The following is an 88,604-nucleotide window of genomic DNA, read 5'->3' as shown; positions in this document are numbered from 1 at the left end:
TTCGACACTCTTTATCCGCCCCCGGTCTTCACTTTTAAATGGTTCAGGTCAGGCGACAACTATTCTGACACCGGGGGCAACATTTGCGCTATTACTCTATTTTTAGTTGTAGATATTTGAGAAAGATAACCAAAATGCTTTAGCATCAATTGATTTATCTCATTTCTAGATGAAAAATCACGTTGCCATTCATCTGTTATCTTCTCAACAACATGATTGAAAAAATCAACATCAAGCAATGAGTTAAAATCATGCACTGGTAGCACCAAGGGGGCACAGAGACGGTTCGTAATTTCATGCAGGATAGCTGACTTGTCAATAGGCTGATATAGTCCGATGTCATTGGCGGGAACAGACCTAGCTCCCAATATTTTGGCACCATCACTACAGTTAGCACAATGTACATCTTTATTGATGGCTAATACACCTTCAATAATATATCTCGAAGTATCGTACATCGCATTACTTATGACAATACCCCCAAAATTACCCTCACATTGCCGTTCATTGTCGCTACACACCAACTCAGTCAAGATTTTGGCATTTATTTCATTATTATAATATGCACTAGACTTAGCGTGATGGTGATTTTTATCTTTATAACCGTTATCTAAACCAAACAGATATAGATTTTTAAATCCAAGTTGGATAGGTGCATGAACCCCTATATTTCCAACAAAGGGATTAACTGCCTGCCAAGCGGAAAAATCTTTGACGACAGAGAAATATGTCTGACACATCATCACACCTGGTTCATTGCTCTTGAACGCAAGAACCGTTTCTTTGAACAGGGTTGCACAATCTGGATGAACGACATCAGTGCTCAAAAACAAAATATCCTGTAAGTATTCAGGATCATCCAGATTAACCATGAAATCATAGATTGATTTGGTACGTTCAATTTGAACTTCTATATCAGGCTTGATCCCATGCTTATGCAAAGCAGATATCGCACTGCCGCAAGATATCAATATAGCACGATCTTTATTCGCTTTAATAATGGGTAGTGAATCATCTAGCGATGGGCCGCTGCCAATGATAAATACAGGAACTCTTTGGTGTTTTTGCGAAATTTTCTTATTTTTCTTAAAAAATGGCACGCCACGTTCAATATTACGCATAGAATGGGACAGTGCGATCAGGCTATCATCAAAAAAACCCCACCCCATCGCTAACAGATAATATTGCTGCTGTATCGTTTTCATCAGTCTTTTTACTTCATCGTTCTGATAGCCCCACATAATGAAAGAGTTTGCAACCAAAAAAGCACCTCGACAACTAACTGCCGATGAAAAATCTCTGACAATATTTTGTTCATCCTGCCCTAACAGAATGTGCAACCCCAGGTTCTCCTGATACAAATAAGCCAGCAGTGGAGCCCAATCGAAGCAGAACAATGATGCGTAAAATAAATCCAAGTCTGGCTCAAACAAGAACAATGTGCTAACTTTGCAACGCTCATAAAGATAACCAAGGTGATAACCCAAACCGACCCCAAAGATCAATGCGCAGGGGACTTGATCTGGTACTTTAACGAGGTGTTCTGCTTGTGATGATATTTCATCCTTATAAATATTAAGATTGTTAAGGTGCTCAACATGAATAGAACCCATTGGGTTCGCTTCCTGACGGAAGGCAAATTTTGACAATACCCCCTTATCCATGAATTCAGCCACAAGTGTCTCACAGATAAGATAGGGGTCAGCCCCATAAACAACGACGTCATCATCAAGCCATTTAAGGTTTGGTTGACCATTTTCATTACAAAAAAACTTGAACGGACGGCTTGGGCAATAATTCTCATACATATCAGCGATGTGTGGAATATATTGACGAAAGGCCTCAATATTCTGAGTAAAACGAAGCGGTAATGCTACCATCATAGCAGCTTCTTGCTCTGCTTGTTGTTGAAGTCTTCGCATTTCCTGTTCAGCTTTTAATAGCATCGCATCAATATTGACCGACATCAGAACTCCTTGCTATTCAGGTTATAGGCCTGTCCAGCCTTGTTGCCTTTCCCGACTTGAACCAGCTTCTTAAAAACAATATTATGATAACTAATAGTTAATGCTTGTAGCGTTTCTTCTTGAATAGACAGCTTTGCAGCGAATTCTGCCACCACCTGCCGTTGCAGCTGACACTCTTTGGCTAGTTGCGCCAGCTGATCTATTAAGGCCAATCGATTATCCATGCACTGTATAGCCTCATCATATTTCTGCTGTTGCAATAGGCCCTCTATCAAGTGGAAATTATCCTGTAATGCCTCATTGAGGGAGATAAGAGTAACTTTCACAATTCACCCAACTTTTGTCGCATCTGATAGCCACGCTGCTTTTCGGCTTCCGGCAACTGATCCCAAGCAGATTTGATCGTCACCATTAGAGCCATAACCTCGTCAAGGGGTGTGACATCTCGCGCCAAACTAGCATCCCAAATCCGCTCATCCATATATGCATAGAGACTGTACAAATCTTCAGCAATTGCGCCCTGACTTGTATCAAGTGCATCCTGTAATCCATGTAATAACCCTTGAGCTTTAGAGACTGCAATAGACTTTGCTTCCATATCACCACGTTCTATCGCCCCTTTAGATTGTGCCAATCGCTCTAAAAAGCCCTGCATCATGAGTTGAATAACGCGATGAGGATCTGCGACAGCAAGGTCAGCTGCGATACTGGTTGCTTTATATGCTTTTAGATTTCGCTGGTACATCGCCTGCGCCTCGTAATATAAATTTATTTCTGGTTATTAATCTGTAATGATTGCAGTGCTGACGCTGAGTGATTCATTTTAACCAACAAGGCATCCAGGCTGCCATATTGAGCTCGTAGTGAAGCTTCGTATTTAACCAATTGAGCATTAGATGTAGCCTGCTTCTGGTTCAAGCTGCGCAAATCAGCATTCAAAATATCTGTACGCTGATCCAACACACCGCTAGACTTGGAATACTCTTTTAAACCTGCATTCAAAGTTGCGGCAATACCCTTTTCTCCACCAAAAAGTCCAACGACTTGGTCAAAGTTTTTATCCACAGCTTCGTCGAATTTCGTTTTATCAAGAGACAACTTCCCCTTGTTGTCCATTTTAATTCCAACTTCGAAGATGGTTGAATAAGTAGTACTTGTCCCTGCTTTATTTGTTACTGTATTAGCCATAAAACTACTAATGGTTCGTGTACTGGCATCACCAGCAAGTGCACCACCATCATCTTGTCTAACTCCACCAACAATACTATTACGCTTACCCAACGCATCCATTTTATCTTGCAGAGCGTTATAACCATCAATAAACTGCTTGACCATATCCTGAATGGCAGTTTTATCAGTTGTTATTGCAACTTTATTGGGCTTCAGTGTAGTGCCATCACTCTCTTTATCAGATACTCGTAGAATCGTTAATTTCAAATCCTGAATAGAATCGTCAAACACATTGGTATCACTTTTAAGTGTATTGCCATCAATAGTAATTTCGGCACTGCTAGCCGCTTGCTTTTGGCTCATCGCCGAACCAGCAGCACCTGTAGAAAATATATCCAGTTCAGAATTATTACCAGTGATAACCAAATCTTTACCATCTCCAGATATACCGGAGTCAATAACAAACTTTGCCTTACCGTCTGCCGTATTGACGATGTTTGCACTAAGACCGAAGTTATCACCATTGCTATTGATACTTTTGCGAATGTCTTGCAAGGTATCCCCTGCTTTGACATCAACCTTGAACTCCTTGTCGCCAGCTTTTAAAGTCAACTGGCCATCTTGAGTGACAAGTGGAGTGGTCGAGCTGCTAAATTCACCTTCGACACGGCTAGTTGTAGCCAATTTATTGACAGTGATATTGTACTGGCCATTAGACCCCCCACTTTTACTCTCCACCTTCATCACTGGATTATCTTTATCCTGGGTGATCGTTACGGCTCGCTTGTTGAAAGCACCGGGTTTGCTCAAGGTATCGAGAATGTCAGTAAATGCTGTGAGGGACGATTTCAGCTGACCTATACCAGATATGCTGATCTGGGTGCTGTTTTGCTTGGTCAAAATGGGTTTCTGTAGCTGGGCTTTCTTAGCAGCCACGCTAGCAGAAATCACACTCTCAAGATCAAGTCCAGAGCCAGCCCCGGCAGAAGTAATGGCCATGCTATCATCTCCTCATTTATTGATTTAAATCTCACTATCTAGCAGCAAGCCCAGTTTCGGGTTAGCCCCCGCATCCCCCTGACGCAGTGCTAGGATTCGCTTGTGAATTGCGATCAGCTCTTCACTCGGAATTTGCCGTATAACAGATCGGGTGTCAGAGTCAACCACCTTGATCACTACCTGCCCCAGGTCTTGCTCCATGCTGAAATTAACAGTCCAGCCTTGTTGCAAGCCAAAATCCTGCAAATTTTGTACCTGTTTTTCAATCTCTGCTTGGCTTTGTACCTGCCGGAGATCACTTTTTGCCACATCCTGATTTTTCCGCAGTGCAATACCAGGTTCTTCCATTAAACCAGAAAGCAGTTGAGCGGCCACTTGGCCGCTCTTGTCACTTAGCTGTAAGGAAGCACCATTGGCAGATGACAGATTACCGAGTTCAGTTGTCATCTTATCTCTCCCATTTCAATCAGCCACAGTCCATCGTTAGCCAAGCAGAGATAGAGCCGACTGAGGACGTTGATTGGCTTGTGCTAATACACTTGAGGCCGCTTGCTGCAAAATGTTCTGCTTGGTCATATTGGCGGTCTCGGTGGCAAAGTCCGCATCGCGAATACGCGAGCGGGCAGCAGACACGTTCTCCGAGATATTGGCCTGGTTGCGAATGGTCGAATCCAACCGATTCTGCACTGCACCCAGCTCGGCACGCTTACTATCGACCACCCCCAGCATGGCATCTGCTGCGGCCAACACCTTTTGTGCCTCACTCTGGCTACCGATATTGATGCCACCAGAACCACCACCAGTAAAAATAGTGCTAATGCCAACAGCTGTCGTCACACTACCAGTCGAGCCGCTGATGACATCGATCGTGGTTCCCGCAGCGACAGAAATTCCAGAAATACTGAAACCATCGGTCTGAGAGAGGCTAAAACCGATAGTCTGATTTGCATCCGCCCCAACCTGGAAAGATCCACCAAAAGAACCGTCGAGCAGCTTGGTACCTGCAAAGGTGGTATCTTTCGAAATTCGGTTGATTTCAGAACCGAGCTGGTCAACTTCTTTTTGCAGAGCAGCACGATCCTTATCTGAGTTGGAACCGTTGGCAGATTGCTGAGCTAGAGTGCGCATCCGTTGCAGCATGCCGGTCACCTCATCCATAGCGCCTTCCGCTGTTTGCGCCAACGAGATGCCATCGTTGGCGTTGCGGTTACCTTGATCCAGACCGTTGATTTGTGAAGTCAAACGGTTGGATATTTGCAAGCCAGCCGCATCATCTTTGGCGCTGTTGATACGCAAGCCAGATGCCAAGCGAGTATACGAAGTATCCAAAGACTTGCTGGTATTCATCAGGTTACGCTGGGCGTTCAGTGATGACGTATTGGTGTTGATATACATAGCCATAATAATTTCTCCCGAAGAACATGCGACTGCGGGTTGCGTCGCCTAAACGACGTCCCACCGTTAGAAGAGCAGGTTGAACAGGCCTCTCTCTTCTGGCGGGTGGTTGTTTGAACGAACAGGCCACCCGCAGTAGTGCAAACGTTGGATTCCGAACACCCCTCGATTGCTTCACTTTATGTAACGGCCGCAAGACGACAAGCTTTAGGAAAATCCTTGCCGAAAGCGGCAATTTTTATCCGGCAAGCGGCAAATGACAACGTTCAAAGGAGACACCACATTATGCCCGGTTGGCATAGTGGTGTATTCGCAGGGCAAGATAATCTTGGCACGTTTTGTGCTGAGTCAAGAAGGAGTGACGTCAATTTGACGACACAATAAAAAGAGGCCGGTAAACCGGCCTAAAGTTGAGCATATGCTCAGGAGAATATGACCAAGGGTGACAGAACTGAACATCTGGACACCCCTTGGCATTACTAGTAGAGAATGTATTCTCACCCGATAGAACAGAGTGCTAACCCGAACACCCCTTTGTTCCATCTCTTGACCAGGGCGGCCTGAACAACCGCCCTGTTTTCTTTTGTTAGCCCTGCAACAGTTGGAGCGCGGCCTGCGGGCGCTGGTTGGCTTGCGACAGAACGCTAGATGCAGCCTGCTGCAAAATGTTCTGCTTGGTCATATTGGCGGTCTCGGTGGCAAAGTCCGCATCGCGAATACGCGAGCGGGCTGCTGATACGTTCTCCGAGATATTGGCCTGGTTGCGAATGGTCGAATCCAACCGATTCTGCACTGCACCCAGCTCGGCACGCTTACTATCGACCACCCCCAGCATGGCATCTGCTGCGGCCAACACCTTTTGTGCCTCACTCTGGCTACCGATATTGATACCACCAGAACCGCCACCAGTAAAAATAGTGCTAATGCCAACAGCTGTCGTCACACTACCAGTCGAGCCGCTGATTACATCGATCGTGGTTCCCGCAGCGACAGAAATTCCAGAAATACTGAAACCATCGGTCTGAGAGAGGCTAAAACCGATAGTCTGGTTTGCATCAGCCCCAACCTGGAAAGATCCACCAAAGCTCCCATCTAACAGTTTGGTGCCAGCAAACGTTGTCGCACTGGAGATGCGGTTGATCTCTGCGCCCAGCTGATCCACCTCTTTTTGCAACGCTTCACGATCCTTGGTAGAGTTGGAACCGTTTGCTGATTGTTGAGACAGCGTACGAATGCGCTGCAGCATACCGGTCACTTCATCCATCGCCCCTTCGGCAGTTTGTGCCAGAGAGATACCATCGTTGGCATTACGGTTACCTTGATCCAGTCCGTTAATCTGAGAGGTCAGACGGTTGGAGATTTGCAGGCCCGCGGCATCATCTTTGGCGCTGTTGATACGCAGGCCAGATGCCAAACGAGTATAAGATGTATCAAGTGATTTGGTCGAGTTTGTCATATTACGCTGAGCGTTGAGTGACGAAACGTTAGTATTGATATACATGGCCATAACTATTCTCCTAAGCTATTAAATTTACTATCTAATTTGCTCGAACTTTATTGTCTTTCCTGTTCGATGCGTCTTATTTAACGGCCTCTTTTTCGATGTCTTTAGCATTATTTTCAACGCTTCATCGCATTAACGCCGCTTACCCTATTTATCGGCATGTTCTCGTTGAACTTGAGGAAAAAAATGCCCTGTTCTTCTCGCTAAGTGCATGAGGCAAACAACAGAGGACGATGGATGAGGCTGCGTGAGCCTTGCCGGCCATCTGGTACCGCTCAGATACCATGACGACGACCGGCATCATCACCGCCCGCAAAAACTTGGTCTGGCTCCCACTTCTTGCAGGCAGCCATTGGTCAGACGCCGCAATCCCCCCTAAAATCGCGACCCCATCAACAATTGGACGTGAGTTGTTCTCCATGCAGACACTGGTTGAGCAGATTGTTTACATCAGCGACATGTTTGGTACTGCGGTATTCGCGTTTTCGGGGGTTTTGGTGGCGGGTCGTCTCAGGATGGACGGTTTTGGCGTCATGGTATTGGCGGCAGTCACCGCCATCGGGGGCGGAACCATCCGCGACATGATCCTGGGGGCCACCCCCGTCTTCTGGGTACGCGACCCGCTCTACATCTGGGTGGTGATAGCAACGGCACTCATCGGGATGTGGATGGTCAAGCTGCCCCGCCGCATGCCCTGGTACGTGCTGCCGGTCGCCGACGCCTTCGGGCTGGCACTCTTTACCGTGATCGGGGCACAAAAAGCCCTCAACTTTGGCACATCGGGGCTGATTGCCGTATTGATGGGCACCATGACAGGGGTGGCCGGCGGCATGATCAGGGACGTGCTGGCCCGGGAAGTGCCCATGGTCTTGCAAAAAGAGATCTATGCCACCGCCTGCATCCTGGGGGGGATCCTCTATACCCTGGCGCTGGAGATAAACGTGGATCGGGTGACCGCCATGCTCATCTGCATGACGGCGGTATTCGGTCTGCGAGTGGCGGCCATCTATTGGCATCTGTCACTGCCCACCTTCTCCCTGCAGCGCAATTGATGTCGTGGCCAGGGGGCGAGTCGCACTCCTGGCCAGGTTGCGTTGAACCAAGCAGGCTTTTCTGTTGTCATAAGGTCCAGTGTTGTAAGCCGGAATCCCTCATGCAAAAACTTGGACTCATCACATCACTGCTATTGATGAATGTGGCAACGGCGCAGGCCGAAGCGCAGGTACTGTTTGGACGGCTCGCTTCCACCCCGGTGCAGCAGTTCAACCAGCAGATCCGACAGGCAAGCACTGCCCAGCAGAGTTGGGTCAATGACTATCGTGAAGTGGCATTGCGTTTTGTCGGCCACAGCGACATCCCCAGTCGCATCCAGGCACAACAGCTGGACAACGACCTGGTGCTCTCGGTTGCCCTCGACGGCACCAAGAGCGACATGATCTACATCCTGACCCTGTTTCGCAGCAACAACCTGTGGCAGATGCGCCAGGCGGAGATGGGGTGGCGCTGTCAGGGGCAATCCACTTTTATCCCGTTGCCCTGCCCTTAACGAAAATCATCTCCCCCGAGTGAAATAAAAAAATCCGGCTCATTGGCCGGATTTTTTTATGCATGCTTGAACGTCACATTACGGGCGGTACACCTTGACGTTGGCAAAGCCCTTCTCTTTCAGATAGAGGGCCTGCAGCTTGCTCATAACACCGCGATCGCAGTAGAGCAGGTAGGTCTTCTCCTTGGGCAGATCGCCAAAGGCGGTGGCCAGTTTGAAGAAAGGAATATGCAGCACTTCACGCCCTTCCACAACCAGCGGCTTGTCGTCATGCTCGTCCATGGAACGGATATCGAGGATCACTTCGTTGTCACCGCTTTCTGCGGTGGTCTCAACTTCCTGCACCTCGGCAGCAGTCTCTTCACCGATACGACGGATATCGAGGTAACGGGCCTCGGCCACGACCTTGTCCAGAATGGCGAAGTCGAAGTTGCCCTCTTCCTCTTCAATGCGCGCTAGATCGGCCTTCACGGTCGGCTTTTTGGAGATGACGCCACAGTACTCCGGCATGGTTTCAGCGAACTCCAGGGTGCCGATGCGGCGGGCTTCACTGATGATGTCCGGCTTGTCCCAAGTGATGAGCGGACGCAGGATCACCTTGTCAGTCACCCGGTCGATAACGTTCAGGTTGGTCAGGGTCTGGCTGGAGACCTGGCCCACACACTCGCCGGTCACCAGCGCCGGGATCTGGAACTCGTCAGCCACTTTGGCGGCAGCGCGCATCATCATGCGCTTGAGTACCACGCCCATCTGGCCGTTGTCGATCTTCTCGAGGATCTCGGCCACCACCGGCTCGAAGTCCACCGCGGTGAAACGCACCCGGTGGGAAGAGCCGAAGCGGTTCCACAGGTGATAGGCCACCTGCTTGACACCGATCTCGTGAGCGGCGCCACCCAGATTGAAGAAGCAGTAGTGCACCCGGCAGCCGCGCTTGATGAACTGGAAGGAGGCCACACCGGAGTCAAAGCCGCCGGAGATGAGGCTCAGCACATCTTCCTGGGTAGCGATGGGCATGCCGCTCAGGCCCTGATGGATGGCGCTGACGATGAAGAGCTCTTCGCCGTCGATCTCGAGGTTGATCTTCACATCCGGGTTCTTGAGGCGCACGCCGTTGCTCACGCAGTGCTGGTTCAGGCCACCGCCCACGTAGCGCTCCACTTCGAGGGAGGAGAACTCGTGCTTGCCGTGGCGCTTGGCGCGCACGCAGAAGGTTTTCCCCTCAAGCTGGTCACCCCACACGGCTTTCACCTGCTCGAAGATGTCGTGCAGGTCGGTAAACTTGCTGGCCTGCACCTCGAGGAAGGCCTGAATGCCGGGAATGCAGGCCAGGGCTTCGATGGCCTGTTCACGGAACTGGTCATTGCGGGAGCTCACGATCAGCTTGTCCCAATCCATCCGTACCCGGGCATCGTCGTCGAAGCGGCGCAGGACATTGCGGATATTGCCCTGCAGGATCTTGATGAAACGCTGGCGAACCGACTTGCTCTTGATGGTGATTTCCGGAAACAGCTTGATAATGAACTTCATGGTAATGACTCGGGTGACCTTGATTTAAGGGCGCGAATTATATCAGAACTTTGTGGCCAGCGCCTACTGGATGAGCGTTTGCTCACATTCCCCCACGCAATGTTTGCCGCACCGAGGCAATCTTGCGTATATTCCCGAACCTGCGTCCCGGCAACATTCCTGACCACAGACCCATTCGATGAAGACCTATATCTACTACCCCGGCATGGAAGTGCGCGACGAGCTGTGGCTCAAGTTTGCCCTGCTCTATCTGGAGCGGCTCGCCTTCGTCTTCACCGTCAGTGAGAAGAGCGGCCTCACCGCCCTGCTGCAGACGCTCGAACAGGAGACGGACCTGCTGGCCGAGCGGCCGGATGCCACCTTCTTCGCCGCCATCACTCCCCAGCTGGAGAGCCAGCTGAGCAGCCTGCTCGCCCCCGACTTCGTGCGTCACAAGGTGTTTGGCAACAAGGAGCTGATCGGTCGCTGGCGCACGCCGGCCAATCACGACTGCTTCTGCCCGGCCCAGGCGGGGCTGGAGCGGCTGCACGGCTTTTGCTTGGCGCACGGTTTTGCCAGCCAGGAAGAGGGCGGGTTCAGGATGGCGCGCCGCTTTGCCAACCTGCTCTCCATGCGGCTCGCCCGCGAGTGGGCACTCGCCAATGAGGGGGCCCTCATCACCGATCACGACTATCTGGACCGGCTGCTGCACCTGCTTGAATCCCGCTATCACAACCGCGGTGGTCAGGATTGCTTCCACCTCGAAATCCCGCTGCAAGTACCCACTCACTTGGCCGACATCCCGTTTGCAGAGTTGATCGCCCTGCGCAGTCGCAGCGGCTTTCGCCAGCAGCTGGCCGAGTTTAATCAGGCGCTTGATGCCCTGCTCGCCATGCTGGGCAGCGGCTACGCCGAGCCCGCCGTGCTGACCCGCTTCGAGCAGGCCCAGCAGGGGCTCAACCAGCTGCTGGGGCCACAGACCCAGAGTCTGCCGCTCACTACCCTGGTGAGTACCGGCCTGCCTGCCATGGCGATGATCCATCGCCTCAAGGCGAGCCATCCAGACAGCAACCTGGTGTTTCACTCCATCAAGAAGAGCCACTTCCACCAGCGCAAGAGTCAGCACTTCTTTACCCGCTTGGGGCAGGTCAAGCCCTGACTCCGCGGTGCCCTGTCGGGAAATCGACAATCAGCTGACGGCATCGGAGCCATACCCCGATGTCGTCAATATTCTGACACTCCAATTAGGCACAGCCTCTCCCCTCAGGAGGGATTTTCCAGCTGAAACTCGATGCGATCGCTGTTGCCCGCCTCGTCCACCACCACCAGCTGATAACGACCCGCCACGCTCAGCACCTGATCCCCGTCCCAGCGCAGCCGCTGGCCGTTGAGAAACCAGGCTGGCTTGCCGACACCGCCGAGCACCTTGGGCTGCAACCGATAGCGCTGGCTGCGGATAAGATTACCCTCCCCCAGCGCCACGATGCGAATGGGGGCCTGCAGCTCGGCACTCTGCCCCTCCCCTGCACAACCGCTGGCCAGCAGCGCCTGCCGTCGCTCGCCGGGGGACCGCCACGGCTCCAGCGACAATGGCCAGAGCGCCCGAAAACCGGATTGCGCCGCATCGTGGCAACGGGTCAGAGTCGGCTTCCCCCCAGCAGTGAGTGCAACTTGACGCAGTGGCGAGGGCCAGTCCATGGGATCCGGCAAGGTGGGAGGATCACGCCCTTCCAGCAACCAGGCACTCTGGCGCTGCAAACAGGCCTCTGGCAAGGTCGCGCTGGCCTTGCGCCCCAGCGGCCAGCAAACTTCGGCCTCGCTCACCGTGTTGGGTTGTGCCGGCAGGGGGCTGTTGTCAGCCAACCGCGAGTAGACAGAGAGCAGCAGCGGCACCGCTGCACTCTGACCGTAAAAACCGGGCATGGGGGTACCGTCGGGGCGACCAAGCCATACGCCTATGGTCCAGCGACCGGAAACCCCCATCGCCCAGCTGTCGCGATAGCCATAGCTGGTGCCGGTCTTCCAGGCCAGTCGATTGACCCGGCCGGTCGCCTCGCTGGCAAAAGGCTGATCCGCCCGCCCCTGCGCGCTCAATATTTGCCAGATGATCCAGGCCGCTCCCGGGCTCAGCAAGGGACGCGACACCGCCTGCTGCCCCGCCAGCCAGACCGGCATGGCCACCTGCCCCTGCCGGGTCAGCGAGCTGTAGAGCGCCACCAGCTGTTCGAGCCGAATGCCCGCCGCCCCCAGCGCGATGGCAGGATTGGGTTTGTCGGAGAGCGCCAGCCGCACTCCGGCGTTGTCGAGGCGGCTGACCAGCTTGTCCGGCCCAAGCGCCTCCAGCACCTGCACCGCCGGCACGTTGAGGGATTGCTGCAGCGCCTGCGCAAGGGTCACCGGCCCCTGAAAGGCACCGGAAAAGTTGGCGGGGCGATACTCCGAGCCCAGCCTTGGCGCATCGGAGAGCAGGGAGGCCGAATGCACCAACCCTTCGTCCATGGCCAGACCGTAGATGAAGGGCTTGAGGGTGGAGCCGGGAGAGCGGATCGCCTGCACCATGTCGAGGTAACCGTGGCGACGCAAATTGCCATACTCGGCGCTGCCCACATAGGCGCGCACCGCCATGGTTTTGTTGTCTACCAGCAGCAGGGCAGCGGAGGTCTGCTCGGGAAAGCGCCGGATATAGCTCGCCACCCGCCCCTCCAACCAACGCTGCAGATCGCCGTCTATGGTGGTGTGCACCAGCGCCCCGGCCTGATTGTCGGCGGCAAGACGGGCAAACAGCGGCGCCTCCATCGGCGTGAAGTGGCCGCGAGCCAGCACCGGCTCGATACGCCCCTCCAGCCACACCTGTTCGGGCCAGACGCCTTGCGCTACCAGTCGCTGCATCACCTTATCACGGGCAGTGCGGGCCCGCTCGGGGTGGCGGTCCGGCCGGTTGCGGCTGGGAGCCTGCGGCAGCACCGCCAACAGTGCAGCCTCGGCATAGGTCAGCTTGGCGGCGCTCTTGCCAAGATAAGCAAAACTTGCTGCCTGCACCCCCTCCAGATTGCCGCCAAACGGCGCCCGGTTGAGGTAGACGGTGAGCAGGGTGCGCTTGTCATAGTGCCACTCCAGCTGCAGCGCGCGCGCCATCTGACGCAGCTTGCCGGGCACGCTCCTGCGGTAGGGCTCGATAAGACGCGCCACCTGCATGGTGAGGGTCGAGCCGCCCGACACGGCGCGCCCGTAACGCAGCCACTGCCAGACCCCGCGCACCATGGCCACCGGATTGACCCCGGGATGGCGCCAGAAGTAGCGATCCTCGTAACCCAGCAGCGCCTCGATATAGCGGGGGGAGACCTGCTCCAGGGTCACGGGGTAACGCCACACGCCGCTGGTATCGGCAAAGGCGCGCAGCGGTCGCCCCTTCATGTCGAGCACCACCCGTGCGTAGGCAGGGTCGAGCGGTGGCGGCGGGAAGAGTCTATCCAGCGCCAGCAATGACAGGAGCAGTGCTACAACGCCCAGCACCGAGAAACGCAGCCAGCGTGGCAGGCGACCAAGCCAGCGCCAGCAAGCGTGGCCACTGCGACCCAATTTCAGCCAACCACGCTGCCAGAAAGTGAGCGGGCGAACCCGCTCAAGGGAGGGAACATTACTCAGAGATGATCACCTCATGGATATCCTCACCCACGGCACGCAGCTCGGGGCGGTACATATCCTCCACCTGGGTCGGCGGCACCTGATAGCGACCCGGCGTCACCGCCCGCATCAGGTAGACCAGTTGCTGGTTGCTCCCCTCGCTCAGATCCAGCGCAGCCGTGTAGCGGTCATCGCGAAACTCCTGATGCTTGAGATAGTCGTTCCACTCGCTCTGCCACGCCGGTTTCCCCTCAATGGAGAGCTCTTCGAGCTTGATGCTGTTGCCAAGGGCCGGGTTCTCCAGCTCGAAGCCGGCGGGCACCATCTCCACCAGCAGGGCATCGGGCACCGCCGACTCACTGCTGACGTTGAGCCGCACCACCACCAGATCGCCCACCTTCACCTTGGCGGGATCAAACGGCTGACCGTCGCTATTGAACCAGCTACGGGTCACGCTCATCCCCTTGCTGATCCGTGCCGGAGCCTGTTCGGGGTAACCGACCAGAGTGCGCTGCACATAGAGCGAGCCCTTGCCCTCGTTGGTGACGGTGCTCGCCGCCAGCGCCTCGGGGGCACCCTGCCGCAGCGGAGCCGAACCGCTCAGGGATCCACTGCCAAGAGAGGAGGTCACCTTGGCCTGCCAGTCGACGGCAGGATCGAAGCGGGCGAGTCGCAGCAGGGCGAGCCGCTCCTGAGTGCTGAGCCACTGACGGTGAGCCAGGGTATCGGCCACCTTGGCACTGAGGGCCGGCCAGCGCTCCGCAGCCAGCTTGTGCTGGCGCAGCAAGGAGAGCTCGAGGGCCTGATCGCGCAGCGGCGAGCCGTAATCACCCAGATAGTCATCACCACGCTCGGTCGCCAATGCTTGGCTGAGGGCCTTGGCGGCGTTCTGCTCATCCCCCATGGCCGAGAGGGCCAGCGATAGGTGCAAAAGCGGCAAACCGGAGCGGGCGTGATCAGCCTGCTGCTCCCAGATAAGGCGCAGGGTAGCGAGCGGCGCCTTGCCCACCCGGGCCAACACATAGGCACTGTAAGCCTGATACGCAAGTCGGCTGTGCTCGGGGGCACTGCTCCAGCGCTCGCCATACTGGCTGTCGGTGAGATAGCTCTGCAGCCGGTTCAGTGCCTGATTGAGCATTGCCTCCGGCACTGCGTCGCCCGCCTCCTTGCGCGCCAGCAGGTAGTCGGCGGCATAGGCGGTGAGCCACTGCTCCTCGTCGGAGCGACCATCCCAGAGGCCAAAGCCGCCGCTGGGCAGTTGCAACCGCTGCAACCGTTGCAGCAGGGCGCGTTGCACATCCGCCTCACTCGCCGCTTTCTTGCCCTCTGCGGGTTTGCTCCAGGCGGCCCGCTCATCCGCCGTGGTCAGCAAGTAAGGCCAGGCACGGGACAGGGTCTGCTCCAGACAGGCGTAGGGGTAGTCGGCCAGCGCCTGCCACTGGGCTGCCGGATCCCAGGGGGGAGTACCGGAGAGGCTGAGCAGCCCCTGCAGATTGGCGCGATCCAGCCCGGCCAGCTCTGCTGGCGCAAAGCTCATCTGCTGACCGGGGGCCAGCATCTGGTAACGTTGGCGAGTCTCGGCCGGCCAGGGGGAACGCAGCGGCAAATACCAGTCGCGGCTGATGGCAAAATCCTTGCCGCTGGCCGCCAACTGCAGGCTCGCCACACCGCTCGCCCCGGTCACGGTGAGCGGCAGGGTCAACCACTGCTCTTCGCCATTTTTAAGGGAAAGGTTGCCGGGCAGCTCGCCATTTGCCTTGAGCCCGCCATTGAGGGTCCAGGCAAGGGAGAGGGTCTGATCCTCGCCGCTCATGTTGCGTAGCTGCACCAGCGCCCGAGTCTCATCCCCTCTGGCGCCAAAGCGCGGCCAGCCGATCTCTGCCACCAGCGGCGCCACTACCTTGACGGCACGCTCGGCCTCACCGACTTGCTGTTCGTTCCAGGCCAGCGCCATCAGTGCCAGCTCGCCGTTGAAGTTGGGCAGATCCAGCGGGATCACCGCCTTGCCGCTCTCATCAAAACTCACCTCGCCACTCCACAGCGCGGCGATCTCGACCCGGCTCTCAAGCGCGCCGCCCTTTTTCAGCGGCGCCCGGTCCCCCCCGTAGTTGAGGCGGGCCAGCTTGCCATCTTGCGGCGGGATCACCTGGCCGTAGTTGTCGAACAAATCTTGGGCGAAGCGCTTGCGACCAAAGAAGATCTCGAACGGGTCGAGCGGCTGGTAGTCGCTGATATTGAGCACGCCCCGATCCACCGCCGCCAGCACCACCCGCCCCTGACTGTTGGGGGTGGAGGTGGCGATCACTTCCAGTCGGGTGAGCGGCACCGCTTTATCAGGCGCGCTCAGGGTGAGCGGCAGACGGCGCGCTTCCCGATCCAGGGTGAGCGGCACCAGACCGACCGAGCGCAGGCTCTGCCCCTGCTGCTTGCCGACCGGTTTGGAGGCACTGTCTGGCGCGGCGATCTGGGCCGAGATATGCAGGTCATGACGCAGCCACTCGGGACTGACCGGGATCTCGAACTCACCGCGGGCATCCTTGGCATCGCCACCGGCCCCCTTGAGCTCGATGCGCTGCCACCAGCGCAGGCCGTCGCCATCTTCCACCATCAGCAACCCTTTGCCGGGGCGCGGGGCCACCAGGGTCACTTTGGCCTTCTCCCCGGCCTGATAGGCGCGCTTGTCGAGGGTGATGGCAATCTTGTCGGGCCGAGCCTGCTCGCCACCGCCGCCCCAGGCGTAACTGCCTATCTCCACCCGCAGGCTGGATTGATGGCCCTGACTGTTCTCCACTTCCAATCGATACCAGCCCGCCGCCAGTTGCAGCGTGAGCGGGGTCGGCCCCTTGTCATCCAGCTGCAGGGTCTGCTCCTGTTCCAGATAGGGCTGGCTGTTGAACTCGTACTTCCACCCCTCCCCATCGGCGTAGTGCCAGTAGTAGTCACGGTACTCGTTGATGAGGCGCACCTTCACCGCCCCCGCCACCGGCTGACCTTGCTCATCGAGGTTGAGGATCTGGAAGGGGAGCGGCTTGCCCCCCTCTACCCGCTCCGCCACAAAATCGGCCTTGAGCGCCGGCCACTGGCTGCCCGCGGGCCAGCCATACTGGGTGCGGCTGCGATTGACGGCGCGGCCACCGGGCTCGGAAAGGGAGACCCGATAGGCCACCTCCAGCGGCCCGAGACCGCGTACCCCATCGAGCTCATCAGCTAACGAAAAAGTCCCCTGCCCCTGCGCATTGAGGGTGAGATTCAGCGGCTCGAGATCCTTGGCCTGCTCGGCGAGCAGCACGTCACCCAGAGTGAACTCCTGCCACTGGGTAAAGGGCATGGTGGCGCGGCTTAACTTCACCTCTGCCTTGGCCTTGGTGGCGCTCGCCGGGGCGCCATAGAGATAGTCCCCTTGCAGCGGTAGAGTTAGGACGGCGTCCAGATCAGTCACTTCCCCATCCGGCCCCTTGCCAAGCTGCAGTTTCAGCCGCTCCGGCAGAAACTCCTCCACCAGGAAAGGCCACTCGAAGCGGCTACCGGCGGCGGTCTTGAGGTTGATGGTCCAGCGCCCGAGCGGCGCATCGTCCGGTAGACGCAGGCCGTAGTGGGCGGCGCCCAAATTGTCCGGCAACAGCCGTTTCTGTTCGAGCAGCTGACCATCCGGCTGTTTCACCTCCAGCTCCACCGCCATGCCCGGCAGCAGCTGACCATCCTGCCCCTTGAGCAGGATCTCGCTGTCGAGCCGCTCGCCGGGGCGATAGAGATCGCGCCCGCTGAACAGATAGAGCTGCTGGGCCTGCCAGGGCTGGGTGCCGAGATCGAAGGTGGAGAGATCGAGCGCCGCCCCATCGAGGCGCAGCACCGCCAGATGCTTGCCCTGTTCGGCCAGCAGCAGGCGAGCCCCCTGCACCTGATCGAAGCGGCGATGGCCCTGCGGATCCGTGGTTTGCACCTGCAGCCGGTTGCCCTTCTCGTCGAGCAGGGAGAGTTGCACATCCTTGAGCGGGTCGGCGCTGGCCAGGGAGCTCACGAACACCTCCAGCTGATCGCGATAACGACGGGCACTGAGCCCCATGTCGCTCACCGCAAAATAGGTGGTCTCCTTGCGCCAGTCGTAGTTGCCAAGGGGCGACATCACCGCAAAGTAGACGCCAGCCTCGGCCAGCTGCGGCTCCTTCACATTGATAAGGCGGGTCTCGCGCCGGTTGGCATCGAGCTCCAGCCCGTAGCGGCCGCTGAACACCCGCTGGGCCCGCTTGGTGATCTGTTCAAGCTCCCAGTTGCCCATCCCGGAACCGGGGCGATACTCCGCCAGGAAACGGGGCAGGTATTCGGCATCGACCCGGAAGAAGTCGATATTGACCTCATCCACATTGACCGCGCTGATGGGCAGGCGCAGCTCGTCGCGCAGCGGCAATACCATGCCGCTGGCGGTAAAGGAGGCTCCCGCCTCCAGCGGCCGGGTCTTGAGGGTCCAGCGCTGTGGGGATGGGCCCAGCCCCGCCTTGAGGCTCACCTCATAGCTTTTATCGGGCTGTACGTTAGGGAAATAGAGGGTGCGGCCATCGTCGGCGAGGATCCACTCCCCCTGCACCTGCTTGCCCTCTTCACTGACCGAAAGCCAGCTCTGCCAGTTTGCCTTGGGCGCCAAGGGGCCGGAGAAGACCAGCGCCAGCGCCGGGGCATCGCGATATTGACGGGCATTGGCTTGTACGACTGAACTCGGCGCACCGGCCTCCTGCTGGGCATCAGTTTGCGTGGTCGGCGTATTGGCCACAGGCTTGTCGGGGCCACAGCCGCTCAGCAGCAGCGCCGTGAATCCCGCCAGCAGCAGGCTCGGCCAGCGGCGCCTGGGGACGGGCTCCTGTTGCGGTGAGGAACAAGAGAAGCGAGGGTGAGAGTCGACGCGGCGCATAAATGTCATCCCTGATTGGCTCGCTGCCAGTGCAGCGCAATAGCCAACAGGATAAGGGATCAGGCTCGCTTGACACAAAACTCATTGCAGTTAAAACGCAAGCCCCCTGCCAGATGCCACAGCGCCGACCCTGGGGTCGGCGCTCTCTTGTGGCTGTAGCGAGTTACTCCATCACCGCCATCTGCCAGGTCTTGAAGCCGCCGGAGAGGTTCTTGACCTTGAAGCCGTGCTGGCTCAACAGGCGACAGGCCACGTGACCGCGCAAACCCACCTGGCAGCTGATGAGCAGCTCTTTATCCTTGGGCAGTTCATGGAGGCGACCGCGCAGCTCATCCAGCGGGATGTGCATCGCCCCCGGGATGCGACCCAATTTGTCGAGTTCGGGGCCATTGCGCACATCCAGCACCTGCTGATGAGGGTGACGGGCATCGACCTCGGCTGCGTGGCAGAGCAGGGTATCCCCCTTCAAGTGGTTGCTGGCCACGAAGCCAGCCATGTTGATCACGTCCTTGGCCGAGCCAAAGGGCGGTGCATAGGTGAGCTCCAGATCCTGCAGATCAAACACGGTGAGACCGGCGCGCTGGGCCACTGCCAGCACGTCGATGCGTTTGTCGACCCCGTCCTTGCCGATGGCCTGGGCGCCATAAATCTTGCCATCCGGGGCAAACAGCAGCTTGAGGCTGACCGGGTATGCGCCGGGGTAGTAACCAGCGTGGCTGCCCGGGTGGACATAGGCCTTCTCGAACGGCAGCCCCAGTTGCAGCAGCCGCTTCTCGCTCAGACCGGTGCTGGCCACCGCCAGATCGAACAGCTTGCAGATGGCGGTGCCCTGGGTCTTCTTGTAGGTTTCGCTGCGCCCCAGCATGTTGTCGGCGGCGATGCGCCCCTGCCGGTTGGCGGGGCCCGCCAGCGGGATCAGCACAGACTCGCCGGTAACGAAGTCGGTCTCCTCCACCGCATCCCCCACCGCATAGATGAAGGGATCCGAGCTGCGCATGCCGGCATCCACCTTGATGCCGCCGCGCGGCCCCAGCTCCAGCCCCGCCTTGGCGGCGAGCAGGGTCTCGGGCTTGACGCCGATGGCGAGGAGCAGCAGGCCGGTATCGAGCCGGGAGCCATCGCTCAGGGTCAGGCGTAATCCACCCCGTTGTTCCGTGGCCACGGCAGCGGTTTTTTCCGCCAGCACATCCAGGCTCTCGATGGCCGAGAGGCCGGTGCGCAGGCGCAGATCGATTCCCTTCTCCCGGATGCGGGCATGGAGCATGTTGGCCATCTCTTTATCCACCGGCGCCATCACCTGATCGGAGAGCTCCAGCAGGGTGACCGCCAGCTTGCGCTGGTGCAGCGCCTCCATCATCTCCAGCCCGATGAAGCCGCCCCCCACCACGGTGACATGGCGCGGCTGATCGTGCGCCAGCGCCGCCAGAATGCGATCCATGTCGGGAATATTGCGCAAGGTGTGCACACCCGGGCTGTCGATGCCGGGGAACGGAGGCCGGATGGGAGCCGCGCCCGGGCTCAGCAGCAGCACGTCATAGGCTTCACGGCGCTCTTCGCCGGTCAGCAGGTTGCGCACCAGCAGGCTCTTGCCGGCCTTGTCTATCTCGATGACGTCGTGAAAGACACGCACATCCACATTGAAGCGGCGTTTGAAGCTCTGGGGAGTCTGCAACAGCAGGGCATCCCGGTTGGGGATGTCGCCCCCGATGTGATAAGGCAGCCCGCAGTTGGCGAAGCTGACGAACTCGCCCCGCTCGAACATCACAATTTCCGCTTCTTCGCTCAGACGGCGGGCTCTGGCCGCCGCAGAGGCACCACCGGCCACACCGCCTACAATCAGGATCCGTTTCATCAGCAAGACTCCAGTCAACGACAGATTGCCATTAAATTAGTATTTTCTAATTTAGAATTCAATGAAATTTTGTTTGTACCGATTTTGCAGTATTCTTGCCACCCGACAGTCGTTCAACAGGATGTTATCAGTTCATGTCGTCAACCGCGCTCAGTCACCTTTCCTCTGCCAGCCAGACACCGCTGTTCTTTCGTCTGGACGTGCGCAGCCAGCGGCTGGTCGCCCTGACCGATGTGATGCAAACCCCGCTCTATTGGCTCGATGAGCCCAGAGGCCCCTGGCCGGCCCAGTTGCCGGATGCACTGCGCCTGCCCATCGAGCAGGCGCTCACCAGCGGCCAGGGCGGCAAGCTGGTGCTGCGCTTTGCCGGCCAGCAGTGGCACGTCGCCCTCTCCCATGAGCAGGATGCCTTCTGGCTCATCTGCCTGCAGACCCTGCGCCAGGAGCCGGTGGCCGATCTGGCGCTGCACCTGCCGCGCCTGAGCCAGATGGCGAGCCAGCAGCAGTTTGCCGCCATGCTGGAGACCCTCAAGGAGAGCCTGGGGGCCGATCGCCTGATCCTCTGGCACTATCAGGCCAACGGGCCCCTCGGCAGCGAGCAGCTGACCCCGGTCTTCACCCTGGGGGCCGACGAAGTGGCCGCCATTCGCGGCGACAGCCGCTACATCCGCGCCCTGCGCACCCGCAAGTCCCTGAGCTTTTCGGAGGCGGCGCACCAGCCCATGCTGAGCCAGCACTACTATCTGGCCAATGCGGGGGTGAGCTCACGCCTCGACGGCGCGTTGCTGGAGCAGGAAAAACTCATCGGCGTGCTGAGCCTTGAATACCTCAACGCCACCCCCCTCAGCGAGGAGATGTTACAACTGGTGCGCCACAGCGCCCAGCTGCTCGGCCACTGGCAACCGCTCCCAGAACCTGTGCACAACCCTGTGCTGGCCCTGCCGGCCGAGCTCACCCTGCTGACCGGCATCGCCTATTGCCGCGCCCTGGTGCGCTGGGGCATGAGCGTCAGCGGTGCGCGCATCGGCTGGATTGGCGAGTACCAGCCGCGCGGCCAGGAGCTGTGGATGATCCCGCGCTGCGTGCTGGAGGGGGAGACCTTCTCGGTGCTCAAACCCATCCAGATGGACCCGGGCCCCGGCCAGGAGCTGTTCCAGCACGGCCAGGCAGTCTATGTGGAAGACCTGCCCCTGCGCTATCCCCAGGCCAGCCAGCTGCTGGCACTCAATGCCCCCGTCTATGTCGGCATTCCGCTGCACGGCCAGCACGGCGCCCCCATCGGCCAGCTCACCTTGCTACTCGACACTCCCCTGGCCGACCCCATGCCACTGCTCGACGCTCTCAGCAGCCAGCACGAGCGGGCCGCCGTTGAACTGCAGCGCTTGGCCGCCGACGAAGCCTTGCGGCTGGCCGAGGTGGCTTTCAACACCCACGACGGCTTGCTGGTGATGGATCACAAGGGGATCATCCTCAAGGTCAACAACTCCTTTACCCGCATCACCGGCTTTGCCGACGATGAGATGATCGGCCAGCATATCGTCCGGCTCAGACCCACCTACTATGGCGATCACCTGAAGCAGGATGTGCGCCAGGCGGTGGCGGCCCAGGAGTTCTGGATGGGGGAAGAGCGCTGCCTGCACAAGGATGGCCACCTGTTCCCGGTCCGCTTGATGGTGAGCGGGGTGCAGGACGAGCACGGCGAGATCAGCCACTACGTCTGCAGCTTCTATGACATCAGCAAGGAGAAGGAGGCGGCGCGCCACATCGAGCAGCTCGCCTATTACGACGATCTGTGCGGTCTCTACAACCGCCGCAGCCTCAACGACATCATGCAGCGCACTCTGCAGGAGGCCAGCGGCCAGTGGGGCGCCCTGCTGCTGGTGGATCTGGACAACTTCAAGTCGATCAACGACTCCCTCGGCCATGCCTGTGGCGATCTGCTGCTGCAGGCGGTGGTGGAGCGGCTCAAGGGGCTGCCGCAGGACAACCTGGTGCTGGCCCGCATCTCGGGGGATGAATTCGCCCTGCTGTTTACCGCCCTGGGTCAGGGCTATGTCACCGCCAAGATCCTGGCCGAGCACTTCGCCCGCGAGCTGATGGGGCTGTTTCGCATTCCGTTCGACATCGAGGATCACAAGCTGCACTGCAGCGCCTCGGTGGGGATCAGCCTCTTCTCCAGCGAGGACAAGGATCACCTGGTGCTGATGCAGCAGGCCGACACCGCCACCCACATGGCCAAGCGATCCGGCCAGGGCAACTATGTGTTCTTCAGCGAGGCGATGGCGGAGAAGGAGAAGAGCAAGCTGGCGCTCAACAACCAGCTGCGCGATGCCCTGCGCCACCACGAGCTGCAACTGCACTATCAGCCGCAATACCGGGTCGACAACGGTGCGCTGTCCGGCATTGAGGCGCTGCTGCGCTGGCAGCGCAGCGACGGCAGCATGGTGCCGCCGGCGGAGTTCATCCCCATCGCCGAGGAGACCAGCCTCATCCAGGACATCGGCTACTGGGTGATGAAGACCGCCTGCGCCCAGTACAGCTTCTGGCTCAACCGCGGGCTGGCCATTCCCCATCTGTCGGTCAACGTCAGCGCCCGCCAGTTCCACACCGTCGGCTTCGTGCAGCAGGTGGAATACATACTGCGCGACACCGGGGTGCCTCCTTCCCGCCTGCTGCTGGAGGTGACCGAATCCGTGGTGCTGGAGAACCGGCTGGAGAGCATCGCCAGAATGCGCCAGCTCAAGGAGCTCGGCATTCTGCTCTCCATCGATGATTTCGGCACCGGCTACTCGTCGCTCGCCTACCTGCGCGACCTGCCGGCGGATGAGGTGAAGCTCGACAGAAGCTTCATCCAGACCCTAGTGCACAGCGAACAGGACAAGGCCATCGTCAAGGCGATCCTGGAACTGGCCAAGGTTTTTCGTTTTACCGTCACCGCCGAAGGGGTGGAGGACGAAGAGCAGCTCGCCATCCTCAAATCCCTCGGATGCCAGCATTATCAAGGCTTCCTGACCAGCCGGCCGCTCACCGCCAAAGCCCTCGAGAGCCTGCTGGGTGCCGCGGTACCGGGCTAAACATGTAGGATTTATAGGGCTTTATGTAATAAAATAACGGCCTGCTCGAATCATTGGAGTCGTCTATGTCTGTCATTAATCGGATCCCCGCTGTCGAAGTCAGCGCCACCGCCGCTGAAACCAGTGTGACCGCCGATGCATCCGGGGTCATTGGCCGGATCCATTCCGTTGAAACCTGCGGCACCGTCGATGGCCCCGGAATACGCTTCATCGTGTTCATGCAGGGCTGCCTGATGCGCTGCAAGTACTGCCACAACCGCGACACCTGGGACACCCAGGGCGGCCGCGAGGTGACAGTGCCGGAGTTGATGAGCGACATCACCAGCTATCGTCACTTCATGAATGCCTCGGGCGGCGGCGTCACCGCCTCCGGTGGCGAAGCCATGCTGCAGCAAAATTTCATCGCCGAACTGTTCGCTGCCTGCAAGGAGAAGGGCATCCACACCTGCCTCGACACCAACGGCTTCGTGCGCCACTACGATGAACAGCTCGACAAGGTGCTCGACAATACCGATCTGGTGCTGCTCGACATCAAGCAGATCAACGACGACAAGCACATTCCGCTGACCCACGTCAGCAACAAGTACACCCTGGAGTTTGCCCGCTATCTGGCCGCCAAGGGCAAGACCATGTGGATCCGCTACGTGGTGGTGCCGACCTGGTCGGACGACGACGAGAGCGCCGAAGGGCTCGGCCAGTTCATCGCCGAACTGGGCGAGTGCGTCGAGAAGGTGGAGCTGTTGCCCTACCACGAACTTGGCAAGCACAAGTGGGACGTACTGGGCGACACCTATGATCTCAACGGGATCAAGCCGCCCAGCAAGGAGACCATGGACCGCGTCCAGGGCATCCTCGCCAAGTACCACAACAACGTAAAATACTGATAGCTCAGGGGCTGGCCGGGAAAACGCCGGCCCCTTTCACATCGGGCTTCGCCCATCTGCATGCCGTCACCGGACAAGGATCTGCCATGAGTGAAGGACAAGCCGCCGCCCTGCTGCTCTGGGTACTGCTGCTCATATTCAGCCTGCGCGGCACTTTGCTGCGCACCCTCTACCACAATCCGCTCTATCAGCATCTCTGCCTCGGCGGCGCCATCGTGCTGGTACCGCTCTGGACCCTGCGGGCCGGCCTGCACGAGGGACTGGACGTGCACTTTCTCGGCCTCACCAGCCTCACCCTGCTGCTGGGCTGGCGTCTCGCCCTGCTCGCCCCCTGCCTCACCCTGCTGGTGCTCAGCTATTTTGGCGTCATCCCGCTGGCCGAGATCGGCTGGCAGGCCCTCATCGGCGTGGCCCTGCCCGTCGCCACCACCTGGCTGCTGTTTCTGGCCAGCTGGGCCTGGCTGCCGCGCCATCTGTTCGTCTACCTGTTCGTGGTGGCCTTTCTTGGCGGCGCCCTCTCCATCTCGGTCAAGGTGGTGGCCAGTGCCCTCCTGATGGGCCTTAGCGACACCTACCCCTGGTACACCATCAGCGCCGACTACCTTTCCATCTGGCCGCTGCTGCTCTTCCCCGAAGCCCTGCTCAACGGCATGACCATGACCCTGCTCGCCATCTACCGCCCCCACTGGGTCAACACCTTCTTCGACCGGGAATATCTGGGCCGCTGAGCAACACACAGCCATAAAAAAAGCCCGCAATTGCGGGCTTTTTTTATGGCGTTTACACAGTGCGGGGGCGCAGGTGGGCGTGCCAGCGGGCTTCCCACTTCTTGAACAGCCAGACGATGACGAAGGTCAGCAGCATGTAGAGCAGGCCGGCGGTCAGGAACGCTTCGAACGGGCTGTAGTAGCGGGAGTTGATGATCCGCGCGGCGCCGGTCAGATCGACGATGGTGATGATGCCTGCCACCGCCGAGCCCTGCAGCATGAAGATCACCTCGTTGCTGTAGGCCGGCAGTGCCCGGCGAAACGAGTTGGGCAAAATGATCCGGGTCAGGGTCTGCCAGCGGGTCATGCCGAAGGCGTTGGCCGCTTCAATCTGCCCCTTGGGCATGTTGAGCACGGCGCCGCGCACTATCTCGGCGGTATAGGCCCCGGTGTTCAGAGTGAACGCCAGCAGGGCGCAGAACCAGGCTTCGGCGAACAGATCCCAGGCGACGCTGTTTTTCAGCCACTCCCACTGGGCGGCGCCGTAGTAAATGATGAACAGCTGCACCAGCAGCGGGGTGCCACGAAAGAAGTAGATGTAGGCCCAGATCGGCCCCTTGATCAGCCAGTTGCGGCTGTTGCGCAGGATACCGAGCGGCACCGCCAGCATCAGCCCGAGGATCAAGGAAGCCGCCACCAGCAGTACAGTGGTGTAGAGGCCCTGCCAGTAGGTGGGCCATTCGGTGAGAATGATTGAGAAATCCATGGCTTACCTCGTCTTTATCGCATAGTGACGCTCGGCCCATTTCAGTGCCGAGGTGGAGACCGCAGTGAAGATCAGGAAGATCAGGGCCACCGCCATGTAGAAGGTGAAGGGCAACTGGGTCGAACCCGCTGCCAGGGACGCTTTGCGCACCATGTCATCGAGCCCGATGATGGAGACCAGCGCCGTGGTTTTCAGCAGTACCAGCCAGTTGTTGCCAAACCCTGGCAGGGCGTGGCGCATCATCTGGGGAAACAGGATCCGCACAAACACCTGGGTGGCCCGCATGCCAAAGGCGCGGGCCGCTTCCAGCTCGCCCTTGTCCACCGCCAGGATGGCACCGCGGAAGGTCTCGGTCATGTAGGCGCCGAAGATGAAGCCGATGGTGGCCACCCCGGCCGCAAACGGGCTGATGTCGATGTAATCGGGCAGCAGGGAGACCCACTCCTGATTGGGATTGCTCGCCAGCAGGTAGTTGTTGTAGCTCTCGTTGACCCAGGTACAGAGGTTGTTGATGAGCACCTGGCCGCCGAAGAACAGCAGCATCATCAGCACCAGATCGGGGATGCCGCGAATGACGGTGGTGTAGGCGGTGGCAAAACCACGGGCCCACTTGTAGGGGGAGAGCTTGGCCAGCGCCCCCAGCATGCCGAGCACCAACGCCAGCAGCAGGGAGGCCAGCGCCACTTCCAGGGTGACCCAGGCCCCCTCCAGCAGGGAGGTTTCGTATCCTTTCAAATCAAACATATGCGGCTCCATTGCAACTCATTGAGCGGAATCTTCCGTCCCAATATCCTTTCAAACCAAACACATGCAGCTCCATTGCAACTAAGCGGGCCCATCGCTCCCTTGCGAGAGACAACGGGCCCGATGACTACAGACTAGGGTCAACCTGTCGTGATGATTCGCCGCAATTGCGCCGGCGGCTACCGGGGTAGCGCGCCTTCGGGGTTACTCGCCGTACACGTCGAAGTCGAAGTACTTGTCGTTGATCGCCTTGTACTTGCCGTTGGCACGCAGCGCCAGGATGGCGGCGTTGAATTTCTCTTTCAGATCCTTGTCGGCCTTGCGCACCGCGATGCCGGCACCCTCGCCAAACCACTTGGGATCAGTCAGTTTCGGGCCGATAAACTCGAACGCATCGCCACCCTCTTTCTTGAGCAGGCCGTCGCTGATGGCGGCGGAGTCGGCCATCACGTAGTCAACCCGGCCGGATTTCAGATCGAGATAGGCCTCGTCTGCTGTGCCGTAACGCTTGATGGTGGCGTTGGGGAAGTTGTCGGTGATGTAGGTGTCCATGGAGGTGGCGCGTTGCACCGCCACCGTCTTACCACTCATGAACTCCTTGTCGAGCTTGATCTCGGTGCCCTTCTTGGCGGCGAAGCGGGCCGGAATGTGCTGGTACTTCTGGGTGAAGTCCACCTTCTTCTTGCGCTCTTCGGTGATGTCCATGGTGGCGATGATGGCGTCATACTTGCGCGACAGCAGCGCCGGAATGATGCCGTCCCAGTCCTGTTTGATCAGGGTACATTTCACCTTCATCTCCTCGCACAGGGCGTTAGCGATGTCGATGTCGAAACCTTTCACCTCGCCGCTCGGCTCGGTCCAGGAGAAGGGGGGATAGGCACCTTCCACCCCGATCCGCACCTCTTTCCACTCCTTGGCCATCAGGCTGCCGGAAGACAGGGCAGTGACTATGGCGGTCGCCAGCATCAGCTTGTTCATGTATCTCTCCTTGATAAAATCATCGACTGTTGCAATTGCAGATTATTGGGGTTCAGCCCCGGCCATCAATAGATGGAGGAGATGAATTGCTTGAACCGTTCGGACTTGGGATGGGCAAAGATCTCCTTGGGATTGCCCTCCTCCTCCACACGGCCCTGATGCAAAAACATTACCTTGTTCGACACATCGCGGGCAAACGACATCTCATGGGTCACCACCAGCATGGTGCGCCCCTCTTCGGCCAGCTCGCGCATCAGGCCGAGCACTTCCCCCACCAGCTCGGGATCTAGCGCCGAGGTGGGTTCGTCAAACAGCATCACCTCGGGCTCCACCGCCAGCGCCCGGGCAATGGCCGCCCGCTGCTGCTGGCCGCCGGAGAGGTGACCTGGGTAGTAGTCGCGCCGCTCCCACAGTCCCACCCGGTTGAGCAGGTGTTCCGCCTTGGCCATCGCCTCGGCGCGGGGCACCTTGAGCACCTGGATCGGTACCTCGATGATGTTCTGCATGATGGTCATGTGGGACCAGAGATTGAAGCTTTGAAACACCATGGCCAGGCGGCTGCGAATACGCTCCACCTGGCGCACATCTTCCGGCAACCGTTCACCGGCCCGGTTGGTTTTCATGCGAATAAGTTCGCCATGGAGGGAAACCGTGCCGGAAGAGGGTGTTTCCAGCAAATTGATACAACGAAGAAAGGTCGACTTCCCCGAACCGGAGGAGCCGATAAGGGAGATCACATCCCCCTTGTGGGCGGTCATATCGATGCCCTTGAGCACTTCGTGGGTGCCGAAATATTTGTGCAGATCACGAACTTCCAGTGCGGCAACGTCGCTCATCCATTACAACCTTGTCTGTCCCTAGACGCCGCTGGGGCGTGACTCACACCATCGCTTATTTAACAAAAAGTTAACCGATGGCAACCTTCAGCGAAAATATCACTCGGATAGTTAAAAAACAATACAGAACCGAGGTCTTTGGTGTTTTGTCTGTATTTTTATTGGCCAAACAGGTATTTTTCAGCACTTTGTCTGCATAAAACGCTAATCAACCCTGCCTGACGACACCGCCTTTTTATACCCCCAGAGCAAGGCTGGCAAGAAGATTCCTACGTTTTGGCCGCAAGCCACCCAGATTGACTTTATTCAACCATGCAGTACACGCATCCTGTTGAAAAATGGGCCTGTCAGGCCCCGTTCTGGCTGCACCAGAATGGGCCGGCGCCCCAACAGCGGGCCTCATTTCGCACCAAAAACATAACATATTGATAAAAAAGCTCCGGATGGAGCAGGCAAACACACAAATATGTGACACAGGCCCAATAAGTGATGATAAGGTGTCATTTTTGTCAGTTTTTGTGATCGAGGCCCCGATGTTGCTCAATGTGTTGCTGATCCTGCTGCCGCTGGTAATCGGCTATCTGGTACCCCTCTCCTCTGCCCGTTTGATCAAGCTGGTCAATCAATCGCTGGGCAAGATGGTCTATCTCATTTTGTTCCTGATGGGGCTGGGGCTCGCCTACGTGGAGAACCTGGGCAGCAATCTGGCTGTGATCTTCAAGGTGGCCGGGGTGATGCTCGCCGCCATTACCCTGTGCAACCTGCTGGCCCTCTGGTGGCTGGACAGGCGCTCACCTCCCACCCACGAGGCCAGCGAGGGCCAGATGCCGAGCAAGCTGCATCTGTTGTGGGAGTCGCTGCAGCTCTGTTTCGTGGTGCTGGGTGGCGTCTTGCTGGGGCTGCTGGTCGACCTGCGCGCCCTGCCCATCGACAAGTGGAGCGAGTGGGCGCTGATGCTGCTGCTGTTTCTCATCGGGGTGCAGATGCGCAACTCCGGCATGCGGCTGCGCCAGATCCTGCTCAACCCCTGGGGCATGAAGATCGCCGTCACCGTCATCCTCAGCAGCTGGCTGGGCAGCCTGCTGGCCGCCCAGCTGCTCGGCATGCCGCTGACCCACGGCCTGGCCCTCAGCTCCAGCTTCGGCTGGTATTCGCTCTCCGGCATCCTGGTGGCCGACAAACTGGGGCCGGTGCTGGGCTCCGCCGCCTTCATCAACGATCTGGGGCGCGAGCTCATCGCCATCCTGATCATTCCGATGCTGATGCGCCGCCACCCCTCCGCCGCCATCGGCTATGGCGGCGCCACCGCGCTCGACTTCACCCTGCCGGTCATCCAGAAATCCGGCGGCATCCAGGTGGTGCCGGTCGCCATCGTCTCCGGTTTTATCCTGAGCCTGCTCGGCCCCATCCTGATCCTGGGCTTCCTCGCCATCTGATTGCCCCTGAGCGGCCAAGCGCCAACGACAAGCCCGGCACTGCTGCCGGGCTTGTCGTTTAAAAGAAGGGGAGCGGGCATAACAGGCACCCGTCAACTAGCGGCCTTCAGGTGCGCCAGCGACCGCCGCTCATCACCCGCTCGATGGTAAGCGTATCGGGGTCGATCAGCAGCAGATCCGCATCCTGCCCCACCGCCAGCGTGCCCTTGGTCGCCAGCCCCAGCGCCCTGGCCGGATTGGCCGTCACCACCGCCAGCACCACCTCCAGCGCGACCCCCTTGTCGCAACTCTCCACCAGCGCCTGCCACAGACTGCCTATCTGACCGCAGCGCAGCTCGATGAGACGCCCCTCGCCATCGAAGCGCGGCAGGCTGGCGTTGGCGTCCGAGCTGAAGCTGATACGATCGGCAGGCACCCCGGCCGCCAGCAGCTCCACCAGGGCATCGGCCGCCAGCTGCTCGCCATCGTCCAGCAAGTCCGGAAAACTCGAGGTGGTGAGATCGACCAAGCCACCGGCCCGCCCCCACTCGATGGCCTCGGCAAACAGCCAGGGGTTGCGGTTGCAGTGGGTGGGATAGAGCTGGCGCAGCGGGATGTCGGTGCCATCGCGCAAAGCCCGCAGCGGCGCCAGCGCCCCACGCCCGTCCCCCAGATGAAAGAAGCTGACCCCGCTCTTGCCGGCGAGCAGCCCGGCCACCCGCGCCTCACTCACCAGGCGGGCCAGCTCGTCGTGGGTCGGCGCACTGGATCTGTGATCGCTGATGGCCATCTCCCCCACCCCCAGCACCTCGGGAATGAGCATGATGTCCGACTCCACCGTGCCGGTGAGGGTCTTGACCGGCAGATGGTAGGAGCCGGTATACATGAAGGCGCTCACCCCGGCGGCGCGAAACTCGCGCACCTTGCCTAGCACCTGGGCCGGGCTGCGAGTCAGGCTGTCGGTACCGAGCGCCGCCACCAGGGTAGTGACCCCTGCGCTCAGCGCCTCCCTTGCCGCCAGCTCCGGCGTGCGAAAACCAAAGCCCCCCTCGCCGCCACCGCCGGTGATGTGGGCCAGCGGATCCACCAGCCCGGGCACCAGATAGCGGCCGCGGCCATCCACCCGCGTCAGCGGCCAGTCGGCGGGGACTGACAAGCCCCGGCCCATCCAGGCAATGCGGCCATCGGCCACCAGCAGATCCTGGCGGCCCAGCGCAATCGGGCCATAGAGTTCGGCGCCCTCGATCAGGGTCAACATGTGCATGCTCCTCGTGATGATGATGGGCGCCACAAAGCGCCAGCCATGCTGCACTCTACCCAGCCGGCGGTCATGGAGGGAAGCACTTCCTCACGGCTGAGCGCCCGTTCCCGTAGGCAAGGGCCGCCGGATCCGCTAGGCTCAGCGACAATTCCCCTGGCTGACGTCACCTTTCATGAACTATCTGGCTCACCTGCATCTGGCAGCCCATACCCACAGCTCTCTCACCGGCAACCTGCTGGGGGATTTCGTCAAGGGCGCCCTGCCGAGCACGCTCGGCACCGAATTCGACGAGGGGATCTGGCTGCACCGCAAGATAGACACCTTCACCGACAGTCACCCCGAACACAGGGCGGCGGTGGCCTGCTTCGAGGCCCCCTGGCGCCGCTTTGGCGGCATCCTGGTGGACATGCTCTACGACCACTGGCTCAGCCTGCACTGGCCGCAGTTTCATGACGAGGCCCTGCCCCGCTTCCTGCAGCAGAGTTACCGGCACCTGCTGGTGGATGCAGACCGCCTGCCGGATGGGTTGCCGCTGCCCCTCAGACGGATGGCGGAGCAGAACTGGATCGCCTCCTATCAGCACAAAGAGGGGCTGGCGCAGGCCCTCAATGGCATCGGCCGCCGGCTGCGCCGCCCCCTGCCGCTCGGCGATGCGCTGCTCACCCTCAAGCAAGCGCAATGGCATGGGTGCGAGGCGGGCTTTTTGCGCTTCTACCCCCAACTGATGAGCCACAGCCTGCAGCAGCTGGCCCACTATCGCAAGACCGGCGGCCCCCCCGGTTTGCGGCCATAAAAAAGGCCCCGCGAGGGGCCTTCTACCAACGCTTCATCAGGCCCCTGGCGTGGCAGGCAGGAAGGTGAACGCCTTGGCCGGCACAAACTTCTCCGCCGTTTCGCCCGCATAGAGTTGACGCTCGGTCAGCGGGAGTTTCTTGACCGGGGCGCCCGCACTCAAGTCCAGCTGGTCCATGCTCACCCAGAAGGTGTTGGGCAGATGGGTCAGCTCGAAGAAATAGCGGCGATGCTGTTGATCCGAGACGCTGCGCCACAGGGTGGTGGAGATGTTGGGTTGATCCGGGGTGCTGATCCCCATGGGCACCGAGACGTTGCGCATCACGCTCATCACACCGGCCACGGCCTCATTGGCCTGATTCGTCTTGGGCAGGGTCTTGATATAAAAAGAGGCCCGGGCGAAACGATCCGCCGACCGGTTGGTGCCCGGCAGCATGGTGAGCCCGCCTATCTCCTCCCAGTACTCATTGAGTGCCAGCTGCTTGTCGAACACGGGGGAGTTGGTCATCACCTGATAGCTGCGGTCGTGGTGGATCTGCAACTTGCCATCCACGTACTGGAAAATGGCCGAGTCACCGCTGGCATCCGAGATGGAGAGGTGCAGCTGGCCCGGCTTGCCATCGGGCGTCAGGGTGGTCACCACATAGAACTCGTCCTTCGACAGGGCGGCGACCGCCTCGCTGACGGTGGCAAAATTGTCCAGCACATACTGGGCCCAGAGGGAGATGGAGAGCGTCTTGCGCGGATCCTTGTCGCTCGGAGTCACATACTCGGACTCGGTCAGATAGAGCAGGTTGGCCACCAGCCCCTTTTCGTTCATGCCATCGGCGGTACCCGCGTCAAACCCCGCGGCAACCAGGGAGCCATAGCGCGCGTTCCACGTCATGGAGTGCGGACCGGCCGCCCCGCTCCGCTCGATGCCACGCGGCAAGGCCCAGAGGTTGGTCGGCATGGCGGCGCGCCAGTCCATGGTACGACCGGTCACCACCAGACCGCCATCGCCCTGATAAACGGCGCGGGTGCAGGCATCGGCCAGCGAGCTGACCGACAGGGCCATGGTCAAGGCCAACAAGGTTTTCTGGAACAGGGGGCGGGATTGGCGTTTCATAGGGTGCATCACTCAAGGCTGGTGAAAACGACAGGCTAACGGCGGCCGCTGTATGGGAGCTTAATGAGGATAGTCAGCTGCCCGCCCCCCTCCCACCTCGCGGCGGCCAAGATGTGATCAGGTCGACATAGTTGCTGCAAGATCAGCGAGATACAGCGGACATCTGCGTTGCCAGCAAGCCCTTGCCCCACCAGCAGTCAGTCCACCCCGGTCGTGTCATGCCTGGGCAGCGCATCCATAAAAAAACCGGACTCCAGGTCCGGTTTGCAGATACCTAACGCGCTGACGCGGACCTCAGTGATCTTGCGCCGAAGGCTCACCCTTCTTCTTGCGAATGCTCAGGCCCAGCTCGCGGCCGCGCAGGCGGGCGTAATAGATGGTGCCGATGAAGGCGAGCACGGTGAACACCAGCTCCACCACCGCCAGCCAACGCTCCCCCTCGTCCGTGGTGATCAGGGTCAGGGCATGCAGGAAGTAGGGCATCAGCACGAAGTTGCCCCAGGCGTGAGTGTAGGGGTTGCCCTGCACGATCCCCTTGAGCGGGAACAGCAGCGGCACCGTCCAGATCACCGGCAGCAGCCAGGGGTTGAGGTCGGGATGGGGCGAGAGCCACAGATGCCAGAGGATGACCCAGCCCAGCAGGCCAAAGAAGCCGACCAGGGTCAGCAGGCGGGCGAAGCGGGTGCTCACTTGAGGATCTCCAGCACCTGCTCGGGCGGACGGCCGATGCGGGCCTGACCGTTCTTGATCACGATGGGCCGCTCGATGAGCTTGGGATACTGGTGCATGGCGCGAATGAGGGCGTCGCCGCTCACCTCGCCCAGCCCCAGCTCCCTGTAGAGATCTTCCTTGGTGCGCATCAGCTGACGCGGATCGCTGAACCCCAGCTGGCTCAGCAGGGTGCGGATCTCTGCCTCGCTCGGGGCCTGCTCCAGATAGAGCACCACATCCGGGGCGATCCCGTGTTGTTCCAGCAAGGCCAGGGTTTCACGGCTCTTGGAGCAGCGCGGATTGTGGTAGATTTGGGTCTCGCTCATGATAACTCCCTGATTAATCGCAAGATGGGACAAGAAACGGCGCTATTGTAGGGGAAACTGATGGTCAGGGTAAGCGCGAGAGCGCAGGAATTGAAACGAATTTGTTGGCTGATTGTGGCCGGCCTGCTGACGGCCTGCAGCCCGCCCCCCCAGTTCACCGACAGCCAGAACCAGCCGGTGGCCCTGGCCGACTTTGCCGGCAAGCCGCTGTTGGTCAACTACTTCGCCCCCTGGTGTGCCCCCTGCCTGCGGGAGATACCGCTGCTGGAGGCGCTGGCACGGGAGGGGCAAACTGTCGTGGTGATGGTCAACTACGACCCGGCCACCCCGGCCGAGCTCGCCAAGTTGGCCGGGCAGTACCACATCAAGGTGCCGCTGCTCATCGCTAGGCAGGAGGCGAGCCTCCCCTTCCCCCGCCCCGCCGGGCTGCCCACCAGCTATCTGCTCGATGGCGAGGGCAAGCTCCAGCAGACCCTGGTGGGCGAGCTCGCCCCATCGCGACTCGAAGCCCTCAGGGCATCCGTCAAGCCGGTTGGCCACTGAGCGCCCAAACCCTTGCGAAAAAGCCAGCCGGCTGGCGTTCCCGCCATTCTCTTCGCCATCATAAAACGACAAGGGCGCACCGAGGTGCGCCCTTGTTGTGGGTGAGAGCCGCTGGCCCGTCAGCCCTTGAGGCTGTCGAGATCCTTCTTGGCCCGCTCCAGCTCGGTGATGCGCGCCTCCAGTCTGGCCAGGGTCAACTTGTCGTTGGTGGTACCGCGCGCCACGATCAGCTCGTCGATGGCCGCCTGGTAGTCACCGCGCAGGGAGAGCATCTCGGCCCGTGCCATGTGCAGATCGGTCATCCTGCCCGCCTTGCGATAGGCATCGGAGAGCAGGCTCCAGGCCAGGTTGTTCTCTTCGTGCTCGCGGGCATAGGGGTCGAGAATGGCGATGGACTTCTTGTAGTTGCCCCCTTCCAGATAGGCGTTGCCGAGGTTCACCACCACCACCTCGTTGTCCGGCATGCGGGTGCGGAACTTCTCAAGCCGGGCGATGGCCTGGGCGCTGCGCCCCTTGGCCAAGTCGATGTCGGTGAGGGCATCCACCACGAACAGATCTTCGGGGTGGCGAGTCGCCAGCTCCTGCATCAGGGCATCGGCCTCGTCGGTACGCTTGAGCTGCAGCAGCGCCAGCGCCTTGCCGTAGGTGGCCGCATCCTTGAGCGGGTAGTCCCCCTTCTGCAGGCGGTTGTCAAAATAGGTGAGCAGGGCCTGCGGGCTCTCGGTGCCGAAACGCACCTGAATGCGCACCTTGGCCAGCCAGAAGTCGAGGCTCGGCGGCAGATCCCGGCGGCCATAGCTGCCCGCCCGGGCGCGCGCCTCGCTGATCCGGGTCTCCGGCAGCGGGTGCGTCAGCAGCATCTCAGGCGGCTTGCTGGCATAGCGATACTCGGCCGCCAGCTTCTGGAAGAAGTTGGCCATGCCCATGGGATCGAAGCCGGCGTCGTAGAGGGTCTTCATGCCGATCCGGTCCGCTTCGTATTCGTTGTCGCGGGTATAGTTGATGGCCGACTGCATGGAGAGACCGAGCGTGGTCTGCAGCGCGGCGATGCCCGCGGTGGGGTTGATCACCGCCAGCGCGATGGAGCCCACCAGCCCGGCCAGGGTCATGGCGGAGCTGCTCGCCTGCGCTTCCATGTAGCGGGCGATGTGGCGCTGGGTCACGTGGGTGATTTCGTGCGCCAGTACCGAGGCGAGTTCGCTCTCGCTGTCGGCATAGAGAAACAGGCCGGTGTGCACCTTGACCCGCCCGCCGAGGAAGGCGGCCGCGTTGATGCTGGGGTCGTTGATCAGGAAGAAGGTGAACGGAAAACGCACGCCATCGGCGTTGGAGAGCAGCCGCTGACCCAGATCGTCGATGTACTGGCTCAACACGGGATCATCGATGATCGGCAAGCCGGCCCGGGCAAAGCGCATGAAGGCGTTGCCGTAGCGCACCTCCTGCTCGATGGGCAGGGCGGCCACCCCGGCGGTGCCGATGTCGGGAAGCTGGTTGTTGGCCTGGGCATGGAAAGTGGCACCCATCAGGGAAGCCAGCAGGGGGAGCGATGCCATCAGGGGGGAAAAGCGTGCCACGTTATCTCTATCTCCAATCAGACCCTACCGGGACACCGGCAGAATACCCTTGCCCATCAAGGGCTACAAGCGTTGTTTCGCGCTCTCATCACGGCCATAATAGCCGCCTCACGCGCGATGGAGCCTCCATGGAATACCTCGACCTGACCCCCTGGCGCTGCCCCGAGCCGCTGATCCGGCTCAAGCTCTGGCTGCGTCAGGCCAACGCCGGTCAATCCCTGTCCATCCGGCTGGCCGATGCCGGCTCCCGGCAGGACATTCCCGCCTATCTGCAACGCCAGGGTCATGCCTTCACGTTGCAGGAGGCGCCAGACAATACCCTCTCTTTGCAGTTGGTGGTTGGGGCCCAGCACCACGGCAAGCCCCAGTAACCTAAGGATGTCGCCATGTTAGAAGTCATCAAGCGCTGGTATCAGACCCGTTTCTCCGATCCCGATGCCGTCACCCTGTTCCTGCTGCTGGTGGCCTGTTTCGCCGTGCTCTGGCTGTTCGGTGATCTCTTGGCGCCGCTCTTGGTGGCGCTGGTGATGGCCTACCTGCTGGAGTGGCCGGTGAGCCGGCTGCAGCGGGCCGGGCTCTCGCGCACCCTGGCCACCAGTCTCATCCTGCTGCTGTTCATCGCCCTCACCGCCATGGCCTTCCTCGGGCTCATCCCGACCCTGGCGAGCCAGGGGCTGAACCTCGCCAAGGAGTCCCCGGCCATGCTCTCCCATGCCCAGGACTATGTGCGCACCCTGCCGGAGCAGTACCCCGAGCTCATCAACGTCACCCTGGTGGAAACCATCATCGACAACATCCGCCAGCGCATCCTGACCGGGGGCGAACAGCTGGTGAGCGCCTCCCTCAGCTCTCTCATCAACGTGGTGGCCATCCTCATCTACGCCATCCTGGTGCCGCTGATGGTGTTCTTCATGCTCAAGGACAAGCAGATCCTGATGGGCGGACTGCGCCGCTTCCTGCCGCGCAACCGCACCCTGGTCAACCGGGTCTGGGTGGAGATGAACGAGCAGATCCTCAACTACATCCGCGGCAAGGTCATCGAGATCCTGATCGTCGGGGTGATCAGCTATGTGACCTTCGCCATGCTGGGGCTGCGCTACTCGGTGCTGCTGGCGGTGGCGGTCGGCTTCTCGGTGCTGATCCCCTACATAGGCGCCGCGGCGGTGACGGTACCGGTGGCCATGGTGGCCCTGTTCCAGTGGGGACTGACCCCGGAGTTCACCTGGCTGATGGTGGTCTACACCGTTATTCAGGTACTCACCGGCAACGTGCTGGAGCCCATCCTCTTCTCCGAGGCGCTCAACCTCCATCCGGTGGCCATCATCATCGCCGTGCTGGTATTCGGCGGCCTGTGGGGATTCTGGGGGGTCTTCTTCGCCATTCCCCTCGCCACCCTGGTCAAGGCGGTGCTCAACGCCTGGCCCAAGCGCGAAGAGCTGCCCGCCGCGAAATAACCCACTTCCCATGCAATCGTGACAACGGAGTGTCCATGACCTTTTTGCGTCAAATCAGAGCAGCAGGGCTGACGGCCCTGCTCCTCGCGGCCGCCATGCCCGCCCGTGCCGATATCGACCTTGGCTCCATGGTTCTGCTCACCAGCGACAGTCCCACCAGCCCGGTGCCACAAGGCTTTGTCGCCGGTGCGGCGCTCATCGGGGGACAAGCCCGCTATGAGGCGCAGGATAATGCCACCTACGCCATCCCGGGCTTTATCTACTTCGGCAAGCAGTTCATGTTTCTCGGCGATCGGGCGCGTTACTACTTCCACAAGGATGAACATGTCGCCCTGTATGGCTATGGCCGGGTGCGTTTTGGCAATCTGGATCCCGAGGATTCGCCCGCCTTCACCGGCATGGAACAGCGCAAATGGCAGCTGGAAGGCGGGATCGGTGGCAACATCATCACTCCCTACGCCCTGCTGACCGTGCGGGCCAACAGCGACATCACCGGCCGCAGCAAGGGTCAGGAGCTACTGCTGTGGGCCGACTTCCCCATCCAGCGCGACAACCTGCTGATCATGCCGGGGATGGGGGTGATGCTGCGCAGCGACAAGATGGCCAACTACTACTTCGGCGGCATCTCCGAAAGCGAGGCCACCGCCCAGCGCCCGGCCTGGGATACGGGGTCAACCCTCTCCCCCATGGCGGCGCTCATCACCAGCTATCGCTTCAGCCCCAACTGGATTGGCATGTTTGCCATGAACTACGAATTGTATGATCGGGATATTAAAAACAGCCCCATCGTCCAGCACGATGGCGAACTCTATGCAGGATTTGCCCTCGGCTATATCTGGTAACGGTGATTCGCCGTGAGATACGAACAAACAAAAGGGAGCCCTCGGCTCCCTTTTTCACGACCATCGTCAGGCTGATAGTGCAGCCTACTCAGGCTACCAATTCAGGCTTACAGCGCAGCCAGAAACGCGCCCAGCTGCTCATTGACGAAGGCGGGGTTCTCCAGCGAGGCGATGTGGCCGGCCGCCGGGACCTCCTTGAACGGGCAACCCAGCACCTCGGCCATCAGATAGCCCTCCAGCACCGGCCGCGCCTTGTCCTGACTGCCGGTCATCACCAGCGCAGGCACGCTGATCGCTTCCAGCCACTCGATGCGATCCTCGCGGGTCACGAAGCTGCGGCCCACCGCCACCATGGCGGCCACCTTGTCGGCTGGCCAGGCGGCGAGACGCGCCTTGAAACCGCTCATCAGGTCGGCATCCGGCTGGTCGGCAAAGAACAGCGGCGCCACCTGCTCGACGATGGGGGCCGGGATGGTGCCAAGCTGCTCGATCATCGCCAGCATGCCGAGGTAGCGCTCGCAGGTGATCTGCGGCTCGAGACCGACGAAGCTGTCCATCAGCACCAGGCCCTTGAGGCGCGCGGGTGCCATGCGTGCCAGCTCGACGCCCCACATGCCGCCGATGGAGAGACCCACCAGCACGAACTCATCGATGCCGAGCGCATCGAGCAGCGCCAGATGATCGCGAGCTAGGGTTGCCAGGGTGCAGGCCCCCTCGGGCAGCGCGTCGGAATCGCCGTGGCCCCACAGCTCGGGCACGATGCAGCGATACTGTCCCTTGAGGGCCTCGATTTGCGGCGCCCACATGGCGCTGTCCCACAGGTAGCTGTGGCCAAACAACAGTACCGGGCCCTGCCCCTCGTCCAGATAGGCCATTTGGCGGCCCGCGATCTCCATAAATTGCTTCATGTTTTCTCCTGTTTCTGGTGCCGACTATTGACGGGGCGGCAGTGTAGCACGACCCTCTTGGCAGTGACGCCTGCCTGGTGCAATCTGGAAAAGTGTCAATAAGGAGAAGAGCATGCCGAAGGACAAGAGCAAGAAACGCCCGCGCCTGGACAAGAAAACCTACGAGCACCACCTGGCCCATCTGCAGGAGGAGCTGGTCAAGCTGCAGGAGTGGGTCAAGCAGGAGGGGCTGAAAGTAGTGGTGCTGTTCGAGGGCCGCGACGCCGCCGGCAAGGGAGGCGTCATCAAGGCGATCACCGAGCCCCTCAACCCCCGGGTCTGCCGGGTCACGGCGCTGCCCGCCCCCTCGGATCGCGAACGCTCCCAGTGGTACTTTCAGCGCTACGTGGCGCACCTGCCCGCCGCTGGCGAGATGGTGCTGTTCGACCGCTCCTGGTACAACCGGGCCGGGGTCGAACGGGTGATGGGCTTTTGCAGCGACAACGAGTATCGCGAGTTTCTGCGGGCCTGCCCCGAGTTCGAGCGGATGCTGATCCGCGCCGGCATCACGGTGATCAAATACTGGTTCTCGGTCAGCGACGAGGAGCAGGAGAAACGGTTCAAGGAGCGGATCAACACCCCCATCAAGCGCTGGAAGTTCAGCCCGATGGACCTGCAGTCCCGCTCGCGCTGGGTGGAGTACTCCCGCGCCAAGGACGACATGTTCACCTACACCGACACCGAGGATTGCCCCTGGTTCGTGGTGGAGGCGGACGACAAGCGCCGCGCCCGCCTCAACTGCATCTCCCACCTGCTGGGCAAGGTGCCCTATGAGGCGATCCACTACGAGCCCATCACCCTGCCCCCCATCAACACCGAGGGGTATGAGCGCCCGCCGCTGGCCAGCCAGCACTTCGTGCCCGACATTACCGCCTCACTCGAGGGCTGAGCCCTGCCACCTCGCCTGCCGTTCTCGCCAAACGGCAGGCAATAAAAAGCCGGTCTTGCGACCGGCAAAAAGGCATTGAATCTAAAGAAAGGAAAACCTCGGCAGCCGCCCCTGGTCAGGTGCGGATGTATTTGGCCGTGCGCGGGAAGGCTTGCTCCTTGGCATCGAACAGGTAGCAGGCTTCAGCCGGAATGCCGACGCTGTACTGCTGGCCGGTGGCCACGTCCACGTCTGAGCTGGCCTTGACGGTGAAGTCGTGCCCAGCCACGTCCATGTAGACGAAGGATTCGGCCCCCAGGTGTTCGGCCACCTGCACCACCCCGCTCACCTTGCTGTCGGCATGGGGGTGATCCAGCGGCACCAGGTGCTCGGGGCGAATGCCCAGCTCCACCTTGTCGCCGACCGCGCCGCTGCGGGCATCGACCCGGGCACGCACGGTATCGCCGGTGGTCAGCTTGACCACGCACTCCTGCTCGCCAATCTCCACAAGCTCACCGGCCAGGAAGTTCATCTTGGGAGAGCCGATGAAACCGGCCACGAACTTGTTGTCCGGGTTGTGGTAGAGCTCGAGCGGGGTGCCGAACTGCTCCAGGTTGGTGGTCGCCTCGCCCTTGAGCGGACTCAGCACCACGATGCGGTTGGCCAGCGTCATCGCCTCCACCTGGTCGTGGGTCACGTAGATGATGGTGGAGTTGAGCTCCTTGTGCAGCTTGGCGATCTCGATGCGCATCTTGACCCGCAGGGCGGCATCCAGGTTGGACAGGGGTTCGTCAAACAGGAACACCTGCGGCTGCTGGACGATGGAGCGGCCGATGGCGACCCGCTGGCGCTGACCGCCGGAGAGTGCCTTGGGCTTGCGGTCCAGCAGCGGCTCGAGACCCAGGATCTCGGCGGCGCGCATCACCCGCTTGTGGATGTTCTCCTTGTCCATCTTCTTGAGTTTCAGACCAAAGGCCATGTTCTCGTAGATGTTCATGTGCGGATAGAGGGCGTAGGACTGGAACACCATGCCCACGTTGCGCTCTACCGGCGGCACGTCGTTCATGTAACGACCGCCGATGGTCAGCTCGCCGCTGGTGATGTCTTCCAGACCCGCGATCATCCGCAGCAGGGTGGACTTGCCGCAACCGGACGGACCGACGAAGACGATGAACTCCCCTTCCTTGATGGCCAGGTTGATATTGCGCAGGGTGTCCTTGTGAACAGCCGGGTCGTAATTTTTTCGAACGTTGTTGAGTACTACTTCAGCCATGTCGAGCTCCGCTCTTGAATCTTTGCAAATCGTGATGACGGGGGGAGTCGGCTCCCCCGGCCATGAACCTTAACCTTTCACGCCGCCGGCAGTGAGACCACCTACCAACCAGCGCTGTGCCAGCAGGAAGACAACCGTGATGGGGAAGCCCGACAGCACGGCGGCTGCGGCAAAGTCGCCCCACAGGTAGTTCTGCGGATAGAGGTACTGCTGGGCCCCGACCGCAAGGGTCAGATTGTTCACATCCTGCAGCAGGATGGAGGCCATGGGCACCTCGGTAATGGAACCGATGAAGGCCAGGATGAACACCACCGCCAGGATGGGCACCGACAGCGGCAGCAGGATCAGGCGGAATGCCTGCCACGGGGTGGCACCGTCGATGGCCGCCGCCTCCTCCAGGGAGGAGTCGATGGTCTCGAAGTAGCCCTTGATGGTCCAGACGTGCAGGGCGATGCCGCCCATGTAGGCCAGGATCAGACCGCCGTGGGTGTTGAGACCCAGCCAGGGGATGTAGTCACCAATCTTGTTGAAGAGTGCATAGATGGCCACCAGTGCCAGCACCGCCGGGAACATCTGGAAAATCAGCATGCCCTGCAGAATGGTGGACTTGCCACGAAAACGCAGGCGGGCAAAGGCGTAGGCACAGGTGGTGGAGAGCACCACGATCATCAGGGCGGTGATGCCCGCGATCTTGATGGAGTTCCACAGCCAGGTCAGCACCGGGAACGGCGGCGGCGTGATGCTGCCGTCGGCGTTGGTGATGGACATGCCCAGCGCCAGCTTCCAGTGATCCAGGGTCGGGTTGGAGGGGATGATCTCCCCTACCGCGAAGTTGCCGTTTCTAAACGAGATGGCGATGACCATGATCAGCGGGAAGATGATCAGTGCCAGGAAGCCCCACATCACCAGGTGGGTTGCCCACACCCGGTATTTGACTGATTTGGGTTGTACGATTGCCATGTTGAAGCCTCCTTACAGTTGCTTGTCGGCTTTGGACAATTTCAGGTTGAGCAAGGCCAGCGCACCCACGATGAGGAAGATGGCGGTGGCGATGGCACTGGCCAGACCGTAGTCCTGACCACCCGAGCCCTGGAACGCGATCCGGTAGGTGTAGCTCACCAGCAAGTCGGTGGTACCGGCCGGGGTGCTGGCGCCTATGATGTCCGGCGCGCCGTTGGTCAACAACTGGATGAGCACGAAGTTGTTGAAGTTGAACGCGAACGAGGCAATCAACAGCGGTGTCAGCGGCTTCATCAAGAGCGGCACTGTGATCTTGAAGAAGTTCTGCACCGGACCGGCACCGTCCATGGCGGACGCTTCATAGAGATCTTCCGGAATGGCTTTGAGCAGGCCCATGCAGAGGATCATCATGTAGGGGTAGCCAAGCCAGGTATTGACGATGAGGATCATCACCTTGGCCAGGAAGGGGTTGGTATACCAGTCCGGCTTGATGCCGAACGCCGCTTCCAGGAACAGGTTGATCTCACCGAAGTTCTGGTTGAACAAGCCCTTGAACACCAGGATGGAGATAAACGCCGGGATGGCATAGGGCAGGATCAGCATGACCCGGTAGAAGCCGCGCCCCTTGAGGGACTCCCACTGCACCAGACAAGCCAGCACCATGCCGATGGCCAGGGTGAAGCCCACCGAACAGGCGGAGAAGATCACGGTCCAGATGAAGATCTGCAGGAACGGTGCCTGGATACCCGGATCGGTGACGATGCGGGCGAAGTTCTTCCAGCCCACGCTCACCACGAAGCCTGGTGCCACGCTCTTGCCGACAAACTGGCCCTGCTCGTCGATGTATTGATAGAAGCCGGTGTCGCCGTTGGGCAGCATCAGCTCGCCGCTCTGGTTGTCACGCAGCAGGTTGCTGTCTTTGATCACCACCCCGGACTTGAGCACGGCACCGTCCAGCAGACGAGTGTACTGCTGCTTCTGGGCGGCGAACTTGCGCAGGCTGCTCAGGGTCAGGTGAGTTCCGCCATCCGGCAGCACCAGATCGAGTGCGCTCAGGTGGGTGCGATGGTCGACGATGGCCCGGATGGGTGCCACCTTGTCCACGGCCTCCCCTGCCAGGGGTTGCAGTTGAACAACCTGTACCGGCTCATGGACTCTGCCCTCGCGGACAGCCAGTTCACGGGCCTTGTTGCTCATCAGGGTAACGGGTTGACTGATAAAGGATTGGTCGTCCTGTTTCAGCAGCAGCTGAAACTGATTGTTCTCACCACCCAAGAGGGTGAAATCGAATTCACCGCCCGCCACCTTGTAGGTTTTTTTCAGATGGTAATCTCGCGCCTGCTCGATGGAGAGCAGGTTGGATCCCGAATAGTTGGTGAAGGCGATGCCGATCGTGTAGGCAAGAGGGAAGATGATAAAAACAACCATGCCGGCCACACCGGGGAAGATATAGCGGTGGGCATAGGTCTTCTTGTTCATGAAGACATACAGACCGACGGAGACCACCACCAGGTCCAGCAGAGCGAATACCCACTCACCGCTGGCGTACATCATCACGGCTGCATAACCGTTGAGGATGGCTACCAGAGCAGCAATGGTCCACTTAAGCCAGGTGTGCTTATCCTTCGGACCGGCATAGGATTCAATAGAAGGTACTACTTCCATGCCAATTAACCTTTATAACGCCAAGAGAGATTTGAGAGAGTGGGAGGCCATTGCGGCCTCCCGGGTAGTGCGTGCTTACTGAACGATACGCTTGGCAGCGGTATCCAGGGCTTCGTCAACGCTCTGACGGCCGGAGGTTACGTTCTTGAGGGCAGTTTCGAAGGAGGACCAGAAACGGCTCATCTCAGGCACGGACGGCATCGGCTCGCCATTCTGGGCGTTTTGCATGGTTGCCTTGATGTGCGGATCGGACTCCAGGGTCTTCTGGAAGGATTTCAGCGCCACGGCGCCCAGCGGCTTGTCGGCGTTGACCGGAGCCAGACCGGCGTCGGTCAGCAGGTAGTTTTCCAGGAACTCGATGGCCAGATCCTTGTTCGGGCTGGCAGCGTTGATGGTGGCACCCAGCACGCCGACGAAGGCCTTGGCCGGTTTACCCTTCAGGGTCGGCAGCGGCGCTACGCCGTACTTGATGCCGCTCTTGTCCAGGTTGCTCCAAGCCCAGGGACCGTTGATCATCATGGCCACTTCGCCCTTGTTGAACTTGGCGTCCATCACACCGTAGTCGATGCCTTTTTCCAGGTGACCGGACTTGATCATCTCGGAGATGTAACCGACACCGGCCTTGGCACCCGCGTTGGCCACGCCGGTGTCTTTCACGTCATAACCGGTAGCGGTTTTCTTGAAGGCATAACCACCATTGGCAGCCACCAGCGGGTAGCTGAAATAGGGGGTGTCATAGGCCCACATGATGGCGCGCTTGCCGTTCTTCTTCAGGGTCTCGTCAATCTTGGCGATCTCTTCGAAGGTCTTCGGCGGCTCCGGCAGCAGATCCTTGTTGTAAATCAGGCTGACCGCTTCCACGGCAACCGGGTAGCCGTAGGTCTTGCCATCGACGGTCATGGCATCCCAGGCGAACTGTTCAAACTTGGCTTTGGTGGCTGCATTCGGGGTCACGGGGACCAGCAGACCGGCCTTGACCCACTCACCGTAACGGTCGTGAGCCCAGAAGAAGATGTCCGGGCCGTTGCCGGTGGCAGCGGCTTGCTGGAATTTCACTTCCACCTGATCAGGGTGCGCAACCGTCACCTTGATGCCGGTTTCGGCTTCAAACTTCTTACCTACTTCGGCCAGACCATTGTATCCCTTGTCACCGTTAATCCAGATGGTCAGTTGACCTTCGTCAATGGCGGCAGTGGCAGAGCAAGCCACGCCCAGAGTAGCCAGACCGATCAGGGATGACAGCAATTTCTTTTTCATGAGCCTTTCCTTGTATTAGTTCCGCGCTGTAAGAGCATTGTGTGCGAGATGAATATTATCCCAAGCCGTTACCGCCTCACATGACGCAACTCGCATTTTTGAAACGCAATTACGTATTTTCTTCCAGAAAGTTCTGAAAACATTTTCTTATTTCAGGGGGTTATCGCCATTCATTGGCATATTTATCGCCAAATTAAGAAATTAAATTACCAAAGAGAAATAAAAAAACATGAATGAAAGGGTTTTCACCTCACTGAAAACCCTTTCACGGGGATTATTCTGTTTAATTTGTTAACAAAGCACCGAGTTGGTTTCGCTGCTGCCTACCCCGTTAAATAAAAAGACACCGCAGCGAAGTGCGGTGTCTTTTTGCCAAAACTGGAAAGCAGATCACATTACGACTGACGCAGCAGCTGATCCTTGAGGTTGGGCGGGACCCCCTTGATGGTCAGGGTATCGGTCTGGGGATCGTAGAACACCCGGCTGTTGAGCAGCTTCTGCTCGAAGCTCAAAGTCAGCCCGCCGCCGGAGCCGACGAACTTGGTCAAGCCGCGCAGAGTGGAGCGATCAGCCGGGAAGCGATCTTCCAGCTCGTACTCCTGACCGATGAAGCTGTAAAAATCGAGATCGCCATCGCCCGGCAATTCCGCTGACAGCTCCTTGATCTCGATCTCTTCACCGGCGCTGGCCTGTTCGGTGCAATATTTGAAGACCTGTTTCTTGTAGTCGTTGCGCTCGGCCGGCTCGAGCTGACGGCTGTCGCAATAATCGTCCACCGCCTGCAGCAGCCCCTTATTCTGGATCTTGGCATCCATCCCCTCGCGGGCACCCAGCAGATCCATGAAAAAGTCACCCAGCTTGCGACCGACCCGACCCTTGCTGAAGGTGATATAACGGCGAGAATCCGGCTGGGTTTTCCATTCGGTCAGATCGATGCGGGCCACCAGGTTCAATTTGCCGATATCCAGATACTGGATGTGACGCAGCTCCAGCGCCTCGCTGACGGTGACGCTCTCCTTGCCTTCCAGCAGGGCGATCATCAGATAATCCACCCCCACGTAGTTGTATTTGGCAAACAGCAGCACCCCCTGCTCGTCGAGGGCGTGCTCCACCAGCTGCTTGACCAGCAGCTGGGTCATCTCGACCGAGAAGGGAACGAAGTCGGTCTGTTCGCCGAGCAGCCGTTCGAGGGCGATGCGAAAGAGCGGAGAAGGCTGTTTGGGGGCGCTCTCCCCCTCCGCCAGCTCGGCGACGGTGGCCTCGGGGTCGGCAAAGAAGCCGAAGCCCTTGCCCCCCTTGCCGTTGTAAATGCGATGCAGCTCCGCCATCAGCCCCTGTACCGCCTCATCGGCAGGCAGGAGCTGGCTGCGGGTGTCGGCGTGAGGTTGACCATCGCCGCCCTGGCGCAGGGAGTGAAGAATGATCTTGTCGATATCGAGACTCATGTCACAAAGCCATAGTGTTAGCCGAAAGGGTGAAGTATTATAAGGCGCTTTGAACCGAGATGAACCCAAGATTATGCCCATCGTATCAAAGTACAATAACGAGCAGTTTGACGCCCTGATGAACGACCTGATCACCGCCCTGGAGAAGCACAAAGCGCCGGTAGATCTGAGTCTGATGGTGCTCGGCAACCTGACCACCAATATCATCAATGGCATGGCCCCGGCCCAGCGTCAGGCGATCACCGAAAAATACATCCAGGCGCTCACCGCCTCGGTGGATCATCGCCACGATGCTCACTGAGTCTCTTCGCATTCTTTGATGTTTTTCAAGCAGATGGATCACTATGGTCGAAACCGGCAACCCCTATCGTGATAATGTTTCTCGCCTGATCACCTGGGGGCATTGGTTCTCCTTCTTCAACATCATTCTGGCCATGCTGATTGCCACCCGCTACCTGGGGGCGATCAGCTGGCCGTCGACCACGCTCGGCGTGACCTATCTCATCATCAGCTGGATCGGTCATTTCTCGTTTCTGAGCTTTGTCACCTATCTGTTGACGATCTTCCCCCTGAGTTTCGTGCTGCCCAAAGAGAAGCCGCTGCGCTTCATCTCGGCCATCATCGCCACCCTGGCGCTGGTGCTGTTGCTCATCGACACCCAGGTGTTCCAGCTGTTCAAGTTCCACCTCAACGGCCAGGTGTGGCAGTTGCTGCTGGATCAGGCCCAGACCGAGGAGGGCTCGATCTGGAGCATCATCTTCGTGGCGGTGCCCACCATCTTCCTGGTGCAGCTGCTGCTGTCGGCCTATGTCTGGCGCAAGATCAACAAGCGCAAGCGCCGTCAGTACGGCAATCAGGTGGGGCTGGCCCTGCTGGTCTGCTTCATCCTGACCCACGTGGTCAACAGCTGGGCCGATGCCACCCTGTATCAGCCCATCACCATGCAGCGCGCCAACTTCCCGCTCTCCTACCCGATGACCGCCAAGAGCTTCCTCGCCAAGCACGGCTGGCTGGATCTGGATCAGTACGAGAAGAAGGCCGAATCACAGGATGGTGACAATGCGAGCCGCTTGCGCTACCCGCTGCGTCCGCTCAGCGTCAACGCCCCGCTGACCCACAAGAACCTGCTGATCGTGGTGGTCGACTCCCTACGTGCCGACATGCTCAACAACATCAACATGCCCAATCTGCAGCGCTATGCGGATCAGCACCTCAACTTTGCCAACCACATGAGCGGCGGCAACGACGATGTGATGGGGATGTTCAGCCTGTTCTACGGCCTGCCGGGTCACTACTACGACGACATTCGCAACGACAAGACGCCGCCGGTGCTGTTCGACGAGATGCTGCGCCAGGACTACCAGTTCGGCCTGTTTGGCGCTCTGGAGGATGCCCAGAAGTACCGCCAGAGCATTCTCTCCGGCCTGCGCAAGCAGGTGTTCGTCTCCGAGCAGACCGACGACACCCAGCTCATCGGCGACTGGCAGCAGTGGCTCGCCAAGCGCTCGCCGGACCGACCCTGGTTCTCGCTGGTCTATCTGTCGAGCCCGGGTGACTATCAGCTGCCGGCCAACGTGAAGGGGCCCTTCCAGCCGGAGCTCACCAAGTTCAACCCGGCCACCGCCTATCAGGCCGAGAATCTGGTGAAGCTGGAGAACCGCTACAAGAATGCGGTCTTCTATACCGACCAGTTGCTGGAACAGATGCTGGCCCAGTTGCAACAGCAGGGGCTCGGCGAGCAGACCATCGTCGTGGTCACCGCCAACCACGGTCAGGAGTTCAACGAGACCCAGAACAACAGCTGGGGCTATGGCACCAACTACTCGCCCTATCAGGTGCAGGTGCCGTTCGTGCTGGCCTGGCCGGGCAACGATACCCTGCCGACGAGCCCGGTGAGCAGCCACCTGGATCTGGTGCCGACCCTGATGCAGAGCATGCTGGGAGTGCGCAATGCGCCACGGGACTACAGCATCGGCCGCAACCTGTTCGACACCAGCCCGCGCAACTGGCTGCTGGCGGGGGATCAACGCGACTTTGCCATCTATCAGGGCAACACCATCACCCACTTCAACAAGCAGGGTGACTTCGAGCTGCTGGAGCGAAACAGCTACCGTCCCATCAAGCACGGCACCCCCGACATGGGCGTCATGATCCAGGTGATGAACGAGCTGAACCGCTTCTATCGCGCCCCCTGATAGCCGCCTCGTGCCCCTTGAAAGCCCGCTCCTGCAGCGGGTTTTTTATTGCCGATATCACCTTGGCATCAGCAGCCAAGCCTTCGGCCAACCCCTTGCCCCCCCCCGTTTCATCCCCTGTCCGCCCGCCCAGCGCCCTGCAGGCGCAAACGTTGGCCCGCATTGCTACTGATGCATCAATCAAAAAATGCAGTCTGATCAGGATCATAAAAACAAAATGATAATGATTATCAATCGTTGATCTGACTGGACCTCTCTGCAATAATCCGCGGCCTTCAGGCTCAAATAATAATTATTCTCAACATGAAAACACTGCTTCACTACTGGCCCATGCTGCTGTCCGGTACAGCGCTGGCCGCCGGCGATCCCGCCGGCATAGACACCTCCGGCACCACCCCGCCCAAGGCGCGCGAGACCATAGTCGTCAAGGGTCAGCGGGTCGAACAGAAACTGTCCGACATCTCGGGCTCCATCACCGTCATCACCGAAGAGGATCTGGAGCGCCAGATAGCCACCGAGCTCACCGACGTGTTCAAGAACGAACCCGGCGTCTCGGTGACCGGCTCGGCGGGCCGGCCGCAAAACATCAGCATCCGCGGCATCGGCGGCAACCGGGTGTTGATCATCAAGGACGGGGTCCGGGTCAGCGATGGCTTCGGCGCCGACGATCTCAACGACAAGGTGGGCCGTTTCAGCTTCGATCTCGATGACGTCAAGCAGATCGAGGTGGCCAAGGGGGCCGGCTCCGCCCTGCACGGCTCGGACGCCATCGGCGGCACCGTGGTCATCACCACCAAGCAACCGGAAGATTACCTGCAGGGGCAGGATGCCTACCTCAGCAGCAAGGTGCTGCACGACGGCAGCAGCGACAAGCAGAAACTGAGCGCCACCGGCGCCGCCCGCTGGGGCGAGAGCGCCCACCTGCTGCGCCTCTCCGGCTGGCAGGGGCACGAGACCGCCAACTACGACCAGAGCCGCATCCCGGCGGATCTCGATGGTCTGAGCGCTTCCACCAGCTCCAGCCTGACCCTCAATGAACAGCATCTGCTGCGCCTCGAGCTCGATTACTTCGAAGACAACGCCAAGCGGGATCAGGGGCCGCGCGAAATTCCCCAGCCCGACGGCAAGTGGCAGGTGCGCCAGTATCGCGAGAACGGCACCCAGCGCTCCCAGGGCGGCAAGCTGAGCTGGGAGGCGCAGGATCTCGGCCACCCGCTGGCCGACCGCTTTACCTGGAACCTGCACGGCAACTACGCCAAGAACACCGCCAACAAGCGCAGCCTGCTGCAAAATGACGAGCTGAGCGGCTACCCCCGCTATCGCAGCGAGCGGGAGCTGGCCACCTTCACCGAACAGCTGATCGGCAGCGAGCTGGATATCCGCCGCGATCTGGTCACCGGCGCCATCGAGCACAAGCTGAGCTACGGCATCGAGCTGGCGCGCACCCGGCATGAGCGACCGGTGGAGAAGCTGATGCTGGAAGCCGGCATTCCCCAGCCCACCCAGTCCGCCCCCTTCAGCAGCGCCCGCACCGATCGGGCCGGCATCTGGCTGGGTGACGTGGCGACCCTGGGCCAGTGGCAGTTCACCCCGACCCTGCGCATGGATCAGCAGTGGCTGAGCCCGCAGGATGGCCGGGGCGAGAGCAACCACAGCTGGCATATCTCGCCGAGCCTGGCCACCAGCTACCGCTTCAACGAGCAGTGGCGCAGCTGGCTCAGCTACGCCAACGGTTTCAGCGCCCCTTCCTACGACAAGGTGTACGGCAACATCCCCCACTACTTTGCCCTGCCGCCGTTCGAGATCATCGCCAACCCTAACCTCAAGGAGGAGACCAGCCACAGCTTCGAGTGGGGGGTGAGCGGCGAAGGGGATGAGTGGAGCATCAAGCCGGCCCTCTTTTACAACCGCTACTACAACTTCGTCGACTGGCGTCAGGTGGGCTTTCGCCTGAGCGACGGGGTCATGCTCCGTCAATACCGCAACGTCGCCAAGTCCGAAACCTGGGGCGCCGAGATCGCTGCCAGCTACTGGCTGACCCAGCAGTGGGAACTGGCCACCAAGCTGGGCTGGGTCGACGGCAAGACCAGCCAGGGCGAATCGCCGCGCAACCTCACGCCGCTCGAGGGCAACACCCGCCTCAGCTATCAGGCCAACGACTGGAGCCTGGGGCTGCAGGCCGACTACGCCGCCGCCATGAGCCGGGTGCCCAGCTGTGGCAACAGCCTGACCCAGCAGCAGGGCGAGTGCCTGAAAACCGCCGGCTGGCTCAGCTTCGCCCTGACCGCCGACTGGCAGATCACCGACGCCCTCAAGGCCAACCTCAAGCTCGACAACCTGCTCGACACCCGCTACACCCGCTATCAGGACGTCGCCGGGCTGGAAGCGGGCACGGATGCGGGCCTCTACACCCAGACGGGCCGCTCCCTGAGCGCCAGCCTGCGCTACACCTTCGTGGGGCTCTGATGCACGCACTCCTGATGCTGGCCAGCCTGCTGGCCAATCCGGCGCCGGCCCAGCCTGTCGCCCTTGCACCTGCCGACACCCAGAGCCAGGCCATCGCCACCTCGGCGCCGATCGTGGCCCCGCTTATCCCTCACCGCCCGCTGCCGATGCCGGGGAAGCGGGCCCGGCTCGATCCCTATGGCGGCTGGCGCGACGACAACCGTCAGGATCCCGCCCTGCTGGCCCTGCTGGGCGAGCAGAACCGCTGGACCGAGCAGCAGCTCGCCGGCCAGCAGCCGCTGGAGCAGACGCTGCAGGCCGAGTGGCAGGCACAAGCGCGCGGCGAGCCCATGCCGCAAGAGTGGCTGAGCGAGGCGGGCAGCCAGTGGCGGATGGAAGCCGACGGCCGCCTGTGGCAGCGAGACGGCGAACAGGCTGAGCCCCGTCAACGGCTGGCGGCCCGCCAGCCGACCAGCGGCTACTACGAGCTCGCCAGCTGGGCCCTGCACCCGAATGGGCGCTGGCTGGCCCTGGCCGAAGATCTGCAGGGCGATCGGGATTACCGCATCACCCTGCTCGACCTGGTCGACGGCAAGCCCCTGGCCACCCTGACCCACAGGGCCAGCGATCTGCTCTGGAGCCTGGATGGCAAGACCCTCTACACCATCGCCAACGAACCCCACACCCTGCGCCCCTGGCAGCTGTGGGCCTGGCGCGATGGCAAGGAGCAGCAGATCCACCAGGAGGCGGACCCTGCCTGGCTGCTCAGCCTCTATCGCACCACGGATCGGCGCCACCTGCTGCTGCAGAGCAACAACCACGACAGCACCGAGCAGTACCTGCTGGACGCGGGCACACCGGCTCTGCTCAAGGCCCGTCAGGCTGGCCTTGAGTACTACCTGGATACCCAGGGGGAGCGGGTGCTGCTCAAGAGCAACCGGGACGGTGCCCTCGGCCTCTATCAGGTGGCCAACCTGAGCCAGGTGGCCAAGGGAGAGTGGCAACTGCTCTGGTCTGGCGAAGAGAGGAGTCTCGAGAAGTGGCGCCTGTTTGCCGACTACACGGTGCTGCAATATCGCCATCACGGAGATGACTGGCTCGACGTGCTGGATGGCCGCGGCCGGCTCAGCCATCGCCTGCTGCTGACCGAGGGGGCCGGCACGGCCTGGATCCAGGGCGCCCACGACCCCGCCAGCGGGCAGATCCTGATCCGCCGCCAGGGCATGGCCGAGCCGCCGCACCAGCGCCTGCTCGATCTCGCCAGCGGCCGCTGGCTGCCGGACACCCGGGCCGCCCTCCCCTCCCCCTACCAGAGCGAGCGCCGCTGGGTGGTGGGCAAGGATGGCGTCAAGGTGCCGGTCTCCCTGGTGTGGCGCAAGGACATCCACACCCCCAAGGCGCTGCTGCTCTACGGCTACGGCGCCTACGGTACCCCCATGCGCCCCTACTACCAGCCGCAGGTGCTGAGCCTGCTGGATCGCGGCTTCGTCTACGCCATCGCCCACGTGCGCGGCGGCGGCATGCTGGGGGATGCGTGGTATCTGGCGGGGCGCGGTCGCCACAAACAGCACAGCGTGGACGACTTCCTGACCGTGGCCGCTGCGCTGGCCCGGGATCCCGCCATCAACCCCGCCCGGCTGTTCGCCATGGGCGGCAGCGCCGGCGGCCTGCTGGTGGCGGCGGCCCTCAACCAGGCGCCGACCCGCTTCGCCGGGGCCGTGCTGCAGGTCCCCTTCGTCGATCTCATCGGCACCATGAGTGATCCCGAGCTGCCGCTCACCCGTCAGGAGTACGCCGAATGGGGCAACCCGGCCATTGCCGCCGATTACGCCGCCATGCGCCGCCTGAGCCCTTACGACAACCTGCATGCGGCCCCCTATCCCCCCGTCTATGTGACGGCCGGGCTGCACGACAGTCAGGTGCCCTACTGGGAGCCGCTCAAGTGGGTGGCCCGCCTGCGGGAACACAGCACGGGAGCGGGCCCCTATCTGCTGAGCACAGCCCTCGACGGTGGCCACCGCACCAGCCCGGGCAACGCGCGCCAGCAGGCGGCTCGCGAATACGCCTTCCTGCTCACCCTGGCGGGCGCCCGCCGGTGATCCCTTTTCTCATTTTTGTGTTGGAGTAAACCATGAAACCCTCTTCCCTGGCCCTCTGGCTGGCGGCAACCCTGCTCTCCCAGCCGCTGCTGGCGGCCGAGTTGCAGTTTGTCGATGAACAACCGCTGACCACCACACCCAAGCAGTGGCTCGAACAGCGCCTTGGCGTGACGCTCGCCCCCGACTACGACAGGGCCAGTCTGCTCGGCCATCACTACAGCTTCCGTCAGCTGGTCAACGGCCTGCCGGTGGCCACCATCCAGGCCGCTGTCAGCATCGCTCAAACAGGCAAGCCCTGGCGCATCTATCACAACAGCCGACCGCTGCAGAGCAGCGAACCCGGCTGCGACGCTGCCGGCAATCTGGATCCCCTGCTGGATCAGCTGCGCGATGGCGGCAGCGACATCGACACCCTTGGTCCGGTTGAAGCCTGGTACTGGCGCGACGGTGACACCCTGGTGCCGACCCTGCGCCAACGGGTACGCGAGCATCAGGCGGGCAACGCCAAGGCCAGCTATGTGCAGCTCTTCGCCAGCTGTGACGGCAGCCGCGAGCTCGGTCGCTGGATGGATGCGGCCACCACCCAGGCCAGCCGCATCCCCGACGCCGGCGACACCCAGCTGGAGACTCGGGTATTCGATCCGGATCCCCGTACCCAGCTGCGCGACGCCAGCCTGGTCTGGCACGAAGCCCTGCAACTGGCGGACGCCGCCTATCAGGACAAGGTGCCGTTGCCGGTCACCCTCGCGGGTGGACGCTATCTGCTGAGCGGCCCCCACGCCCGGGTGGTGGATGCCATGGAGCCGAACACAGCTCCCTTCAGCGCCGACAGCCCGCAGGCGTTTCGCCTCACCCGCGATGATCGTGGCTTTGCCGACATCAACGCCTACTACCACCTGGATCTGGCCCAGCGCCACCTCAAGCACCTCGGCTTTACCGCTCTTATTCCGGGGGCGCTCGACATCGACACCGAGGCCGGCTATCAGGACAACTCCCTCTACGATCCGTTCGAGCGCCGGCTGGAGCTGGGTCGCCGTGGCGTGCCCGATGCCGAGGATCCCATGGTCATCTGGCACGAGTTCGGCCACGCGGTGCAGCACCATATAGTGCCGGATCTGGGGGACGAGGCGGACTGGGGCGCCATCGGCGAAGGCTTCAGCGATTACCTGGCCGCCAGCCACCGCCAGCGCAGCGAAGCCGGCCGCCAGTTCGAGCCCGCCATGGTGTTCAACTGGGATGCCCGCTTCACCGACCGCACCCCGCGTCAGCTGGACGATCTGCGCGCCCGCTACCACCCGGATTACAACTACCCGGCCCACCGCACCATCAACGGCAGCAATGGCGACCAGCTGTGGGGCACCCCGCTGTTCCAGGCGCTGCTGGCCGCGGTCGCCGAGCAGGGCGAAGGGGCGCGGGACGAGTTTGATCGCCTGATCATCGAGTCCCACTTCGGTCTCGGCCCGGCCATCCGCATGCCACAGCTGGCCCGCATCACGGTGGATACCGCCGCCCGGCTCTACCCGGCGCGCCCCTATGCCAGGCTGCTGGAACAGGCGTTTCGCCAGCACGGCCTGTTGCAGGCACCGGTCAATGTGGGCCTGAGTGATGGCAGCGTCATCGAGCTGGGGCAGCGCCAGTCGGTGCAGCTGACCCTCACCAACCAGGGCAAGGCGCCGGTCACCCTCAATGCGCTGGCCCTCACCCTGCCAACCGGGTTGCAGGCCGATCCTTACAGCTGGCAACCGGCGACCCTCGCGGCGGGTGCCAGCATGACCACCACCCTGCGCCTGCTGGCCCAGAGCCCGCTCGCCTGTGGCGACGAGGTGGTGCTGCCGGTGAGCCTCTCCATGAGCGGCACCAGCCCGACCGAGCGCCAGTGGCAGCAGTCGCTGACCCTGCCCATCGGCGCCCCCATCGTGAGCCGTGCCAGCGGCCAGCCGCTGACCTTGAGCGATGCCGTGAGCGACGAGGTGCGTGGCCTCAGTGAAACCAGCCTGCTGATAGAGAGCAGCGAGGCCGGGGTGAGCGACCGGCTGCAGCTGAACCTGGATCTGCAACACCCGGCGCTCGATGAGCTGGAGATCTGGCTCAACTCCCCCTCCGGCACCCGCATCCAGATCTGGAACAAGGGCTACAGCCCATTGCCGCGCCTCAAGGGGGTGTTCCCCACCGAGCTGCTGCCCCTGCAGCCCTTCAGCGCGCTGGAAGGGGAGCCGCTGGCCGGCCGCTGGACCCTGGAGATAGTGGACAGCAAGCCCGGCAATCGGGGCCGCATCAACGGCTGGAGCATCAGCCAGCGCACCGGCGCCCAGTGCAGCAAGCCGGTCACTCCCCCCGATGACGGCATCATCCACTTCCAGGTGGACGACGGCAGCGGCGGCGGGGCAGCCAACCTGCTCTGGTTGCTGCCGCTGACGCTCTGGCGCCGCCTGCGCCAGCGCACCTGAATCCACCCCATCCATATATAAGAAGAGGGGGCCAAGGCCCCCTTGCCCAAGGACAAAAGATGACACCACATTACTCCCGCCTGGCCTGCCTGCTGGCCCCCCTGCTCACCGCCTGTGGCGGTGGCGGCTCGGACGAGGCGCCGCTGGCGGTCCCCGACTACAGCCTGACCGTGACCCTGCCCGAAGCCGGCACCCTGTGCGTCAACCTCAACCAGAATGCATCTTGTGATGCGGGGGAGCCCAGTGTCAGCGGCGCGGCCGGTACTCACCGGTTGAGCGGCAGCGCCCCGGCGCTGTTGACCAGTACCTTGCTGTTCTTGCCAAGCAACCTGGCCGCCCCCGTGCTGCTGCACCCCGCCGCCCGACTCGATGGCCAGCACCTCACCCCCAGCCCGCTCAGCACCCTGCTGCAATACCGCATCGCCGAGGGGCAGCCCCCGAGGCAAGCCCTCGACCAGCTGCTGAGTGCGCTGGCGCCGCTGCAACCGGGCCAGGAGCTGGCCGCCCTCTCCCGGCTGAGCGACTTCAACCTGGCGCTGGGTCAGTTGCTGCAGGCGGTCGTCGAGACCGAGCTGAAGGCGCAGGAGGGCTTCTCGACCGCCACCCTGCATATGCTGGTGTGGCCTGCCATCGGCAGCCTGCTGCCCGAGCTGACCAGCCACTTTGCCCTGCACGGCGAGCTGGCCAGCCAGCAAGCAGACGTCCGCGCCCGGCTGCTGCAACAGCACTCCCATCCGCTGATCACCGGCAGTGGCGTCACCACCTACACGGACGGGGTTGACTACCTGCTCACCCAGGAGCCCGCCGATCACCCGGGGCAGGAGGCCAGCCTCAACAAGGCGCCGCTGCGCTATCGCAAGCTCGACGGCCAGGGGCAGCCGCTGGCCGATGACGCCCCCGCCTGGGAGTGCGTGGAGGATCTCAATACCGGCCTGGTCTGGGAGAAGAAGCTCGATGATCCCGCCAGCCCACGCGATCTGCACCGCACCTTCGCCTGGGAGCTTGGCGACTATCACCCCACCCAGGAGGAACGTGACTACGCCTGCCCCGAGGGCGAGGCCATCTGCACCACGGAGCAGTACCGCCAGTGGCTCAACGCCCAACAGCTGTGCGGCATCACCAGCTGGCGCATGCCCCACTCGCGCGAGCTGATGAGCCTGCAGCACTACGGCTCCCTCGCCCGCCAGGACGACCAGCCGGTGAGCATGGACGTGCGCTACTTCCCCGATGTCGGCACCACCAGCAAGGATTTCAGCGGCTACTACTGGAGCCAGACCCTGACCCCCTCGCGCCGGCTGGAGAGCGCCCCCATCAGCGCCATTGCCCACATCTTCCTTGGCGATGACGCCGGCACCGACTACGCCACCACAGTTCAAAACAGCGATGATGCCAACGGTCTGCAACTGCGACTGGTGGCGGAGGTAACCCGATGAACCGCTTGATGTTGACCCTGCTGCTGACCCTTGGCAGCCCCCTCGCCCTGGCCACCGCCATCTGTGATGACAGCATGCCCAGAACCAGCCCCACCGCCCGCTTCATCGACCACGGCAACGGCACCGTCACGGATCGCTCCACCGGCCTGACCTGGATGCGCTGCCAGCTCGGCCAGACCTGGCGCAACCAGAGCTGTCAAGGCGAACCGACCCGGCTTTACTGGCAGCAGGCCCTGCTGACTGCCGAGCGGATCCGCACCGAGCCGAGCCATGCCCTCTACCACTTCGGCGGCCACGGTGGCTGGCGGCTGCCCACCATCAAGGAGCTGGCCAGCGTGCTTGAGTCCGCCTGCTACAAGCCGGCGCTCAACGAAACCATCTTCCCCCGTGCCATGGCCGGTGAAGGAAAAGAGGTGACCGACGGCTACGTCTATCTCTGGTCCTCGACCCCCGTACCGGCCAGCAAGGGGGTTGCCTATCTGGATATCACCAGCGGCGCCGTCGGCATGCGGGCGCCCGGCGCCTGGGCCAAGCAGGTGTTGCTGGTGCGCTGATGAAGCCGGGTGGCCAGGGGATCCCGATGAACACAGGATCCCGACTGGCCACCCGCATTTGGCACCCGGCCTGTTGTTCAGCCGAACTTCCGTCCTGTCAGAAAATAGCCAGAACACGTCATTGTGTGCCGGATCTGCGTCATTTTACGCAGTTTTTACGTAGCAGATCGCTGGCATGAAACGGGCAGAGCGGTTAGTCTAGCGGCGTTGAACCAACCCCATGAGGTACAGATGAAAACCGTATTGCGTTTTAGCCTGCTGGGCGCCTTGTTGCTGGGCGGCCATGCCTTCGCCGCCGAACCGAAAAAATTTGATATCAGCATGTTCCCGGCCGCCGAAGTGAACCAGGAACGTGTGGTGATCCGCCTGCCGGAAGTCGAGAACGAAGCCGACATGATGGTCGAGCTGCAGGTCGGCAAGAAAATGATGGTCGATTGCAATGTGCCGCGCTTTGCCGGCAACCTGGAACAGCACAGCGTCAAAGGCTGGGGCTACAACTACCTGATGCTCGGCAAGGTGTCCGATCCCATCAGCACCCTGATGGCCTGCCCGGATGGCCAGAAGAAAGAGACCTTCGTCCAGATCTACGGTCAGGGCTTCTTCGTGAACTACAACTCCAAGCTGCCGTTCGTGCTCTACGTACCGCAGGAGTATGAAGTGCGCTACCGTCTGTGGCGTGCCGACACCCTGGCTCAGCCAGCCATGATAGAGTGAGTCTCCATCGAGACCAAACCTCCCGCTTTGGTTCATGAACACAACAAAATAGAGCGCCGAATGGCGCTTTATTTTTAGCCAAATGTCGTCTGACCAGAGCCTCCAACCTTTACAGAACCTGACATAACTCCGCTTTTTTTCTCACTTTTTTGCCCTTCCCCCCGGCTCAGACCCACTGGATCATGGCTAAACCGCTTTCGATTAAAGATATTTATCCATATAGTGAAAAAATTGATTTTGCACTCTGCGACGGCCTGATGATACTTGCCCGCAAAGGTCAAACTAACCAGAAAAAGAGCACTATGAGCTTCGAATCAGACAAGCGTTTCAACGACTTCAAACATTTTCCCCGTGGCCTGCGTCGCAGTGGCGAATTCACTGTGGCCGAAGCGGACAGTCTGGAAAAATACGGCACCGCCATGCTCGCGCTCTATCAGGGCAACCTGGCCCCGCGCGATGACGTAGAAAGCGCCTTTATCGAACAGGTCAAATCCGGCGCCGCCGGCAGCAACCCCCACGCCAAGGTGTGGTTCAAGTATCTGAAGGTGATCGGTCCCAAGCGCGTGCACCGGCTGTGCACCGTCGCCGGCGGTGCCAACGAGGAGACCGGCGGTGGCGGCTTTGAAGGTGGCAGCGGTGGTGGCAGCGACGAGTCCATCGATTAATGGATACCGAACTGCTTCGGACGTTTATCGAGGTCAGCAAGACCCGGCACTTCGGCCGGGCAGCTGAAAATCTCTACCTGACCCAGTCGGCGGTGAGCTTTCGGATCCGCCAGCTCGAACAGCAACTCGGGGTCAGTCTGTTTGCCCGCCATCGCAACAACATCCGCCTGACCGCCTCCGGTGAGCGTCTGCTGCCCTACGCAGACGCCATCTTGCATACCCTGGGCCGCGCCAAGCAGGATGTGGCCCTCTCCCCCGGTTTCAGCCAGCAGCTCGCCATCGGCGCCCCCGCGGTATTCTGGGAGCTCGACTTCAACGACTGGCTCAACCATGTCTATGCCCTGGCCCCCGGCCTCGCGGTGCGGCTCGAAACCGCCTCCCGCGAGCACCTGTGCCGCCAGTTGCTGGAGCGCTCCCTCGATCTCGCCCTGCTCTCAGAGCCGACCAAGATCGACGAGATTGCCCTGCACCCCATCGGCGAGCTGGTGTTCGAGCTGGTGAGCCGGGATGCCGCCGCCAACGCCGACAGCCTGATGCAGATGCCACACATTCATCTGGATTGGGGCACCAGCTTTGAGCCACAACCCAGCCGGCTGCAGAGCCTGCAAAAGACCCCGGTGCTGCACTCGAGCTCCGCCAACATGGCGCTGCAGTTCGTGCTGGCCAACGGTGGCGCCGCCTATCTGCCAAGGCGCATGGTGAGCCCCTTCCTCGAGCAGGGGCGCCTGCACCTGGTGGAAGGTGCCCAAGCCTTGAGCCGTCCGCTCTACCTCGCCTATCTGGAAAAATCCGATCGGCGGGAGCTGATCGATCAGTTGCTGACCCTGCCGCTGGGCTGGGATGGCGCCGATCTGCGCTTGCCGCAGCCAGAATAAAAGCACTGCAGCGCGCAAGCGGGAGTGCAAATGCAAAAGGGGCCGACAGGCCCCTTTTGCATTTAGTCATCGTCAGCCGTGATGGCGACGATCGTTGGCCTGGGCCAGCAGGGTGCGGCTTTCGCGCAGGAACTCGTCCGCCCGCTCGCCGAAGAAGCCGGAGACCTGGCTGAAGGCCTCGATGAAGCCCTCCCGGTCCCCCCGCTCCAGCAGGCCTAGCGCCTCGCCGAAGTTCTGGTAGTAGCGGCGGATCATCGCCAGATTCTGCGGCGACGACAGTATGATGTCGGCGTAGAGGTGGGGATCCTGGGCGAACAGCCGTCCCACCATGGCCAGCTCCAGCCGGTAGATGGGGGAGCTCAACGCCAGCAGGCGATCGATGTTGGCCTGCTCGCGAGAGAGGTGCCAGCCGTAGGCAAAGGTGGCAAAGTGGCGCAGCGCCTGGATAAAGGTCATCGCCTCGTCGTGGGCCTTGGCCTCCACCTGCTGCAAACGCGCACCCCAGATGGTCATCTGCTCCAGCAGCCACTGGCTGGCGGCGGGCTCGCGCCCCTGACAGCAGACAATCACCTGCTTGGCGAGGCTCGCCACATCCGGCCCGAACATGGGGTGCAGCCCCAGCACCGGCCCCTGGTGTACCGCCAACATATGGGCAAGCGGTTCACTCTTGACGCTGGTCACGTCCACCAGCAGGCAGTTCTCAGGCAGGTTGCCGAGCCGATCGATCACCTCGCAGGTAACATCGATGGGCACCGCCACCATCACCAACCCGGCCCCGTGCAGGATCTCGTCGGCGCGCGGCCAGTCGGCCTGACCCAGGGTCTCGACCCGGTAGCCCGAGAGGCTGAACAGGTTGCCGAACAGGCGGCCAAGCTGCCCCTCGCCACCGATGATCACCACCTTGCCGAGCTCAGGCTTCATGCACTTGAAGTGGTGCTCCTTGTCGCTGGCGGACTCCAGAATATAGGATTCGCGCATCACCCGACGCAGCACATCCTCGATAAGGTCCCCCGGCACTCCCAGTGCCTCGGCCTCGGCGCGGCGGCGGGCCAGCATGCTCGCCTCCCGATCCGGTGCATAGATGGGCAGGCCGTGCCGGCTCTTCACTTCCCCCACTTCCCCCACCAGGGCGAGACGGGCAGCCAGCAGATCAATCAGCTGCTTGTCCACCGCATCGATTTTGTCCCTGAGAGCATTCAACTCTTCAGCCATATCCGGTCCCTGCGGCGCCGCCCGCAGCGACGCCCTGTGATTCAAGAGGAAACGAGGTGCCACCGCCTCGGCCGGTGACACCTCGATTGTTCAATCAGTGCTGACAAGATACCACGGCTTATGCCTTGGTTCTGGCCAAAAGTGGTGCCGCCAGCTGGCTGTGGCAGCGGGCCAGCAGCGCGTCCGTGGTCTCCCAGTCGATGCAGGCATCGGTGATGGAGACGCCGTAGCGCATCTCGCACTTGGGCTGCTCGCTCGACTGATTGCCTTCGAACAGGTTGGATTCGAGCATCACCCCGATGATGGAGCGGTTGCCCTCCTGGATCTGGTGGATCACGTTGTCCGCCACCTTGGGCTGCAGCCGGTGATCCTTGCTGGAGTTGCCGTGGCTGCAATCCACCACCAGGCCGGGCAGCAGGCCCGCCTTCTCCAACGCCTCTTCCGCCAGCGACACATTGACCGAGTCGTAGTTCGGGTGCTTGCCGCCGCGCAGGATCACATGACCATCCGGGTTGCCCTGGGTCTGCAGCAGCGCGACCTGACCCTGCTGGTTGATCCCCATGAAGGCGTGGGGGCTGGAGGCGGCCTGCAGCGCATTGATTGCGGTGCCCAGGTTGCCGTCGGTGCCGTTCTTGAAGCCGACCGGCATGGAGAGGCCGGAGGCCATCTCCCTGTGGGTCTGGGATTCGGTGGTGCGGGCACCGATGGCCGACCAGGAGAAGAGCTCCGCCAGGTACTGCGGGCTGATGGGGTCGAGCGCCTCGGTCGCCAGCGGCAACTCCAGCTCGGCCAGCCAGCAGAGCAGCTCGCGGGCGCGGTGCAGCCCCAGCTCCACGTCGAAGGTGCCATCCAGATTCGGATCGTTGATAAAGCCCTTCCAGCCGACCGTGGTGCGTGGCTTCTCAAAGTAGACCCGCATGACAATGTAGAGAGAATCCTGATAGGCGTCATGCAGCGCTTTGAGTCTGGTTGCGTACTCTTTGGCGGCGTCCATGTCGTGGATCGAGCAGGGACCACAGATCACCAGCAAGCGGTGATCGCGACGGTGGATGATGTCAGCGATGGTATTGCGGGCCCCTTGCACGAATGCCAGCGCGCGATCGGAGATGGGCAGTTTCTCCTTGAGCTGGGCAGGCGTGATCATCACTTGTTCGGACTGGATATGGATGTTGTTCAGGGGATCTCTTTGCATGTTCTCATTCTCTCTACTGTTTCAAGCCAACCGCACCAACTGTTCATTTTTATTTACACAAGTCAGCACTTTGTTACGCAACCGCCCTCACCTTACCAATTAAAAACAAACAATCAAGTGAAACCAGTGGATTTATTCGCTGATAGATGGATAAACGACCACAAAAGAGAGCCTTTAGGCCTGAAAGTAGCGATCCGCGCATGCTCCACACACCAAAATCGTAAACATAAAATTACACTCATTCTATTTTCTCTTGCCAACAAGCATAAAAAAGCGGGGCACCTGGCCCCGCTTGCATTCCCGTGTTGCTCTTCTTTTATTATTTGCCGTGAGCCTTGATCACCTCGACCGCCTTGTCGGGGAAGTCGCTGAATACCCCGTCCACATCGGCCTGATAGAGGAAGATGTTGAGCAGATCGGTGAAGTCTTTCGCATAGGCCGGGATCTGGCCCTCATCCTGACGGAAGGTATAAGGATGCACTTTGAGTCCAGCCGCGTGGGCCTCTTTCACCATGCCGGTGAAGGTCGGTTTGCCCAGGGTACCCGGCTCCGGCACTATCATCGGCTTCCAGGGGCCGATCCCCTCGGCATAGCCGGCAATCTCCTTCATGGCGCCCGGCTTGAACATCCAGTCATAGCTGTAGGGGGTCGCCTTGCCCTTGGCGTCATAGACCATGGTCTCGTTCCAGTCGGTCTCGGCCATCAGTTGCACCAGTTTCAAGTCCATCCCCATGGCGGGCATCAGTTCGCTGTTGATACGCTTGAGCTCGTTGGTATCGAAACACTGCAGATAGACCTTGTCGTTCTTGCTGGTGTAGCCGTACTCCTTCAGTACCTTGAGTACCGCCTTGGAGATGTCCTTGCCCTCGTGGCGGAACAGCCAGGGGGCTTTTATCTCCGGGTAGATACCGATGTTCTTGCCGGTGCTCTTGTTGAGCCCCTGGATCATCTCGATCTCTTCCTGGAAGGTATGGATCTTGAAGCTCGACTTCCACAGCGGGAAGCGGGCCGGGTAGACCGGCACCTGCTTGCCGTCCACCAGCTGGAACGGCTCGGTCATGCGCAGAGAGCGCACCTCGGCGAGGGTGAAATCCACCACATAGTAGCGACCATCCGGGCGGGCCCGGCCGGGGAAGCGTTCGGCCACATCAGTGATACCATCGAGGAAGTGATCGTGCATCACCACCAGCTGGTCATCCTTGGTCATCACCAGATCCTGCTCCAGATAGTCGGCCCCCATGCCATAGGCCAATGCCTTGGACTCCAGGGTGTGCTCGGGCAGGTAGCCGGAGGCCCCCCGGTGAGCGATCACTATCTTGCCTTCATCGGCCGCCAGTGCGGGCAATGCCAGGGCGGCCCCCAGACCAAGGGCAAGCAGGGAGAGAGTGTGTTTTTTCATGCGCGGTGCTCTTTGTTATTGTTTATGGGATGTAGGTTATTGTTATAACAGAGGTTTATTGCATTTTTACGGCGGGCGGCCAGGGCCGCCCGCCAGGGGTGATCAGCAAGCTTCGGGCAGGGCGTGGTGGTGTTCGCTGAGCCAGGCAGCCAGTTGCTGCTGCTCGGCTTCGGACAGACGCAGCCCCAGCTTGCTGCGGCGCCACAGAATGTCTTCCAGGCTGCAGGCCCACTCCCGCTCGATAAGGTAACGCACCTCAGATTCGTACAGTCCGGCACCAAAGTGCTGGCCACGCTCTTGGTGCAGCCAGAGGCGGGCATGGGCGCCATAGGCCTCGGCAATGCGCAGGGCACTGCGATCATCGAGCCAGTCAAATTCCAGCGCAAAGGCGCGCGCCAGCTCGCGCACCGAGCAGTCGAACTCGCCACCGGGCAGCCGGCTGTTGGCGGTCCAGTCATCCCCCATCTGGCTGAACCAGGGCTTGAGCTTGTTGCAGGCAGCCTGGGCCAGCTTGCGATAGGTGGTGAGCTTGCCGCCAAACACTGACAGCAGCGGCGCACCATCGGATTCACCGGAGAGTTCGAGGGTGTAGTCGCGGGTCACCGCCTGCGGCGAGTCAGACTCGTCATCGCACAGCGGGCGCACCCCGGCGTAGGTCCAGATCACGTCTTTGGGGGCGATCTGACGGGTGAAGTGGGCGTTGACCACCTTGCACAGGTAGTTGATCTCGGCGTCGCTGATCTTGGCTTCGCGCGGGCTGCCCTTGTGCTCCACGTCCGTGGTGCCGATCAGCGAGTAGTCCTGCTGATAAGGGATGACGAAGACGATGCGGTTGTCCTCGTTTTGCAGGATGTAGGCCTCTTCGCGCTCATGGATGCGCGGCACTATCATGTGACTGCCCTTGATGAGGCGAATGCCGCGTGGGGATTTCTCGTGCAGGCTCTCGTCATAGAAGGTCTTGACCCAGGGGCCGGCCGCATTGACCAGGCCGCGGCAGGTGACGTTGAACTGCTCGCCCCCTTCCCGCTCCAGGGTCAGGGTCCAGTGTTTGGAGCCGCGCACCGCCTTGACGCAGCGGGTGCGGGTCTGCACGTCGGCGCCCTTGTCGCGCGCCATCATGGCGTTGAGCACCACCAGCCGGGCGTCGTCGACCCAGGCGTCCGAATACTCGAACCCCTTGCTGATGCCGGCGGTGAGGCCATCCTGCGGCAGGAAGCGCACGCCGCAGCTGCCCTTGAGCTTGTCGCGCTTGGCCAGGTTGTCATAGAGGAACAGGCCGGCACGGATCATCCAGGCCGGGCGCAGGTGCGGGCGATGGGGCAGCCGAAAACGCATGGGACGGGCGATGTGGGGGGCCATGCCGAGCAGCACCTCCCGCTCCGCCAGCGCCTCTTTCACCAGCCGGAATTCGTAGTGTTCGAGGTAGCGCAGGCCGCCGTGGATCAGCTTGCTGGAGTTGGAAGAGGTGGCAGAGGCGAGATCGCGCGCCTCGAACAGGGCAACCTTCAGACCCCGCCCCGCTGCATCAGCCGCAATGCCTACCCCGTTGATGCCGCCGCCGACGACGACCAGATCATAATGTTCGCTCATGTTCACCTACTTTCTTATTTTGACCTTGCGAAACCGTCGCAATGTTTGATTTCGCTCATATTAGAGCATGAAAAAATGATAAACGAACATTTTATGGAGAAAATGTGATCGCGATTGTTTTGGCAATGCTAAAAATGCTGCCGGTCGGTGATAAAGCGGCGCAGCCTGGGGAAAACGGGGGCAAGGCTGTGAGCGAGATCGCGCTTTTGGGGACATCAGCACGGCATTGGCGGTGGAATGAGGGCGAGCAGAAGTGCGGGGAGGCTGAAAACGAAGCGGCCGCCCGATGGCGGCCTGGTGCTGGAACGGGTTAACGGCGACTCAGCAGATGTGGCACTCGATCTGGTGCTGGGACATCAGCCGCATCAGCTTCTCCGGCGGCTCCTGATCGGTGAACAGGGCATGGATCTGGCTGAGGTTGCCGAGGTTGACCATGGCGTTGCGACCAAACTTGGTGTGGTCGGCAGCCAGGAACACCTGGCGGGAGTGGGCGATGATGGCCTGGGCAATCTTCACCTCGTGGTAGTCGAAGTCGAGCAATGAGCCGTCGCTGTCGATGCCCGAGATGCCGATGACGCCGTAGTCCATGCGAAACTGGCCGATGAAGTCGCGGGTCGCCTCCCCCACGATGCCGCCGTCCCGGTTGCGAATTTCGCCACCGGCGATGATGACGGTGAAGTCATCCTTGGCGGTGAGGATGCTGGCCACGTTGAGGTTGTTGGTGACGATGCGCAGCTCGCGGTGATCGAGCAGGGCGCGGGCGATGGCTTCGGTGGTAGTGCCTATGTCGATGAACAGCGACGAGCCGTCGGGAATATTGGCGGCCACCTCACGGGCGATACGCTCTTTCTCCTTGAGCTGCATCACCTTGCGGGCGCTGTAGGCGGTGTTGACGGTACTCGAATGCAGGGAGGCCCCGCCATGGTGGCGCCGGATCTTGTTCTGCTCGGCGAGATCGTTGAGATCCCGGCGAATGGTCTGGGGGCTGACGTCAAAGTGGGTCACCAGATCCTCGGTCGAGACAAAGCCCTGCCGCGTCAGGACGTCCAGGATCTCCAGATGTCGTTGGGTTTGCTTCACGCTTGAACTCCGATGATGAGACGAAAAAAGGCCCCGGCAGATGCGGGGCCTTGGGGAGTTTACCTGATCCCTTTTCCAATCGATAAGGGCAGGATCACGTTTTATGCCTTATGGGCAGCCGCTTTGGCGGCAATCGACTGGTTCTCGTGCTTGAGGGTCATCGCCAGCAGGATGATGGAGAGCACGCAGGAAGCGGTCAGCACCATGAAGCCGCCATCCCAGCCGAAGTGGTCAACGGTGTAGCCCAGCATGGCGTTGGCCGCGACCGCGCCACCCAGATAACCGAACAGACCGGTGAAGCCTGCCGCAGTACCGGCGGCCTTCTTCGGCGCCAGCTCCAGGGCATAGAGGCCGATCAGCATGACGGGGCCGTAGATGAGGAAGCCGATGGCCACCAGCGCCATCATGTCGATGGTCGGGTTGCCGGCCGGGTTGAACCAGTAGACCAGCACGGCCACGGTCACCAGCACCATGAACAGGATGCCGGCCGGTGCACGGCGGCCCTGGAACATCTTGTCAGAGATCCAGCCGCACAGCAGGGTGCCCGGAATACCCGCCCACTCGTACAGGAAGTACGCCCAGGAGGAGTTGTCGACGCTGAAATCCTTGGCCTCTTTCAGGTAGGTAGGCGCCCAGTCCAGCACACCGTAACGAATGAGATAAACGAAGGCGTTGGCAATGGCGATGTACCACAGCAGCTTGTTGTGCAGCACGTACTTGACGAAGATCTCCTTGGCGGAAAACTCCTGCTCGTGGCTTTCGTTATAGTCCTTCGGATAGTCGTTCTTGTGCTCTTCGATGGGAGGCAGACCCACCGATTGCGGGGTGTCGCGCATCACGAAGAAGGCGATCACCGCGATAGCGGCAGCGGCGGCAGCCGGCACATAGAAGGCACTGCGCCAGTCGTTGAACCAGCCCATCCCCAGAATGAACAGCGGGCCTATCATGCCGCCACCCACGTTGTGGGCCACGTTCCAGACCGCGACCACTTCACCGCGCTCTTTCTGTGACCACCAGTGCACCATGGTGCGACCGCAGGGCGGCCAGCCCATGCCCTGTGCCCAGCCGTTCAGGAACAACAGCACGAACATGATGGCGATGCTGGAGGTGGCCCAGTGCATGGTCCCCATCATGAACATGATGCCGGCCGACAGCAGCAGACCGGCGGAGAGGAAGTAGCGGGCGTTGGAGCGGTCCGACACGTTCCCCATCAGGAACTTGGAGAGACCGTAGGCGATGGAGACGCCGGACAGCGCCAGACCCAGATCACCGCGGGAGAAGCCCTGCTCGATCAGATAGGGCATCGCCAGACTGAAGTTTTTCCGTACCAGGTAGTAACCGGCATAACCGAAGAAGATCCCGAAAAACACCTGCCAACGCATGCGTTTGTAGAAGGGGTCGACCTTGTCGGCCGGGAGCCTGTCTATGTGTGGTGCAGGCCTGAAGAGACTAAGCATGTTCTGCTTCCTTATTGTTGTTGTGGGCGGTTGAGGGTGCCCTGTCCATGCTGACCAATCAGATGAGTCCTGATTCGAAAGCGAGCCTATTGTGCTCATATGTGAACATTTAATCTGTGATGGAGGCTGAAATATTGCAGTTTTATTACAAAAGAAAGTGCCAAATGAGCAATCACTCATCAGCCGCAATCCCTTGTGTAGCAAGGCTTTTAGCTACCCACTAAGTGGTATAACCACTGTATCAACTTGCTTTCCGTCACATTTTCTTAGCAATGAGTGGGATCTTGTCCACATTTCCTGCGGGGAGGGAGTGGTGAATGGGCGATTTAGGTTTATTTTCTCTCTCGTCCGAGAACGAGCGCAAACGAGCATAACGTTTGCGTCAGCTCAAAAAACAAGAAGAAACGTTTTCGGACGCAATAATGGGAATGAAAAACAACAAAACGGAACATCAAACCTACTCTGGGTGGATATAAGGAATAACGGTATGAGCATACAAAGACCCAATACCCTGCTTGGCGAATGCATTGCCGAGTTTATCGGAACCGGCCTGCTGATATTTTTCGGCGTTGGCTGCGTGGCCGCACTGGTGCTGGCGGGAGCCAACTTCGGGCAATGGGAAATTTCCATTACCTGGGGTCTGGGCGTCGCCATCGCCATCTATGTCACCGGCGGTATCTCCGGTGCCCACCTCAACCCGGCCGTGACCCTGGCGCTGATGACCTTCTGCGGGTTCGACAAGCGCAAAGTGGTGCCCTACATCATCGCCCAGGTTGCCGGCGCCTTCTGCTTCGCGGCGCTGGTCTACTTCCTCTATGGTAACCTTTTCACCCAGTGGGAAGTGACCCACAACGTGGTGCGCGGCAGCGTCGAGAGCCTCGGCAGCGCCGGCATCTTCTCTACCTACCCGAATGCCCTGCTCTCCAACATGCAGGCCTTCGCGGTCGAGATGGTGATCACCGCCGTGCTGATGCTGGGCATCATGGCGCTGGGTGACAACAACAACGGTGCCCCCAAAGGCTTCGCCGCAGCCCTGCTGATCGGTATCCTGATCGCGGTGATTGGCGCCTCCCTTGGCCCGTTAACCGGTTTCGCCATGAACCCGGCCCGTGATTTCGGCCCCAAACTGTTCGCCTTCCTGGCTGGCTGGGGTGACGTGGCCATGACCGGTGGTCGTGACAACCCCTACTTCTGGGTTCCCATCCTCGGCCCCATCGTCGGTGCCCAGATCGGTACTGCCCTCTATGTAAAAGTGTTGGCTCCCTGTGTGCCGGGCAACCGCGTCGCCACCGAAGAAGCCGCCAAGCTGTCTAACAAAGAAGAGGCCGCCGCCTAAGAGCGGCCCTCCCCAACGTGTAACAACGTGGAAAATAAAAACGTGGAGAACATCATGTCTGCTGAAAAGAAATATGTCGTCGCTCTGGACCAGGGTACTACCTCTTCCCGTGCCATCGTGTTTGACCAGGACGCCAACATAGTCGGTACCTCCCAGCGCGAATTCACCCAGCACTACCCGAAAGCGGGCTGGGTAGAGCACGACCCGATGGAGATCTGGGCGACCCAGTCCTCCGTCTTCACCGAAGTGCTGGCCAAGACTGGCCTTCGCAGCGAAGAGATCGCCGCCATCGGCATCACCAACCAGCGTGAAACCACAGTGGTATGGGAAAAGGCCACCGGCAAGCCCATCTACAACGCCATCGTCTGGCAGTGCCGCCGCACCGCGGCCATCTGTGAAGAGCTCAAAGCGCGCGGCCTGGAAGAGTACGTGCGTGAAAACACCGGTCTGGTGCTGGACGCCTACTTCTCCGGCACCAAGGTGAAGTGGATCCTCGACAACGTGGAAGGGGCACGCGAGAAGGCGATGAACGGCGAGCTGCTGTTCGGCACCATCGATACCTGGCTGGTGTGGAAGATGACCAACGGCGAAGTGCACGTCACCGACCCGACCAACGCCTCCCGTACCATGCTCTACAACATCCGCGACTTGAAGTGGGATCAGAAGATGCTGGACGAGCTGGGCATCCCCATGTCCATGCTGCCACAAGTGAAACCCTCTTCCGAAGTGTACGGCTACACCACCCGTGGCGGCGGCTCCCGCATCCCCATCGCCGGTATCGCTGGTGACCAGCAGTCTGCCCTGTTCGGCCAGCTCTGCTTCGAAAAAGGGATGGCCAAGAACACCTACGGCACCGGCTGCTTCATGCTGATGAACACCGGCACCGAGCCGGTTCGCTCCAGCAACGGCCTGCTGACCACGGTCGCCATCGGCCCGAAAGGGGAAGTGAATTATGCCCTCGAGGGTGCGGTATTCATGGGCGGCGCCACCATCCAGTGGCTGCGTGACGAGCTGAAGATCATTCACGATGCCCGCGACACCGACTATTTCGCCTCCAAGGTAGGCGACACCAACGGCGTCTACCTGGTACCGGCCTTCGTCGGCCTGGGTGCCCCCTACTGGGATCCGTATGCTCGCGGCACCATGGTTGGCCTGACCCGCGGCGCCAACCGCAACCACATCATCCGTGCCGCGCTGGAATCCATCGCCTATCAGAGCCGCGATGTGCTGGATGCGATGCAGCAGGACTCCGGCATCAAGCTGGCGGCCCTCAAGGTGGACGGTGGCGCGGTAGCCAACGACTTCCTGATGCAGTTCCAGGCCGACATGATGCACACCCCGGTGGTGCGTCCGACCCGTATCGAGACCACCGCCATGGGCGCCGCCTTCCTGGCAGGTCTGGCCGTCGGCTTCTGGAAGAGCTCGGAAGAGCTGGAAGACAAGTTCAGCGTGGACCGCGAGTTCATCCCGCAGATGGACCGCGACGATCGCGCCAAGCGCTACAACGGCTGGAAAAAGGCGGTGGAACGTTCACGCCGCTGGGCAGAAGAGGAGTGATTGGGCAACCGACACAGCCTTGAGCTGAAAAACATGAGAGGCCGACAGCGATGTCGGCCTCTCTTTTTTAGCGCCGCCCCGATGATGACGCCCCCTATCCTCCCTCGGCAGGCACCCCAAGCACGGCAAGCCCTTTCTATCGTTTGGCCCGGTTCAGAGTGCGGGCGCTACAGCATCTCGCTGCCGAGCTGCTCTTTAAGGAAATCGAGCCAGACCCGCAGCCGGATATCGCGCTGGGCATCGGAGTAGAACACCGCATTGATGGGGCGCGAGGCACCGCTGTTGCTGCGGGCCAGCACCTCCACCAGCGCGCCGCTCATCCGATCCTGCCCGGTCATGAAATCCGACAGACAGACGATCCCCTGCCCCCGCAGCGCCAGCTGGCGCAGGGTTTCACCGCTGCTGGCACGCAGGGTCGGACTAATGGGAAAGCGGTCCCCCTGCTCCTGGCTCAGCAGCGGCCAGTGGTTGAGGTGATCGGGGTGCAAAAAACCGAGCAGCTCGTGCCCGCTCAGCAGATCCGCCGGTTGGCGCGGGGTGCCGCGCTCGCGCAAATAGTCGGGGGATGCCAGCAACCGCAGCCGCGAGCGGCCCAGCGGCAGCGCCCGCAGGGAGGAGTCGGTCAGCTCGCCGATGCGAATGGCCATGTCCACCCGCCGCTCCATCAGGTTGATAAAGCCCTCGGAGCTGTGCAGTTGCAGCTCGATGGCGGGGTAGCGGCGGCGAAACTCGCCGATGATGGGCACCAGCCGGTGCAGGATGAAGGGGGTGGCGGCATCGACCCGCAATACCCCCTCCGGCTGCTCGCGGCGCATCAGCAGCAGCCCCTCCGCCTCGCTCATCTCGGTCAGGATCTTCACCGCCCGCTGATAGAACCAGCTCCCCTCCTCGGTCAGGCTGACCCGCCTCGTGGTGCGGTTGAGCAGCACGGTCGAGAGCTTCTCTTCCAGCCGCTTGATGCCACGGCTCACCACCGAATTGTCCATGCCGAGGTTCTCCGCCGCCTGGCGAAAACTGCCCGCCTCCACCACCGCCACAAACAGGGTCAGTTCATCAGAATGGGTCTTCATTGCTGCAATCCAGACAAGAGTAATGGGTCTTTATAGGCGTAGCCGCTGTGGATTGGCAAGGATGCTCTGGCAGTTGTGCTGGTATTTAGCAGAGAAATAATCTGATATGGCTGCTATCCCTCAGCCTGCCTAATCCGTAGAATGCCGTAAAAAAGCACCATATGACGCCGCTGCGATATAAGGCAAATCAATGACATTTGAAGAACGGCTAACCATCGCCCATCAGACTCTGGCTGACCAAGGCATCAAGGAATATGACTACAACCCATGGATGTTCAAGCTGTTGCGCAAACTCGGCTGCACCGTCAAGCCACCTTATTACGCGGGCGGACTGGTCAATTTTCTTTGTGCCAGCCTCAGTATCGCGCCGATCTGGGGTCTGATTATGTGGACGTTCGTTTGGCACCCAGAGGGAAGATCTTTCGTATCATCCTTGTTCAGCACAGCGCTATTCGCTGGCCTGTTTGGCCTCGTTACCTTGATCAGGCTCTGGCTGAAGCGCAGACAGTTTGATTTGACCCCATGGGAACAGCTGGCATGCCAACCCACCAGTGCAGGCGCGACAGAAAAAGCGTGAAGAACCCTGCGGATTGACACCAAGTGCCATGCCCCCTTTGCAAAGCAAACCTCATAGACACGGACCCCCACCTTGCCCGATTTCGTCAAATTCATAATCAGTTTTTCAGTTAACTGCTTCATTCAAACCGCAATTTTTCTTGTGCTTCTCACCTACCGGCTTTTCCGCCACCACAATGGCAACTGGCGCAGCTATCGACGCCGTTGGGATCCTCTCCCTCTCTTCGTCTCCATTTTCCTTGGTATGGTGCTCGCAAGAAGGCTTCATCCAGTCATCATGGCGGCCCTGGAGTAATCGAAAGCGTACAGATAAATAACGTGACTACGAGCCCACATCGCGTTGATGGTTTGCCAGTAGAATGCGGCATGACGGCACCGTATGACACCAAGCACCTCAAGGAAAACATCATGGAGTTCGAACACAGACTCGTGGCCGCCCATCAGGAGCTGGCAGAGAAGGGCGTGCAGACGCTCAACTACAACCCGCCGATCACCTGGCTGCTGCGAAAGGCTGGGCTCGCCATCAGGCCGCCCCACTACGAACGCTTTCTGGTCAATGTCCTTGCTCTGGGGATCCCCACTGGCGCTATCTGGGGGGTGTTGATGTGGTTCTTCGGCTGGCAACATGAGGTAAGCCCCGCATTCGCCCTACGCCAGAGCCTGCTGTTTGGCATAGGGGTCGGTCTGCTGATGGCGACCTGGCTCTGGTTTCGGCGCAAGCAGCTCAAGCTGACCCCTTGGGACGCGTTGCCCCACTCCACGAGCCGCACGCAAAAACGCTGGCAACCGAAATAATCATCGACAAGGAGATCCTCATGACCAGGGCCCATGAAAAACTGAACTATGTGGAGTTTGCCGCCAGAGATCTTGCCGCCACCAAGGCCTTCTTTCAGGCCGCTTTCGGCTGGCAATTTGCCGATTATGGCCCCGATTATTGCGCCTTCGAGGGAGAAGGGCTGGATGGCGGTTTCTATCGCGCCGATCTGTGCAGCCAGAGTGCGCAAGGCGGTGCCCTGCTGGTGTTCTACAGCGCCGATATTGAAGCGACCCAGAGCAAGGTAGCCGGCGCCGGGGGCACCATAGTTCGCCCCCTGTTCGATTTTCCCGGTGGCCGCCGCTTTCACTTTGTCGAGCCCAGCGGCAATGAATTTGCGGTCTGGTCCGAGCCAGCCAATGCCTGATGGCAAGGGGGCGCCCCGGCGCTCCCTGCTCCTTTTACCCCCTGACCTCCTCCTCGCCACCTCGCCCCGGCCCATTCATTGCTGCTCTTGTCTCAATAGTGTTTTGCGACAGCGGCCCTGTTTCGGACAAGTCGTGGTGGGCATACTGACCCTTCGTTTTTGCAAGGAGGTTCAGATGTCTTCACCCGTGATTGTGATTGCCCAGCTTGAAGCCAAACCCGAATTCGCCCCCCAGTTTCGCGCCGCCCTGGATCCCTTGATCGCGGCCACCTTGCAGGAGGCTGGCTGCCTGCGCTACCAGCTGCATCAGGATCTGGACAATCCCCACAGCTGGATGCTCTACGAGGTGTGGGAGAGCGAGGCCGCCCTCAGCGCCCATCAGGGCCAACCCCACTTTACCGAATTTGTCGCCAGGGCCGAGCCCTGGTTTGCCGGCAGCACCATTCGCCGCTATCAGCCGCTGGACGCCTGATTTGCCGCGCCGCTGAGCGCCCTTTTGCAACCTATTTGAGGAACAACATGATGAAGATGCCCAACCTGGGTCTTGGTACCTTTCGCCTGACCGGCCAACCCCTGCGCGACTCTCTGCTGCAAGGGCTCGAGCTTGGTTACCGCCACATCGACACCGCCCAGATCTATGCCAACGAGGCCGAAGTGGGCCAGCTGATGCGCGAGAGCGGCGTGCCCCGCCAGGATATCTACCTGACCACCAAGGTGTGGACCAGCGAGTTCGGCCCGGGCAAGGTGATCCCGAGCCTGGAGGTAAGCCTCGAAAAACTGGGCACAGACTATCTGGACCTGACGCTTATTCACTGGCCCTCCCCCAAGGATGAGGTGCCGATGGCGGTCTATCTGGAACAGTTGGCCGAGGCCAAGACTCGGGGCCTGACCCGCGAGATCGGGGTCTCCAACTTCACCGTGGCCCAACTCAAACAGGCCATCGAGATCCTGGGGCCGGGCGTCATCGCCCATCAGCAGGTGGAGATCCACCCGCTGCTGCAAAACCGCAAGGTGGTGGCATTCTGCCAGGCCCATGGCATCGCCATCACCGCCTATATGCCGCTCGCCTATGGCAAGGTGCTCACCGAGCCGCTGCTGATGGAAATTGGCCAGCGCCACGGCGTCTCGGCGGCCCAGGTGTCGCTGGCCTGGCTGCTGGCCCAGGGCATGACGGTGATCCCGAGCTCCACCAAACGGGAAAATCTGGCCGCCAACCTTGCCGCGCTGAAGGTGCAACTCAGTCGCGATGAGATGGCCGCCATCGCCACCCTGGAGCGGGGCGAGCGCTGCGCCAACCCGGACTTTGCACCGGATTGGGACTAACAAGCAGGTTCAACCGGATTGTTCCCTTTCCCCATGGGAGAGGGCTAGGGTGAGGGTATAGCAGGCGACCCTAGGCTAGTTTTGCTGCATATACAGAATGCCCCCTCATCCCCGACCCTTCTCCCGCCAGGGGAGAAGGGAGGCAATAACGATCCGGGATATTTATCCCACCCCTAGCGGGAGGCACTGTGCCTCCCGCTTTTTTTGGTTTTGTGCGCCACCCACACAATTTCCCGCCCGATAAGACCCGAGCCATCGTGAAGATTGCTGCTTATTTGGCAAAAGTAATTTGATGTCACCGTCATTTTTACCAACAAACACCCTCGGCATACTGGCGCCATTCTCCCGTCGGGAGTCCCTATCCAAGGAGTTGTTATGCCACTGGCGTTATTTGCCCTCACCCTGAGTGCCTTTGCGATCGGCACCACCGAATTCGTGATCGTGGGGCTCATCCCCACCATCGCCGAGCAGCTGAATGTCTCGCTCCCCTCGGCAGGCCTCTTGGTCAGCCTCTATGCCCTTGGCGTGGCCATCGGCGCACCGATCTTAACGGCGCTCACCGGCAAGGTGCCGCGCAAGTGGCTGCTGGTGGGGCTGATGGCACTCTTCACCGCCGGCAATCTGCTGGCCTGGCAGGCCCCCGGTTACGAGAGCCTGATCGTGGCCCGCATCCTGACCGGGCTGGCGCACGGGGTCTTCTTCTCGGTGGGTAGCACCATCGCCACCGGCTTGGTGGCCAAGGAGAAGGCGGCCAGCGCCATCGCCATCATGTTCAGCGGCCTCACCATCGCGCTGGTGACCGGCGTACCACTCGGCACCTGGATTGGTCAGGTCTTTGGCTGGCGCGAGACCTTTCTGGCAGTGAGCCTGCTTGGCCTCGTCGCCATGGTGGGCAGCCTGCTGCTGATCCCGAGCAACCTGCCCAAGGGGGCGGCCTCGACCATCCGCGAGCAGCTCTCGGTGCTCACCAAAAAGCCCTTGCTGCTGGTCTACGCCAAGACGGCGCTCGGTTACGGCGGTGCCTTCACGGCGTTCACCTTTCTCGCCCCCATCCTGCAGCAGGTGAGCGGCTTTAGCGCCGGTGCGGTGAGCCTCATTCTGCTGGTGTACGGGGTATCGGTCGCCGTCGGCAATATCTGGGGCGGCAAGCTGGCCGATCGCATGGGCCCGCTGCCTGCGCTGAAGCTGTTGTTTGCCGGTCTCGCATTGGTGCTGCTGGTGCTCACCTTCACCGCGCCGCACCCGGTGCTGGCGGTGCTGACCGTGCTGGTGTGGGGCGCGTTTGCCTTTGGCAACGTGCCGGGTCTGCAGGTGCTGGTGGTGAAGCAGGCCGAGCAGCACACCCCCAGGGCGGTGGACGTGGCATCGGGCCTCAATATTGCCGCCTTCAACGTCGGCATTGCGCTGGGCTCAGTCGTCGGTGGCCTGGTGGTGGAGCACCTGGGTCTGATGCACACCCCCTGGATCGGTGCGCTGATCGTGCTGCTGGCCTACGGCCTCACCCATGTCAGCGAGCGGCAGGCCGCCCGGGTTGCCCTCCCCGCCTAAGCGAGCCCTCTAGCAAGATGCAAAAAGGCCGACACCTGTGTCGGCCTTTTCATGGCTGCGTCTCAAGACTCCTTGAGATCCTCATCGGCGGCCCAGCGCGCCTCCAGCCAGAGCAGGTTGACCAACCCGCACAACAGGGCGAAGCCCAGTCCCAGAATCCAGGTGAAATACCACATATCGCATGATCCTTTGGTTGAAGAGGGTTAGTAGAGGCTGTGGCCGTGCTGGCGGATCTGCTGGGCGCTCATCTTGCCACGCACCACCCGGTAGACCCAGAGGGTGTAGCCGATGTTGACTGGCATCAGCACCCCGACAATCCCCAGCATGATGAAGAGGGTGCGCTCGCTGGAGGTGCTGTCCCACAGGGTCAGGCTGCTGGACGGATCCAGCGACGAGGGCAGCACGAACGGGAACAGGGCGATGGCGATGGTCAGCATCATGCTGGCGCAGGCGCCGCCACTGGCGAGCAAAGCCGTGCGCGGCAGTTCGCGGGCGCTGGCCAGGCTGCTCACCATGGGCAGCACCAGGCCGAGCGCCGGCACGCACCAGAGCCAGGGATGGGCCACAAAGTTGGCAAGCCAGCCCTGCTGGGCCACCCCCACCTCCTTCATCAGCGGGGTGAGCGCCCCGTTGATATCACCAATCTCCAGCACCCGGTAACCGGCCATCTGGCTGAGCCAGACGCCGCCCAGGGCAAACAGGCCGCTCGCCAGCGGACCGAGCCAGAGACTCTGGCGGGCGCAGCGCCGGGCGATCTCTCCCTGGGTCTTGCACTGCAGGAAGCTGGCGCCGTGCAGCAACAGCAGCGCCAGTGCCGTTCCCATGCAGGTCAACAACAGCGGCCAGTGGAAGTCAAAGGCACCGTAGTGGATGCGAAGGGCCGCATCGAAGCGAAACGGCAGCCCCTGCAGCAAAAAGCCCAAGGTAGCGCCAAACACCAGGGTCGGCAGCAGGCCGCCCACCACCAGGGCGCGATCCCACCAGCGGCGCCAGACCGGGTCCGCCAGCTTGCTGCGATAGTCAAAACCGACCGGGCGCAGGAACAGGCCGAACAGCAGGAACATGAAGGGCACGTAGAGCGCCGAGAAGGCGGCGGCATAGACCAGCGGCCAGGCGGCGAACAGGGCGCCGGCCCCGGCGATGAGCCACACCTGGTTGCCCTCCCACACCGGCCCCACGCTGTTGAGCAGCACCCGCCGCTCCTCGTCGTTCTTGGCCACCACCGGCAGTAGCATGGCCACGCCGAGATCGAAGCCATCCATCACCACGAAGCCGACCAGCATGAACAGCACCAGCCCCCACCAGATCAATTTCAGGGTTTCGTAATCCATCAGGCAGGACTCCCGTTTTGCAACACTTCACCTTGATAGCGACCCGTCTGCAGGCTGGCGGGCCCTTTGCGGATCACATGACGCAACAAGAACAATTCCACCACCAGCAGGCTGGTGTAGATGAGACAGATGGAGATCAGGCTGAACCAGAGCTGGCCCGGGGTCAGCAAGGAGACAGACGCCGACACCGGTAGCACGTCGCTGATGGTCCACGGCTGGCGACCGAACTCGGCCACGAACCAGCCCGCCTCGATGGCAATCCAGGGCAGCGGAATAGACCAGAACAGGGCCTTGAGCAGACGCGGGGATTGCACCAGCTTGCCCCGACACAACTGCAGGAAGGCGGCGGCAAAGAGCGCCAGCAGCACCACGCCGATGCCCACCATCAGCCTAAAGCTCCAGAACAGCGGCGCCACCTGGGGGATGGAGTCCGCCACCGCCTTGGCGATGGCCGCCTCGTCCGCCTTGCCAATCTCCTTGGCATAGGGGGTGAGCAAGAGGCCATAGCCCAGATCCTGGCGATGACGCTCGAAGGTGGCTCGCGCGGCCTGGTTGCTGCCATCAGCCCGCATCGCTTCGAGCGCCTCATGGGCCAGCATGCCGCTGCGAATGCGCTCCTCGTGCCGCGCCTTGAGATCTTTGAGGCCCGTCACCTGCTCATCGAGGGAGCGAGTGGCGATGATGCCCATCAGATAGGGGATCTTGACCGCGGCGTGGGTGGTCTCGGCGGCCTGATCCGGAAAGCCGAACAGGGTGAAGGAGGAGGGCGCCGGCTCGGTGTGCCACTCCGCCTCGATGGCGGCCAGCTTCACCTGCTGCACCTCACCGGTGCGATAACCCGACTCGTCGCCGAGCACGATGACCGAGAGGATGGCCGCCAGACCAAAGCCCGAGGCGATGGCAAAGGAGCGCAGGGCGAAGCGCACCTCCATGCGCCGCAGCAGATACCAGCTGCTCACCCCCATCACGAACAGGGAGGCCGCCACATAACCCGCCGCCACCGTGTGCACGAACTTGACCTGGGCCACCGGGTTGAAGATCACCGCAGCCACGTCCACCAGCTCCATGCGCATGGTCATGGGGTTGAACTCGGCACCGACCGGGTTTTGCATCCAGCCGTTGGCGATGAGGATCCAGAGCGCGGAGAGGTTGGAGCCGAGCGCCACCAGCATGGTCACCAGCAGGTGCTGACCGCGGGAGAGCTTGTCCCAGCCGAAGAAGAACAACCCCACCAGGGTGGACTCGAGGAAGAAGGCCATCAGCCCTTCCACCGCCAGCGGCGTGCCGAAGATGTCGCCGACATAGTGGGAGTAGTAGGCCCAGTTGGTACCGAACTGGAACTCCAGGGTAATGCCGGTGGTCACCCCCATCACGAAGTTGATGCCAAACAGCTTGCCCCAGAAACGGGTGATGTCTTTGTAGATCACCTTGCCGGTCATCACGTAGGCCGACTCGGCGATCACCAGGATCCAGGACAGCCCCAGGGTGAGGGGCACAAACAGAAAGTGGAACATCGCCGTCGCCCCGAACTGCATTCGGGAGAGGCTGACCACATCATCCAGGCTTATCATGCATGACTCTCTATGTTGCATTTAACAGACAGGTTTTCGCCCGTTAAGTACATCACGGTCCATGACACCTATAACAGATGCAGTTATAGTGAAATACACCTATAACAGTTTAACAATCCCATGTCCCTATACGGCCAGCTGGCAGATCAGCTGCAACAGCAGATAACGAGCGGCCTCTGGCAACCGGGGGAGCGCATTCCCTCCATCCGCCAGAGCTGCAAGACCCATGGCCTCAGCCCCATGACGGTGCTGCAGGCCTATCAGCTGCTGGAAAGCCGCGGCCTCATCCTGGCGCGGCCCCAGTCCGGCTACTACGTCAAGGCTGCCCCCTCCCGCCCGGCCGCCAGCCTGCCCCAGCAGGCGCACTACAGCGGCTCGGTGGACATCAACGATCTGGTGTTCGAGGTGTTGCAGGCCAGCAAGTCGCGGGAGCTGGTGCCGCTCGGCATGGCGGTGGCCGATCCCACCCTGTTCCCCCACCCCCAGCTCGGCCGGGCGCTGGCCAGCAGCATGCGCCGGCTCGACCCCTTCAGCACGGTGGCAGATCTGCCCCCCGGCAACGAGGCGCTGCGCCGGGCCATCGCCCAGCGCTACGCCGGCGAGGGGCTGGCGGTAGATCCCCAGCAGATCATCATCACCACCGGCGCCATGGAGGCACTCTCCCTCAGCCTGCAGGTACTGACCGAGCCCGGCGACTGGGTGGTGGTGGAGTCCCCCACCTTCTACGGCGCCCTGCAGGCCATCGAGCGACTCAAGCTGAACGCGGTGGAGATACCGGTGATCCCGGGGGTCGGCATCGATCTCGCCCTGCTGGAGGAGGCCCTCGCCCAGCGCCCCATCAAGGCGTGCTGGCTGATGGGCAATGTCCAGCACCCGCTCGGCCACACCATGCCGGATGACCACAAGCAGGCGCTGATGGCACTGCTCAACCGGCGCGGGGTCGCGCTGGTGGAGGACGACGTCTATGCCGAGGTCTACTTCGGCCGCGAGCGGCCAAGGCCCATCAAGTATTGGGATACCAGTGGCGACAGCCTGCTGTGCAGCTCCTTTTCCAAGTGCCTGGCGCCCGGTTTTCGGGTCGGCTGGGTGGTGGCCGGTCGTCACGCCGAGCGGGTGCAGCGACTGCAACTGATGTCGACCCTCTCCACCAATGTGCCAAGCCAGCTGGCGCTGGCCGAGATGCTGCGCCAGGGCGGCGTGGATGCCCACTTTCGCCGGCTGCGCCACACCCTGGCTCAGCGCCAGCAGCAGATGCGGGCCGCCCTGCTGCGCCTGCTGCCGGGGGAGGTGAGCATCTCCTCCCCCGATGGCGGCTACTTTCTCTGGCTCGAGTTTGACCCGCGCCTCGACAGCCGCGCCCTGCATGCCCAGGCGCTGGCCAGCGGTTTTTCACTGGCCCCCGGCGCACTCTTCTCCAGCAAGGGGCTGCACAACCACTGCCTGCGCCTCAACAGCTCCCATCCCTGGAGTCCGCAGCTGGAGGCAGCCCTCACTCGGTTGGCCGAGCTCATTCACCAACAGCTGGACTCAGCTCCCGCCAAAGACCAAAAGGCCCCATGATGGGGCCTGTTCCTTGCGAAATTATCTGATTGAAACGGGCTTATCTGGCCATGGTCTGTGACAACATCTTGAACCCCAACGCCTCGTAGAGTGCCTTGGCCCGTTCGTTGAACGACATCACCTCCAGCCGGATCTGGTGGGCACCGTGCGCCTTGCCCCATTCGTCACAATGGGCGATCAGCGCCTTGCCGATGCCTTGGGAGCGACGCCCCTCATCGACCACTACGGTGCCGATGCGGCAGATGGGCTCCTTGCTCAGAAACGGGATGGTCTCGTTGATGTCGATGCGGGCGGTCAAAAAGCCCACCACGGCCCCCTCCTGCTCGGCAACGCAAAACAGCCGCCCTTCGGCGGCGATGGCCGCCAGCAAGAAAGCCCGCTCCTCGGGGGACGGAGGGCAAAAGACCTGCGGGGCCTGCTCGAAGTGGATCTCTCCTATCTGCCGGTTCAGCTCGAGGATGGCGTCGATGTCCTGCTCTTGTGCCTTGCGTATTTCCAATGAATACTCCTTGCCTCTGTGTCCTGGCGATGATGTGCCTGAGCGATGAGACGGTCTCATCTGCTCCCTTTTGGCCGAAGAGCCATCATAGTGGCTGCCCGCGCCAATAAGAAGTGTCGTGACCAGTGACCAGACACAACAAGGCCCCGTGACGGGGCCTCATCGACAATCCTTGTCCCTGACGGGGTTCAGGCCGGCTGCGCCAGCTGGGCCACCTGCCGCTCAATGCTGCCTTTGAGGTTGTCATCGAGCTTGAGGGCGCGCGCCAGCTCGTCCAGATAACCGCGCTCCATAAAGTGATCCACCTCGATGGCGAGCAGGGAGGCGAGGTAGACCTCGGTCGCCAGCTCCATGTCGGTCACCTCTCGCGCCAGGGCATGGGGGTCGAGCGGGCGGGCCAGCTCGGCATCGATCCAGCGGGCCGCATCGCTCTGGCCCTGCTCGGTCAGGTACTGCTGGATCTTCTGGCGCTCGTCGCCGTCGATATGACCGTCGGCCCGGGCTGCCGCCACCATGGCGCGCACCAGCAGGGCTGCTCTGGCATCCAGCGCATTGCCCTGCAGGGTATCGAGGGGCTGGGTCGGCTGGGCCGGGCTTGACTGCTGGGCCTGCCAATCCTGATAGAGCTTGTAGGCCAGCCCGCCGAGCGCCGCCGCGCCGCCCACCGCCGCCACCTTGCCGCCATATTTGCGCATCTTCTTGTTGCCAAGCAGCAGGGCCATGGCGCCGGCCGCCAGGCCCCCTTGCGCCATCCCCTTCATCTGCGCCTTGCGGCTGTCGCCGCCTTCGTTGAGCCAGCCTTTGCCAGCGCCCAACAACTGATCAAGCATCTGTTTCATCATGACTCCTCGCAATTGACTCCTCCATGCTTGCGCCGGGCCGATGAACCAAGAGTGAATGAGGCCCCATTATCGCAGCAGAGCCTGTGCATCCCGTCGCCATTCGCGGTATACCTGAAACAGGTCAACAAGGAGCAACCGGATGCGCCCCCTCACCCCATGGATCCCCCTCGGCCTGGCCCTGCTGTGCGGCCCCGCCCATGCCGCCAGCGAGCTCGAACGCCCGGCCCAGCAAGCCAAGCTGGATGCCGCCTGCCAGCAGGCCCAGCAGCAGCTGGTCGAGCAGGGCAAGCAACAGCGGATCGACGCCTGCATCAAGGCGGGTGGCAAGGCCGCCAAATGCCAGCAGGAGTTCGCCAGCTTCGGTCAGCGCGAGGGCAACAAGCGGCCCGATCTCAACAACCTGGCCCCCTGCCAGCAGGCTGACGCCTATCGCAAGAGCTACCGGCAATGACCCTCAATCAAGGAGCACCCATGACCCCACCCCGCGAGCTGACCCTGCAGTTTCTGGCCGAGCCCGCCGACGTCAACTTCGGTGGCAAGGTACACGGCGGCATGGTGATGAAGTGGATCGACCAGGCGGGCTACGCCTGCGCCGCCGGCTGGTGCGGCGGCTACGCGGTGACCGTCTACGTGGGGGGGATCCGCTTTTTGCGCCCCATCCAGATAGGCCAGCTGGTGGAGGTGCACGCCCAGGTGATCCACACCGGCACCACCAGCATGCACCTGGCGGTGGATGTCTACAGCCGCCATCCGGCCAGCCGGGAGCGCCACAAGACCACCCACTGCATCATCATCTTCGTGGCCATGGACGAGAACGGCAAACCGAGCAAGGTGCCCCAGTGGCAACCGCAAAACGAGAGCGATCGGCAGTTGCAGCAGTACGCCCTCAAATTGATGGCCCTGCGCGAGCAGATCGAACAGGAGATGCGCCAGCACCTCTAGCCGGTCGCCCGCAACACCAGACAGGTCCCCATCCGGGAGCGGCCCTGTATAATGGCGTTTTCCCCGTTATGGAGTCTGTCATGTCATTGGAAACTGCCCCGCCCGAGGTCCAGCTCGCGGTGGATCTCATCGAACTGCTGGAGACCAACCGGATTGAGCCGGCCCTCGCCCTGGCGGCGCTGGCCATCGTCTCCGCGGACTATCAACGCAAACTCAGCGAAGGCAAGGAGTGCTGAGCGCGCAGCGCTGCCACCCCATCTTGCACAGGAGGTGTCATGACAGACCCCATTCGTTTTGAAACCGGCCGCCCCATGCTGCTTGGCGGCCTGCGTCGTCACCATGCCTTCGCCCACGCCGACTTCGGCGGCCAATGGCGCGATTTCAGCGCCCTGGGTCCGCTGCCGGGCCAGCTGGGCGAGCATGCCTATGGCGTCATCTGCGGCGTGACCGCCACCGAGTGCGAATACATGTGTGCGGTGGAGGTCGCCGCGCTGGAGGTGCTGCCCAAGACGCTGGGGCGGATGCGCATCGAGCCCCAGACCTATGCCGTCTTCCTGCATCAGGGGCATGTCTCGGCCATGCCGCACACCTGGCAGCAGGCACTGGACTGGCTGGCGCAGTCCGCTTACCAGTCGGCCCACAAGCCCGATTTCGAGCGCTATGGCGCCGCCTTTGACCCGGACACCGGCAGCGGCGAGGTCGAACTCTGGCTCGCCGTGCTGCCGCGCCAGGCCATCGCCTGAGCATCCAGTGCTCTCTTCCCTGATAAACCGGCAAGGTTTAACCCAGACGAGGGGCTGACTCGGCGCTCGGGCAGTGCAAGGATATGGCTCCCTTACTGCCCGAGAGTTGTTATGGATAACCAGGAATGTCTCGACCAGGCCGGTCTCTGGAGCCGCTCCGCCCGCATCATGACGCTGGCCTGCCTCATCGTCTTCATGGCCCAGATGGCCACCACCGTTTACCTCCCCTCCCTGCCCGTGGTGATGACGGATCTCGCCATGACTCGGCAAGGGGCCGAGCTCTCCATCTCGCTGTTCGTCATCGGCGCCGCCCTGCCGGTGCTGTTCTGGGGCGCCGCCGCCGATCGCTACGGCCGCCGGCTGCCCCTCGCCCTGTCACTCTTGCTGTTTGTCGGCCTCAGCCTGCTGCTGGCCACCACCAGCCAGGGGCCGCTGCTCTTGATCCTGCGCACCCTGCAAGGGGTAGCGGCCGGCGGGGCGGCCATCATCGCCCGTATCCTGGTACGGGATCACTGGCACGGCGATGAGCTGGCGCGCCGCCTCTCGGTGCTCTCCATCGCCTTCATCACCGCCCTCGGCGGCGGTCAGTGGATAGGCGGCCTCATCAGCCGCTATGCCCATTGGCAGCTGGGATTCGTGCTGATGGCCGGGGTCGGTGTGCTGGCGCTGCTCTTGATGAGCAGCCTGCCGCTGCAGGGGCCCAATCCGGCGGCGGCGAGCGGCGGCATGTGGGCCCGTTACGCCAGCCTGCTGCGCCGCCCCGGCTTTTTCTGGCCGGCCTGCGCCGGTGGCATCGGCTTTGCCATCACGGTGACCCTGCAGGAGGTGAGCCCCTTCGTGCTGCAGCAGGGGTTTGCCCTCGAGGTCACCACCTTCGGCAGCCTGGGGTTGCTGATCGGGGTCGCCTACTTCGCTGGCGCCATGACGGTCAACCGGCGGGTCGCCCGGGTGGGAGGCCGTCAGCTGATGCGCCAGGGGGCCGCGATCATACTGCTGGCGGCCAGCGGCATGCTGCTGCTCTGGGCACTGGGCGCCCTGCAGGGCAGCGGTGGATTGGTGGCCATGATGACCTGCTACTGCCTCGTCATCTTCGGGCAGGCGGTGCTCTTTCCCAACAGCATGGCGCTGGCGGTGAGCGATGGCCGCGAGCACGGCGCCTACGCCATGGCCCTGTGCGGCTTCCTGCAGCAGGGAGTGGCCGGGGTGGCTGCTGCCGGCGCCACCCTGGTGAGCCATCACGGTGCCTGGGCCCCGCTCGTCTTCACCCTGGCGCTCATCACCCTGTTCATCGTGCGCACCAGGGTGCGCTAAGCAGGCACCTGCCTGCGCCCCCTCACCGCTCAGCGGGTCCCATCACCCGATCACACAGGCTGATAAGGGCCTCGCAGAGTCGAATGAGTGGCTCGCCGCGCTCCGCCCCCAGATGCAGCGCCAGCTCCACCGGCGCCACAGCTGGCCAGTGGGTCAGCTCCTGCTGATCCGGCTGCAGCAAGCGCCGGGGCAGCAGGCTGACCCCGATCCCGGCGCTCACCGCCCCCTGCAGGCTGGCCAGGCTGGCGCTGACGTAGGCGATGCGCCAGCGCCGCCCCATCCCGTCGAGTGCCTCGGTCACCTGCCGTCGATAGAGCCCTTCGCTCGGGAACACCACCAGCGGCAGGGGATCCCGCTCGCTGGCGGGCCAGGCACGGCTGTCGACCCAGGCCAGCGGCTCGCGCCAGCAGGCGCACGGCGCCCCCTGTCCCCGCGCCTGTTTGACCAGCGCCAAATCCAGCTCGCCGGCCTCGAAGCGCTGCCAGATCTCGTGGCTGAGGCCGCTGTGCACCTCCAGCCGTACCTGCGGGTAATCGCGGGCAAAGGCAGCCAGCACCGGGGCGATGGCGCCGGCGGCAAAATCCTCCGGTACCCCCAGGCTCAGTTGCAGGCTGGCCTCGGCCACCTGCTCCTCGGCCCGGGCCAGCAGGGCCAGGATGCTGCGGGCCAGCCCCAGCAGCTTCTCCCCCTCTGCCGTGGTCACCACCTGGCGACCGGAGCGGTCTAGCAGCGGGCAGCCGAGCTGCTGTTCGAGCCGTCGCATCTGCTGGCTGATGGTGGATTGGGTGAGGTGCACCCGTTCACCGGCACGGGTAAAACTGCCGCTGTCGACGATGGCGACAAAGCTGCGCAGCAAGAGGGGATCCAGCATGGCGACTCCATTCACAAAACCACTGGATGTCATTCTATCATTTAATTTCCCCATGACTGATTCCCCCGCTAGGCTCGTCTCCTCCCATCCCCTTGCCTCGAGGATCCGTCATGCCCCACTCCCTTGCCGAACCCGCCGGCTCACGCCTGATCGCGTCGCTGACCGCCAATCCCAGCCATCAGGAGTGGCTGGAGCAGGCGTTGCAACTGGCCCTCCATAACCGCCAGCAAGGAGGCCGCCCCTTTGCCGCCCTGCTGGTACGAGACAACCAGCTGGTAGCCAGCGCCGTCAACGGCATGCACCAGGATGGCGACCCCACCCGCCACGCCGAGCTGGAAGCCCTGCGCCAGGCCAGCCAGGTCGGGCCGCTGGCGGGCGCCATCGTCTACGCCAGCGGTCACCCCTGCCCCATGTGCCTGAGCGCCCTGGTGATGAACGGCATTGCCGCCATCTATTACGCCTTCGATAACGAGGATGCGGCCCCGTTCGGTTTTGACAGCACGGCCGCCTACCAAAAACTGGGCCTGCCCCTCGCGCCAGCCCCCCTGCCGCTCATCAAGCTGCCGAGCCCGCTGGCCGCCGCCGAGCTCTACGGTGCACCAGACCATGCTTGAGGCCCGCATCGATACGCGCCAGCAGCAGGCCCTGCTGATACTGGTGATCCTGATCGGGCTCAACCTGCGGCCGTTTCTCACCGCCATCGGCCCCCTCAGCCGTGACATTGCCGAGGCGCTCGGGCTTGGCATGGATACCCTGGCCTGGCTGACCCTGCTGCCACTCTGGCTCATCGGCGGCGGCGTGCTGCTCACCCCGGCCCTGCGCAGTCGCACCGGGCCGCGTCAGCTGCTGGGGGCCGCCCTGCTGCTGCTGGGCATGGGCAGCGCCATGCGCTTCGAGGCGGCCAGCGGCGCCCTGCTCATCGCCAGCGCCGCCCTCTGCGGGCTGGGTTCGGCCCTGGTGCAAGGGGTACTGCCCGGCCTCATCAAGCAGGCCTTTGCGCAGAAGGTGCCGCTGGTGATGGGCATCTTCTCGGCCTGCATGATGGGGGGCGGGGCGCTGGGGGCCAGCCTCACCCCGCAGCTCGCCGCCCGGCTCGACTGGTCCCAGGCGCTGGCGCTGTGGAGCCTGCCGGTGCTGCTGGCCATGGGCTGGCTCGGCTGGCGAGTACGGCTGCCCGCAGCGCCGGTGGCGGTATCCGGCGGCGGCGAGCAGCGCCTCATCAGCCTGCCCCGCAGCTGGCTGCTGATAAGCTGCTTTGGCATCATCAACAGCGGTTACGGCATCGTCGTGGCTTGGCTGGCGCCGGCCTACATGGCGCAGGGCTGGAGCCCCCAGCAGGGGGGCGAGCTGGTGGCCTGGCTGGCGCTGGCCCAGACCGTGAGCGGCCTCGGCCTGCCGCTGCTGGCCGCCCGCCGGCTCGACCGGCGGCCCTGGATGGGATTGGCCATCGCCATGCAACTGGCGGGCTTTGGCGGCCTCTGGCTGGCGCCAACTGCCGCCCCCATCCTCTGGTGCATGCTGTGCGGCGCCGGGCTTGGCGGCAGCTTCTCCCTCATCATGGTCATCGCGCTCGATCACCTGCCGGATCCGCGCCGCGCCGGCACCCTCAGCGCCCTGATGCAGGGGTTCGGCTTCATGCTGGCGGCCACCGGCCCCTGGGTGGCGGCCCGCCTGCATCACCTGAGCGGTGACTTCGCCGCCGCCTGGCAGTGGCAACTGGCCGGTCTGGTGCTGATGAGCCTGCTGGTCTTGCGCCTGGATCCGCGCCGCTACCCCAGCGCCATGAAGCTGGCCACACCGTCTCCCGTCCCCACTCCCATCAGCTGATCTGTGCTTGCCTCCTCTTTCCCGAATGAGGAGGCAAGCTCACCCCCCTCCAGCCTCTCCCCATTCCTTGCTCGCTTTCCGGTATCGGGCCTGCTGAGCAAACCATCAGCAATAAACTTCATATCCATTTGATTTATAACATATTAAACCTTCCCATATGGTGGGTTGCACCGCCATATGAGCCCATTAAGGTAAGGCACTCAGACGAGAATTAATCTCGTTTCGTCTGACAGGGAAGAGGCTGTATTCATCAAGGAGGAGAA

Annotated in this window: 79 protein-coding genes; 40 read left to right on the top strand and 39 right to left on the bottom strand. The window is 61.4% G+C overall.

What is annotated here, in order from left to right; all coding sequences use genetic code 11:
* Window positions 1–59 precede the first annotated feature (59 nt).
* The 7 genes from OKC29_RS07680 to OKC29_RS07650 all read right to left on the bottom strand — a co-directional run bounded on the left by OKC29_RS07680 (window position 60) and on the right by OKC29_RS07650 (window position 7,038).
* Window positions 60–1,967 (bottom strand): motility associated factor glycosyltransferase family protein, encoded by a 1,908-nt coding sequence (locus OKC29_RS07680; RefSeq protein WP_270669156.1) that lies wholly within the window; start codon window positions 1,965–1,967, stop codon window positions 60–62.
* Window positions 1,967–2,293 (bottom strand): hypothetical protein, encoded by a 327-nt coding sequence (locus tag OKC29_RS07675; protein ID WP_224480281.1) that lies wholly within the window; start codon window positions 2,291–2,293, stop codon window positions 1,967–1,969. Before OKC29_RS07675 ends, OKC29_RS07680 begins: the two co-directional genes overlap by 1 nt.
* Window positions 2,290–2,712, bottom strand: coding sequence for a flagellar export chaperone FliS (gene fliS, locus OKC29_RS07670; protein ID WP_073349736.1), 423 nt, complete (start codon window positions 2,710–2,712; stop codon window positions 2,290–2,292). The genes OKC29_RS07675 and fliS overlap by 4 nt, the downstream gene beginning before the upstream one ends.
* Before the next feature lie 23 nt (window positions 2,713–2,735).
* Window positions 2,736–4,136 carry a flagellar filament capping protein FliD gene (gene fliD, locus OKC29_RS07665; RefSeq protein WP_073349734.1) on the bottom strand — a complete coding sequence of 467 codons (1,401 nt, stop codon included), beginning with the start codon at window positions 4,134–4,136 and terminating at the stop codon, window positions 2,736–2,738.
* A 24-nt stretch (window positions 4,137–4,160) separates the two neighbouring features.
* Complete coding sequence (locus OKC29_RS07660) at window positions 4,161–4,583, bottom strand: flagellar protein FlaG (RefSeq protein WP_073349732.1); 423 nt, start codon at window positions 4,581–4,583, stop codon at window positions 4,161–4,163.
* Window positions 4,584–4,619: 36 nt separating this feature from the next.
* Window positions 4,620–5,537 (bottom strand): flagellin N-terminal helical domain-containing protein, encoded by a 918-nt coding sequence (locus OKC29_RS07655; RefSeq protein WP_073349730.1) that lies wholly within the window; start codon window positions 5,535–5,537, stop codon window positions 4,620–4,622.
* A gap of 580 nt (window positions 5,538–6,117) precedes the next feature.
* Window positions 6,118–7,038: a flagellin N-terminal helical domain-containing protein gene (locus OKC29_RS07650; protein WP_073349729.1), complete on the bottom strand. Its 921-nt coding sequence runs from the start codon at window positions 7,036–7,038 to the stop codon at window positions 6,118–6,120.
* Window positions 7,039–7,454: 416 nt separating this feature from the next.
* On the opposite strand from OKC29_RS07650, the gene OKC29_RS07645 reads away from it, so the two are divergent.
* Together OKC29_RS07645 and OKC29_RS07640 are read left to right on the top strand one after the other, a co-directional pair.
* On the top strand, window positions 7,455–8,087 hold the full coding sequence (locus tag OKC29_RS07645; protein ID WP_011705587.1) for a trimeric intracellular cation channel family protein: 633 nt from the start codon (window positions 7,455–7,457) through the stop codon (window positions 8,085–8,087).
* 101 nt (window positions 8,088–8,188) lie between these two features.
* Window positions 8,189–8,581: a hypothetical protein gene (locus OKC29_RS07640; protein WP_073349725.1), complete on the top strand. Its 393-nt coding sequence runs from the start codon at window positions 8,189–8,191 to the stop codon at window positions 8,579–8,581.
* A gap of 78 nt (window positions 8,582–8,659) precedes the next feature.
* Here the strand turns inward: OKC29_RS07640 and thiI are convergent, their stop codons facing one another.
* A complete protein-coding gene (thiI, locus tag OKC29_RS07635; protein ID WP_073349723.1) occupies window positions 8,660–10,108 on the bottom strand; it encodes a tRNA uracil 4-sulfurtransferase ThiI in 1,449 nt (482 codons plus the stop codon).
* 178 nt (window positions 10,109–10,286) lie between these two features.
* Between thiI and OKC29_RS07630 the strand changes: the two genes are divergently transcribed.
* The gene (locus OKC29_RS07630; protein ID WP_101148830.1) at window positions 10,287–11,246 is read left to right on the top strand and encodes a hypothetical protein; all 960 of its coding nucleotides are present in this window, start codon (window positions 10,287–10,289) and stop codon (window positions 11,244–11,246) included.
* A 104-nt stretch (window positions 11,247–11,350) separates the two neighbouring features.
* On the opposite strand, the gene pbpC is transcribed toward OKC29_RS07630, so the two are convergent.
* From pbpC to OKC29_RS07615, 3 genes are all read right to left on the bottom strand, one after another.
* Window positions 11,351–13,672 carry a penicillin-binding protein 1C gene (gene pbpC, locus OKC29_RS07625; protein WP_232091009.1) on the bottom strand — a complete coding sequence of 774 codons (2,322 nt, stop codon included), beginning with the start codon at window positions 13,670–13,672 and terminating at the stop codon, window positions 11,351–11,353.
* A 52-nt stretch (window positions 13,673–13,724) separates the two neighbouring features.
* Window positions 13,725–18,614: an alpha-2-macroglobulin family protein gene (locus OKC29_RS07620; protein WP_408786778.1), complete on the bottom strand. Its 4,890-nt coding sequence runs from the start codon at window positions 18,612–18,614 to the stop codon at window positions 13,725–13,727.
* A gap of 163 nt (window positions 18,615–18,777) precedes the next feature.
* On the bottom strand, window positions 18,778–20,466 hold the full coding sequence (locus OKC29_RS07615) for an FAD-dependent oxidoreductase (protein ID WP_073349717.1): 1,689 nt from the start codon (window positions 20,464–20,466) through the stop codon (window positions 18,778–18,780).
* A gap of 134 nt (window positions 20,467–20,600) precedes the next feature.
* Here OKC29_RS07615 and OKC29_RS07610 point away from each other — a divergent pair, with 134 nt between their 5' ends.
* The 3 genes from OKC29_RS07610 to OKC29_RS07600 all read left to right on the top strand — a co-directional run bounded on the left by OKC29_RS07610 (window position 20,601) and on the right by OKC29_RS07600 (window position 25,152).
* Window positions 20,601–23,540 (top strand): sensor domain-containing phosphodiesterase, encoded by a 2,940-nt coding sequence (locus OKC29_RS07610; protein WP_016350333.1) that lies wholly within the window; start codon window positions 20,601–20,603, stop codon window positions 23,538–23,540.
* A 65-nt stretch (window positions 23,541–23,605) separates the two neighbouring features.
* On the top strand, window positions 23,606–24,424 hold the full coding sequence (gene pflA / locus OKC29_RS07605; RefSeq protein WP_011705579.1) for a pyruvate formate lyase 1-activating protein: 819 nt from the start codon (window positions 23,606–23,608) through the stop codon (window positions 24,422–24,424).
* A gap of 86 nt (window positions 24,425–24,510) precedes the next feature.
* Window positions 24,511–25,152 carry an energy-coupling factor ABC transporter permease gene (locus OKC29_RS07600; RefSeq protein ID WP_011705578.1) on the top strand — a complete coding sequence of 214 codons (642 nt, stop codon included), beginning with the start codon at window positions 24,511–24,513 and terminating at the stop codon, window positions 25,150–25,152.
* A gap of 52 nt (window positions 25,153–25,204) precedes the next feature.
* Here OKC29_RS07600 and OKC29_RS07595 read toward each other — a convergent pair whose 3' ends face one another.
* From OKC29_RS07595 to OKC29_RS07580, 4 genes are all read right to left on the bottom strand, one after another.
* Window positions 25,205–25,897, bottom strand: a complete 693-nt coding sequence (locus OKC29_RS07595) for an ABC transporter permease (protein WP_011705577.1) — start codon at window positions 25,895–25,897, stop codon at window positions 25,205–25,207.
* A 3-nt stretch (window positions 25,898–25,900) separates the two neighbouring features.
* Entirely contained in the window at window positions 25,901–26,641 is a 741-nt protein-coding gene (locus OKC29_RS07590) for an ABC transporter permease (RefSeq protein WP_011705576.1), read from the bottom strand.
* Between the two features lie 204 nt (window positions 26,642–26,845).
* Window positions 26,846–27,619 carry an ABC transporter substrate-binding protein gene (locus tag OKC29_RS07585; protein WP_011705575.1) on the bottom strand — a complete coding sequence of 258 codons (774 nt, stop codon included), beginning with the start codon at window positions 27,617–27,619 and terminating at the stop codon, window positions 26,846–26,848.
* A 65-nt stretch (window positions 27,620–27,684) separates the two neighbouring features.
* Window positions 27,685–28,455, bottom strand: a complete 771-nt coding sequence (locus tag OKC29_RS07580) for an ABC transporter ATP-binding protein (protein WP_011705574.1) — start codon at window positions 28,453–28,455, stop codon at window positions 27,685–27,687.
* Window positions 28,456–28,988: 533 nt separating this feature from the next.
* Between OKC29_RS07580 and OKC29_RS07575 the strand changes: the two genes are divergently transcribed.
* Window positions 28,989–29,891 (top strand): lysine exporter LysO family protein, encoded by a 903-nt coding sequence (locus OKC29_RS07575; RefSeq protein WP_073352391.1) that lies wholly within the window; start codon window positions 28,989–28,991, stop codon window positions 29,889–29,891.
* 106 nt (window positions 29,892–29,997) lie between these two features.
* Here the strand turns inward: OKC29_RS07575 and iadA are convergent, their stop codons facing one another.
* A complete protein-coding gene (gene iadA / locus OKC29_RS07570; RefSeq protein WP_073349715.1) occupies window positions 29,998–31,128 on the bottom strand; it encodes a beta-aspartyl-peptidase in 1,131 nt (376 codons plus the stop codon).
* Between the two features lie 175 nt (window positions 31,129–31,303).
* Between iadA and OKC29_RS07565 the strand changes: the two genes are divergently transcribed.
* Window positions 31,304–31,924: an acyl carrier protein phosphodiesterase gene (locus tag OKC29_RS07565; protein WP_073349713.1), complete on the top strand. Its 621-nt coding sequence runs from the start codon at window positions 31,304–31,306 to the stop codon at window positions 31,922–31,924.
* Between the two features lie 36 nt (window positions 31,925–31,960).
* Here OKC29_RS07565 and OKC29_RS07560 read toward each other — a convergent pair whose 3' ends face one another.
* From OKC29_RS07560 to arsC, 3 genes are all read right to left on the bottom strand, one after another.
* Window positions 31,961–33,031 carry a linear amide C-N hydrolase gene (locus tag OKC29_RS07560; RefSeq protein WP_073349711.1) on the bottom strand — a complete coding sequence of 357 codons (1,071 nt, stop codon included), beginning with the start codon at window positions 33,029–33,031 and terminating at the stop codon, window positions 31,961–31,963.
* Window positions 33,032–33,325: 294 nt separating this feature from the next.
* A complete protein-coding gene (locus OKC29_RS07555; protein WP_016350325.1) occupies window positions 33,326–33,721 on the bottom strand; it encodes a DUF2069 domain-containing protein in 396 nt (131 codons plus the stop codon).
* Entirely contained in the window at window positions 33,718–34,068 is a 351-nt protein-coding gene (gene arsC, locus OKC29_RS07550) for an arsenate reductase (glutaredoxin) (protein ID WP_073349710.1), read from the bottom strand. Before arsC ends, OKC29_RS07555 begins: the two co-directional genes overlap by 4 nt.
* Window positions 34,069–34,128: 60 nt before the next feature.
* Between arsC and OKC29_RS07545 the strand changes: the two genes are divergently transcribed.
* Window positions 34,129–34,611, top strand: a complete 483-nt coding sequence (locus tag OKC29_RS07545) for a TlpA family protein disulfide reductase (RefSeq protein WP_073349708.1) — start codon at window positions 34,129–34,131, stop codon at window positions 34,609–34,611.
* Between the two features lie 119 nt (window positions 34,612–34,730).
* On the opposite strand, the gene OKC29_RS07540 is transcribed toward OKC29_RS07545, so the two are convergent.
* Window positions 34,731–36,185, bottom strand: a complete 1,455-nt coding sequence (locus OKC29_RS07540; RefSeq protein WP_348981351.1) for a beta-barrel assembly-enhancing protease — start codon at window positions 36,183–36,185, stop codon at window positions 34,731–34,733.
* Between the two features lie 128 nt (window positions 36,186–36,313).
* On the opposite strand from OKC29_RS07540, the gene OKC29_RS07535 reads away from it, so the two are divergent.
* The 3 genes from OKC29_RS07535 to OKC29_RS07525 are packed head-to-tail and all read left to right on the top strand — an operon-like array spanning window position 36,314 to window position 38,481.
* Window positions 36,314–36,556 carry a sulfurtransferase TusA family protein gene (locus tag OKC29_RS07535; RefSeq protein ID WP_011705565.1) on the top strand — a complete coding sequence of 81 codons (243 nt, stop codon included), beginning with the start codon at window positions 36,314–36,316 and terminating at the stop codon, window positions 36,554–36,556.
* A 15-nt stretch (window positions 36,557–36,571) separates the two neighbouring features.
* A complete protein-coding gene (locus OKC29_RS07530; protein ID WP_073349707.1) occupies window positions 36,572–37,639 on the top strand; it encodes an AI-2E family transporter in 1,068 nt (355 codons plus the stop codon).
* A gap of 35 nt (window positions 37,640–37,674) precedes the next feature.
* Entirely contained in the window at window positions 37,675–38,481 is an 807-nt protein-coding gene (locus OKC29_RS07525; protein ID WP_073349705.1) for a MipA/OmpV family protein, read from the top strand.
* 107 nt (window positions 38,482–38,588) lie between these two features.
* On the opposite strand, the gene OKC29_RS07520 is transcribed toward OKC29_RS07525, so the two are convergent.
* Entirely contained in the window at window positions 38,589–39,389 is an 801-nt protein-coding gene (locus tag OKC29_RS07520) for an alpha/beta fold hydrolase (RefSeq protein ID WP_043121940.1), read from the bottom strand.
* A 112-nt stretch (window positions 39,390–39,501) separates the two neighbouring features.
* Here OKC29_RS07520 and ppk2 point away from each other — a divergent pair, with 112 nt between their 5' ends.
* Window positions 39,502–40,317, top strand: a complete 816-nt coding sequence (ppk2, locus tag OKC29_RS07515; RefSeq protein WP_044799747.1) for a polyphosphate kinase 2 — start codon at window positions 39,502–39,504, stop codon at window positions 40,315–40,317.
* 115 nt (window positions 40,318–40,432) lie between these two features.
* On the opposite strand, the gene OKC29_RS07510 is transcribed toward ppk2, so the two are convergent.
* From OKC29_RS07510 to yejK, 5 genes are all read right to left on the bottom strand, one after another.
* The gene (locus tag OKC29_RS07510; protein ID WP_011705560.1) at window positions 40,433–41,569 is read right to left on the bottom strand and encodes an ABC transporter ATP-binding protein; all 1,137 of its coding nucleotides are present in this window, start codon (window positions 41,567–41,569) and stop codon (window positions 40,433–40,435) included.
* 69 nt (window positions 41,570–41,638) lie between these two features.
* Window positions 41,639–42,529, bottom strand: a complete 891-nt coding sequence (gene malG, locus OKC29_RS07505) for a maltose ABC transporter permease MalG (protein ID WP_005299600.1) — start codon at window positions 42,527–42,529, stop codon at window positions 41,639–41,641.
* Window positions 42,530–42,541: 12 nt separating this feature from the next.
* Complete coding sequence (gene malF, locus OKC29_RS07500) at window positions 42,542–44,194, bottom strand: maltose ABC transporter permease MalF (RefSeq protein ID WP_017409931.1); 1,653 nt, start codon at window positions 44,192–44,194, stop codon at window positions 42,542–42,544.
* Between the two features lie 75 nt (window positions 44,195–44,269).
* A complete protein-coding gene (gene malE, locus OKC29_RS07495) occupies window positions 44,270–45,451 on the bottom strand; it encodes a maltose/maltodextrin ABC transporter substrate-binding protein MalE (protein ID WP_011705558.1) in 1,182 nt (393 codons plus the stop codon).
* A 395-nt stretch (window positions 45,452–45,846) separates the two neighbouring features.
* Window positions 45,847–46,896 carry a nucleoid-associated protein YejK gene (gene yejK, locus OKC29_RS07490; RefSeq protein WP_162275656.1) on the bottom strand — a complete coding sequence of 350 codons (1,050 nt, stop codon included), beginning with the start codon at window positions 46,894–46,896 and terminating at the stop codon, window positions 45,847–45,849.
* Window positions 46,897–46,969: 73 nt separating this feature from the next.
* Here yejK and OKC29_RS07485 point away from each other — a divergent pair, with 73 nt between their 5' ends.
* From OKC29_RS07485 to hdfR, 10 genes are all read left to right on the top strand, one after another.
* Window positions 46,970–47,197, top strand: a complete 228-nt coding sequence (locus tag OKC29_RS07485; protein WP_011705556.1) for a DUF1414 domain-containing protein — start codon at window positions 46,970–46,972, stop codon at window positions 47,195–47,197.
* 43 nt (window positions 47,198–47,240) lie between these two features.
* Window positions 47,241–49,091, top strand: coding sequence for a DUF3413 domain-containing protein (locus OKC29_RS07480; protein ID WP_016350314.1), 1,851 nt, complete (start codon window positions 47,241–47,243; stop codon window positions 49,089–49,091).
* A gap of 303 nt (window positions 49,092–49,394) precedes the next feature.
* A complete protein-coding gene (locus tag OKC29_RS07475; RefSeq protein ID WP_039215771.1) occupies window positions 49,395–51,557 on the top strand; it encodes a TonB-dependent hemoglobin/transferrin/lactoferrin family receptor in 2,163 nt (720 codons plus the stop codon).
* Complete coding sequence (locus OKC29_RS07470) at window positions 51,557–53,635, top strand: prolyl oligopeptidase family serine peptidase (RefSeq protein ID WP_073349701.1); 2,079 nt, start codon at window positions 51,557–51,559, stop codon at window positions 53,633–53,635. The genes OKC29_RS07475 and OKC29_RS07470 overlap by 1 nt, the downstream gene beginning before the upstream one ends.
* A gap of 32 nt (window positions 53,636–53,667) precedes the next feature.
* Window positions 53,668–56,082 (top strand): proprotein convertase P-domain-containing protein, encoded by a 2,415-nt coding sequence (locus OKC29_RS07465; RefSeq protein WP_073349699.1) that lies wholly within the window; start codon window positions 53,668–53,670, stop codon window positions 56,080–56,082.
* A 59-nt stretch (window positions 56,083–56,141) separates the two neighbouring features.
* Window positions 56,142–57,515, top strand: coding sequence for an Lcl C-terminal domain-containing protein (locus OKC29_RS07460; RefSeq protein WP_073349697.1), 1,374 nt, complete (start codon window positions 56,142–56,144; stop codon window positions 57,513–57,515).
* Window positions 57,512–58,069, top strand: a complete 558-nt coding sequence (locus tag OKC29_RS07455) for an Lcl C-terminal domain-containing protein (protein WP_073349695.1) — start codon at window positions 57,512–57,514, stop codon at window positions 58,067–58,069. The genes OKC29_RS07460 and OKC29_RS07455 overlap by 4 nt, the downstream gene beginning before the upstream one ends.
* A 231-nt stretch (window positions 58,070–58,300) precedes the next feature.
* The gene (gene eco, locus OKC29_RS07450) at window positions 58,301–58,783 is read left to right on the top strand and encodes a serine protease inhibitor ecotin (protein ID WP_005299572.1); all 483 of its coding nucleotides are present in this window, start codon (window positions 58,301–58,303) and stop codon (window positions 58,781–58,783) included.
* Between the two features lie 302 nt (window positions 58,784–59,085).
* Entirely contained in the window at window positions 59,086–59,448 is a 363-nt protein-coding gene (maoP, locus tag OKC29_RS07445) for a DUF413 domain-containing protein (protein ID WP_016350309.1), read from the top strand.
* Window positions 59,448–60,323, top strand: coding sequence for an HTH-type transcriptional regulator HdfR (gene hdfR, locus OKC29_RS07440; protein WP_016350308.1), 876 nt, complete (start codon window positions 59,448–59,450; stop codon window positions 60,321–60,323). Before maoP ends, hdfR begins: the two co-directional genes overlap by 1 nt.
* Window positions 60,324–60,395: 72 nt before the next feature.
* On the opposite strand, the gene tyrA is transcribed toward hdfR, so the two are convergent.
* The 4 genes from tyrA to glpD form a co-directional block, all read right to left on the bottom strand.
* Window positions 60,396–61,535, bottom strand: a complete 1,140-nt coding sequence (tyrA, locus tag OKC29_RS07435) for a bifunctional chorismate mutase/prephenate dehydrogenase (protein ID WP_043135258.1) — start codon at window positions 61,533–61,535, stop codon at window positions 60,396–60,398.
* 118 nt (window positions 61,536–61,653) lie between these two features.
* The gene (locus tag OKC29_RS07430) at window positions 61,654–62,727 is read right to left on the bottom strand and encodes a 3-deoxy-7-phosphoheptulonate synthase (protein WP_011705545.1); all 1,074 of its coding nucleotides are present in this window, start codon (window positions 62,725–62,727) and stop codon (window positions 61,654–61,656) included.
* A 319-nt stretch (window positions 62,728–63,046) separates the two neighbouring features.
* Entirely contained in the window at window positions 63,047–64,126 is a 1,080-nt protein-coding gene (gene glpQ, locus OKC29_RS07425; RefSeq protein ID WP_073349693.1) for a glycerophosphodiester phosphodiesterase, read from the bottom strand.
* A 102-nt stretch (window positions 64,127–64,228) separates the two neighbouring features.
* Window positions 64,229–65,716 (bottom strand): glycerol-3-phosphate dehydrogenase, encoded by a 1,488-nt coding sequence (gene glpD / locus OKC29_RS07420; protein ID WP_011705543.1) that lies wholly within the window; start codon window positions 65,714–65,716, stop codon window positions 64,229–64,231.
* 104 nt (window positions 65,717–65,820) lie between these two features.
* On the opposite strand from glpD, the gene OKC29_RS07415 reads away from it, so the two are divergent.
* Window positions 65,821–66,030 carry a hypothetical protein gene (locus OKC29_RS07415; RefSeq protein WP_123785012.1) on the top strand — a complete coding sequence of 70 codons (210 nt, stop codon included), beginning with the start codon at window positions 65,821–65,823 and terminating at the stop codon, window positions 66,028–66,030.
* 7 nt (window positions 66,031–66,037) lie between these two features.
* Here OKC29_RS07415 and OKC29_RS07410 read toward each other — a convergent pair whose 3' ends face one another.
* Both OKC29_RS07410 and glpT read right to left on the bottom strand, forming a co-directional pair.
* Complete coding sequence (locus OKC29_RS07410; protein WP_011705542.1) at window positions 66,038–66,796, bottom strand: DeoR/GlpR family transcriptional regulator; 759 nt, start codon at window positions 66,794–66,796, stop codon at window positions 66,038–66,040.
* Window positions 66,797–66,897: 101 nt separating this feature from the next.
* Complete coding sequence (gene glpT / locus OKC29_RS07405) at window positions 66,898–68,253, bottom strand: glycerol-3-phosphate transporter (RefSeq protein WP_073349691.1); 1,356 nt, start codon at window positions 68,251–68,253, stop codon at window positions 66,898–66,900.
* 487 nt (window positions 68,254–68,740) lie between these two features.
* Between glpT and OKC29_RS07400 the strand changes: the two genes are divergently transcribed.
* Both OKC29_RS07400 and glpK read left to right on the top strand, forming a co-directional pair.
* Window positions 68,741–69,589: an MIP/aquaporin family protein gene (locus OKC29_RS07400; protein WP_011705540.1), complete on the top strand. Its 849-nt coding sequence runs from the start codon at window positions 68,741–68,743 to the stop codon at window positions 69,587–69,589.
* A 54-nt stretch (window positions 69,590–69,643) separates the two neighbouring features.
* A complete protein-coding gene (glpK, locus tag OKC29_RS07395; protein WP_017409920.1) occupies window positions 69,644–71,146 on the top strand; it encodes a glycerol kinase GlpK in 1,503 nt (500 codons plus the stop codon).
* A 167-nt stretch (window positions 71,147–71,313) separates the two neighbouring features.
* Here glpK and OKC29_RS07390 read toward each other — a convergent pair whose 3' ends face one another.
* On the bottom strand, window positions 71,314–72,216 hold the full coding sequence (locus OKC29_RS07390) for a LysR substrate-binding domain-containing protein (RefSeq protein ID WP_073349689.1): 903 nt from the start codon (window positions 72,214–72,216) through the stop codon (window positions 71,314–71,316).
* A gap of 190 nt (window positions 72,217–72,406) precedes the next feature.
* Here OKC29_RS07390 and OKC29_RS07385 point away from each other — a divergent pair, with 190 nt between their 5' ends.
* The 6 genes from OKC29_RS07385 to OKC29_RS07360 all read left to right on the top strand — a co-directional run bounded on the left by OKC29_RS07385 (window position 72,407) and on the right by OKC29_RS07360 (window position 76,844).
* Window positions 72,407–72,793 carry a DUF6404 family protein gene (locus OKC29_RS07385; RefSeq protein WP_073349687.1) on the top strand — a complete coding sequence of 129 codons (387 nt, stop codon included), beginning with the start codon at window positions 72,407–72,409 and terminating at the stop codon, window positions 72,791–72,793.
* A 407-nt stretch (window positions 72,794–73,200) separates the two neighbouring features.
* Window positions 73,201–73,587 (top strand): DUF6404 family protein, encoded by a 387-nt coding sequence (locus tag OKC29_RS07380; RefSeq protein ID WP_073349685.1) that lies wholly within the window; start codon window positions 73,201–73,203, stop codon window positions 73,585–73,587.
* A 20-nt stretch (window positions 73,588–73,607) separates the two neighbouring features.
* Window positions 73,608–73,973, top strand: a complete 366-nt coding sequence (locus tag OKC29_RS07375) for a VOC family protein (protein ID WP_073349683.1) — start codon at window positions 73,608–73,610, stop codon at window positions 73,971–73,973.
* A gap of 175 nt (window positions 73,974–74,148) precedes the next feature.
* On the top strand, window positions 74,149–74,445 hold the full coding sequence (locus tag OKC29_RS07370; RefSeq protein ID WP_017779403.1) for a putative quinol monooxygenase: 297 nt from the start codon (window positions 74,149–74,151) through the stop codon (window positions 74,443–74,445).
* Between the two features lie 47 nt (window positions 74,446–74,492).
* Window positions 74,493–75,296: a 2,5-didehydrogluconate reductase DkgB gene (dkgB, locus tag OKC29_RS07365; RefSeq protein WP_073349680.1), complete on the top strand. Its 804-nt coding sequence runs from the start codon at window positions 74,493–74,495 to the stop codon at window positions 75,294–75,296.
* Window positions 75,297–75,671: 375 nt separating this feature from the next.
* A complete protein-coding gene (locus OKC29_RS07360; RefSeq protein WP_073349678.1) occupies window positions 75,672–76,844 on the top strand; it encodes an MFS transporter in 1,173 nt (390 codons plus the stop codon).
* 62 nt (window positions 76,845–76,906) lie between these two features.
* On the opposite strand, the gene cydX is transcribed toward OKC29_RS07360, so the two are convergent.
* From cydX to OKC29_RS07345, 3 genes are read right to left on the bottom strand one after another with little or no spacing between them, the layout of a single operon-like run.
* On the bottom strand, window positions 76,907–77,020 hold the full coding sequence (gene cydX / locus OKC29_RS07355) for a cytochrome bd-I oxidase subunit CydX (RefSeq protein WP_005310033.1): 114 nt from the start codon (window positions 77,018–77,020) through the stop codon (window positions 76,907–76,909).
* Window positions 77,021–77,047: 27 nt separating this feature from the next.
* Window positions 77,048–78,175 (bottom strand): cytochrome d ubiquinol oxidase subunit II, encoded by a 1,128-nt coding sequence (cydB, locus tag OKC29_RS07350; protein WP_073349676.1) that lies wholly within the window; start codon window positions 78,173–78,175, stop codon window positions 77,048–77,050.
* A complete protein-coding gene (locus OKC29_RS07345) occupies window positions 78,175–79,746 on the bottom strand; it encodes a cytochrome ubiquinol oxidase subunit I (RefSeq protein ID WP_073349675.1) in 1,572 nt (523 codons plus the stop codon). Before OKC29_RS07345 ends, cydB begins: the two co-directional genes overlap by 1 nt.
* 120 nt (window positions 79,747–79,866) lie before the next feature.
* Between OKC29_RS07345 and OKC29_RS07340 the strand changes: the two genes are divergently transcribed.
* Window positions 79,867–81,306, top strand: a complete 1,440-nt coding sequence (locus OKC29_RS07340) for an aminotransferase-like domain-containing protein (protein WP_073349673.1) — start codon at window positions 79,867–79,869, stop codon at window positions 81,304–81,306.
* 40 nt (window positions 81,307–81,346) lie between these two features.
* Here OKC29_RS07340 and OKC29_RS07335 read toward each other — a convergent pair whose 3' ends face one another.
* Both OKC29_RS07335 and OKC29_RS07330 read right to left on the bottom strand, forming a co-directional pair.
* A complete protein-coding gene (locus tag OKC29_RS07335) occupies window positions 81,347–81,865 on the bottom strand; it encodes a GNAT family N-acetyltransferase (protein WP_073349671.1) in 519 nt (172 codons plus the stop codon).
* Between the two features lie 128 nt (window positions 81,866–81,993).
* A complete protein-coding gene (locus OKC29_RS07330; RefSeq protein WP_017409909.1) occupies window positions 81,994–82,644 on the bottom strand; it encodes a tellurite resistance TerB family protein in 651 nt (216 codons plus the stop codon).
* 142 nt (window positions 82,645–82,786) lie between these two features.
* Between OKC29_RS07330 and OKC29_RS07325 the strand changes: the two genes are divergently transcribed.
* The 5 genes from OKC29_RS07325 to OKC29_RS07305 all read left to right on the top strand — a co-directional run bounded on the left by OKC29_RS07325 (window position 82,787) and on the right by OKC29_RS07305 (window position 85,643).
* Entirely contained in the window at window positions 82,787–83,098 is a 312-nt protein-coding gene (locus OKC29_RS07325) for a hypothetical protein (protein ID WP_073349669.1), read from the top strand.
* A gap of 20 nt (window positions 83,099–83,118) precedes the next feature.
* Entirely contained in the window at window positions 83,119–83,589 is a 471-nt protein-coding gene (locus OKC29_RS07320) for an acyl-CoA thioesterase (RefSeq protein WP_024943736.1), read from the top strand.
* 80 nt (window positions 83,590–83,669) lie between these two features.
* Window positions 83,670–83,825 (top strand): pleiotropic regulatory protein RsmS, encoded by a 156-nt coding sequence (gene rsmS / locus OKC29_RS07315; protein ID WP_010634402.1) that lies wholly within the window; start codon window positions 83,670–83,672, stop codon window positions 83,823–83,825.
* A gap of 39 nt (window positions 83,826–83,864) precedes the next feature.
* Complete coding sequence (locus OKC29_RS07310; protein WP_045790184.1) at window positions 83,865–84,332, top strand: GyrI-like domain-containing protein; 468 nt, start codon at window positions 83,865–83,867, stop codon at window positions 84,330–84,332.
* 111 nt (window positions 84,333–84,443) lie between these two features.
* Window positions 84,444–85,643 carry an MFS transporter gene (locus tag OKC29_RS07305; RefSeq protein WP_073349667.1) on the top strand — a complete coding sequence of 400 codons (1,200 nt, stop codon included), beginning with the start codon at window positions 84,444–84,446 and terminating at the stop codon, window positions 85,641–85,643.
* A 22-nt stretch (window positions 85,644–85,665) separates the two neighbouring features.
* On the opposite strand, the gene OKC29_RS07300 is transcribed toward OKC29_RS07305, so the two are convergent.
* Window positions 85,666–86,514 (bottom strand): LysR family transcriptional regulator, encoded by an 849-nt coding sequence (locus OKC29_RS07300; RefSeq protein WP_073349665.1) that lies wholly within the window; start codon window positions 86,512–86,514, stop codon window positions 85,666–85,668.
* A 110-nt stretch (window positions 86,515–86,624) separates the two neighbouring features.
* Here OKC29_RS07300 and OKC29_RS07295 point away from each other — a divergent pair, with 110 nt between their 5' ends.
* Together OKC29_RS07295 and OKC29_RS07290 are read left to right on the top strand one after the other, a co-directional pair.
* Complete coding sequence (locus OKC29_RS07295) at window positions 86,625–87,128, top strand: nucleoside deaminase (RefSeq protein WP_073349663.1); 504 nt, start codon at window positions 86,625–86,627, stop codon at window positions 87,126–87,128.
* Window positions 87,121–88,341 carry a cyanate transporter gene (locus OKC29_RS07290; RefSeq protein ID WP_073349661.1) on the top strand — a complete coding sequence of 407 codons (1,221 nt, stop codon included), beginning with the start codon at window positions 87,121–87,123 and terminating at the stop codon, window positions 88,339–88,341. Before OKC29_RS07295 ends, OKC29_RS07290 begins: the two co-directional genes overlap by 8 nt.
* The last annotated feature ends 263 nt before the right edge of the window (window positions 88,342–88,604 follow it).

It is taken from the genome of Aeromonas sp. QDB34 (assembly GCF_027705405.1).
GTDB lineage: Bacteria > Pseudomonadota > Gammaproteobacteria > Enterobacterales > Aeromonadaceae > Aeromonas > Aeromonas hydrophila.
This window is presented reverse-complemented; position numbering and strand designations above follow the sequence as displayed.

Bases quoted from the DNA above. Each gene is read 5' to 3' on its own strand.
- OKC29_RS07460 (WP_073349697.1), top strand. From the start codon at position 56,142: ATGACACCACATTACTCCCGCCTGGCCTGCCTGCTGGCCCCCCTGCTC.
- OKC29_RS07300 (WP_073349665.1), bottom strand. From the start codon at position 86,514: ATGCTGGATCCCCTCTTGCTGCGCAGCTTTGTCGCCATCGTCGACAGC.
- OKC29_RS07400 (WP_011705540.1), top strand. From the start codon at position 68,741: ATGAGCATACAAAGACCCAATACCCTGCTTGGCGAATGCATTGCCGAG.
- iadA (WP_073349715.1), bottom strand. From the start codon at position 31,128: ATGTTGACCCTGATCGAGGGCGCCGAACTCTATGGCCCGATTGCGCTG.
- OKC29_RS07640 (WP_073349725.1), top strand. From the start codon at position 8,189: ATGCAAAAACTTGGACTCATCACATCACTGCTATTGATGAATGTGGCA.
- OKC29_RS07375 (WP_073349683.1), top strand. From the start codon at position 73,608: ATGACCAGGGCCCATGAAAAACTGAACTATGTGGAGTTTGCCGCCAGA.
- OKC29_RS07345 (WP_073349675.1), bottom strand. From the start codon at position 79,746: ATGATAAGCCTGGATGATGTGGTCAGCCTCTCCCGAATGCAGTTCGGG.
- malG (WP_005299600.1), bottom strand. From the start codon at position 42,529: ATGGCAATCGTACAACCCAAATCAGTCAAATACCGGGTGTGGGCAACC.
- OKC29_RS07535 (WP_011705565.1), top strand. From the start codon at position 36,314: ATGGAATACCTCGACCTGACCCCCTGGCGCTGCCCCGAGCCGCTGATC.
- OKC29_RS07470 (WP_073349701.1), top strand. From the start codon at position 51,557: ATGCACGCACTCCTGATGCTGGCCAGCCTGCTGGCCAATCCGGCGCCG.
- tyrA (WP_043135258.1), bottom strand. From the start codon at position 61,535: ATGGCTGAAGAGTTGAATGCTCTCAGGGACAAAATCGATGCGGTGGAC.
- OKC29_RS07650 (WP_073349729.1), bottom strand. From the start codon at position 7,038: ATGGCCATGTATATCAATACTAACGTTTCGTCACTCAACGCTCAGCGT.
- OKC29_RS07590 (WP_011705576.1), bottom strand. From the start codon at position 26,641: ATGTTTGATTTGAAAGGATACGAAACCTCCCTGCTGGAGGGGGCCTGG.
- glpT (WP_073349691.1), bottom strand. From the start codon at position 68,253: ATGCTTAGTCTCTTCAGGCCTGCACCACACATAGACAGGCTCCCGGCC.
- OKC29_RS07520 (WP_043121940.1), bottom strand. From the start codon at position 39,389: ATGAAGCAATTTATGGAGATCGCGGGCCGCCAAATGGCCTATCTGGAC.
- OKC29_RS07380 (WP_073349685.1), top strand. From the start codon at position 73,201: ATGGAGTTCGAACACAGACTCGTGGCCGCCCATCAGGAGCTGGCAGAG.
- glpQ (WP_073349693.1), bottom strand. From the start codon at position 64,126: ATGAAAAAACACACTCTCTCCCTGCTTGCCCTTGGTCTGGGGGCCGCC.
- OKC29_RS07655 (WP_073349730.1), bottom strand. From the start codon at position 5,537: ATGGCTATGTATATCAACACCAATACGTCATCACTGAACGCCCAGCGT.
- OKC29_RS07620 (WP_408786778.1), bottom strand. From the start codon at position 18,614: ATGCGCCGCGTCGACTCTCACCCTCGCTTCTCTTGTTCCTCACCGCAA.
- OKC29_RS07645 (WP_011705587.1), top strand. From the start codon at position 7,455: ATGCAGACACTGGTTGAGCAGATTGTTTACATCAGCGACATGTTTGGT.
- ppk2 (WP_044799747.1), top strand. From the start codon at position 39,502: ATGCCGAAGGACAAGAGCAAGAAACGCCCGCGCCTGGACAAGAAAACC.
- OKC29_RS07525 (WP_073349705.1), top strand. From the start codon at position 37,675: ATGACCTTTTTGCGTCAAATCAGAGCAGCAGGGCTGACGGCCCTGCTC.
- OKC29_RS07530 (WP_073349707.1), top strand. From the start codon at position 36,572: ATGTTAGAAGTCATCAAGCGCTGGTATCAGACCCGTTTCTCCGATCCC.
- OKC29_RS07325 (WP_073349669.1), top strand. From the start codon at position 82,787: ATGCGCCCCCTCACCCCATGGATCCCCCTCGGCCTGGCCCTGCTGTGC.
- OKC29_RS07370 (WP_017779403.1), top strand. From the start codon at position 74,149: ATGTCTTCACCCGTGATTGTGATTGCCCAGCTTGAAGCCAAACCCGAA.
- thiI (WP_073349723.1), bottom strand. From the start codon at position 10,108: ATGAAGTTCATTATCAAGCTGTTTCCGGAAATCACCATCAAGAGCAAG.
- OKC29_RS07575 (WP_073352391.1), top strand. From the start codon at position 28,989: ATGTTGCTCAATGTGTTGCTGATCCTGCTGCCGCTGGTAATCGGCTAT.
- OKC29_RS07465 (WP_073349699.1), top strand. From the start codon at position 53,668: ATGAAACCCTCTTCCCTGGCCCTCTGGCTGGCGGCAACCCTGCTCTCC.
- fliD (WP_073349734.1), bottom strand. From the start codon at position 4,136: ATGGCCATTACTTCTGCCGGGGCTGGCTCTGGACTTGATCTTGAGAGT.
- OKC29_RS07290 (WP_073349661.1), top strand. From the start codon at position 87,121: ATGCTTGAGGCCCGCATCGATACGCGCCAGCAGCAGGCCCTGCTGATA.
- fliS (WP_073349736.1), bottom strand. From the start codon at position 2,712: ATGTACCAGCGAAATCTAAAAGCATATAAAGCAACCAGTATCGCAGCT.
- arsC (WP_073349710.1), bottom strand. From the start codon at position 34,068: ATGAGCGAGACCCAAATCTACCACAATCCGCGCTGCTCCAAGAGCCGT.
- OKC29_RS07310 (WP_045790184.1), top strand. From the start codon at position 83,865: ATGACAGACCCCATTCGTTTTGAAACCGGCCGCCCCATGCTGCTTGGC.
- OKC29_RS07335 (WP_073349671.1), bottom strand. From the start codon at position 81,865: ATGAGACCGTCTCATCGCTCAGGCACATCATCGCCAGGACACAGAGGC.
- cydX (WP_005310033.1), bottom strand. From the start codon at position 77,020: ATGTGGTATTTCACCTGGATTCTGGGACTGGGCTTCGCCCTGTTGTGC.
- OKC29_RS07610 (WP_016350333.1), top strand. From the start codon at position 20,601: ATGTCGTCAACCGCGCTCAGTCACCTTTCCTCTGCCAGCCAGACACCG.
- OKC29_RS07660 (WP_073349732.1), bottom strand. From the start codon at position 4,583: ATGACAACTGAACTCGGTAATCTGTCATCTGCCAATGGTGCTTCCTTA.
- OKC29_RS07585 (WP_011705575.1), bottom strand. From the start codon at position 27,619: ATGAACAAGCTGATGCTGGCGACCGCCATAGTCACTGCCCTGTCTTCC.
- cydB (WP_073349676.1), bottom strand. From the start codon at position 78,175: ATGGATTACGAAACCCTGAAATTGATCTGGTGGGGGCTGGTGCTGTTC.
- OKC29_RS07385 (WP_073349687.1), top strand. From the start codon at position 72,407: ATGACATTTGAAGAACGGCTAACCATCGCCCATCAGACTCTGGCTGAC.
- OKC29_RS07360 (WP_073349678.1), top strand. From the start codon at position 75,672: ATGCCACTGGCGTTATTTGCCCTCACCCTGAGTGCCTTTGCGATCGGC.
- OKC29_RS07510 (WP_011705560.1), bottom strand. From the start codon at position 41,569: ATGGCTGAAGTAGTACTCAACAACGTTCGAAAAAATTACGACCCGGCT.
- OKC29_RS07560 (WP_073349711.1), bottom strand. From the start codon at position 33,031: ATGAAACGCCAATCCCGCCCCCTGTTCCAGAAAACCTTGTTGGCCTTG.
- pflA (WP_011705579.1), top strand. From the start codon at position 23,606: ATGTCTGTCATTAATCGGATCCCCGCTGTCGAAGTCAGCGCCACCGCC.
- OKC29_RS07295 (WP_073349663.1), top strand. From the start codon at position 86,625: ATGCCCCACTCCCTTGCCGAACCCGCCGGCTCACGCCTGATCGCGTCG.
- OKC29_RS07545 (WP_073349708.1), top strand. From the start codon at position 34,129: ATGGTCAGGGTAAGCGCGAGAGCGCAGGAATTGAAACGAATTTGTTGG.
- OKC29_RS07390 (WP_073349689.1), bottom strand. From the start codon at position 72,216: ATGAAGACCCATTCTGATGAACTGACCCTGTTTGTGGCGGTGGTGGAG.
- OKC29_RS07600 (WP_011705578.1), top strand. From the start codon at position 24,511: ATGAGTGAAGGACAAGCCGCCGCCCTGCTGCTCTGGGTACTGCTGCTC.
- OKC29_RS07430 (WP_011705545.1), bottom strand. From the start codon at position 62,727: ATGCAAAGAGATCCCCTGAACAACATCCATATCCAGTCCGAACAAGTG.
- OKC29_RS07480 (WP_016350314.1), top strand. From the start codon at position 47,241: ATGGTCGAAACCGGCAACCCCTATCGTGATAATGTTTCTCGCCTGATC.
- OKC29_RS07680 (WP_270669156.1), bottom strand. From the start codon at position 1,967: ATGTCGGTCAATATTGATGCGATGCTATTAAAAGCTGAACAGGAAATG.
- OKC29_RS07340 (WP_073349673.1), top strand. From the start codon at position 79,867: ATGTCCCTATACGGCCAGCTGGCAGATCAGCTGCAACAGCAGATAACG.
- maoP (WP_016350309.1), top strand. From the start codon at position 59,086: ATGAGCTTCGAATCAGACAAGCGTTTCAACGACTTCAAACATTTTCCC.
- OKC29_RS07615 (WP_073349717.1), bottom strand. From the start codon at position 20,466: ATGAAACGGATCCTGATTGTAGGCGGTGTGGCCGGTGGTGCCTCTGCG.
- OKC29_RS07485 (WP_011705556.1), top strand. From the start codon at position 46,970: ATGCCCATCGTATCAAAGTACAATAACGAGCAGTTTGACGCCCTGATG.
- hdfR (WP_016350308.1), top strand. From the start codon at position 59,448: ATGGATACCGAACTGCTTCGGACGTTTATCGAGGTCAGCAAGACCCGG.
- OKC29_RS07475 (WP_039215771.1), top strand. From the start codon at position 49,395: ATGAAAACACTGCTTCACTACTGGCCCATGCTGCTGTCCGGTACAGCG.
- rsmS (WP_010634402.1), top strand. From the start codon at position 83,670: ATGTCATTGGAAACTGCCCCGCCCGAGGTCCAGCTCGCGGTGGATCTC.
- dkgB (WP_073349680.1), top strand. From the start codon at position 74,493: ATGATGAAGATGCCCAACCTGGGTCTTGGTACCTTTCGCCTGACCGGC.
- malF (WP_017409931.1), bottom strand. From the start codon at position 44,194: ATGGAAGTAGTACCTTCTATTGAATCCTATGCCGGTCCGAAGGATAAG.
- OKC29_RS07630 (WP_101148830.1), top strand. From the start codon at position 10,287: ATGAAGACCTATATCTACTACCCCGGCATGGAAGTGCGCGACGAGCTG.
- OKC29_RS07330 (WP_017409909.1), bottom strand. From the start codon at position 82,644: ATGAAACAGATGCTTGATCAGTTGTTGGGCGCTGGCAAAGGCTGGCTC.
- glpK (WP_017409920.1), top strand. From the start codon at position 69,644: ATGTCTGCTGAAAAGAAATATGTCGTCGCTCTGGACCAGGGTACTACC.
- OKC29_RS07455 (WP_073349695.1), top strand. From the start codon at position 57,512: ATGAACCGCTTGATGTTGACCCTGCTGCTGACCCTTGGCAGCCCCCTC.
- yejK (WP_162275656.1), bottom strand. From the start codon at position 46,896: ATGAGTCTCGATATCGACAAGATCATTCTTCACTCCCTGCGCCAGGGC.
- malE (WP_011705558.1), bottom strand. From the start codon at position 45,451: ATGAAAAAGAAATTGCTGTCATCCCTGATCGGTCTGGCTACTCTGGGC.
- OKC29_RS07580 (WP_011705574.1), bottom strand. From the start codon at position 28,455: ATGAGCGACGTTGCCGCACTGGAAGTTCGTGATCTGCACAAATATTTC.
- OKC29_RS07565 (WP_073349713.1), top strand. From the start codon at position 31,304: ATGAACTATCTGGCTCACCTGCATCTGGCAGCCCATACCCACAGCTCT.
- glpD (WP_011705543.1), bottom strand. From the start codon at position 65,716: ATGAGCGAACATTATGATCTGGTCGTCGTCGGCGGCGGCATCAACGGG.
- OKC29_RS07320 (WP_024943736.1), top strand. From the start codon at position 83,119: ATGACCCCACCCCGCGAGCTGACCCTGCAGTTTCTGGCCGAGCCCGCC.
- OKC29_RS07595 (WP_011705577.1), bottom strand. From the start codon at position 25,897: ATGGATTTCTCAATCATTCTCACCGAATGGCCCACCTACTGGCAGGGC.
- eco (WP_005299572.1), top strand. From the start codon at position 58,301: ATGAAAACCGTATTGCGTTTTAGCCTGCTGGGCGCCTTGTTGCTGGGC.
- OKC29_RS07305 (WP_073349667.1), top strand. From the start codon at position 84,444: ATGGATAACCAGGAATGTCTCGACCAGGCCGGTCTCTGGAGCCGCTCC.